The sequence below is a fragment of the Comamonas koreensis genome, assembly GCF_021026195.1.
Classification (GTDB): Bacteria; Pseudomonadota; Gammaproteobacteria; order Burkholderiales; family Burkholderiaceae_C; genus Comamonas; species Comamonas koreensis.
Window position 1 is genome coordinate 280,890 of record NZ_JAJNCT010000009.1, and the last position, 115,343, is coordinate 396,232.

Here is a 115,343-nt window from a genome sequence, read left to right on the forward strand (position 1 = left end):
GTGGCCGCCATCATCTTCACCTCCGGCACCACCGGCACCCCCAAGGGCGTGCTGATGAGCCAGCGCGGTGTGGCGCACTTTGCCCGCGTCTCGGCCCAGTCGCGCCGGCTGGGGCCGGATGACAAGGTCTACGCCTTTGTGCCGATGACCCATATCTTTGGCCTGGGCACCGTGCTGCTGGCCTCGCTGTCGGCCGGTGCTGCGCTGGAGATGCGCAGCCAGTTCGAACCCGCCGATCTGCTGGACGCGCTGGCCCAGCATGGCATCACCCAGCTGCAAGGCCCACCCACCCTGTTTGCGCGGCTGCTGCAGTACTGCGAGCAGCATGGCATCCGCCAACCGGCGGCACCGCATCTGCGCTACCTCTACACCGGCGCCGGCCCGCTGGATCTGGCGCTGAAAACCAAGGTCGAGGCGCTGTTGGGCCAGACCCTGCACCACGGCTATGCGATGAGCGAATACGCCGGCTCGCTGCACCTGACGCGCATCGACGAAGCCCGCAGCGACACCAGCGCTGGCTACTGCATCGATGGCGCGGAATTGCAGATCGTCGATCCGCACAGCGGCCGGCCGCTGCCGACCGTCGAGCGGGGCGAGATCTGGGTGCGCGGCACGGGTCTGATGCCCGGCTACTTCCGTGACCCCGAGGCCACGGCCGCCGCCTTGCGCGACGGCGGCTGGTATGCCACTGGCGACCTGGGCGAGCTGCATGCCGATGGTGCGCTCTTCGTCGTGGGCCGCCTCAAGGAGATGATCATCCGCTCGGGCTTCAACGTCTACCCCAGCGAGGTGGAGCATGCGCTGGGCAGCTTCCCCGGCATCCAGCGCGCCGCCGTCGTGGGCCAGAAGGAGGCCGATGGCAACGAAGCCGTGATCGCCTTTGTGGTGCAGGATGCCCGCCATCCACCCGACCTGGATGCCTTGCAGGCCCATTTGCGCGAGCACCTGGCGCCCTACAAGCGGCCGGCACGCATCATCGCCATCGATGAGCTGCCGGTGAACGCCAATGGCAAGGTGATGAAGCGCGAGCTGCAGGCCCGGCTGGAGGCGGAGCAGGCTCAGGCCTGAGGGGCAACCACGACGCCGTCGGGGTCCATCACCAGGTAGTCCCCCGGCTGCAGTTGGGCACCGCCCAGCTGTAGCGCCAGCCCCAGCGCGCCGCCGCCGTTGCCAGTCCCCCGCAGCGGCGTGCGACCCAGTGCAAACACCGCCAGCTCCATGCTGGCCAACGCCTCCGTATCGCGCACCGCGCCATAGACCAGCAGGCCCGCCCAGCCGTTGTCCAGCGCGATGCGCGCCATGCGGTCGCCCAGCACGGCGACCCGCAGCGAGGCCCCCGCATCGACCACCAGCAAGCGCCCGCCGCCGGCAGTTTCCAAGGTCTGGCGCAGCAAGCCGGCATCTTCGTGGCAGCGCAAGGTTTGTATACAGCCGCTGGCGGATGCGCGCCCGCCATAGGACTGCCAAGCCACCTCGCAGACCTGGGCGGCGCTGCCCAGTTGGTCGCAAAGGTCGGAGCTGCGGGTGGGCAGCGACGGTGGCGCGTCGGCTGCTGGGGCCGTTGCCATCGCCATCAGTCGATCCTCGCGCCCGAGAGCTTGACCAGCTTCTGGTGCTTGGCCAGCTCCTCCTGGAAAAATGCAGGCGCTTGCGCCGGTCCCTTGTCCAGCACCATCAGGCCCTGGCCGGCGATGGCGGTCTGCGCCTCGGTCGAGGCCAGTGCGGTCTTCATCGCGGCAGCGTACTGGTCGACGATGGGCTTGGGCAGGCCGGCCGGGCCCACCAGCGCGATCCAGGCATCAAAGCTGTAGCCGGGCACGCCCGCTTCGGCCACGGTGGGCACATCGGGCAGCGCGGCCGAGCGCTGCGTGGTGGACAGCCCAAGGGCACGCAGGGTGCCGGCCTTGATCTGCGGCAGCGCCTGCGACACCGACACAAAGGCCAGCTGCACCTGCCCGCCCATCAGGTCGGTGATCAGCGGCCCGGTGCCCCGGTAGGGCACATGCTTGATGTCGATACCCGTCTCGGCAATCAACAGCTCGCTGGCCAAATGCAAGGTACTGCCATTGCCGGCCGAGCCGTAGTTGAGCGTGCCGGGGTGCGCCTTGGCATAGGCACGCAGCTGGGCCAGGTCCGTCACCGGCAGCTTGGCATTCGCCACCAGCACCAACGGCACGGTGGCCAGCACTGCAATCGGCGTGATGTCGCGCAGGCTGTCGTAGGGAATGGTCGGGTAGATGCCGGGGTTGATCACATGGTTGGACGAGATCATGCCCAGGGTCAGCCCATCCTTGTGCGCCCGCACCACCTGGGCGGTGCCGGGGATGCCGCCGGCCCCTGCAATGTTTTCGACCACCACGGGGTGCCCGGTACTGCGGCCAAAACCGGGCGCCAGCGCACGGGCTACGGCATCGACCGTCGATCCTGCGGCTAGGGGCACGACCATGCGAATGGGCTTGTCTGTACTGGCCAGCTGCGCATGGGCCTGCCAGGGCGCTAGCCACAGGGTGGCCGCCAGCACAGGCAGCATCGTCAACAAGCGGCGCTTGCTGGCTTGGTTTGCTTTTTTCATCATTGTCTCCTGGTCTCTTTTTTTTCAGTGGGAAAAGCGGCGTCTCAACTCCTCAAACGACATGAGCTCACCGGCGATGGCGCTGGCCGCCACGGTGGCGGGGCTGGCCAGCCAGACGCTGCCCGGCCCACCACGGCCGGGGAAATTGCGGTTGATGGCGCTGACCGTCACCTGGTCGGCACGCTCCGAGCCGCCTGGGCCGCAGTTGCCGCAGGCCCCACACGAGGGCTGCAGCAGGCGTGCGCCCACGCGCTCAAAGGCATCGAGGTAGCCGGCAGCAGCGCAGTGGTCGCGCACGGCGGTGGTGCCAAACTGCAGGAAGAGCTGCACGCCGGGTGCCACCTTCAGGCCGCGCTCGGCAGCCCAGTGCAGCACCTGGTGGTAGTGCACAAAATCCTCGCGCTTGCCGGCGGTGCAGGAGCCGCCGTAGGCAATGTCGATGCGCAGCGGCGCAGTGATCGATGCCAGCGGCCGGCCATTGCCCGGATCGCCCGGGCTGGCCACCATGGCCGGTACGGCCGCGCAGTCGATGTGGATGGTCTGCGCATAGTCGGCGCCCGGGTCGCTGTGCATCCAGTCCTCCAGCACCAGCTCGATGCCGCGCCGCTCGCGCAGGAAACGGACGGTTTCGGCATCGGGCGCGACGATGCCGGTAAAGCCACCCAGCTCGGCCGTCATATTGGTCAAGGTGGCGCGCTCGTCGGTGCCCATCTGGGCAACGGCCGTGCCGCAGAACTCAAACACCTTGCCGACGCCACCACCGGCGCGGATCAAGGGCTGTGCCAGCAGGTGCAGCACCACATCCTTGGCAGCCACACCAGGCGCCAGCGCACCATCGAGCACGATGCGCAGGCTTTGCGGCAGGGTCAGGCGCACGGCACCGGTGACAAAGGCATTGGCCATATCGGTGGTGCCCACGCCAAAGGCCACGCAGCCCAGCGCGCCGCTGTGGGTGGTGTGCGAATCGGTGCCCACCACCAGCTGGCCGGGCAGCGCATGGCGCTCGGTCATCATCGCGTGCGAGATGCCCGCCACATTGCTGCCGTCATCGCGCAAGGCCTCGTCTTCCGTCAGGGTGCGGTAGCTGTGCAGGCCATAGTCGGCGGCAAAGCTGCGCTGGGCCTGCACCATGCGCTGCACATTGGGCACCAGGCCGCCGCGCACATGGGCGGGGCTCTCCTGCACATAGGAGGTGTGGTCCTCGAACACCAGGATCGATGCCGGGTCGTTGAGCGCCAGCGGGCGGCCCAGGCTGGCATGCAGCATGTGCGCGGCCATGCCCGTGTAGTACTCGTGGATAAAACGCCAGTCGGCCCGCACAAAGGCGCCATCGCCGGCGACCGGCTGGGCCGGGGTAACGGCCGTGGCCAGTGCATGCCGAGCGACGATTTTCTCGAACAGGGTGCGCGGCTGGGTGGTCGGTGCGGGCTGCGCTGCGCTGGCTACATCGGCCACATCCGCCAGATGCGCGCGGCCAAAGGCCAGCAGGCCACCTTGCACCAGGATCGCTGCGGCCAGCGCATCGCGCCCGGCCAGCAGCTCCTGCCAGGCAATCGCCTCACCCGCAGCAATGCGCGGGATCAGGCTCATATCGGTCGAGGTGATCAGGCCGATGTTGTCGGCGTTCTGCCGGTAGATGCGCTCAAAGCTCTCGGCAATCACCAGCCGCACGCCGGCCAGCTTTTCAGCCATGGGGCTATGCTCGCGCGAGGAGCCCTTGCCGTAGCGCTTGCCAGCGACCACAACCTCGATGCCGCTGCCCCGCATCGCACCGGCTGCAATCGGGAACACACCGCCGGCCTGGAAGCCGCTGTAGGGGTAGTGGCCCAGCGCATCGTCAAAATGCGTCAGGATCGCGATCGGCGTGATCTCGTCGGTGGAGACATCGTCGCGCAGCGGCTGCGCCGCCGCCAGGGTTAGCTGTTCGCCCGCCAGCACCTGCTGCACGCAGGCGGGGTTCTGGCTCAGGTACAGAATGCGCTGAGAAAAATGGAGTGCCGTGGGGCGGTTGCTTTGCATGCCCCATCATCGCGATGGCGCCGCGCAGCCAGAAGCGCTAAGACAGCAAAGGGGATAGCGCAAAAATCGATAACCGGGATTACCCGGGGAGCTGCTCCGCGCCGCCTTGCAGCACCTGCAGCAGGGCCTGGGTGGTGCGCAGCTGCGGCTGGCGCCGCAAGGCATACAGGTGCAGCTCGCGCTGCGCCCAGGGCTCGGCCAGCGGCCGCAGCACAAAGCCGGCCGAGCCGCCATAGCCCGCGACTGCGCTTTGCGGCACAACGGCAATACCCAGGCCGGCTTCGACCATGCGGCAGACCGCATCAAAGCTGCTGAGCGAGACCTCGGGGTTGAAGCGCTGCTGCAGCGCCTCGGCACGCTCGTGCAGCATGCGGTCCAGCGCGCCACCCTGGTGCACACCGATCAAGGGATGGGCCAGCACCTGCGCAAAATCAACGGCGCCGTGCGCAGCCAGCGCATGGCCCGGTGGAATCACCACCTGCAGCGGATCGCTGGCAAAGTACCAGGCATCCAGCCCCGAGGCCGGTGGCACGGCCACACCAACACCGACATCGGCGCGGTCATCCAGGCAGGCGCGCAGCACCTCGCGGGTATCGGCCTCGTGCAAGGAGATGCGCACATGCGGATAGCGCGCGCGGAACTGCGACAGCTTCTCGGGCAGAAAGCCCACCACCGCCGACATATTGGCGTAGAGCCGCACGGTGCCGCGCACCTCGTCGCCCTGCTCCTGCACCTCGCGCACCAGGCCTTGCAGTTCCTCATCAATCTGCATGCCCCGCTCGAACACCCGGCGACCGGCTTCGGTCAGCACCACGCCGCGCGGCGAGCGCACCAGCAAGGCCGTGCCAAAGGCATGCTCCAGGTCCGACAGGCGCCGGCTGAGCGCCGATGACGCAATGTGCTCGGTCTCCGCAGCCCGTGCAATCGAGCCCGAGCGCGCCACGGCGATGAACAGCCGCAGGCTATAGGTGTCCAGGCGTCTGACGGGCGGGCGGTTGGCGGTCATGGTGGGGGATGGGGGTGGGCAGCCGCCAAGGATAGCGCGCCAGCACGATTTAGGCGGCGATACCCGAGCGCGCAGCCGCCGTGCGCGCCCGCGCTGTCATCGCAATGCGCTAGCGCTGGCCGGCACGATCTGCTGCATGAAGTCGTTCAGGCTGGCGTGGGACAGCTCGCCCACGCGCTGGCCCTGCAGTTGGCCGTTCGCGTCATAGAACAAGGTGGTGGGCAGCGCACGGCTGCCAGCGACCTCACCCATGCTGTTGCGCGGGTCGAGCAGCACCTGCCCATCGGGCAGGCCAAAGCCGCGTGCGGCCTTGAGCACCACCTCGGGTGCTTCCTGCTGGTTCACCCACAGAAACTGCGCCTGCGGGTAGCGCTTTTGCGCCTCCAGCAGCGCGGGCATCTCGCGCACGCAAGGGGTGCACCAGCTAGCCCAGAGGTTGATCACCACAGGCTTGCCCTTGAACTGGTCGAGCACATGGGTTTTGGCATCCAACGCCACCAGCGACAGCTGCGGCAAGGCCTTGGCGCTGGAGGAGAACTGATAGACCAGGGCATTGCCACCCAGCCACAGCACCGCAAACAGCGCCGCCGCACCTGCCAGCGGCTGAACCACCGCCTTTTTGCGCAGCCACAGCCACCAAACGTAAACAACCGTCACCGCCAGCGCCGCCCAGGGCTCCCAGCCCCCATCGCGCACATTGAACAGCGACAGCGGCTGCGCCAGGTACTCATCGGCATAACGCGCCACAAAGCCCAGGCGCGCCGCGACCAGCGCCAGCAGCGGCAGCAGCCAGGCATGCGGCGTGGTAGACAGTCCCCGCTGCCGCGCCCAGCGCGCCAACAGCACATCGGCCAGCAGCCATGCCAGCATCAAAATGACCAAACCCCAGGGCAGTGAAAACGGCCCGATCTGCAAACTTGCGCTCATCGTTGTATTTTTTAAGGACAGAAGGCGCTGGTGTGGAGGCACACCAGCGGCGAATCTGCTGTCTGAATACCTGGCGCGGCGTTTGGTTCCATGGCTGGCCCCCGCAGCAGGGGCCAGCCATGGGCCGGTGGGTCTTACTGGTCCTCACTCACCAGCTTGATATTGCAGTAAGCCTGCAGCCCTTCAATACCGCATTCCGAGCCCCAGCCGCTTTCCTTGACGCCGCCAAAGGGTGCCTCGGCCATGGAGATGTTCAAGGTGTTGATGCCCAGCATGCCGGTTTGTACGCCGTTGGAGAGCTGCTGGCGCACGGCGCTGTCCTGCGTGAAGGCATAGGCGGCCAGGCCGTATTGCAGGCGGTTGGCGCGCTTCAAGGCTTCGTCCATGTCGGCGATGGGATTGATCAGCGCGACGGGGCCAAAGGGCTCCTCGTTCATCAGGCCGGCGTCTTCAGGCAGGTTGCTGATGACGGTGGGCTCCCAGAAGAAGCCCTTGCCGGGCATGCGCTTGCCGCCGGTGTGCAGGGTGGCGCCCTTCTCTTGCGCATCGGCGATCAGGCGGGTCAGCGCCTCGATGCGGCGCGGATTGGCCAGCGGGCCCATCTGGCTGCTTTCGTCCAGGCCATTGCCGACCTTGAGCTTCTTGGTGCGCTCGACAAAGGCGCTCACAAAGCTGTCGAACACATCGCGGTGTACATAGAAGCGCGTGGGCGAGATGCAGACCTGGCCGGCGTTGCGGAACTTGCCGGCGACCAGGGCGTCAGCGGCCTTGTTGATATCGGCATCCTTCCAGACGATGACCGGCGCATGGCCGCCCAGCTCCAGGGTGGCGCGCTTCATGCTCTTGGCGGCATGCGAGGCCAGCATCTTGCCCACGGCGGTGGAGCCGGTGAACGAGAACTTGGCTACTTCGGGCTGGTCGAGCAGGTAGCCCGATACCTCGGCGGGCACGCCAAACACCATGTTCAGCACACCGGCGGGCAGGCCGGCATCGTGCAGCACACGCACCAGCTCCTGGGCGGTGGCGGGGGTTTCCTCGGCGGGCTTGAGCACCAGGGTGCAACCCGCAGCCAGGGCGCCGGCGATCTTGCGCGCGGGCGTGATGGCGGGGAAGTTCCAGGGCGCAAAGGCGGCGCAGACGCCGACGGGCTCATGGTGCACGGCAATGCGCTGGGTCGGGGTCTTGCCCGGCACCAGGCGGCCATAGTTGCGGCGGCCTTCTTCGGCGTACCAGTCGTAGGTGTCGGCGGCGGCCAGCACTTCCAGCTTGGCTTCGCGCACGGGCTTGCCCTGCTCCAGGGTCATGCAGCGGGCGATGTGGTCGGCACGCTCACGGATCAGGCTGGCGGCCTTGCGCAAGATGTCCGAGCGGGCCAGCGGCGAGGTGCGCTTCCAGCCTTCAAACGCGGCGTTGGCGGCCTGCAGGGCAGCCTGCAGATCGGCCGGGCTGGCATGGGGCAGCTGGCCCAGCGTGGACTCGTCCAGCGGGTTGATGACGGGCTCGCTCTTGCGGCCGTCGGCGGACAGCCATTGGCCGTTGATAAACAGTTGCAACTGTGGATAAGCTTGGGACATGCTGGGCTCCTGCAAGGGGGTTTGGAATGCACAACGCGGTCTTTCAGCGCTGAAGACCGCGTTGCCTGTGGATAAGTCTGTGGTTACTTCTTCACGAAACCACACTTGCCATCGGCCATGGGCCGGAACGCCTGGTCACCCGGAATGGTGGCCAGCACCTTGTAATAGTCCCAAGGGCCTTTGGATTCCTCGGGCGACTTGACCTGCACCAGGTAGAGGTCGTGCACCATGCGGCCGTCCTCACGCACATGGCCGTTCTGGCTGAAGAAATCCTCGATCTTGTTGGACTTGAGGTACTTGGTGACGGCGGGGCCGTCGTCGGTCTTGATCGCGGCCACGGCCTTCAGGTACTGGGTGACGGCCGAGTAGGTGCCGGCATGCACCATCGAGGGCATGGTCTTCTTGCCCATGCGCTCAAAAAAGCGCTGCGAGAAGGCGCGCGTCTCGGGGGTGCGGTCCCAGTAGAAGGCGGTCGCAAAGGTCAGGCCCTGCGCGGTCTTGAGGCCCAGCGAATGCACGTCCTGGATGAACATGAACTGCGGCGCCACGGTCTGCTTTTGCATCAGGCCAAACTGCTTGGCCGACTTGATCGCATTGATGGTGTCATTGCCCGCGCTCACCAGGGTGACCACCGAGGCCTTGGACTCCTGCGCCTGCAGCACGAAGGACGAGAAATCGCTGGCATTGAGCGGGAAGTTGGTGCGGCCCACGATCTTGCCGCCGCCCTTGCTGACGATATTGGTGACCGTCTCGGCGCCAGCCTTGCCGAAGGCATAGTCCACCGCCATGATGTACCAGTCCTTCTTGCCTTTTTCCAGCATCGCATGGGCCACGCCGCTGGCCATCGCATAGGTGTCGTAGGTGTAGTGGATGCCGGTGGGGATGCAGGCCTCACTGGTCAGTGCGTCCGATGCGCCGCCCGAGGTCAGCACCAGCTTGTTGCGCTCCTTGGCCAGGTTGTAAACGGCCATCGCGACGGCCGAGTTGTTCAGGTCAACCACCACGTCCACGCCATCGGTATCGAACCAGGTGCGTGCGCGGCTGGCGCCGACATCGGCCTTGCCCTGGTGGTCGGCAAACACCACCTCGATCTTCTTGCCCCCGACCGTGCCGCCAAAGTCCTCCACCGCCATGCGCGCGGCCTCCAGCGAGCCGCGCCCTGCGGTGTCAGCATAGGGGCCGGACATGTCGCTGAGCACGGCAATCTTGACGACGTCGTCAGAGATGCCCTGCGCTTGCGCGCCCGTCGTGCAGCATGCGGCCATGGCCAAAGCCAGCGCGGTCATTTTCATGGTCTTGTCTCCGGTTTTATAGAAAGCGTTTGACAGACGATGCTAGAGATTTCTGGCCCCCTGGTTTCTGCATTTGCGAAGCAGCACCTTAGCCTGCGCCAAAGCCTAGAAAACCCTGATGGTTTTCTATATCAAACTGCTGTCACCCAGGTTCGTCAAGCGCGGCCAAACCCCCTCTTCGGCAACCAATAATTGCGTGCAGCAGGCAATAGGGCCATGCTTGACCATCCGCTATCTCCTCAGAAAGATTCCGCAATGACACCCTCGATGTCAAGCCAGTACCAGGCTGCATTGGATACGGGCAGCTTCCAGATTCAGCGCTGCAAGGCCTGCGCCCAGGCCATCTTCTATCCCCGTGAGCTGTGCCCGCATTGCGGCAGCGATGCGCTGGCCTGGGAGCAACCCAGTGGCAAAGGCACGGTTTACTCAACCACGGTGATCCGCCGCAAGGCCGAGGCCGGTGGCGACTACAACGTCGCGCTGGTGGACCTGGCAGAAGGCCCGCGCATGATGAGCCGCGTCGAAGGCATGGCGCCCGCCGATGTGAAGATCGGCATGGCCGTGCAGGCCGAGGTGATCGAGCACAACGGCAAGGGCCTGGTGGTGTTCAAAGCCGCATAACAAGAGGGATAAGACATGGCACAAGTACATACCAGCAGCGGCCTGCGCGCGCTGCGCGGCAAGGCCGCCATCACCGGCGTGTCCACCTATGGCTGCGGCGAAGCCCCAGGCTCGGACGACATGCTGCTGCTCGCACGCGCGGCCCACGCCGCCGTGGCCGATGCCGGCCTGACGATGCAGGACATCGATGGCTTGGCCACCTGCAGCGTCAATGCCACGATGTGGCCCATGCCGGTGATCGAGCACCTGGGCATCAACCCGAACTACATCAACGGCACCATGGTGGGCGGCTCCAGCTTTATCGCCCACCTGCTGCCCTCGATCATGGCTTTGGAGGCCGGCCAGTGCAAGCATGTGCTGGTCTGCTACGGCAGCGCCCAGCGCTCGGCCGCCTTTGGCCGCAAAGAATCGACCGCTGCGCGCAAGTTCATGGACCCGCAGCCCTTTGAGCACCCCTTCGAGCCCACGATGCCGGTCGCGGCCTATGCGATGGCAGCGGCGCGCCACATGCACCAGTACGGCACCACGCGCGAGCAGCTCGCAGCCGTGGCCGTCTCGGCCCGCCAATGGGCGCAGAAGAACCCCGAGGCCTTCATGCGCGATCCGCTGACCATCGAGCAGGTGCTGGGCGCCCGCATGGTGGCCGACCCATTCACCGTGCGCGACTGCTGCCTGGTGACCGATGGCGGCGGTGCCTTTGTGCTCAGCCGCGCAGAAGACGCGCAGCGCGGCCCGAACGCGCCCATCTATGTGCTGGGCAATGCCACGGCCTGCTGGAACCGCCAGATCTCGTCGATGCCCGACCTCACCGTCACCGCTGCCAGCCAGTCGGGTGCGCAGGCCTTTGCGATGGCGGGCCTGACGGCACAAGACATGGATGTGGTCGAGCTCTACGACGCCTTCACCATCAACACCCTGCTCTTCCTGGAAGACCTGGGCTTTGTCAAAAAGGGCGAGGCCGGTGCCTTTGTCGCCAGCGGCGCGATTGCACCGGGCGGCAGCCTGCCGGTCAACACCAATGGCGGCGGCCTGTCCTGCGTACACCCGGGCATGTACGGCATCTTTGCGCTGATCGAGGCGGTGCGTCAGCTGCGCGGCAACTGCGGCGAGCGCCAGGTGGCCGGCGCCCAGCTGGCACTGGCCCATGGCAATGGCGGCACCCTGTCCAGCCAGGCCACGGCGATTTTGGGCACGGCGGCAACGCTCTAAAGCCCTGCAACAGAGAACATTCCATGATCCGAGACCAAGAAACCCTGGACGCGCTGCTCGACAGCGTGCGCCGCTTTGTGCGCGAGCGCCTGGTGCCCGCCGAGAACGAAGTCGCCGAAACCGACGAGATCCCCGAAGCCATCGTGCAGGAGATGCGCGATCTGGGCCTGTTCGGCCTGACCATCCCTGAAGCATTTGGCGGCCTGGAGCTGACGATGGAGGAGGAAGTGCATGTGCTGCTGGAGCTGTGCCAGACCTCGCCCGCCTTCCGATCGGTGATCGGCACCACGGTGGGCATCGGCTCGCAAGGCATCCTGATGGATGGCACCGATGCCCAGAAGGCCGAATGGCTGCCGCGCCTGGCCACCGGCGAGGTGATCGCCTCGTTCGCGCTGACCGAGCCCGAAGCCGGCTCGGACGCGGCCTCCTTGCGCACCACTGCCGTCAGGCAGGGCGACCACTACATCGTCAACGGCACCAAGCGCTTCATCACCAATGCGCCCCATGCCGGCATGTTCACCCTGATGGCGCGCACCAATCCGGCTGACAAGGGCGCCGGCGGCGTGTCCTCCTTCATCGTCGATGCCAAGAGCCCGGGCATCAGCTTTGGCAAGTACGACAAGAAGATGGGCCAGCGCGGCGCCCACACCTGCGATGTGATCTTTGACAACGTCAAGGTGCCCGCTGCCAACCTGATCGGCCTGCAGGAGGGGCGGGGCTTCAAGACCGCGATGAAGGTGCTGGAAAAAGGCCGTATCCACATCGCCGCCGTAGCCGTGGGCTGCGCCAAGCGCATCCTGCGCGACGCGCTGCAGTACGCGCTGGAGCGCAAGCAGTTTGGCCAGGCGATCTGCGACTTCCAGCTGGTGCAGGCCATGCTGGCCGACAGCCAGGCCGAGCTCTATGCCGCCGAGTGCATGACCATCGACGCGGCACGCCGCCGCGACGCGGGCCAGAACGTTTCGACCGAGGCATCAAGCGCCAAGATGTTTGCCACCGAGATGTGCGGCCGCGTGGCCGACCGTGCGGTGCAGATCCTCGGCGGCTCGGGCTATATGGCCGAGTACGGCATCGAGCGCTTCTACCGCGATGTGCGGCTGTTCCGCCTGTATGAGGGCACGACGCAGATCCAGCAGATCATCATTGCGCGCAACATGGTGCGCGAAGCCAAGGCCGCCGCATGAGCACCACCCCGCCCCGCCAGCAGCTGAGCATCGAGGACCTCAACACCCGCGTGCCGTTTCTGCGCCTCATCGGCGCCCGCCAGGATCCGAACTTTGAAGACGGCATCGTGCGCGTGCACCTGCCCGACCTGCGCGAGGAGCTGTGCAACCAGCTGCCCGCCGCGCATGGCGGCATTCTGATGACCCTGCTCGACGTGGCGATGTCGCGCGCCGCCGTGCTCGCCCCCGGCGCACCGTCGAGCACCGCCGTCACGGTAGAGATGTCCTCGCGCTTCATCTACCCTGGCCGTGGCCCGCTGGTTGCTGAAGGCTGGGTCATCAACCAGGGCCGCTCGCTCTGCACCTGCCAGGCCAACATCTACGACGCCAACCGCCGCATCCTGGCCACCGCCCAAGGTACCTTCAAATACTGGAAAGCCCACGCCTACGACAACACGGCCGAACCCAGTGCATAACTGAGGGGAAAAGCACAGGACTGTGCATAGTTTTGTGGATAAACCAGCCACTTATCCACGAACCGCCAGAAATCCACCGACTTACCCCCAACGAAAACGCGACCCGAAGGCCGCGTTTGTTTTTGGAGGAAGCAATGACAAGAACGCTGCAGTAAAACTGCACCCAAAACCAGAATGGTAATTCCGGTATTCAACAACGAAGCCCAGCAGCGCACACAGCGCCCGAGCCACCCACCACAATGGCGAGATGGGCCCGCAGGCTAGGCGTGGCGGCGCAGACAATACTTCGGTATGGCAAGGCGCCACAACAACGCATGCGGGCCCATATCGCCACCCCAAAACGAAAACTGCCAAAGCCCCAAAAATCACCAGCATTCACCGCAGCACACATGCACCACGGACAAACACCTCAGACCTAAATTACTTGTCTGGCAGCTCGATCTTGACTTCTAGAACTTCAAGATTGTCTTGTCGTTCCAGGTTTACTCGGACGTCATCCGGATTGATGGAGACGTACTTGGCAATGACAGCCATCAGCTCCTTTTGCAGAGCAGGGAGGTAGTCCGGCTGGTTGTTGCTACGCCCAGTGCGCTCCCGCGCCAAAATAATCTGCAGCCGCTCCTTGGCGACCGACGCGGTCTTCTTCTTTTCACCCAAGAACAGGGACAGCAAGGACATTGAACTTACCTCCCAAAAATGCGTTTGAAGAAACCAGGCTTCTGCGCATCGGTAAAGCGCATCGGCTTGTCTTCACCCAAAAAGCGTGCCACCACATCCTTGTAGGCTTCGGACACATCGGTCTGGCTCAGGTTGATCGCAGGGGTGCCCTGGTTGGAGGCCTGCAGCACCGATTCCGACTCGGGAATCACACCGATCAGCGGAATGCGCAGAATGTCCTGGATGTCTTCCAGCGACAGCATCTGGCCGTCCTGCACCCGGTTGGGGTTGTAGCGCGTGATCAGCAGGTGTTCCTTGATAGGATCGCCGCCATCGACGGCACGCTTGGTCTTGGAGCTGAGCATGCCCAGGATGCGGTCCGAGTCACGCACGGACGACACCTCGGGGTTGGTGACCACCAGTGCCTCGTCGGCAAAGTGCATCGCCATCAGCGCGCCGCTCTCGATACCGGCGGGCGAGTCGCAGACGATGTAGTCAAAGTCCATCGCCGCCAGGTCCTTGAGGATCTTCTCGACCCCGTCCTGCGTCAGCGCATCCTTGTCGCGCGTTTGCGAGGCGGCCAGGATGTAGAGATTTTCCAGTTGCTTGTCCTTGATCAGCGCCTGGTTGAGGTTGGCCTCACCCTGGATCACATTGATCAGGTCATAGACCACACGGCGCTCGCAGCCCATGATCAGGTCCAGATTGCGCAGGCCGACGTCAAAGTCGATCACCGCAGTTTTGTGGCCGCTCAGTGCCAGTCCGGCCGCAAAGCTTGCACTGGTGGTAGTTTTTCCAACTCCGCCCTTGCCGGAAGTTACAACGACGATTTTTGCCATCTTTCGATCCGATCCCTTTACGTCCTCAAATGTCCAAAGCCCTGTTCGGGCTGTCCCTTGGTGCCTGTCACAGCGGTTCTATCAGCAGTTTCTCACCTTCAAGCCGCACTACGGCAGCCTTGCCCGACAGCTCGGCGGGCCAATCCGACTCGACCGTACGGTAGATGCCCGCGATGGACACCAGCTGCGGCTCGAAACAGGTGCAATAAATACGTGCGCTCTTGTCCCCACGGGCACCGGCAACGGCCCTGCCACGCAGGGGGCCGTAGACATGGACGTTGCCATCGGCAATCACCTCGGCGCCAAAGCTGACGACGGCATTGACGATCACATCGCTGCCCGAGGCATAGACCTGCTGGCCCGAGCGCATGGGTTTGTCGACCCGCAAGGTGGTCTTGGACGGCAACTGCACTTCCTTGATGACCTCGACTTCGACCTCGCGCACCTCGGGCTCGGCCGCCTTGCGCGCGGGCGGTGCCTCGGGCGCAGCGATCAGGCCCGCCGCGTAGGCGCTGGCCATTTGTGCCTCACTGCCGCCGCGCACCGCCACCGGCGTGGTGCGGTATTGGCGCAGCAAGGCCACCAGGGCGACAAAGTCGATGTCCTCACCAGCCTCGCGCAGCTGCGCCAGATCGACCAGCACCGGGTCATGGTCGAAGAAGGCCGAATCGCTGCCAAAACGCTCGGCAAACTCTTGCGCCAACTGCTCCAGGTCAGCTGAACGCAGAGCAAACGCAACCACCGGCAACTGGGCGCTTTTCATATCGAAACCGCTGCGCTGGGTCGTTTCACCTGACATGGTTATAAGCCGATCTACTTATTGGACATGAATCGGCAAAGTGTAACCTGCTTGACGTGAACCGCCGCAGCCGTATGCCGTTTTGCCCGGATTGACAACACTCTTTTACCAATCAGCCGGCGCTGACTGGCGGATACAGAGTGCCATGAAAAAGGGCGCTTGCGCGCCCTGGAAGAATGCCACAACCCGTCAGGGCTTGAGCTGGAAACCGCAGTGTCCGCAGAAGACATCGTCGGCCGCCACCACTTCAAAGCAGCTGCGGCAGCGCAGCAGGGGCTCGGAGGCCGTGGGTGCCGCTGGCGCAGCCGTGGGTGGCAAGGCCGATGCGGCCGCTCCACCGACTGCTGCTGCACCCAGGCCGGTGGCTGGCGTTGTCGCCACCGGAGGCTGTGCGGGCGCAGGTGGCACCACGGGTGCTGGAGCCACAGAGATTGGCGGCACCGAAGCAGGCGGTACTGGCGCAACCACCGGCGCCGTTGCAGGGGCAGAACCCACGGGAGCAACGGGAGCAACGGGAGCAACGGGAGCCACGGGCGCAGGCGCCGGGGCAAAGATATCGTTCAGCGGTGCTACCGGTGCTACAGGCGCTGCCGGAGGACGTGCAGCAGTACCCTGGTGGCCATGGCCGTCCATATGGGTGGCGTGGCGCACCTTGTCAGCTGCTTCGCGGGCCATGCCCTGGGCCTGACGGGCCTTTTCGCGGGCCAGGTCAATGCCGGCCTGCAGGCTCTCTTCGGTGCCTTGCTCATCGAGGCCATCGGTGACCATCAGGTAAATGATGTTCACGCCCATGATCATCACCTGCATGGTCAGCGCCATCAGCACGGCAAACAGGATCACGGTCGACAGGGTGCCGGCCAGCATATGGCCACTGCCAGCCATCGCGCCAAAGGCGGCAGAGTTGCCCATGCCACCCATCGAGGCCATCATGCTCGGGCCAATCACGCCGCTGGCAATGGCCGTCATGTAGGCAAAACCGGGGATGAAGCCGGTGAACACCACCAAGGTGATGACGGTGATGACGATGTAGAGCGCCAGCAGCATCAGCACCAGCGGTACCAGGCGCGTGCGCACCACCGCCAGCACCAGCGATACCGCGCGGCGCAGCGAGCGGCCGTCCCAGATGGCGGGCGCCAGCAGCGGCGCAGCCACCCAGTACAGCGCGATGAAGAACACCGAGGCGGCGATCACCATCACCGGGTGGGCAAAGAACAGCAGGATCGGCCCGATGAAGGGAATCTTGCAGACGAAGTAGACAATGGCCGCCACCAGGCACAGGCCCAGCACCACGGCCAGCACCAGCAGCCCAAACATGATGAAGCGTGGCACACACAGCAGGCCGGCCCGGATGGCGGCCGACATGCTGCGCTGCTCCACATCCTTGGCCTTGTCCTGCAGCAGGATGCCCACGGCCGACATGCCAGCCGAGAACACCACCGAGGCAATGATCAGGAACAGCAGCGCCAGCAGCATGCTGCCCGCGCGGGTGGCCAGCATCTGGCCGCCCACCATCACCAGGCCGCCGGCCAGCCAGGTCAGAAACGACAGGCCGAGCACGCGCCATTGGGTCAGCCCCTCGGCCGCACGCATCAGTTGGCCAAAGTCAATGGACTTCAGCATCGATTTGGGAGAAGACATCTGCGATTCCTTCGTCGTGGTTACCGTGTAGATGTGCCACCGCCCCCGCAGGGGCGCGCATGGCAGCTAAGGGGTGCGAGCCGCGTGCTCAGTCGATGCGGCCGGGCCAGGGTTTGGCCTGGATCACAAAGTGCTCGATACCGGGCGGCACATTCTTGTCGGCCGATTTCTTGACCTCGACCGGGTTGCCAGCCTCGGTGGGCGCGGTGCCGGAATTGGTGTTCACCTTTTTGGCACGCAGATCACGCGGCGAGACGGTGACAAAGATCGTGGCGCCGCCGCGGTTGTCGGCCATCATCGTGGCGATGTCCTTGATGGCGACCATCGCATCCTTGTGCTCCTGGCGCGACTTGGCGGCCCAGGGCAGATCCAGCGACACCGAATCGAGCACCGGCATGCCACGTGTGGCAGGCGACTGGCTGGAGCTAAAGACCTGCTCGGTAGTGGTGGTCTTGCTGCCGGTAATGCGCTGCTTGACCGGCAGCGCCGACATGGCCTCGACCGCGCGAACGCGCAGCGCCTCGGCCTGGTCGACCTCGCCCTTCATCTTCTGCTCCCAGGTCACCAGCGCTGGGGGCACAGCCGGCTCACGGCAGCCGGGGGGCGATGCGATACCGCATTCGACCTGCACCGGTACAGCCGGCGCGGGAGCGGGTGCGGGTTCGGGTGGTGGGGCAGCACAGCCCGCCAGCGCGAGCACCGACACCAGGGCGGACATTTTCATCAACAGCTTCACAATGCTCTCCTTCAATTCAGCAAATCATCCAAGGTCTGTTTACGCACCGGCTTGCGCACCGCCGCCGGGCGGGCTGGTGCGGCTGCTGGGGCGGGCGCTTCTTCCACGGCCACGGCCGCAGCGACTGCATCTTCAGCGGCGGCCGGGGCGACCAGCGTTTCATTCGGGGCCAGGGCGGCATCGGTCGCGACCATCGCAGGTGCGGCAGCTTCCACCGGCACGGCTGCGGCATCTGCCTCTACCGGTGCGGCAATGTCTGCGGGGGCGGAGACACTGGGCGCAGCTACCGTGCCCGGTGCCGCGCGGCCTTGCTGGCTCGTCCACCACCAGGCACCAGCACCGGCCAGCACTGCCAGGCCCAGCAGCGCCAGCACGATGCGCAGCCCCTGGCCGCTTTGGGGCACAGGGGCTTCGGGCATGGGGTTGCGCGCTTGGGCGCTGGCACGTGGGCGCAGGCTGGGGTCGGGGGTGGCTGGCGGGGCACGCTTGGCAGCGGCATCGCTCTCCCACAGCGGGGACTCGGGCTCGCGCAATGCGGGGGCGGGCACGGCTGCAGCCGAGCTGCCCGCCGCGCCGCCAATCACCATCGCGGCGCTGGTCTGGATGCGCTCACCGGGCAAGCTGGATGGGGGTCCGGAGCTGTCCTGCACATTGCCAAAGACCAGAATGGCCTTTTCCTCGGCCACGTTCAGCGGGGCATCCCATTCCGGGGCCGTGTCCTGAAAGCCGGGCGTCTCTTCGAAACGGCACCCACATTGTTTGCAAAACAGCGCCTGGCCCTTGCACAGCGCGCCGCAATCGGGGCAGGTGGCATAGGCCGCCACCGGCGCGGCTGGCACCGCCCGGGCGCTGGCCAGGCCATCGGAGGTCGGCACGGTCTGAACCTTGGAGCCGCATTTTCGACAGAATTTGGCGCCGGCGGCCAATGCCTCGCCACATTGCACACAGTTCATAGAATCCCTCTCCCTAGACAACAAGTTGTTGCAGGCAACTTGTTGTATTTGTTCTCAATATGATTGCGATTATCTATTGGAATGGCCCGTCAGGCCAGTGCCGCAGCGCCACACCTGGTGTGCCAGCCTCTGCACCGGGGGTTCTGTGGTTCTGCATCCTTCCAGGTTAGAGAGTTTCCCTCTCTCTACAAGGATTGCCAAATTCACTATGATGCAGCACCTTTTCTCTTGCGCGCCTGCAACTGCCCCTCCCGGTGCAGCCCTGCCTGCGGCCTGCCCAAACCATGTCTGATTCCTTCCTTCCCCGCTGGCGTGAAGTGCGCCCGGGCGCTGACGATGTCGTCGCGCCCGATGAGCGCCTGCCCTGGCCACAAACCTCGATCATGGGGGTGCAGCATGTCATCGCCATGTTTGGCTCGACCATTCTGGCGCCCATTCTGATGGGTTTTGATCCAAATGTCGCCATTTTGATGAGTGGTGTCGGCACATTGATCTTCTTTCTGATCACTGGCGGCCGCGTGCCCAGCTACCTGGGATCGAGCTTTGCCTTCATCGGCGTGGTGATTGCCGCCACCGGCTATACCGGCTCCGGGCCCAATGCCAACATTGGCATGGCGCTGGGCGGCATCATTGCCTGCGGCCTGCTCTACACCTTGATCGGCTTTATCGTGCAAGCGGTGGGCACGGGCTGGATCGAGCGCTTCATGCCCCCGGTGGTGACCGGCGCCATCGTGGCCGTGATCGGCCTGAACCTGGCCAGCGTTCCGGTCAAAAACATGGCCAGCAACAACTTCGAGAGCTGGATGCAGGCGATGACCTTTGTCTGTGTCGGCATGGTGGCCGTGCTCACCCGGGGCATGGTGCAGCGTCTGCTGATCCTGGTGGGCCTGATTGCAGCGGCCATCATCTACGCCATCCTGACCAATGGCATGGGCCTGGGCAAGCCGGTGGATCTGTCGGGCCTGGCCTCGGCCGCCTGGATCGGCATGCCCAATTTCTCGGCACCGCAGTTCAGCCCCCAAGCCATGGTGCTGATCGCCCCGATCGTGATCATCCTGGTGGCCGAGAACCTCGGTCACATCAAGGCCGTGACGGCCATGACCGGCCGCAACCTGGACCAGTACATGGGCCGGGCCTTCATCGGCGACGGCGTGGCGACCATGGTCAGCGGCGGCGTGGGCGGCACGGGTGTGACCACCTATGCCGAAAACATCGGCGTAATGGCCGCAACGCGCATCTACTCGACCGCTGTCTTCATGGTGGCCGGCCTGATTGCGCTGCTGCTGGGCTTTTCGCCCAAGTTCGGCGCACTGATCCAGGCGATCCCGCTGCCCGTCATGGGCGGTGTGTCCATCGTGGTGTTCGGCCTGATTGCCGTGGCCGGCGCCAAGATCTGGGTGGAAAACAAGGTGGATTTCTCGCAGAACAAGAACCTGATCGTGGCCGCCATCACCCTGATCATCGGTACCGGGGACTTCACCCTGAAGTTCGGCAGCTTTGCGCTGGGCGGCATCGGGACCGCAACCTTCGGCGCCATCATCCTCTACCAACTGCTCAACCGCAGCGACAAGCGCTGAGCAGCTCGCCAGCCCTTCCCCCCAGCCCGGTTGTCCCGGGCTTTTTTATGCGCTAAATTGTTGCAGTGCAACAATAAATTGCCAGTGCAGTAGCACTTATCCACAATCGGGTATTCCCGGATTCTCAATGGTTTCGGATGCAACGACTGCTAAGATTTGCCCGCCTCGCCGCCCGGCCTATGCCGCTGGGCTGCATCTGTAGACAATAACGAAAACATCTCCCTGGAGTCTCCCCCATGTCGTTGAATGACCGTGTGCGCTGCAGCGCGCTGCACTCCCGCATCATGTCCGCAGCCGACGCGGCTGCCCTGATCCCCGCCGGCGCCAATGTGGGCATGAGCGGTTTCACCGGCGCAGGCTACCCCAAGGCCCTGCCCCAGGCCATTGCCAGCCATGCCAAGGCCGAGCATGCCGCAGGCCGGCCCTACAAGATCAATGTGTGGACGGGCGCCTCCACCGCTGCGGAATGCGATGGCGTGCTGGCCGAGGCCGGTGCCATCGACCAGCGCCTGCCCTTCAACACCGACCCTATCGCGCGCAAGTCCATCAATGCCGGAGACATCAACTTCATCGACATGCACCTGTCCCACGTCGCCCAGCATGCCTGGTTCGGCTTTCTGGGCCCCATGCATGTGGCCGTGGTCGAAGTGCTGGGCATCACCGCCGATGGCCTGCTGATCCCGTCGACCGCCGTGGGCAACAACAAGACCTGGCTGGAGATTGCGGACAAGGTGATCCTCGAGGTGAACACCAAGCCGCCCGCCAGAATGGAAGGCATGCACGACATCTACTACGGCACGGCGATCCCGCCGCGCCGCGTGCCCATCCGCATGACGCATGCCGACGACCGCATCGGCGAGGGCTACCTGAAGGTGGACCTGGACAAGGTGGTCGCCGTGGTCGAGACCCACAAGGGCGACCGCGACAATGTGTTTGCCGCGCCGGATGCCAACTCCAACACCATTGCCGCCTCGATCATCGACTTTCTCTCGCACGAGATGAAGATGGGCCGCCTGCCCCAGCAGATGCTGCCGATCCAGTCGGGCGTGGGCAATGTCGCCAATGCGGTGCTGGCCGGCCTGCTCACCGGCCCCTTCGACAACCTGCTGGGCTTCACCGAAGTGCTGCAGGACGGCATGCTTGACCTGCTGCGCAGCGGCAAGATGGCGCGCGCCTCGGCCACCTCCATCTCGCTGTCGTCTGCCGCCTACCGCGATTTCGAGGAGAACATCGACTTCTACCGCGACCGCATCATCCTGCGCCCGCAGGAGATCTCCAACCACCCCGAGCTGGTACGCCGCCTGGGCGTAATCGCGATGAACTCGATGATCGAGGCCGACATCTACGGCAACATCAACTCCACCCATGTGATGGGATCGAGCATGATGAACGGTATTGGCGGCAGTGGCGACTTTGCCCGCAACGGCTTTCTGTCCTTCTTCGTCACGCCCTCGGTGGCCAAGAACGGCCATATCTCCTGCATCGTGCCCATGTGCTCGCATGTGGACCACACCGAGCACGACACACAGATCATCGTCACCGAACAAGGCCTGGCCGATCTGCGCGGCCTCTCGCCCAAGCAGCGCGCCAAGGTCATCATCGAGCGCTGCGCGCACCCGGACTTCCGCCCCATGCTGCAGGACTATGTGGACCGTGCGATGCAGCAGTCGGCCGGCCTGCATACGCCGCACATCCTGACCGAGGCGCTGTCCTGGCACCAGCGCTACCTGGATACCGGCTCGATGAAGACCGCCTGATCCACCCACCCGATCACCCGGACGCCCCGCCAGCCTGCGCTGTGCGGGGCGTTTTGCATCTGTCTCCGACGCAATTGCGGCGGCGGACGCTGCAGCGCACAATAGCGGCGAGCCATGGCAGCCGCCATCGAAAAAGTCGCGCCAGCTTTTGATATGACTGAACATACAGCTATCAAAAGCGAAGCATCCCAACCGCACATCCTACCCATAACAGCATCGGAGACCAACATGGACACCCTGGAACAGCGCACCATCTCCAAGATCAGCTGGCGGCTCTTGCCGCTGCTCATGGTCTGCTACTTCATCGCCTACCTCGACCGCGTCAATATCGGCTTTGCCGGGGCCAGCATGTCCAAGGACCTGGGCTTCTCGGCAGCCGTGTTCGGCAGCGCGGCCGGTATCTTCTTCCTCTCCTACTTTCTCTGTGAAGTGCCCAGCAACCTGGCGCTGGAGAAGTTTGGCGCCCGCAAGTGGATCGCCCGCATCATGTTCAGCTGGGGCGTGCTGTCAGCTGGCCAAGCCTGGGTGGACAGTGCCACCAGCTTCAACATCGTGCGCTTTCTGCTGGGCATTGCCGAGGCGGGCTTTTTCCCCGGCGTGATCTTCTACATCACCTTGTGGTTCCCGGCCGCCTACCGGGCGCGCATCGTCGGCTGGTTCATGTTTGCCATCCCCATCTCCACGGTGATCGGCGCGCCCATCTCCGGCTTCATCCTCGACATGGACGGCATGGGCGGCATGCATGGCTGGCAATGGCTGTTCATCCTGGAGGCGCTGCCGGCGATCTTCCTGACCTTCGTCGTGCTGTTCTACCTGCCCGATGGCCCGCAGGACGCCAAGTGGCTGACCGACGAAGAGCGCGCCTGGCTGGCCAAGACCCTGACGGCCGAGCGCCAGAACCGCGAATCCATCCACAAGATCTCCTGGAAACAGACCCTGCTCAACCCCAAGGTGATCGCGCTGGGCTTTGTCTACATGGGCATCACCGTGCCGCTCTACGGCCTGGGCTTCTTCCTGCCGCAGATCATCAAGGGCTTTGGTGGCCTGTCCAATGTGCAGGTCGGCTTCATCAACGCCTTCCCCTATCTGGTCGGCGCCATCGCAATGATCTTCTGGACGCGCGGCTCCGACCGCATGAAGGAGCGCAAGTGGTTTGTGCTGATTCCGCTGGCCTGCATCGTCGCCGGCCTGCTGATCGCTGCCAACACCGCCGCACCGGTGCCCAAGATGGCGGCGGTGACCCTGGCTGCGTTTGGCATCTTCAGCGCGCTGCCCACGTTCTGGACCTTGCCCACCGCCTTCCTGAGCGGCACCGCTGCCGCAGCGGGCATCGCCTGGATCAACTCCATCGGCAACCTGGGTGGCTACATCGGCCCGACGATTTTTGGCACGCTCAAGGACAGGATGGGCAACGATGTCTACGCCGTCATGTTCCTGGCATCGTTGGCCGTCGTCGCGTTTGCGCTGGTGTTCTTCATGCGCCATGACACCCGCGCCGAAGGCTTTGATGTGAAGGCTCCGGCCCACTGAAGAGCGGGCCCGCCTTCCCCCAAAAAACAATGCGCCCTCGGGCGCATTGTTGTTGGTGCGATGGTCTTCTAGATCTGAAAATCCACCGTCGCCGCCTCGCCCGCCGCAGGCCGCAGGCGTGCGCTGTCCGCCTCCGCTGCGCCGCCTCCCTTGCCATGCAGCGCAATATCGGCACCGTTGAGCGAGCGTGCACAGCTCGCTGCAAACAGCAGGATGGCAGACGAGAAGTAGATCCACATCAGCAGCACCACCAGCGAGCCGGCAGCGCCATAGGCCGAGACCACGGCAGCGGTGGACAGATACCACGCCAGCACCTGCTTGCCGATGGTGAAGAGGAAGGCGCCAATCGCAGCACCGGCAATCAGAAAGCGCAGCCGGGGCTTGGTGCCCGTGCCGATACGCATCATGCCGACGAACAAGGTGACAGTGATCAGGAAGGACACGGTCTCGTTGATGACGCCCAGCAGCATGCCGGGGGCCTCGATATGCAACACGGCGCCGGCCCAGCGCGTGGTCATGCTCAGCATCGTGGTGAGGACCAGCGATATCAGCATCAAAAAGCCCAGCACCAGGATGTAGCCCAGGCCCCGCACCCGCTGCACCAGCGAATACCACCAGGGCGTGCCGCTCTTGTCAACCTTCTCGCCATGGTTCCACAGCCGCTCCAGCGAAGTCTGCAGCTCCACAAACACCCCGGTAGCACCCGACAGCAGCATCACAAAACCAATCGCCGAGGCAATCAGGCCCTGCGACTTGGTCTGCGCACTCGACAGCGCGCCGCGCACCACATCGGCCACCTGTGAGCCCATGATGTCTTCGACCTGGTGGATCAGGTTGCTCTCGATGTAGGAGCGATCGAGCCACCAGCCCAGCACCCCCACCAGGAGCAGCAGCAGCGGCGCCAGGCTCAGCATGCCGTAGAACGACATGGCCGCGCTCATGCGCAGGCCATCGGCTGCCAGCCATTGGTCGGCCGCATGGTAGAAGGGGCGGAAAGGATTGAGCTTGCGCTGCACCCGTTGGGCGAGCGTGGAGTCTTGTGTCACCATCGCCCAATTCTGGCATTGAAGGGCGGCCAGCCGGTGTCAGCCATCGGCCATAGCTGGCGCCAGGTCCCAATTTCTGACAATCTGCGGCGCCCCGCCCACGCCGGCCCATCCTTTGCCCCAAGCCGCATCAGCGCAAATGGTGCACCTGCTGCAGGCCATAGACCGGTGTCGCCAGCCCCTCCTGCCGCGCCTTGAGCTGCAGCGCCAGGTACAGCGAATAGTGGCGCGACTGGTGCAGGTTGCCGCCATGGAACCACAGCTGCGGCTGCTGGGTGGGCTTCCACATATTGCGCTGCTCGCCCTCCCAGGGCCCGGGGTCCTTGGTGGTGTCCGATCCCAGGCCCCAGACCTTGCCCACCCTGTCGGCCACCTCCTGGCTGATGAGGTCGGCCACCCAGCCATTCATCGAGCCATAGCCGGTGGCATAGACCACCAGGTCGGCAGGTAGCTCGGTGCCATCGCTCAGCACCACGGCGTTTTCAGTGAGATGGCTGATGCCCTTGTTCTTGCCCGCCTGCAGTTGGATGCTGCCGTCGATCACCAGGTCGCAGGCACCCACATCGATGTAGTAGCCCGAGGCGCGGCGCAGGTACTTCATGAACAGGCCCGATTCGTCATCGCCAAAGTCCAGCATGAAACCCGCCTCTTCGAGCTGGCGGTAGAACTCGGCATCGCGCTCGCGGATGCGGTCGTACAGCGGCACCTGGAAGTCGGCCATGATGCGGTAGGGCAGCGAGGCAAAGATCAGGTCTGCCTTCTTGGTGGTGACACCGCTGGCCACGGCGCGCTCCGAGTACAGATCGCCCAGGCCAATGTCCATCAGCGAATCAGAGCGCACGATGTGCGTGGACGAGCGCTGCACCATGGTTACATCGGCACCATGCTCCCAGAGCGCGGCGCAGATGTCATGGGCTGAGTTGTTGGCCCCGATCACCACCACCTTCTTGCCGGCATAGGCCTCGGGCCCCGAATGCTGCGACGAGTGCTGCTGCTCGCCCCGGAAGCGCTCCTGGCCTTCGATGCGGGGGATGTTGGCCTTGCCCGACATGCCGGTGGCAAACACCAGCTGCTTGGGGCGCAGCACCATCGTGCGGCCCTCGCGCTCCACCGTCACCTCCCACTCCTGGGCGGCCTCGTCGTAGCGGGCGCCCAGGCATTGGGTGGACGACCAGTAGTTCACCTCCATCACCCGGGTGTACATCTCCAGCCAATCGCCAATCTTGTCCTTGGGTGCGAACACCGGCCAGTGCTCGGGGAAGGGAATGTAGGGCAGGTGGTCGTACCAAACCGGGTCGTGCAGGCACAGCGATTTGTAGCGGTTGCGCCATTGGTCGCCGGGGCGCGGCTGCCGGTCGATGACGATGTGCGACACGCCCAGCTGGCGCAGCCGCGCGCCCAGCGCAATACCGCCCTGGCCACCGCCAATCACCAGCACATAGGGCTGGCGGCTCTCGCCCAGGGTCCCGGCCTCTTCCTGCTGGCGGTCCAGCCAGGTCTTGCGGCCCCGGCGTATGCCGTGCTCGGCGCCCATCGGGCGGCGCACCCCTTGCGCCTCTTCAAAGCCCTTGAGCTCCTGGATGGTGGTCAGCAAGGTCCAGATGCGGCCATCGCGGATGCGCAGATGGCCCAGGCCCCGCGCATGGCGCGCATCCACCACCAGCCAGGCGCTCAGCACACCATCGGCCTCTGTCACCTCTTCCTTCGGGTCCAGCTGCAGCAGCAAGGGTGCGGCGGCATCCAGCTGCGCGGCCAGCATGTCGGCCACCTGCGCCGGGCCTTCGCAGGTCTTGAGGTTCCAGGTCAGCAGTACCAAGTCGCGCCAGAAGCAGTCTTGGGCAAACAGCTGGCTGGCCGCCGCAAAATCGCGGGTGGCCAGCGCCTGGTTGAGCTGGTCCAGCAGGGCCTGGGCACGGGCGGCGGGTGTGCCCGCAGCCGTGGGTGTGGCCATCGGGGTGGCAGTAGCGGTGGTCATGGCTTGTCTCCTTTTTTGGGCGGTATCGCAGCGGCTCTGCGGCCGCAGCGTCAGCGTTTTTGCAAGCCCCATGCCAAGCGGCCATGCTGCACTGCAACCTCCTTAGAGCAGCGCCGCGCGCTGCGGGTTTGCCAGCAGCGGGCTGGCGCGCGCACTGCCGCAGCCGATGCAACACCTGTTGCATGCGCCCTTTTGCACTGCAGCATCTGTTGCGGGTAAGCCTGATTGGCAGCACCAGGGTGCGGGCACAGAATCAGCCCGGTGATTGCAGGAGACCCGCCATGCCCATCCACAGCTATACCGCCCATGTCCAGGAGCTCGAAGCCTTTGGCATGGGCTACCCGCTGCAAGGGGAGGCGCGCGACCGGGCTGTGCTGGGCAGCTGGCGCCGCTGCATCGACCAGCACCGGCTCGACCCGAGCCGCACCAGCGAAGCCCATATCGTGCCCGCCGGCCAGCTGCGCGCCCACCGCGAAGAGTCCGAATCGCTGATCCGCATTGCCCGCAGCGGGCTGGAGCGCCTCTACCAACAGCTCAAGGGGCTGGACTATGTATTGCTGCTGGCCGACCGCCATGGCGTGGCGGTGGATTTTCTGGGCCATGACAGCGATGCCAGCGACCTGCGCAGCGCGGGCCTCTACCTGGGCGCGCAGTGGCGCGAGGATGTTGCCGGCACCTCGGCCGTCGGCACGTGCCTGGCCACCGGCGAGGCGCTGACGGTGCACCAGAGCGACCATTTCGACTTCACCCATACGCGCCTGTCCTGCACCGCCGCGCCCATCTACGATCTGCAAGGCCAACTCGCTGCGGTGCTGGATCTGTCCCTGCTGCGCTCGCCCGCCGCCCGCGCCAGCCAGCAGATGGCGCTGCACCTGGTCACCGCCGCCGTGCGCCGGGTAGAGCTGGCCAATTTGATGGCCCAATCGGGCAGCGACTGGGTGCTGCGCCTGGCGCAGTCGCCGGATTTTCTCGATGTCGATGCCGATGCGGCTCTCAGCATCGATGCGCGCGGCCGCATCCGCGCAATGACCCACGCCGCCAGCCGCATGCTGGCCTCCATCGCCGGGCTGAACTGGCGCCAGCAACCGCTGCTGACCGGCCAGCCGCTGGGCCGTTTTTTTGACACCGACCTGCAGGCCCTGCCGCAGCTGATGCGCAACCGCCCCGCGCAAGAGCGCATCTTGCGCGCCCGCGATGGCAGCATCTGGTTTGCCCATGCGCTGCCACCCCAGCCGCGCAGCAGCGCACAGGCCAGCCCACGCCCCAGCCTGCCCGCGCCGCTGCAGGCGCTGAACACCGGCGATGCCGCCATGGGCCAGGTGCTGCACAAGGCGGCCCGGCTGGCGCCGCAAGATCTGCCCGTGCTGCTGCAGGGCGAGACCGGCAGCGGCAAGGAGTTTCTGGCCCGCGCGCTGCATGCCGCCAGCGGCCGCAGCGGTGCCTTTGTCGCCATCAACTGCGCCGCCATCCCCGAGGCGCTGCTGGAGAGCGAGCTGTTTGGCTACCTGCCCGGCACCTGGACGGGCGGCGCGCACAAAGGCCGCGCCGGCCTGGTCGAGGCCGCACACCAGGGCAGCCTCTTCCTCGATGAAATCGGCGACATGCCGCTGGCCCTGCAGGCCAAGCTGCTGCGCGTGCTGTCCGAGTCGGAGATCACGCCCTTGGGCGCGCGTGCGCCACAGAAGGTCGATATCCGGGTCATCTCCGCATCGCACCGCCCGCTGGCCGAGCTGGTGCACAGTGGCCAGTTCCGCGCCGACCTGCTCTACCGCCTGAACGCCGCCGAGCTGCAGCTGCCCGCCTTGCGCGAGCGCAGCGACCTGCTGGCCCTGGCCGAGCACATGCTCGCCGCCATGGGCTGCAGCCTGCGCCTGAGCGGGCCGGCACAGGCCGCCCTGCGCGCCCACCGCTGGCCCGGCAATCTGCGCGAGCTGCACAATGCGCTGCGCTATGCCGCCGCGCTGGCCGAGCAACAGATCGACCTGGAGCACCTGCCCGATGCGCTGCAGCGCAGCCCTGCTGTGGCGCAGGGGCAGGACGCGGTTGGCGATACAGCCTTGGCAGGCGCCGCATGCGACGGCAATGCCATGCCTTCCGCCACGCTGGAACAGGTACTCGCCCAATGCCAGGGCAATGTCTCCGAAGCCGCCCGCCTGCTGGGCGTGAACCGTTCGACCATCCACCGCCGTATCCAGCGACAACAGCTCAGCCGGGTGTTTGCCAGGCAGGAAGGCGAGCAGCGCTAGGCCCTTGCACCACGCCATGCGGCACCCGGGCGCAGGCTGCAAGTACCCCGTAGTGACCAGCGCCTGCGCGACCTCGGTTAGGCTGGTGCCACCACCACCCTATCGCGTTGCTTGCCCATGCCCCGACACCGCTTTAACGTCTTTGGCCGCATCCTCGATCTGGAGCCCTGCCCTAGCGGCTGGCGCTGCTATGCCGTCGGGCAGGACGGCAAACGCGCTCCGGTTCAACTGGCGGTACCCGCTGATCTGCCCGCGAGCGATCTGGGTCAGTACCTCTACGACATCTACCATGAGCTGGCGACGGGCAGCCGGGGGGATGTGGTGGAGATTTCCGCTCCAGGGATCCGTGATGCGGACAGCCCATCCCGGATCCCCTAGCCCAACAAAAAAGCCGCGCAACCCAAAGGCTGCGCGGCTCTTGGCTACCGTCAAAAAGACGGCTTAGTCGATACGCGCAATCACTGCGCCAGCGGCCTGGTAGCTGCCCGCTTCCACCTTCAGGCTGATGCGGCCGGCGCGCGGGGCGTTGATCTGCATTTCCATCTTCATGGCTTCCATCACGGCGATCAGCTCGCCCTCTTGCACGGTGGCGCCGTCAGCGACCTTCCAGGTCGTGAGGGTGCCGGCAGAGGCGGCGGTCACGGCCTTCTCGTCCACAGCTGCTTCCACAGGCGCTGGGGCAGCGCCGGGGGCCGACAGGCCGGACAGCAGGGAGGCGGGCAGGCCCAGCATCACACGGCGGCCGTCGAGCTCGATGGCGACGCGTTGCAGGCCAGCGGTGGCGGCAGGCTGGGGACGGGTTTCGGGCTGGGCATCCCATTGGGGCATCAGCTCGGTTTCGATCCAGCGGGTGTGCACACCAAAGTGCTGGCCGTTGATGAAGTCGGCATGCGCCATCACCGCTTCGTGGAACGGCAGCACGGTCGGCACGCCTTCGATCTTGAACTCCTTGAGCGCGCGGCGTGCGCGTTGCACGGCCACTTCGCGGGTGGGGCCCCAGACGATCAGCTTGGCCAGCATGGAATCGAACTGGCCCGCCACTTGCGAGCCCGATTCCACACCGCTGTCGACGCGCACGCCGGGGCCCGATGGAGCCTCGAAGCGGGTCACCAGACCGGGGGCGGGCAGGAAGCCACGGCCCACGTCTTCGGCGTTGATGCGGAACTCAAAGGCATGGCCATGGGGTGCGGGCACCGTGGTGCCGGCCAGCACTTCGCCTTCGGCCACGCGGAACTGCAGGCGCACCAGGTCGGTACCGGTGGTCTCTTCGGTCACGGGATGCTCCACCTGCAAGCGGGTGTTGACCTCCAGGAACGAAATCGCGCCGCCTTGGCTCAGCAGGTATTCCACCGTGCCGGCGCCCACATAGCCAGCGGCCTGGCAGATCTCGCGGGCAGATTGGTGGATGCGCTCGCGCTGCGCATCGGTCAGGAAAGGCGCTGGTGCTTCTTCGACCAGCTTCTGGTTGCGGCGCTGCAAGGAGCAGTCACGCGTGCCGAGCACCCGCACATTGCCGTGCTGGTCGGCCATCACCTGGGCTTCGATGTGGCGGGGCTTGTCCAGGAACTGCTCGACAAAGCACTCGCCACGGCCAAAGGCGGTCACCGCCTCGCGCACCGCTGCGCCATACAGCTCGTCGATGTCCTCGGCCTTCCAGATCACCTTGATGCCACGGCCACCACCGCCGAACGCGGCCTTGACCGCAATCGGCAGACCATGGTCGCGTGCAAAGGCATGCACTTCGGAGACGTCTTTGACCGGCTCAGGCGTGCCTGCCACCAGCGGGGCACCCACGCTCAGCGCCAGCTTGCGTGCCTGCACCTTGTCGCCCAGCTGCTCGATGGCCGAAGGCGGTGGGCCGACCCAGGTCAGGCCGGCACCGATCACGGCGCGCGCGAAGGCGGCGTTTTCGGACAGGAAACCATAGCCCGGGTGCACCGCATCTGCGCCGCTCTTTTGCGCCACTGCAATCAGCTTGGCGATGTCCAGATAGGTCTCTGCCGGGCGCTGGCCTTCGAGCGCATAGGCCTCATCGGCCATGCGCACATGCAGGGCGTCGATATCGGAATCGGCATACACCGCCACGCTCTTCAGACCGTGGTCCGTGCAGGCACGGATGATTCGGACGGCGATCTCGCCACGGTTTGCAATCAATACTTTTTTCATGGCTGAGACTCCGAGCAACCAAACAACGACAGAGAAGCGAGATCGCCGAAGCCTGCTGCGCAGGCACTGCAATGTAGAGAAACCGCCGCTTCGCGTCGGTTTTCACCACGGTTTGCAATCAATACTTTTTTCATGGCTGAGACTCCGAGCAACCAAACAACGACAGGGAAGCGAGATCGCCGCAGCCTGCTGCGCAGGCACTGCAATGTAGAGAAACCGCCGCTGCGCGTCGGTTTTCGCCACGGTTTGCAATCAACACTTGATTCATAGCTATATCCATTCAAGAACGGGGCGCGCACGCCCTGTTCAACACTCAGCCCACCAGGTCCGCAAAGGGCGCCAGGGGGCGGAATTGCAGCCAGCCACCGACGGGCACTTGCGCGGCCAAGTCCAGGTGGTAGGAGGCAATGCAGGCGATGACCGGGTAACCGCCGGTCAAAGGGTGGTCGGCCAGGAACAGCACGGGCTGGCCACTGGCGGGCACCTGGATGGCGCCCAGGGCCGTGCCCTCGCTGGGCAGCTCCTGGGTTTGGCTGCGCACCAGTGCCTCTTCACCGGCCAGGCGCAAGCCCACGCGGTTGGACTGGGGGGTGACCTGCCAGCGCTGCGCGGCAAACAGGGCCACCGCCTCTGGGGTGAACCAGTCGGTACGCGGGCCCATGACGACATCGAGCACCACCGTCTCACCGGCCTTGGGCAGTGCAGGCGGGTTCAGATCAGGGGCTTGCACTGCAGCAGCATCGCGTGCATCGCCCACGGCCAGGGTCTGGCCGGTGGTCAAGGCGGCAGGGCCGATGCGGGCCAGGGTGTCGGTGCTGGTGCTGCCCAGCACGGGCTCCACCAGCCAGCCGCCGCGCACTGCCACATAGCTGCGCACGCCGCTGTCGGGCTCACCCAGCTGGATCACATCGCCATCGTTCAAGGCAATGGCCGCATTGCGTTCGGCCTGCCAGGCAGCGCCGCTGGCGCTGCGCACGGTCAGGGGGCCGGTGGCGCCAGTAACGGCTACCACGGTGGCGCCCAGGCTTTGCAGCTGCAGGCCTGCGGCAACGGATTCCAGCACCGATTGGCGCGCATCGTTGCCCACCAAGCGGTTGGCACGGCGCATCGCGCCCTGGTCCAGCGCACCGGCGGCCGATACGCCCTGGCCCGCCTGGCCGGCACGGCCAGCGTCCTGCACCAGGGTCTGCAAGCCGGTGGCACGCACACGCATGCCTGCGCCGGTGTGCTCGGCTGCTGCGGGGGCCTGGGCCTGCGCCGCAGATTGCTGCTGGAGCAAGGCCTGGCCAGCCGCGGTGCTGGCATCGACAAAACGCACCAGCATGCCCGGCTGCAGCAAGGCAGGCGGGTTGCGCAGCAGGTCCCACATGGGCACCTCGGTGCGGCCCAGCAGCTGCCAGCCGCCGGGGGTGTCATTGGGGTAGACGGCACTGAAGGTGCCGGCAATCGCCACCGAGCCCGCAGGCACCTTGGTGCGCGGCGTGCTGCGGCGCGGCACGTTCAGGCTCGGGTCGCCACCGGTCAGGTAGGCAAAGCCGGGCGCAAAGCCGCAAAAGGCCACGCTGTAATCGCTACCGCTGTGGCGGCGAATCAACTCGGGCACATCAATGCCCAGGATCTGCGCCACATCGGCCAGGTCCTCGCCGTCGTAGTGCACGGCAATCTCGACACGCTGGCCGGCGCTGCGGGCCTGGCGGCCCAGGCGCAGTGCGGCCATATGGCGCTGCAGATCGGCAGCGCTGGTCTGCCAGCGGTCGAACGAGATAAGGATGGTGCGCGCAGCGGGCACCAGCTCCTGCACGCCAGCGGGCAGCTCGGCCTGCAGTGCGGCCAACAGGTCCAAGGTGTGCTCCAGGTCCTGCAGCTCCACCAGCATGCTCTGGTCGCTCACGGGCAGAAAGCGCATCGTGCGTTCGTCGCTCATGCGCCCGCCTTGTCCATGAAGGAGCGGATCTGCACGCCGGCCGCCTGCAGGTGCTCGCGCACCGCCTTGGCCATGGCCACCGCGCCGGGGCTGTCGCCGTGCACGCAGATGGAATCGGCCTGCACCTCAACCACGGAGCCATCATTGGCCTGCACCGTGCCTTGCTGCACCAGCTGCAGCATGCGCTGGGCAACCATCTCCGGGTCGTGCAGCACAGCGCCTGGCTCGCGGCGCGATACCAAGGTGCCTTGCGGGGTGTAGCCACGGTCGGCAAAGGCCTCGGCGATCACCGTCAGGCCCGCTTCACGCGCCCATTGCATCAGTGGCGAGCCGGCCAGCACCACCAGCGCCAGCTGGCCGCCCACGGCCTGCATGGCCTCGATCACGGCAGCGGCCTGGCGGCGGTCCTGCGCAATGGTGTTGTACAGCGCGCCATGGGGTTTGACATAGCGCACCGTGGTGCCTGCCGCAGCGGCCAGGCCTTGCAGCGCGCCAATCTGGTAGATCACATCGCTCACCAGGTCGGCATGGGCCACGTCCATGTTGCGGCGGCCAAAACCGACCAGGTCGCGGTAGGCCACATGGGCACCGACCACGACGTTGTTGGCCTTGGCTTTTTTCAAGGTATCGAGAATGCCAGCCGGATCGCCTGCATGAAAACCGCAGGCCACGTTGGCGCTGCTGACGATGGACAGCATGGACGCATCGTCGCCCATGGTCCATGCACCCAGGCTCTCGCCCAGATCGCTGTTCAAATCCATGGTGAGGGACATGGTGCTACCTTTCTTATGAATTTCAGTGGAGTTGGCCTGCGCTCAGCTGCAGATCCTGCTGTTCTGGATCATGCCGCAGCACGGCCGCAATCAGCGCTTCAATACCCTTGCACTGCGTCTCCACCGCCATGCTCGGGGCGCCTGGCAGTGCCGCTGCCATCTCGGGCAGGTAGGGCACATGCACAAAGCCGCCGCGCGTCTGTGCCCAGGCGGGCACCGTGTTCAGGCGGTGCATCAGACCGTAGAAGACATGGTTGCAGACAAAGGTGCCGGCGGTGTTGCTCACCTCGGCAGGCACCCCGGCTGCGCGCATCGCAGCCACGGCCTGCTTGATGGGCAGGCGCGCAAAATAGGCCGCTGGGCCATCGGTGGCCACTGCCACATCGACGGGTTGCTGGCCGGCGTTGTCGGCGATGCGGGCATCATCGACATTGATGGCCACGCGCTCGATCGACATCGCCGTGCGGCCGCCGGCCAGGCCCAGCGCAATCACCAGGCTGGGCTGGTGCTGCTGCAGGGCTGCATCCAGCGCCTCCAGCGCTTTGCCAAACACACAGGGCAGCTGCACGCCAACAATGCGCGCAGCGTCGATGGTTTTGCCATCGAGCCTGCGGGCCACTTCCCACGCGGGGTTGAGGGGGGCTTTGTCAAAGGGCTCAAAGCCCAGCACCAGTACGGTTGTGTCAGTCATGCAGAAGTCCTGTTATTGCGGCGATCAGTGGTTCATCAAGAAGTACAGCAAGAACACGTTACAGACCAGGATGCCCAGCGCGGTCGGAATCTGCGCCTTGATCACCGCATTGCGGTCCGGTAGCTCAAGAAGCGCCGCCGGCACGATGTTGAAGTTGGCCGCCATCGGGGTCAGCAAGGTGCCGCAGTAGCCCGAGAGCATGCCGATCGCTGCCATGATGGCTGGATCACCGTGGTACACATTGATCAGCACGGGCACGCCCACACCGCCGGTCATCACTGGGAAGGCCGCAAAGCCATTGCCCATGATGACGGTGAACAGCGCCATACCGACCACGTAAACCACCACCGCCACAAAGCGCAGGTCCATGTTGATGTAGGTGGTGGTCACATGGGCCACGGCCTTGCCAACGCCCGCATCGGAGAACACCAGACCCAGCATGCCCAGCATCTGCGGCAGCACCATGGCCCAGCCCATCGCATCGACCAGGCGGCGCGATTCGCGCAGCGATTGCACCGGCGATTCGCGGGTCATCTTGCAGGCCATGGCCGCACCGATGATGCAGCCCAGTGCCAGGCTTACCAGGGTGGCGTTCTTGGGGTCGATCAGGAAGTTGCCGCCGATCTTGAAGTCCTTGAGCAGCACACTGCCGATCACGGTGACCACCGGGATCGCCAGCGCCGGCACAAACAGCTTGTTCTTCAGGCGCAGTGCGCTTTCCTTGTTCTCGGCATCGCTGCGCACTTGCGGCTTGCCGCCGCCTACGCCCTTGACCAGCACGATCAGGGCCAGCACGATCACGCCGGCACCCACCACTTCAGGCGGCATCTTGTCGCCCAGCAGAAACATGACCGCATACAGGCCCCAGAACAGGCCGGTGGTCCAGCGCTTGGGGTTGCTCGCATCGAGCAGGTTGAAGACGGCCACGGCCGCCATGACCAGACCAGCCAGCCAATAGACTTGGGTGATGCTGAAAATCATGCTGCACCTCCTTCGCGGGTGGTCGATGCTGGGGCAGGCGCGTTGGCCATTTCCTTGGCGATGTACTGGTCCAGACGGCGCAGGCGGTAGGCATGGATCAGGAATGCGCAGATGGCGGTCGGGATGCCCCACACGGCCACATGGATCGGCTCGACGTCGATACCGGCTTCATGCAGGAAGGTGGTCATCAGCACAATCGCGCCGAAGGCCACAAAAATATCTTCACCAAAGAAGAGGCCGACGTTGTCCGTCGCAGCGCTGAAAGCGCGCAGGCGGTAGCGCAGCGCTTCGGGCAGCTTGCCGTAGCGGGTCTCGGTTGCGCCTTCAGCCATAGGGGCCAGCAGCGGACGCACCATCTGGGGGTGGCCACCCAGGCTGGTCAGGCCGATGGCGGCGGTCAACTGGCGTGCGCCCAGGTAGACGATCAGCAGGCGGCCGGTGGTGGCCGACTTGATGTGGCCAATCCAGTTTTGCGCATGCTGGCGCAGGCCATGGCGCTCCAGCAGGCCAATCACCGCCAGCGGCAGCACCAGGATGAGCGGCAGATTGCGGGTTTTGACAAAGCCCGTGCCCAGCTCAGCCAGTACCTTTTGGAACGGAAAGCCCGCCAGCGCAGCAGTGACGAGCGCCGTCACGACCACCACCACAAAGGGATTGAAGCGCAGGACGAATCCCACGATGATGACGGCCACCCCGAGAAGCGGCCAGAGGTTGATGAGAGTGCTGTCCATGACAATACAAGGTTTGTTATAGGCACGGCCCCCAAAGTACGGGGCACCGCATAGTTTTTGTTCAACAACCTATCTGTTTCACCAATGGCAAATGACAAGTTGTTGAACAATACAAAAGTTTAGCCAAACAAAATCAGCTTTCTCACCGGGAAAACCCGTACACATCTGCTTTCAAATAGCGATGTAGGCGAAATTCTCGTCTTTGTGGCGAAGAAAATCGCCAGACTGACAGATTCAGGGGCTGGGGGCAATGCGCTGGGCCGGGCTACAGGCCACGGCTATCATGTGTATCAATCTCTGACTACCTGCGATCGCCATGAATGTTGCACTGCCTACCCTCTCGCTCAATGACCGTGTGGCCGAGCAGATCCGCGAGCGCATCGTGCGTGGCGAATTCCAGCCCGGATCGCGCCTGTCCGAGGTAGCGCTGAGCGAGAGCCTGGAGATCTCGCGCAACACCTTGCGCGAGGTGTTCCGGCTGCTGACCAAGGAAGGGCTGCTGCGCCATCTGCCCAACCGGGGCGTGTTTGTCGCGATCCCGTCGATGGCCTCCATCATGGATATCTACCGCGTGCGCCGCATGATCGAGTGCCAGGCGCTGCAGCAGGCCATTCCGCAGCACCCGGCGCGCAAAGAGATGCGCGAAGCCGTCGCCGCGCAAAAGCAGCTGCGCGAGGCCGGCCGCTGGGTGGAGGTGGGCACCGGCAATATGCGCTTTCACAAGGGCGTTGTGGCGCTGGCCGACAGCGAGCGGCTCAACACCCTGTTCTCGCACCTGCTGGTGGAGCTGCGCCTGGCGTTTGGCATGCTGGGCGATGCCGAGTTCATGCATGCGCCCTACATCGACCTGAATGCCAACATCCTGGAGCGCTTCGAGGCCGGGGACATGGAGCAGGCCGCCAAGCTGATGCATGACTACCTGACCCATTCCGAGCGCGTCCTGCTCAGCGTCTATGCCCGCCGCATGAGCGATGCGGGCATGGTGCTGTGATAGCTGCCTTGTGCAGCCAGGCTCTTGGGCATCTGCTGACGGCCGTTGGCGTCCTGACGGTCATCCTGCCAGATGGCCGCATTGCAGCGCAATCTGCCTGAGGTATGCGCAGCTCAGCGCGAGATATCAGTACCTTTGCGCTGTGCAAACAACTCCTGCACCAGAGCCCGTAACCACTGGTTGGCGGGCTCCTGGCTGAAGCGCCAGCTCCAGTGCAAACAGATGTCGAAATCCTTGTCGGGTAGATCTGCTTCCACTGCCACATAGCCGCCCTGGCGGACAAAGGTTGCAGCGATCTCTGCAGGCATGATGACAGCCAAATCCGTCTGGGCGACAACGGAGGGCACGGCCATGAAGTGTGCAGCGGTCAGGCGTATCTGCGATTGCAAATCCATCACCTGCAAGATGCGCAGGGTCTCGGAATGCGAACGCACGGCCACAAACTCCAGTTTGCGCAACTGCGCCAGCTCCCATGTCGGGGCCGAGGCAACTTTGAGCATGGGGTGCCCCTGCCGCAGCAATACCTGGTAATGGTCAGAGCGCAACACCAGCTGCTGGGTGCGCGTCACACCTGCCAGAAAGCCGATGGCCAGATCCAGCAATCCCCGGTCCAGCGCGTCAGCGATATCGTGCATGGGCATAGGCAGGGTCTCCAGCTGCAAGCGCGGCGCGCGCTCTCGCAGCGCTTGTATCAAAAGAGGCAACAAGCGCGCCTCGCCAATATCGCTGAGGTGGATGCGAAAACGCCTATCACCAGTCTGTGGGTCGAAATCCTGGGCCTCTGCCAGCGCCACTTCCAGGGTGGCCAGCGCGGCCTGCACCGACTGCGCCAGCCGCTCGGCGCACGGGGTTGGCCTGACGCCGCCATGCATGCGCTCAAACAGCGGGTTGTGCAATAGCACGCGCAGCCGTGTCAGGGCCTGGCTGGCGGCGGGCTGGGACAGGCCCAGCTCGTCAGCGGCACGGCTGACGCTGCGGTGGCGAAAGACCGCATCAAACACCTTGAGCAAGTTGAGATCCAGGTCCGATATATCCATGAGGCGAATATCTCTTAGATGTTTTATTCAATGGTAGAAGACTGCGGCAGGACGCAATATGAAAACTATCAACCAACCGCAGACATTCTTCAAATGCTATCAAAAGCCATCCCCATCCCACGGGTCTATACCGTCCGCCACGCCGTCATAGACATGCTGCGCCAGCTGGGCATGACGCGCATCTTCGGCAACCCAGGCTCCACCGAGCTTCCCCTGTTCCGCAACTACCCCCAGGACTTTTCCTATGTACTGGGCCTGCAGGAGGCGGTGGTCGTCGGTATGGCGGACGGCTATGCACAGGCTTCACGCAGCGCCAGCTTTGTGAATCTCCATTCCGCCGCCGGTGTCGGCCATGCCATGGCCAATATCTTCACGGCCTACAAAAACCGCACCCCCATGGTGATCACCGCCGGGCAGCAGGCGCGCTCACTGCTTCAGCTCGATCCATTCCTGCACGCCAACCAGGCCACTGAATTACCCAAGCCCTACGTCAAATGGAGCTGCGAGCCAGCCCGCGCCGCAGACGTACCCCAAGCACTGGCGCGTGCCTACTACATCGCCATGCAGGAGCCGCGCGGCCCCGTGTTTGTCTCGATTCCGGCCGATGACTGGGACCAGCCCTCTCAGCGGGTGGCGATACGCCATATCGGCTTTGAGACCCGGCCGGATGCACGCACGCTGGCGATGATCGGAGACGCACTGGACGACGCACAGCGGCCTGTGTTGGTGGTCGGCCCCGCCATCGACAGGGGGGGCGCGTGGGATGCCGTTGTCGCGCTGGCCGAGCGTCACCAGGCACGGGTGTTCGCCGCGCCCATGAGCGGCAGATGCAGCTTTCCAGAAGACCATCCGCTGTTTGCCGGCTTCCTGCCTGCCATGCGTGAACGCATTGTGGAGATGCTCGGCAACCACGACATGATTTTTACGGTAGGCGCTCCTGCCTTTGTCTACCATGTTGAAGGCCAGGGGCCCTTCATTCCACCGGGCGCCAAGCTGTACCAGCTGATCGAAGACCCGGCCATTGCGGCATGGACACCCGTGGGAATGGCAGCGGTCGGCAATATCCGCCAGGGGATCGAAGAGCTGCTGACGCGCCCGCAGAAGGTCTCGCGGCCAGCCCCTCCATGCAGGCCGGCGCCTCCAGTACCTGCGGCCTCCGCCGACGGGGAGCGCATGTCAGTCGCCTACGCCATGCACACCTTGGCCAGGCTGCGCGATCCGCACAGCATCATCGTGGAGGAGGCGCCCAGCTCGCGCCCCGTCATCCAAAGCTACCTGCCCATCTTCCACAGTGCAGGCTTCTTCACCATGTGCAGTGGTGGCCTGGGCCACAGCCTGCCCGCAGCGGTGGGCATTGCGTTGGCCAACCCGCAAAGCAAGGTGATCGCCGTCATCGGCGATGGCTCAGCCATGTACGCCATACAGGCACTCTGGAGCGCCGCCAATCTGCGCCTGCCCATCACCTTCGTGATTCTGAAGAACCGCCGCTATGCCGCTTTGCAGGATTTCGCCAAGGTATTCGGCTACCGAGATGGCGACAAGGTCGAAGGCACCGACCTGCCCGATATCAACTTTGTGCACCTGGCAATGGGCCATGGTTGCGAAGGCGTGCATGTTACCGATGCCACACAGCTGCCTGAGGTGCTGCAGGCGGCACTGCAACATCCGCGCCCTATCCTCGTCGAGGTTGAAGTGGCCTAGCGGTGCCAGCCCCGTCAAAACAGCCGGGCGGGGCCATGGTGCCCAGGCTGCTGACAAGCCTCCTGACCGTAGCCAGCACATGTCCCGTTTCCCCAAGGCAGATCCCTTACCCCTCAAGGAGTGAACCGTGATGCACAAACCACCCCATCCCATTCGCAGCAAGCGCTACCTTCTGGGCTTGCTGTCGGCCCTCATGATGTACCCGTTGCATCAGGCACATGCGCAGAACACCTGGCCCGAACGCCCCATCCGCCTGATCGTCAGCTTTCCAGTCGGGGGCATAGCCGATTCCATTGCACGCGTCATCACGCCCCACTTGTCTCAGACGCTGGGCCAACCGGTCACGGTGGACAACCGCCCCGGGGCCAATGGCAACATCGGGATTGCCGAGGCGGTACGCGCCCCGCAGGATGGGCACACGCTGCTGCTGACCTCAGGCGCATCGATCAGCATCAACCCGCTGATCTACCGCTCGCAGCCCTTCAACCCACAAACAGATCTGGCGCCTATCGCCGCCCTCGCGCGCGTGCATCTGTTCTTGACCGTCAGCCCCAGCGTGCCGGCTACCAACGTCGCTGAATTCATCGCCTACCTGCAGGCGCGACCGGGTGCGCTATCCTACGGCTCACCAGGCCCGGGCAGCTCCCCACATCTGGCCGGAGAGATGTTCAAGCGCGCAGCCAAAGTGGACGCTCTTCATGTGCCCTACCGAGGGGCAGCCCCCGCTTTGCAAGATCTTCTGGGTGGTCACCTGCAGTTCTGGTTCGACCCAGGCATCGGCCTCAAGCAAGTGGAAGCGGAAAATCTCAGAATGCTGGCCATCGGTAGTCTGCAGCGCTCATCGCTCTATCCCGATATTCCCACCCTGGCCGAAAGCGGACTACCCGGCTTTGACGCAGACTCGCTTTTCGGCCTCTATGCGCCAGCGGGCACGCCCGCGCCCGTCATTGAAGCCATCAGCACCAGCATTGCCAGCGCGTTGGAGCAACAGAGTGTGACCAATAGCATCCGCAATCTTGGCGTCACCCCCACCCGCATGGATCGGCAGGCATTCATCAGCCACCATGCGCGTGAGCAGGCAAGGTTTGCCAGCCTGATTGAGGATGTTGGCCTGAAAGTAGATTAATCGTACCGAGAAGGAGACACTGCAATGATTGAACAAAAAATGCTGATTGGCGGCCAGGCCTGCGACGCGGGCAATGCAGCGATGGTGGAGCGCAAGAATCCGCTCGATGGCACGGTCGCCTCCCGCGCCCCCGCTGCTACCGTGGCCGATGCCATAAGAGCCTGCGAGGCCGCAGCAGCGGCTTTCCCGGCCTGGTCACAGTTGGGCCCCGGCGCGCGGCGCGCGCTGTTGATGAAAGCCGCTGAAACCCTACACGCCAAGGGCGAGGCCATTGCTGCAGCCATGGCATCCGAGACCGGGGCTTCCGGCCACTGGGCTGGCTTCAACGTCCATCTGGCCAGCAACATGCTGCTGGAGGCCGCATCCCTGACCACGCAGATCAACGGCGAAGTCATCCCCTCCGATGTGCCCGGCAGCCTGGCCATGGCGGTGCGCCAACCCGCTGGGGTGGTGCTCGGTATCGCGCCCTGGAATGCGCCGGTGATCCTGGCCGTGCGCGCCATCTCCACGGCACTGGCCTGCGGCAACACCGTCATCCTCAAAGGCTCGGAGTGGTGTCCGGCCACGCACGGTCTGGTTATTGAGGCGCTGCAGGATGCCGGCTTGCCGCCCGGTGTGGTGAACTTTGTGACCAATGCGCCAGAGGATGCCGCCGCCCTCGTCGAAGCCATCGTTGCCCATCCGGCGGTGCGCCGCGTCAGCTTCACCGGCTCAACGCGCGTGGGCCGCATCATCGCGCAGACCTGCGCCCGCCACCTCAAGCCCGCGCTGCTGGAGCTGGGTGGCAAGGCGCCCTTCATCGTGCTGGACGATGCCGACCTGGAAGCAGCGGCACGCGCCGCCAGCTTCAGCGCCTTTGCCAACTCGGGGCAAATCTGCATGTCGACAGAGCGTTTGGTCGTCGACCAGCGCGTGGCCGACGCCTTCATCGGCAAGCTGGCGGCCAGGGCTGCGGCGCTGCCTTTGGGTGATCCCCGCCAGGGGCCGGTGGTGCTCGGTTCGGTGGTGGGCATGGCTACTGTGGAGCACTGCAACGCCCTGATCGACGATGCCGTGGCACAAGGCGCCACCATCGTCTGCGGCGGCAAGGCGGATAGCACGCTGATGCCTGCCACCTTGCTGGACGGCGTGACGCCAGCCATGCGCATCTACCACGAAGAGAGCTTTGGTCCCGTCAAGGGCATCGTGCGCGTGAACGGCGAAGACGAGGCCATTGCCTGCGCCAACGACAACGCGTTCGGCCTGTCATCGGCTGTGTTCACCCGCGACACCGCACGCGGCTGGCGCGTGGCGGCCCGCATTGAAGCCGGCATCTGCCACATCAACGGCCCCACCGTGCACGACGAGGCACAGATGCCGTTTGGCGGCGTCAAGGATTCAGGCTATGGCCATTTTGGCGGACGCCAGGGTATCGATGCCTTCACCGACACCCGCTGGATCACCATGCAAACCACCGAGCGCCAGTACCCGTTCTAAAGAGGCCAGAACGGGCCGAGAACAGCAAGCTGCCTTAAGCCGCTGCGGGGTAGAACAGCTTGCGCGCCGTCGCGCCCTGCACTGCCTGGGCAATCGCGCCAATGTGGTCGGGCGTGGTGCCGCAGCAGCCGCCCACGATGTTGACCAGGCCTTCGTCGGCAAACTCATGCACCAGGCGGCTGGTGATGTCGGGCGTCTCGTCAAAGCCGGTATCGCTCATCGGGTTGGGCAGGCCGGCATTGGGGTAGCAGCTGATGAAGGTATCCGGCGCGGCCTTGGCCAGCTCCTGCACATAGGGGCGCATCAGGGTCGCACCCAGCGCGCAGTTCAGCCCGATCGACAGCGGGTTGGCATGGCGCACGCTGTGCCAGAAGGCCGTCACCGTCTGGCCCGACAGAATGCGGCCCGAGGCATCGGTGACGGTGCCGCTGATCATGATCGGCAGCACTTCGCCGGTCTGCTCAAAGGCCTCATCCACCGCAAACAGCGCCGCCTTGGCGTTCAGCGTGTCAAAAATCGTCTCGACCAGGATCACATCGGCGCCGCCTTCGATCAAGGCCAAGGTCTGCTCCAGGTAGGCCTGGCGCAGCGCCTCAAAAGTCACATTGCGCGCGCCCGGGTCGTTCACATCGGGGCTGATGGAGGCGGTCTTGGGCGTGGGACCCAATGCGCCGGCCACATAGCGCTTGTGCTCGGGCGTGCTGTACTTGTCGCAGGCCGCACGCGCCAGCTGGGCGCTCTTGAGGTTCATCTCATAGGCCAGATCGGCCATGTGGTAGTCCTCCTGGGCAATCGTGGTCGCACCAAAGGTATTGGTCTCGATCAGATCGGCGCCAGCGGCCAGGTATTTCTCGTGGATGTCGCGGATCACATCCGGGCGGGTGAGCGACAGCAGCTCGTTGTTGCCCTTGACGTCGTAGGCAAAGTCCTTGAAGCGCTCACCCACGCTGCCCGGGCCGCTATAACCTTCACCCCGGTACTGGGCCTCGCCCAGCTTGAAGCGTTGGATCATGGTGCCCATCGCGCCGTCGAGGATGACGAGGCGCTTGGCCAGGGTAGCGGGCAGTTCTTGGGCTCGGGTGTAGCGGGGCAGTGACATGGCGGCCATTGTAGGGCGGCGCCCACCGGCGCGTGGCGGCCAGGCGTTATTTGCCATACCGGCGCAGGTTGTATCGCGCCGGGGCAGCCAGCGTGCATCCGCACCACAAAACAGCCCGTTACCGCCGCACAAACCCCGCCCAGCCGTTGCAGCGCCCCAAAACGCGCACAATAGCGCTTTGCGCCTGCCCCGGCCACCATCTGGGCGGCGCCACCCAGGCGGCCCCTCCGGCCTGTTGACGATACCCCGCTTGCGCGGCCCTTTCAGGGGGCTGGCACAGCTGCCTTCTCTAGCAATTTGTGACTTCCCTCGCCCACACCGTTTTGCAGGATGCCTTTGGCTATGCGCATTTTCGCGGCTCGCAGCAGGCCATTGTTGACCATGTGATCGGCGGCGACGATGCGCTGGTGCTGATGCCCACCGGCGGCGGCAAAAGCCTGTGCTACCAGATCCCGGCCATCGTGCGCCAGCAGCAGGGCCACGGCACCACCATCGTCATCTCGCCCCTCATCGCGCTGATGCACGACCAGGTCAGCGCCATGCACGAGATCGGTGTGGATGCCGCCTTCCTCAACTCCACCCTCGACTACGACCAGACCCGCGATGTGGAGCTGCAGCTGCTGTCGGGCGGCATCACCTTGCTGTATGTGGCGCCCGAGCGGCTCAACACGCCGCGTTTCCTGGGCCTGCTCGATGAGTTGCATGCGATGGGCAAGCTGGCCTTGTTCGCCATCGACGAGGCCCATTGCGTCAGCCAGTGGGGGCACGACTTTCGGCCCGAGTACCGCGAGCTGACCGTGCTGCACCAGCGCTATGCCGGCGTGCCGCGCATCGCGCTTACCGCCACGGCCGATGCGCTGACCCGCGCCGACATCGTTGAGCGCATGCAGCTCGAATCGGCGCGCGTCTTCATCAGCAGCTTTGACCGCGCCAACATCCGCTACACCATCGTCGAGAAAAAAGACGCCACCGCGCAGCTGCTGCGCTTTATCGAGCGCGAGCACGATGGCGACGCCGGGGTCGTCTATTGCCTCTCGCGCAAGAAGGTGGAAGAGGTCGCGCAATCGTTGTGCGATGCCGGCATCAACGCCCTGCCCTACCATGCCGGCCTGGGCGCCGAGCTGCGCCAGCAAAACCAAAGCCGCTTTCTGCGCGAAGAAGGCATTGTGATGGTCGCCACCATCGCGTTCGGCATGGGCATCAACAAGCCCGATGTGCGCTTTGTCGCCCATGTGGACATGCCCAAGAACATCGAGAGCTACTACCAGGAAACCGGCCGGGGCGGGCGCGACGGCCTGCCTGCCGATGCCTGGATGGCCTATGGCTACCGCGACGTGGTCAGCCAGCGCAGCATGATCGACGAGAGCCCGGCGGGCGACGCTTTCAAACAGGTGATGCGCGGCAAGCTCGATGCGCTGCTGGGCCTGGCCGAGGCCACCGACTGCCGGCGCGTGCGCCTGCTGGCCTATTTTGACGAGGTCTACGGCCAGGGCGGCGACTACGACTCGGCCCACCCCGAGGCCTCCGCCGCATCTGCCGAGAAGGCGCCGCGCTACCGCTGCGGCAACTGCGACAACTGCCTGAGCCCGCCCAAGACCTGGGACGGCACCGATGCCGCGCGCAAGCTGCTGTCCACCATCTACCGTGCCCATTCGGCCAGCCAGATCACCTTTGGCGCCAGCCATATCCTCGACATCGTGCGCGGCAAGGAAACCGACAAGGTGCGCCAGTTTGGCCACCAGCAGCTGAGCACCTTTGGCCTGTGCCAGGACTACACCGAGCCCCAGCTGCGCGGCGTGCTGCGCCAGCTGCTGGCCATTGGCGCACTGGCCACCCACAAGGTGCAGACCGAGGCCGGCTACAGCTTCGAGACCCTTACCCTGTGCGACGGCTCACGCGCCGTGCTGCGCGGCGAACAAACCGTGGAGCTGCGCGAAAGCACCGCCGAGCGCAGCCCCAGCAAACGCCAGCGCAGCACCAAGCCCGCCGTCGCCGCCCAAAACCTGGGCCCCGACGAGCAGGTCCGCTTCATCAACCTCAAGGCCTGGCGCACCGAAGTGGCCAAGGAACACAACGTGCCCGCCTACGTGGTCTTCGCCGACGCGACCTTGGCCGCCATCGCCCAGCGCAACCCGCAGAGCCTGGACGAGCTGCAGGGCGTGAGCGGGATTGGGGTGAAGAAGCTGGAGGCTTATGGGGAGGCGGTGTTGCGGGTGTGTAGGGATTGAAGCGAGGTGGAGGCTTATTGGACTTAACGTCCCAATGCTGGGACCTCCGCCGCCCCGCATGATTAGCCACCTCCCGACATGGCTTCCCGGGCGCTTCATGGCCTAAAAGCAATGCTGAATTAGATCTGAATGCTCCACCAGGACAAGTGCAGCGTTGGCTCTACGGTCAGCTCCGCTTCTGACTTGCAGCCCTGTAAGTCAAATAGAACGTGTATTCCCTGACCTCGTTGGGTCCGCCCGATTTCTATCTGGCTGACATTCTCTGAAGAGACGCAGGCAACTTCTAGGCCGGCTGACTTCAGGCGCACGTGAAATGAATGGGAAATAGCGCTAAAGGAAAAGTCCATTTCGACGCATCCATCGGGCGAAGCCTTTACGAAACGGCAGAAGCCCATAGAGCCATCCAACTCAACGGGTTCAGCGCAAAAGCACTCCATAAATTCCAGCTCACTAGGAAATTTCATTGCCAGTTCCCTTTTGAATTCTTCACCTGAATCTTTCAGGAATGCCCATCCGTTGGATGTCGAAGCTCCAGCTAACGGGCATCAAGCGCGGTTCAAACCATTTGGCACCACCAGAGATCCAATGGATCCGCCTGCGTTTAACGCCGGCAGGGGTAGCATCTTCGTAGCCAAACTCAGTTCCACAACATGGGCATAGGCTCCAGCTCGGGCTGCAGCCATCCTCACCCCATGGGGGATCATTGAGCAAGTAACCACATACCCTGCGGTGCAGATCACTCGTATCGGCATCTCCTTTGCTTTTCATGGCAGCTTGAGCTGGTGTGTGTCCAACTCGTTCAACTGAGCGTTGCCTTGGCGTCTTCTTTCCTCTGCACGCTCCTGCAAAGTCGACAAGGATGAATCGGGTCTTTGGCAGGGAATAAGGGACGAATCATGGGCGCACTCCAAAGCATCTGCACCCGACTCAGGCGGCAGCCGCCAGTCGTAATCCGGAAGCTTGGCTTCGTTCACTAATTGCTGCAATGACAACAAAGGCTTCTTTGCATCCGGCCAGGCATCTACATGGCTCAGCAGGTTCCAGAAGACGGTCGAGTAATCACGCTCAAGGTCATTGATAGCCAATTTATCCTTCGCCATCAGACCTTGTGTGGCATCTCTATCGCGTGGAGATTTCTGAGTCGTGCACCAAGCCAGTTCTTGCACAAATGCCTTCGCCGATGGCACATCACCAACCTGCAGCCACTGGTTACGCAGTGCAAAACTGCGCAGCTCGGCGCAGTAGCGCACGGGCGACTCTGGGCGCACAAAGCCAAAGGCACGTCCATCGGGCATATTCAAATACAGATGGGACAGCCTTGAGCTGAATGATCCGCCGCCCAACTGATGACCAACTCCGGTCAGCACACGCGCAATGCGCTTGGCCTGCTCCAAGCCTCGTTTATCTACCTTGGTGGCAACGCGAGGGTTCGTGATACAGGAAGAGTATTTCCAGAGATCATTTGCTGGCACTGCTTGCCAAGAGTTTGCGCGGCCACCTGCCAAGGTTTGTGCACACTCCATGTCAGATTTTGCTTGTTGTGATCCGTGGGTGCGACCCGCAAACCAATTGAAGAAGAGAAGCGCTGCCACCAAGATCACTGCGATCAAGCCGAAGTGCGTCAAATATGCCTTCGCTCTGGGCTTCCACTGCTTCGCTAACTGGTGGATGCCATCAGCAGCGCGTGTGTGCATTGGCAATTGCGCCCATTGCGACATCCAGTTCTGCAGCTGACCTTCAGGCAGCCACCAGTTCAACAAATGGCGCCACTGCTCCTCAAATAGTTCAAGGTTCTCAGGCGTCAGCCGAAGAGCTTGCGCCACCTTGGGGTCAGGCTCACCCAACAAGGCAATCGCAACCTGGCGCTGCTTCGTCTTAAGGGTTTGGAATGCATCCAAGATGTATTCCAGCACTTCGTTATTGATGCCGTTTCGCTGCCAGGCAAAGAGGCTATCTGCAGCTACCAATAGGGCACTGCGACGCACGCCAAGCGTCTTACCCGCAATGCGCTGCGCCAGCGTCATCACAAACGCTTCCCGGTTTTCAATGCTTTCCAGCTCCGGGCTTGCCAGCAAACGTTGCAGCTCTTCCTTTGCCGCCTCCATGTCCGCTGCTGCAAACTGCCAATTCCAAGCATCCAGCAGCTGCTCAGCAACGGCCATGGGATTCGTGACCAGCCGCTCAGCCTTAGCCTCCGGTTCCGGTTCCGGTTCCGGTTCCGGTTCCGGTTCCGGTTTCGGCTCGTATTCTGCATGTGGGGAGGGGTCAGTGTCAGCACTGAAGTCCGGTCTGGCTTCTGGCTCTTCGTCGGATTGCGCGATTTCCGGCTGATCCATCATCTGCAATGGCTCTGGTGGCGACGGCTGAGCCTCAATGTGCTTAAAGCACACATCAAACTGAGGCTCGCCACGCGCATATGCCATGGCCTGCTCGTAAGCACTGCGCAATGCGATAAATTCTTGCGGCTGCGCGAGTTGGTCAATATCCTTGAGCAAACGCGCATAAGCGCGGCGCACCGCCCGCTCATCGGCATCTACCGGCAACCCCAGTTGCGCAAATACTTCCTGCAGATTCATTGTCAGTCCGTATCAGGCAAGTACTGTTCTGATTCAATGCGCGCCAGCATCGCTTGCAGCTGCTGCCGCGGCTGGGCAAACTGGCGATCGTCCTGCGTCTCCAGCGCTACCTCAAACTCCATGATTGCGTCTGCCAGCGCTGTACGCCAGTGTCCCAACAGCTGCGCGTGGTGGCGCTCGGCCCTCGCTATCAATGCGCGCACCTCCAGCCGATCACGGGGATGGAGCTTGAGCGCCTTCATACGCTCCAGGCTCTTTGCCAGCTCTTTGGGCGACAGGCGCTCTGCCGAAGCCTCAATCACCAACTGCCTGGCCACCCCTTGGGGTTGGCCATGTCGCAACAACACGGCCTCCACCTCCAGCAAGCCATTGGCATCTAGCGTAAAGCGCACATCGGTCGACAAGCCGTCACCATCGCTGCGGGCTGGCAAGGGCAATATCAAGGAGCCCAAGCCGATGTTGTCTTGCACGCGGCGTGCCTCGCCCTGGAAGATGTCAATATTCAATTGCCGCTGCTCTGCGGAGTTAGGAAAAAACCGCTCGACCCGGCTCGCGGGGATGATGGTGTTTCGCTCCAGCACAGGTGCCATAAAACCGTCCTGGGTTCTTCCATCGGCTAGGTATTTAGTAACCTTCACACCCAGCGTATAAGGGCACACATCGGTCATCACCCGCTCGGCCAATGCTGCATCCCGCCCCCGCAGTGCTGCTTGCACCGCTGCGCCCAGCGCCACGGCCTGGTCCGGGTCCAGAGCGGTTTGCGGAAAGCGCCCAAACAGACGGGTCACCAATTGCCGCACGGCTACCAGGCGCGTGCTGCCACCAGCCATCACCACGGCATCCAGCTCCTGCGGGCGGATTCTTGAATCGCGCAGTGCGCGCTCTACCGGCTGGCGCATGCGCTCCATCAGGGGCTCCAGCACGGCCTCCAGATCCTGCGCTGTCCAGGTCATTGCCAGCGGCTTGCCGTCCAGCTCGATGCGCATCAGGGCCTCTTCCTGCACGGCCAGGCTGCGCTTGGTCGCCTCGGCCGCGCGCTGCAGCCGCGCAGCGGTCATCGGCTGCTGCGCCTGCTCTTCCGTCAGGCCCAGGTGCTGCACAAAGCGCCGCACCATCAGCACATCCACATCCTCACCCCCCAGGCGGTTGTCGCCTGCGGTGGCGCGCACTTCCATCACGCCGTCAAACAGCTCCAGCACCGATACATCAAAGGTGCCGCCGCCCAGGTCAAACACCAAAAACCGCCCTTCGCTCTGGTGCAAGCCATAGGCCAGAGCAGCCGCTGTCGGCTCGTTCAGCAAGGTGATATCGGTAAAGCCCGCCAACAACCCCGCCGACCGGGTGGCATGGCGCTGCACATCCGAGAAATAGGCCGGCACCGTGATCACCACATCGGTAATGACCGCTCCCAGCTCCGCCTCTGCATCGGCCTTGAGCGAGCGCAGCACCAAGGCCGACAGCTCTTCAGCGCGCATCGCATGCGCCCCCAGGCGAAACACCCGTGCCGTTCCCATGTCGCGCTTGAACACCGCAGCGCTTTGCTGCGGATGGCTTTGCAAGCGCTCGCGTGCGGGTTCCCCCACCAGCAGGCTGCCGTCCTTGTCCACACTCACCACCGAAGGCGTCAACACCTGCCCCAGGGCATTGGGCACCAGCCTGGCTTTGCCGTCTTGCCACACCGCCACCAGGCTATGGGTGGTGCCTAAATCAATACCTACGAACATATTTCCTCAGCAGTCGATAAGTCGCCCAGCGTGATAAGCAGGCGCGCTTTGGTGGTTGGCTGGTGCGAGATTTCGCATAGCGATCATTGAACGTATCGACATCCGCTGCGCCCCCTTTACTGCCGGTTGGCAGCAGGCGACGCGGCGAATGCCGTTGGCAGGTGCCCGTTTTAAAGCACCCCGCCAACCTCCTCACCATCACAGCCCCAGCACATTGCCCTTGCTGTCCTTGATCTTCATCACGCTGCCCGTGGCAGGCGAGTGGCCGTTGTAGAAGAAGGTGGTGCTGGCCATCTCTTGCGGTGCTGCACCGACGGTGTAGAAGCCGCAGGTGGCGCGCCGCTCAGCAACTGATACGAACTGGCAACGTACGCTGCCCGTGCTGTTGGTGGCGACGCCATCGGTGATGCGGTCCAGGGTGGCGCGGGTGTTGACGCGCAGGTTGCCCTTGCTCATCGACAACTGCCAGTAGCCCAGCAGCGATTCCGCAGGACTGCCGTGGCCGGTCAGGTCCATGCGGATGATCTTCTTGGGTGCTTCGTGGGGGAACTGGATGGTGCCTTCGACCAGCGAATCGGCCTGCTGCAGATCGATGTAGGCCGCGCCGGCATCTTGCACTTCGTGGCCGGTGCGGGCGGGGCCGCCAAAGTAACGGCCGCCTGCGTACTGGAACAGGCCGATATCCATCGCAGATTGGCCATAGGCGCCCGAGCCCATGTGGAAGGTGGATGCACCGGTGCTCAGGTAGTCAAAAATCTGCAGCACGGCCACGCCGTTTTGCACATCCATGCTGATGCCCCGGCCTGGCTTGCCATTGAGCTCATCGGCCACCACCCAGGTGCCGTTCACGGGAATGCGCGAGGCATTGCAGCTGTTGCCCGGCACAAAGGTTTGCAGCGCAGGCTGGCATTCGGCCACATTGGCGCTGGGCACCGTGCCATTGGCCAGCAGGTGGCCCACCAGCTTCAGCTCCTTGCCCGATGCCTCGCTGGCCACAGCTGTGCCCGTCACATCGGCGGCGGCATAGCGAAAGCTGAGCTTGGGCAGGTAGTCCAAATCTGCTTGCGAAGCGTCTTGCGTGCAGTCAAAACCAACGGCGCCCTGGCTGGCACGCTGGCAGTCGTAGTTGAGTTCGCGGATAACGGTAAACGGTGGCGCGATGACCTGGCTGAACGGGCGCAAGGTCAGCCGGTAGCCGGCACCCGCCTGCACCAGATTGCTTTGCCACACCTCATGCAGGTTCGTGCCATCGATGGTGGCCCACACCGCGTTTTGCCCGCCCTGCATCAAGGCAGCGTTCTGGGGTTTGAAGGCGTCGGCAGAGTCGCCCGCCACAAAGCGCTCAATGACCACCGGCGCCTCGCCGGGGAACTGCACCGTGCCCTTCAGGCCATTCTCAAAAGTGATCGTCACATTGCCGGCCTGGCCAGCTTCATCGGCCGTGCGCGCCTCGCTGCCAAAGTAGCGGCCGCCTGCGTAGTAGGTCAGCGGCGCCGTCACTATATTGCCCTGCATCACGCCCAGCGCCGTGTGGAAGGTTGCCTCGCCATTGGCCTGGTAGTTGTAGACCTGCATGAAGAACGTGTCCTCCTGCACATCAATGGCCAGGCCACGGCCCGGCTTGCCATTGACTTCGCTGGTCACCACCCAGGTGCCTGCCTGCGGCGTAAAACTGCGCTCAGCCGCTTGCGCGCCGCTCGCCATCAACAGGGACACCGCCACCGGTACAGGGGCCAACCAGGCCAAGGAATGCTTCTTCATCCAACTATCCTTTTCAACACTAACGCACTAAAAAACCCAGCCAGCACGCTGGCGGGGCAAGGGATCCTCTTCAGGGTTCTCAGGGGTTTACTGCTCTAACAGGTTGGGCAGATCCGCCAGCACCTTGGCTTGGCAGTCGGCCAACATGCGGTTCAGCTCTTGCTGCACGTTGCGGTAAGAGTCTTCTGCCCAATAGGCCAAAGGTTGCGCGGGCTCGGAGCGGCCGCTGCACCGGACAACGGGGGGGGGTTTTGCGCTTGCCGGCTTCACGCTTCTTGGACACATCCAGATCCAGCACCAGCTGGTAGTTCGCGTCATCTGTACCCATCAAGTTGTCATAGATCAGCTGCGCGGACCCGCCTCCCACCACCAGTGGATAGCTAAAGCTTTTCTGCTGCGCCCATGGGTTATCGGCAATAGACGCATCAACCGCTTCTTGCAGCGACTGAACAAAGCTCGTCGGCACCGGGTTGTTCAAATATTGGCGGTCAACCACATCCTCAATGGGGACGCCCTTGAGGTCTTCCTTGTTGAAGGTATTGATTGCCGCGCCACCACCCAACGCAGCCATCAGCAGATGCACCCCTACCTGCGCCGCAACGGCAGCGCTTGTTTCCTCTCGCCGCACGATCCGCACTTCCGTCGGCGTTTCTTTGAGCCTGGGTGCTGCATACGGCGCTTTGGAGTAGGCGACCTTCAGGGGACCCGGGGGTGCCTTGGGGGTGGTTTTGCAGCCCGCTAACAGGGCGGCACTGGCGATGGCGCCAATAAAAATCTTGTTTACTTTGATCATTTTCTAAACTTGGTTGATTTACCAATACTCACGGATTTTAATTTTCAATTAAAAATATCTATCGATTGGGCGCAATAAGCTGCTATTAAAAATAATTGTCTACAGAGAGACCATAAGCAGTTTCAAAGAAGTGATGCTTAGCCCAAAGATGCTCAAGCGTTAGCTACTAAGAATTAGGCGTAACTAGCTGAAAACAGATCTATTCGAATAAATCTTGATTTATTGCAATTATTTGTTGTCGGCAGTGACCTGAACGATACATCCAAAGTCATCTTGGAAATCATAAAACCCATCAAATATATCTTCTGGCCACTTGTCATCCGTTAATGAAACAGCTTCCAGTCTGTCAATCACCCCATCTTGTCCGACCCAGACTAGAAAGCTAACCAACCCGTCAACGGGATGTCGGCGCCTTGCATTTATTGCAGGTGGATAGCCGCTCACTGGCAGCCCAGTCTCATCACGGGGGATAACAACAGATTCAGCCTTGGAAGAATGGTTGAAGGATGTGACAAATCCGCAATTGAAGTGTTCTCTTTTTAAGAATTTCAGATGCGAAATTTGACTTCGCATTTTTACAACCCAATCATCACTCCCTCTCAAGGCAAGAAGCATGACATTAATTTCAAAATCATCTATATCCATAATAGCTATGCGTATCTTAAGCTCTGCACCTGGGTCTTTTAAAAATATGCTTGTCCTCAGCAGTTTTCCAAATTGAATTGGCTAACGATCTCTCTAGTAGTCTTGAACTTCATCATTAAGCCCAATTCCAAGAGCTTTACAGCTCCCAATCCAGAAATAGTAAATTCATAAGTTTCAAGTAGAATTACCATTAGCTCATACGCTAAAGCATACTCTCCCGCTTCTTCTATATATTCATGAATCCTTGCGATAGTTTCATCAAATCCCAGCATATGCTCAGGAAATGATTTAGAAATTTCGCGTTGGCTTTCTACCTCATTCAAAATAAAAACCAAGTTTTCTTCTGTATTTTTAAAAGTCATGTGCTTAAAACTCAGCAATTCACTATGCACACAGGAGTGATTTCCCAGGAAATAAATATTAGTATCCATTGTATTTATTTTCATCTATAGGAACGAAATCACAATTCTCGATCAGGCTAATCCAACCGGATAGGCCATGAAAAAACTTTAAGTTTATAACCTTATATTTAATATCATCGGCTGGCCCGAAGGTGATCATTGCATTGCAGTGTTGTGCGAACGGCCCTCCTGCACACACTGGAAATCTCAAATCGATCTCTTTTTTATTAAAATCACTCATAAAACCCGATGCTTCAAACAACAGCTCACTAAATACAACATAAAAATCTCCACTGAACATCACTTTGCATACGCACGGAATATCATTCAATTGAATAGTTTCCATGGCAAACAAATCCCTCGGTAATTTGATGTTTAGATCCATTATCTATATTTACACTGTTTTTGTAGCGAAAGAAAATTCATTTATTCAACAAAACCGTTGGGCAGGTAAAGATAAATTTTCATATCATCAGGAATTTGTTCATTTCTTATTTGAAACAAAATATCAATGAATTCAATCATTGAGCTGGTCGATTGACACCTATTGTTCGTATCGTATTTCATCACCACCACTACTCCATTGGCGCGAAATTTTTCAAGCCCTCCGCCAATAGAATCTGCAAGTGCATCCCAACTTTTTCCACCTTTGATTAAAGGGTCTAATGGAAACTCTGCTTTTACAAATTCAAATATCTCATTTTTACTACTAAATTGCATAGGAAATTCAATTACGAAAAGCCCATCAGACTTTAATCTTGAAATCTCTGCACAAAAAACATCAATTTCGTTAATTATTTTGTCGTAATTAAAAGAATTCATGATTCACCGTATCCTTGCGAAAGCAGGCTTGCCAGCATCACCGTAGTGGGTCCAAGTCAGATATGTGGCACCAGTTCGAGAATCCACAACAATTCGATTTGTGCCGGCACCACTTTGACCTGGCGATGGTGGCAATCTATACTCAGTTTATTGTCTGGCTGGTAATTCTCCCTCCCCGTTCTGAAACGGGACTCGCCACCGCATCCACATTATTAAATCTCAGGAACGAAAGAACTAAAAATCCCTGCGCATCCTTCAATATGGACCCGCTCGCATAAAGGACAACGATAAACTTAATTTTCACTTCATCAATTATTTCGAAAAATCTTTTAGAGTTAAGATTATTATCTACATCTAATTTTTCGCCTATTTCATCAATCCGACATTCTGAAACTAGAGCCAGCTCGAAATCAGGAGAACCAATAGATAGATTCATTACATAACCACAACGACATGCAAATTTTGGTATTATCCTTATCGCTAATTAATAAGCGTACAACATATTCATGTTTGGAATTTAAAAATTTCCAATGAGTAATTGTAAATCTACCATCGAATTTTAGATCCTGCTTGAATTCGACAAACTTAGAAATTCGGCGACATAAATTTTAAGATTGCCTTGCTGGCTCGTCTTTCCCCAAGATCTGTAATGCAAACCGCTGAGCCTCAATTTTTATTGAAACCGAAGAACCGAACCCGTGAAGACTTCCTTCAAATTCGTACTTCGTAGTCCCTGTTTGTGCTTCGCCTGCGTAGTGAAATTCAACGGGTTTCTTCCAAACGGTTTCTCCATCTTGCACAAACCACTCTCTTACGACCAAGTCAAAAACCTTTACTCCATAAAAGACAAGAATGCAATGACCTACAAATCCCTCATCGTTTTTTCGATAAAACAGCTTATCTAATTCACGATTAGTAGCCAGCCAGTGATTTACATAAATCTTTGCTGTTGAATCAACAAACACATGCGCACCATACTGGCAATTGTATGTATCAATCTGATCCCAACAATCCTCAACCACCTTCATATTAATCCTTTACTTTTTCACGAAAACGATAGTAAACATTGGATCAGTCAGCTTTGACCCATCCGTCCGCAAAAAAGGTACCCCTTGATATTCAGGCAACAGAGGACCTTTATACTTAATGGTTAGGCCCAGCGCATCAAGTTCACCTGCGGTCGGTATATTGGTCAAGTATTTGTTTGCCTGTGTTCCATTAATAACAATCTCACCCCCTGATTGAGTAATACGAGTTGCTTCCGGCAAATAGTCCATCATCATGAAGGTACCACCTGCCTTTGGAGGAATGTATGGGTTGTTCGCAACCACTCGCGCCTGGCTACCACTTGGAATAGTCGGCATATTTGTTGCATCCAAAGCTACCGCTCCCGGCGTAGTAGGTCCAACCCCTACAGCACCAGGTACTTGCGGCCCTCGAGAATCAGTAAACAATTCAACGGTTCCTCCTTGCACTGCAGCCGGCGGTTTAGGAGAAGCTCCGCCAGAACCAGTTTTTCCGCCACCGCTGTCAGCGTCGCCGCCGAACTTGACTCCTCCGCGCTGCGCAGCGCGAGATCCCGCAGATGGCCCCGTGCCAGCATTCTCCAGAATCTTCACACCAATTTTCGGACCAACGGTCGTAGCAACGCCCGTAATTAGCAACGCATTAACCAGTGTTTCGCCCCGGACTTTGGGGTCAGTGCTATTAAGCCCTTCAACGATATTTTCTGGCAACCCTTGAATGCCCTTGACGATGGCAATTGTGGTTTCAGTCAGCCCTCTATTGGCAATGGAGTTAATGAGCTGGTAGGCAGCATCAACGGTCCCCACCGCAACACCTGCGGGAGTGATATTGCTCAGCCCGGTTCCAATCCCCACCAAATACTGCGCGGTAGTGACGCATTCTGCGGTGACGCATTGCTTTTTATACGCACCAGTGCCGATCATCCTAGAGGCGCTATCTTCCATGTTGAAGATATGCCCAAGGGTATTGTCGTCAACGCCTGCGTCCACCAAGTTTTGGATCGCTGCATAGCCTTTTCTGTATTCCGCAATCAATTCATCGCAGTTGGCGGTGGCATTGCAGTTCAGCAGTTCAACGTCATTTTTTGCGCTAGCGGTATACGCCTCCAGCATGGCCGTGTCACGGCAGGCTTGGTCCTCGCACTTTCTCAAGGCCTTAGAGAGCTTGTCTACATCGGTGTGCTTGAGATAGTTGTTCTCCGTTGCACCCTTCGCCAACTGGCCTGACACAGCTACATCCGTGGCGTTGCCACCAGCCGCCTTACCAACCAGAGTGCCCAGGGCCGCCGAACCGACCTTCATCAGTTCATTGAACTCAGGCGTTCCTTTGACGTATCCAAGGCCTACCAAGTAATCGGCCATTACGCCAACCGCCAGCTCGTTTGCGGCACCAGTCAACAAACCAATGCCAGCATTGCCGCCACCCATAGCAGCAACGGCAGCGCCCACCATGCCGTGCAATGCCACCTTCTCAGGCGAGCCATCCTTCCATTCCTTTGCTTCTGCTATATCCCCCACCACACCAGCAGCCACACCACCAAAGATGCCGGCCGCCTGCAGGTTCTCCTGCGCCTCCCTCTGGTTCGCCTCAATCTGCTGGGCTTGCACCAAGGTCAGGCGGTTGCTCAGGCCCTGGTCTGCCGTCTCCGGGTCGCGCTGCGTCAACGTGGCCACTGCCTGGGCACTGCTGCCATCGGCGTCTTGGCCGGTGATGGTGACCTTGCCGGGGCTGATGACGCTTTGGGTTTGGCTGCGGTCGCTGCCCGCTTCAGGCAGGCCCGCTTGCGCAGCGGTGCCGGCCAGCAGGTTGCTGGTGGCGTTGGCTGCAATGGTCGACAGAGCACTGCCGCTGCCATAGGCCAGGCCAATGCTGCTGGTGCTGACATGGGTGTCCTGCGTATTGGTCAGGTCGCTAAAGGTCAGGCTTTGTGTTTGCAGCTGGTTTTTGTCGGCCTCTGCAGTGCTGGTGATGGCGCCACCTATCAGGTGGGTGTTGCCGCCCACCTTGATGTCGTAGCCGCCCTCGCCGGCAGAGATGCCGCTTTGCCCAACTGCGCTTTGGTAGTTGTGGTTCAGCTCGGTGCGGCTGACGTTGACGCTGCCAGTCACCGGGTTGCCATAGCAGATGGGCGGTATGCACAGGCTGACGTTAAAGCCTGAGCTGCTTTGCTGCATCTCGTAGGTGGTCTTGTCTTGCAAGGTTTCGATGGTGAGGTTGCCCCCCACATCGACCGACACTTGCTTGCCCGCCACTTGCGCGCCGCGCAGTTCCGTATCGCCACCCGATTTGATGCTCAGGCGGTTGCCGGCAATGATTTGCGTGTTGTCGTTTACGGTCTCCGTGCCATTGCCACGGTTGCGCGATTGGCCGTAGTTGGCCTGGAAGCTAATGCCGCTTTGCTCGCCCAGCGCCACCGTTACACCCAGGCCGCCGCCCGAGCTGCTGCTGCTGCTTTGCACCGCTTGGGTGTTTTGAACGGCCAGCAGGTGGATGTTCTTGGCGGCATCGAGCGCAATGTTCTCTGCCTGCAGCTTGGCACCATGGGTGGTGATGTCGCCTTCGTTGGCAGTGATGTCGATGTTGGACGCCTGGACATTGGTGCCGCGCTGCGTAGTGCTGTTTTGGCTGCTGTCCTGGCGGCTTTCGCTCGCGCTGATGGAGACGCTCACGCCATAGCTGGCGGCATTGGGATCGATCGCTTTGCCGTTGCCTCCGCTGCCAGTGACTTGGCGCACCGCAGCAGCCTCGTTGGCAGCACCGTTCTGCGCGTACTTGTAAGCGTCATAACCAGCCTTAAGGGCGTTGGCCCCTGCCAGGCGCTCGGAGCCGCTGCGGGCGCTTTGCAGCGCTGCATCGGCCGTGTTGATGACCGCGCCCAGCATGCCCGCAGGGCGTGCGCCTACCACCAGGCTCTTGCTGCGCAGATGGTCTTCGCTCTCGTGCGTGGTCTCTACGGCCTGCAGGTCTACCGCATTGCCGCTGATGCTGACGCGCTCCTTGGCCAGCAGGTCGGCGCCTTGTGCGGTCACATTGCCTTGGCCGGTGCCCTTGTACTGCTCGTCGGTGCCGGCGCGCAGGGTCAGGCTGCCTTCGTTGGCGCTCAGCACGCTGGTGGTGCCTACGCCCAGGCGGTCCTTGCCGTTTTGGTCGGTGCGGTTCTGCCCAAACGCGGTGTAGTTGGCCGACAGACCTGGCAACAGGCCCACGCCCGTGCTACGGCTGCTCGATGTGTACTCACTGTTCTGGGTATCGCGCGCAGCGGTGATGTTGATGTTGCGCCCGGCCTTGACATCGATGTCCCGGTCGGCAATCACCTGGCTGGCCTGGATGGTGGCATCGCGCCCGGCTTGCATCTGGATGTCGCCACCCTGGATGCGCGAGCCCACGTTGATGGTCTGGCTGGAGCTCCCCGTGCCCTTGGCGCTGCTGGAGCCGACAGAGACGCCGTCCATCAAGCTGGCTGACAGACCCGAGCGCTTGTGCGTCTCTTCATGCGACTCTTGCAGGGTGCCCTGGCCGGGGACGATGAGGATGTCGCGGCCAGCGTTCAAGGTGACCTTGTCGCTGGCACTGATGTCGGAGCCTTGGATCCTGATATCGCCGGAGCCCGCGACCAGCTTGCCGTCTTCGCCCACCTGGCCGGCTTGCAGCAGCACGTTCTTGCCACTGACTTGCGAGCCGACCGTGGCGACGGTGTCGGTGACCGATTGCGAGGTACTGGTCTTCTTGCTCAAGAAGCCGCTGGTCTTTTTGTACTCGGCCTCAAACTCGTGGCTCTCGGTGTGCTGGTCCAGCACATTGATGTTGTTGCCCGCAACCAGCGATACATCGCCCAGGGCAACCACGGTGGCACCCTTGAGGTTGGCGTTGCTGGCACCTGCCTCAGCACCGCTGGTGTCCGTGCCTTCGCCACCGTCGTACTTGATGGCCTGGGCGTTCTCAACCGCCAGGGGTTTGATGACGCCCGTGGTCGTGACCGAGCCCGCGACCCCATATCCCGCTTGCACCAGCACGAATATCAGGGCTTGCAGGATAAAAAGGGCGATGGATCGAAAGGTGAGTGGTCTCACGGATTGTTTGAGTGCAGGAAGAACGCAAGACCTGTCAAAAGTCTCTGTGCAAAGCGTGCACAAATTGCTTCCGTTCGGGTAAAAGTCAACAGTCGCTCGCTTGGATCATGACCATCGCGCAAACAGCTTTAACGCAGCCTTGGTGAGAACTTTGTCCAAGGCTCTGAAAACGGCTGCCAAATATCAAATTCCTTCATAAACTCCCAAACATCGTCGTATTGATCATTGGGTTTTATCGGCAGCCAATCTTTGGGAATCCAAGGATTTTCGACATCCACTTCATAGCCGTTATACCAAGCCAGCTTTGAAAAAAACGTTGCATAGGAATCAATGAAATCTCGAGTTATTGCTGATTCCTGCTCATATCTAATTCTTCTATTTTTGGGAAGGCTTTTTTCTTCCAACACTTTTTCCATCCCTGCTTTATCGCCTTTGGCCAATGCCAGATAAAAGTAATGATCAATGAGATACGATCGATCTTTTTTTATTTCATCTTTTATTGCCAGTACTCTTTCGCATCGTTCACCCAGTTCATCCCAACGGGCATTCAAGGCCAACCATGATTGATACCGATAAAACATCCAATTCTTAGGATTATCCTTATCTCCATCGGAGTTAGCCTTATCTGGATGAAACATAGAATTGCATTGCCGATACCACTCGATCAGCTCCGCACTGTCAGAAACTAGCACGGTGAAAAGATCGGTTATCAAATACCCTTTCCCTGGGTCGATGTGCTGTCGCATAACTCGAAGTTTCGCAGACAAATATAAAAATTGCTTGAATGTTAAAATGTCATTATTTTTAAAGAAATAATTGAAAGCTACCGCCTCCAAATTATCTGACAAGAGCAATAAGCAGGCCGATCTAGAACCTTCGCTTGCATTTAAAAGATCGATAGGTCTTTGGTCTACATTGGCCATATTTTCCAAGAGAGATAGACCATTGCTTCTACTGTCTTTGACGTTTGAAGTGCATGTATTCATTCAATCTTACCCACCGGTTTCTTGGTCCAAATGTTGAACCATATGATCCAGACCGTTGTTACCACAATATCCCCCTCCCAGAACCTTCATACAAGTATCAGCGCTCAACGCGTCGTCTATCAACGCTTTAATTTTGACTCTATATTTATCGCCACTGGAAACCACATCGCTGATCATCAATCACTAATTCATCGTGTTGTTGGGAACAACAGTTGAGTCTGCCAGCTTTCTCTTGCAAAAAAAGCCGCTGCAATTTGGGAAGGTGCCAACAGCCCTAAACGCCTGCCCCAATTTAGCTGCAGCACCTTCAACATCGTCGGTCTTCTGAAGGGCTTTGCCCTCTCTCAGGAATTTACCAAATCAGCTACTCAAATCCTTATGACAACCAGCACTAACGCAGCCTTGGTGAGAACTTTGTCCAAGGCTCTGCAAACGGCTGCCAAATATCAAATTCCTTCATAAACTCCCAAACATCGTCGTATTGATCATTGGGTTTTATAGGCAGCCAATCTTTGGGAATCCAAGGATTTTCAACTTCCACTTCATAGCCGTTATACCAAGCCAGTTTTGCAAAAAACGTTGCATAGGAATCAATGAAATCTCTTGTTATTCCCGATTCCTGCTCATATCTAATTCTTCTATTTTTGGGAAGGCTTTTTTCTTCCAACACATTTTCCATTCCGGCTTTATCGCCTTTGGCCAACGCCAAATAAAAACGATGATCAATAAGATACGATCGATCTTTTTTTATTTCATCTTTTATTGCTAATACTCTTTCGCAGCGTTCACCCAGCTCATCCCAACGGGAATTTAAGGCCAACCATGATTGATATCGATAAAACATCCAATTCTTAGGATTATCCTTATCTCCATCAGAAGTAGCCTTATCTGGATAATACATAGAATTACATTGTCGATACCATTCGATCAACTCAGAATTATCAGAAACTAAAACCGTGAATAAATCAGAAACCAAATAACTTTCTCCAGGAAAAATATGTAGACGCATTATCCTTTGTTTTGCAGATAAATATAAATATTGCTTAAAGTTGGCAATTTCTTGTTTACCAAAATAACAACTAAAGGCGTTAGCTTCAATTTCACGCGGCAGAACCAATAAGCATCCGGCACGTGAACCCTCTCCTGTATTCAGCAACTCAATAGCTCTTTCCTTTAGAGCGACTGCGTTCTTAAGGTGAGATAATCCGTTTCTCACACTATCCATAAATATCGGCGTATATTTATTCATTTAATCTTTTACCTTGATGATTTTTAATTCACCCGTTTTTTTATCAACGAAAGCCACGCCCTTAACTAGGGTTCCATCAAGCAGCGCTTTTGAAAGCGCAATACCAGCAGGCGTACCCTCTATTTTACCGGCGATGTTATCCAACGAGTTATTGGACAACTGCATAAATCCGCCGGAAGCCTTAGGGTCAAGGGTAACCGTTCCTCTTTTCGCCAACTGTTTGCTATCAATAACCATTGTCATGGTTTTACCGGTTTCTTGGTCGACATATTGAACCACGTGATCCAGCCCATTGTTGCCACGATATTTTGCCCCGTCCAGAATTTTCATACTAGGATCGGCGCTCAAAATATCATTTACCAGCGCTTCAGTTTTGACGCCATATTTATCGCCATTGGCAACCACATCACTGATCATCAATCGCTGATTCATGGTGTCGGTGGGCACGACGGTTGAGTCTGCCAGCTTTCCCTTGCTAAGAACCCCTCTGCTATTTGGGAACGTGCCATCAGCCCTAAACGCCTGCTCCAATTTAGAAGCAGCACCTTCGATATCACCGGCCTTCTGGAGCGCTTTGCCCTCTCTCAGCAACTTACCGACCAAATCGCCTGCAGGACCTCCGATCGTGCCAGCGACGGCCAGCAAATAGTCAAATGGTGTTTCCGCTTCAACAAAAGCCTTGGCATCGCCAATACCGGGCGTGAAATCCAACACCACGCCTGCCAGCGTGAGCATGGCTTTTTCACTTTTATCCGAGCATGCGGTCGATGCCGAACATGCTTGACGGAAATTGTTACTAAGGATGTTGTACGCGGTCTGTTTTGCGTTTGCGTTGTAGTCGCGGCCACCCAGATACTCTGGTGGAATTTTTCCATCCATCGCAAGCTGCTCTTGCTCCTTGCGTCCTTCTAGCGCGGCATTGACATGCTGTAAGCAAGCTGCACTGCCCAGGTCTTGGCAAGCAGCACGCATCTGGCCTTCTTGGGTATCACTCAGGGTTTGGTATCGGTCTGATACTGCATTAGTGCATTCAGGATTGCCTTCACATTTTTCGAGATCCTTAGCGAGGCCTTTCCACTGTTGGTGGGTCAGATAGTTGTTGACAGTGGCGTTGGTTGCAGCCCCTGCCCCTGCAACACCCCCTGTGGCAACACCGATAGCACCGCCAACCAGCACCAATGCGGCATCCCTGCCCGGCCCCGTCACTCCCATTTCAGTCAACAGTTCATCCGCATGGCCGACTGCTGCTTGGCTTGCAGCTGCACCGGCTGCACCTCCAGCACCGCCGGTGAGGCCGCCCACCACCGTATGCGCGATCACCCGGTAGATGCCGCCTTCACCATACCTTTCGGCTTCCTCTTTAAGTTCTTGTTTGCGCGCGGGATCAGTTTCCTTATCGGCCAGTTCCTTCAGCTCTCTCTCTTTTTTGCCAAACTCATCTCCGATCAGCTTGCTGGCGCGCGCGCCAAACTCTGCCGTGATCAGCACCTGCGCATTGACATCAGCCGTTACCCGCTCTTTGTCAAATATCGGCTTGATGCCGGTTTCCTTGTCGCCAGTTCTGGCTCCGCTGTTACCTGCTACGCCAGAGATACCCGCATAGGTCGTGCTGCTGGCACTGCCGCTAGCGCTGCCAACGCCAGCGCTACCGCTGGGCCTGCCGGTGTCGTTCTGCGCTGAGTTGATTTGCTCAGGCGTTTTTGCAGTGGCTTGATTGCCCAACTGACCGGCCACAGTCGCAGATATATTCCAACTGTTCGCGTCGTACTGGGCACTGTTCTCGATATCGCTCATCGCCAGCGTGCCGCCGGTGGCAAAGCTGTTTTTGCCGCCATCGATTGCTGCTTGTGTGCTGGTGATGGCACCACCCTTGAGGTTGGTGTCTCCAGCCACGTTCACCTGGAAACCGCCATCACCTGCGCGTATGCCGCTTTGTTCACCCACGCTTGCGTAGTCGCTGTGGATATTGGTGCGGCCCGCACTGACACTGGCGCTGGACGAACCAAAGCAAAGCGGTGGCACGCACACAGACACACCAAAGCCACTGCTGCTGCCAGTTTCCTTGTAGGTGTTGATGTCTTGCAGGCTCTCAATGAGCAGGTTTCCACCCACGTCGACCTTTACCGTCTCGCCCGCTACGGTGGCGCCACGCAAGGTAGTGTCTTGTGCGCTGCTCAAGGTGGTGGTGCCACCGGCTTTGATATTGCTGTTGGTGTAGCTCAGGCTTTCACCGTTGCCATTGCCCTTGCTTTGGCTGGCAGAGGCATTGAAGGAGATGCCGGTCTGCGCACCCACACTGATACCAATACCGATGCTGGCAGAGCTGCTCGAATGACTGCTTTGCTCGGCGTAGCGGTTTTCTGCCGCCTCTAGTACGAGGTTGCCCTTTTTCGCAATCAACGACAGGTCTTCGCCCGCTTCGATGCGGCTACCCCGGACGTTGAGGTCGCCCTCTGTCGCCGTGATTCTGACGTTGCCATCGGCAACGACGGCTGAGCCCGATGCACTGTCAACTTGGTAGCCGCTCTCGCTTTTGCTGGAGCTGCTGCCCACGCTGATGTTGATACCAACACTAGCAGCTGCACTGGGGTTTTGCGCCAATGCAGCGGCTTGGTTTGCGGTGTCATAGGCGGCCAAGCCGGTTGCGACAGCGCCAATGGCCTGCATGCGCGCATCGCTGACTTGCCCCGTTGCAGCGCCCAGATTTGCAGTGGTTTGGGCGCTTTGGACCAGGCTCACTACCGGGTTGCTAAAGCTCACCGACAAGCCACTTTGCTTGGCCCGCATCTCAAACTTGTCGAGCTCGATCTCTCGGGCTTCTTCGATCTTGACGGTCTTTCCAACGATATCGACGTCGCCTGCAGCCAGCACGGTCGATCCGGTCTGCTGGTAGTGGTTGCCCGCCACGATGGTGACGTCGCCCTTCTTGTCCTCGCCCGCTTTGCCACCTTGTGCCTGCACGCTAGAGCCTGCAGCGCGCACGCTCTCGTTGGTGTGCTCGGTACTGGTCGTGCTGCTGCCAATGGTGAAACCGAAGCCGCCGCCGCTAAAGAGGCCGGTTCTTTTGGTTTCCTTAAAGCTCTCGGCACTGGCCGTGTCTTGCCCGGCCAAGATGTTGACGTCGCGCTTGGCGGTGATGGTCGCGGAGTCTTGCGCAATGACATGCGAGCCGCGCAGGTTGACGTCCTGGCCCGCTTGTACATAAACCTTGTCGCCGCTAACGATGCTCGCCTCACTGAGGCTGGAATGGCCTACATCCGAGGTGGTGGTGCGCTTGCTGCCCAGCAGGCCGCTCTCTTTGCGGTAGCTGGACTCATAACGTCCGTGCTCGGTTTGCATATCGAGCACATTCACGTCGCCGCTGGCAATCAGAGAGGTGTCACCCTTGGCAGTGACCGTTGCACCTTGCAGCGTGATATTGCCGGGGCCTGCACCAGGCTGGACAACGCTGGGCTTGTGGGCAATCGGGTTGTCGGCTGTGCCTGTGCCTTGGCTCGCATTGCTGGCACTGGGCACCGGTGTTCCATTGGCAATCAGCGCGATGCCACCGCCCGCAGAGATCTCACCGCCACTGAGCACTTCATCGGTTTGCGCAACACGGCGCTCCTTGCCACCGCGCTTTTCGTAATCGTTGGTGGATGTGCTGTCCTTCGCAGCCTGTACGTTGACACTCGCGCCTTGAATGACGATGTCTTTGCCCGCGCTGACATTGGAGCCAAGCACGTCCACAGTGCCCTTGGCACCGATCTGCACATCGCCTTCGCTGCTGGATACGGCCGCACCGTAGTTCTTTACCGAAGCACTTTGTCCTTCGCTACGGGTGCTGGTGTACGTGGTTTGCTGGCCATTGCTGGTGGTGGTGCTCTCCGCTAGCAGGGCTTGCAATGCCACGTTGCCCGTGGCCGAGATGCCAACACCTTGCTTGCCTTCAATCTGGCTACCCGCCAGCAACACATTGCCACTGCCTTGGCTCGCATCACCATTGGCAATCACCGCCACCTTGCCGCCCGCCGTCACCGTGCCCCCACTGTAGCTTTCGCTGTTGGTGGTGCTGGTCTGGCTGTCGGTTACGCGGCCGTCTACCGTGCGGCTTTGCGCCTGCTCGGTCACGGTGGTGTCGCGCGCGGCGCGCACCGTCACCTCGGCGCCTCGCAGCAGCACATCCTGGCCGGCATTGATGCTGCCGCCGGTGATGGCGAGCTTGCCGCCTGCGGCAATGGCAACGCTGCCGTCCGCACTGTCAATGGTGGTGCCCACGCTGGTGGTGGCGGTGCTGGTGCTGGTCTGGCGGCTGTCGATAACGGCGATGCCTTCTACAAAGGTATCGCTGCCAGTGGCGCTGTTGTTCCAGGCCTGGTATTCACGGCTGTTTTTATCGGCATGGGTGGTCTGGGTCGTCTGCTTGACGCCCAGGTTGACGTTGCCGCCAGCATTGATGCCCACGCCCTGCTTACCCACCACCTTGCTGGCGATCAGGTCCACATCGCCACCGGCGTCCAGCACAAACTTGCCGGCCTCGCTGATGAACTGGCCTTCGGTCGCCGAGATGTTGCCATCCGCCTTCAAGAAGCCGCCGTTGCTCGCAACGATGCGGCCCCGGTTGTTGCTGATGTCGCCCTGGATGTCGGTGACCAGGGTGCCGGCCTGGATCAGGCCGTTGTCGTTGTTCAGGTACTTGCCGTTGAGGCTGGCTGCACCGCCTGCGCTGATGCTGGCACCAAAGTTGTCGATGCCCTGTGCGGCATTGATGATCAGCTGGTTGGTGACATCGAGCCGGCCGTGGTTGATGAACTGGCCGCTCAGGTTGAGCTGCAGGTCATTGGCGCTGAGGCCGCCGGGCACTACGCGCAGCTGGCTCCAGTCGCTCCATTGGGGGCTAAAGCCCGCGCCCATCAGCACGGCCACCGCGCCTTCCGGGGTTTGGAAGATGGGGTCCTTGAGGTTCAGGCCGCGCTCTGGCGTGGTGGGCGCTGGGCCATCTCCATTGCCTGCCACCGGTGTGCCGGCAGAGCCGGTATCGCCTGCGCCCGCGTTGTTGCCGGCGCCTGCACCTGCACCGCTGGTGTCGGTGCCTTCGCCATCGCTGTACTTGATGGCCTGGGCGTTCTCTACCGCCAGGGGCTTGATGACGCCGGTGGTCGTGCCTGAGTCCTCACCCGCCTGGGCATTGCCCGCATCCACCTGCGTGTTTTGCGCATCGGTGATCAGCGGCAAACCGGTCGACGGGTCAATCGGTGGCTTGATGGTGATGTCACCGCCATTGATGATGAGGCTGTCGCCCACGATGGTGCCGATGTCCGGACCGGTCAAGGTCAGCTCGGTGGCGCCACCGCTGGTATCTACGCGCGGCTTGGAGATAGAGGTGCCCGTCATCTGCACGGTATCGCCGTTGGCGTCCTTGCCCTCCCACACCACGGTCTGGTCGATGCCCTGCTGGTTGGCGGAGAAGGTACCGCTCACCTGCGCATCGGAGGCGATATTGTCCAGATGGCCCGTGAACGCGCCGCCAATGTAGAGCTGCGCGCGGTTGGCCACATCGGTGTAGCTGATCACCTGCGCATCCGTCAGGCCCGCTGGTGGTGCATCCACCGCATAGGCGCCCTGGCTGATGTCTGGCGCACCATCGCGGTCGCGCGTGCCCGTGGCTTCGTTGCGGATGGTTCCATCGGCATTGCCGGCAATGGCGACCGTGCCTTGGTTGTGCAAGGTGCCGGTCCAGCGCACATCCTGGCTGGCGACGTTCCAGCTTTCGCCAGCGCCCACGGAGATGCCGCCCACGTTCAGTTCCAAGCTACCCAGGGCCACCAGCGCATTGCCGGCGGGGGCATAGGTGCCGGCCATCGTGAGGCTGGCATCTTGCAAGCTGCCCACGGTGCCGCCGGCGTTGCTGTAGCCGCCGGCCTTGATGTCGAGGTTTTCTCCGGCAATTACCACGCCGGTGGCGGCATTGCTGAAGCCTCCGGTGGTCTCGATATTGATGGTGCTGGGAGGGCCGTTTTGGCCGTAGACAATGCCCGCGTTGCTGAACGACTCGCCCTTGATGGCGATGTTCTCGGCCAGCAGCTTGCCGTCCTTGCCGTTGGATACCGCTCCCGTGGCAGTCAAGCCCAGATCGCCGCTGGCGACGATGCTGCCCTGGTTGGCAATGGCGCCGCTCGTGGTGGTGATCTGTACATCGCCGGCCTGGGCCAGCACCATGCCGTCGTTGCTGACCGAGCCTGCGGTGATCTGCACGCTTTGGCCCAGCACCTTGCCTGCCACATCGGCGCTGGGCGCGGTGTTGGCAAAGGCGCCGGTGGTGGTGATCTGCACCGCATCGGCCGCTTGCAGCTGGCCGCTGTTTTGCAGCGATGCGCCGGTCACTGTCAGGTTACCGCCCGCAGAGATGATGCCCGAGACGGCTGCGCCGTCTGCACCGCCCGAGGTGTAGGGGTCGTTGGTGCTGCGCTCGTTGTTCAGCGCGCTGTTGATGGTGATGTCAGTGCCCGCATGGATGACACCTTGGTTGTGGGTAGTGCCCGTATTGATGCTGAGCGTGGTGCCGGCAGACACCGTGCCAGGCGTCTGGCTGTACTCATAGCTATCGGGGGTGCTGCAGCCACCGGGCAGCGCGCAGCTCTTGCTCTCTTGCAGGCGGTTCTCGAACGAGCCACCGCTGATCTGCATGGCACCCGATGACTGGATCTGGCCGCCATTGCTGATGCTGCCGCCCGAGATGGACACCGTGCCACCCGTGATGCTGCCGTCATTGCTGGTATTGCCGCCGCCCACCGTGAGGCTGCTGCCGGCGCTGACAGCGCCGCTATTGCTCAGCCCACCGCTGATGTCGATGCTGTTGGCAGTGATTTCGCCAGCATTGCTGGTGCTGCCCAGCGACGCGCTTTGCGCGCCGACTTTGCCACTGTTGTCCAACGCGGCCATGGTCAGCGTGTTGGCGGCAATCTCGCCGCTGTTGCTGCTGCTGCCGGTCACGCCCAGCTGGTTTTGGATGTAGACATTGCCCTGGTTGGCCAGGCCTGCATCGATGCTGGCGTTCTGCGCCACCACGGTGCCGCTGTTGGACAGGGTGCCGCCTGCATAGTGCAGGTCTTGCCCGGCCTGGATGGTGCCCGCCGATTGCGTGCCCGATGCCGATTGCAGGCGGATGTCCTGCGCGGCGCTCAAGGTGCCGCTCTGGCCCAGGCGCGTGCCGCCCGATGCCTGCAGATCCAAGGTGCCAGCGGTGGCAATGCCGCCCTGGCTGGCCAGGTTGCTGTCGATATGGCGGGCGCGGATGCTGATGTCGCCTTGCGATTGCAGCGAGCCTTCGTTGACCAGATCGCCCGTGGTGTCGATGTTCACCGCCTGGCCAAAGGTCATGTTGCCCTGGTTCAGGATGCGGCCGGTATCGGCCTTCAGATCGGCCTGGCCGAGCAGCAGGCTGTCGCCCAGAAAGTTCAGATCTTTGTGCGCATGGCCGCTGAAATCGCCAGCCACCTGCAGCTGGTTCTCAAAGCTGATGCTGCCTGCCGTGCTGGTGGCTTGCAGGTTGCCCATGATGGCCGCAGGCCCGGCAATGGCGATGTCTTGCTGCGCCTGCAGGGTTGCATCGCCTTGGGTGGCGAGCTGGCCGCCCAGCGCCATGGCGCCGGCGCTGCTGCGCAAATCTACCGACTGGGCCAGCACATTGCCGCCCACCTGAATGCCTTGCTGCGCATCGACCAGGGCATGGCCCTGGGTGCCCAGCATGCCACCCACTTGCAGCGCGCCTGCCGTGCTGCTGATCTGCATGCCGTTGTTGGCCACCAGATCGCCGCCTACTTGCAGGCCGCCTTGTGCATTGGCCACGAGCTGGTCGGTGACCTGCAGGTTGCCCGCCACGCGCTGCGCACCTGCGCTTTGCAGTTGGGCGTTGCCGATGACCAGTGCATCGCCATCCACCACGATATCGCCCCCGGCTTGCGCCTGCAGGCCCGCGCCTGCTGCCAGCGACCCGGCCTGGATATTGCCACCCGCCAGCACATCGGCATGGCCTTGCACGGCCATCTCGCCGCTGACCGCATGGTCCTGGCCCGCACGGCCTACGTAGTCGCCACCGGTTTGCAGGCTGGCCAGTTGCACGGTGCCATCCGCCTGGATGGATGTGGCTGCGCCGCCCGCCACGCCTGCCACCACTTGGCCGGCCGCAATATCGCCGCCTGCGCGCATATCCAATGCGCCAGCCGTGCCCACCTGGCCGCCCACGGTCGTGTTGCCCGCCACCGATTCGGTGGTGATGGCGCTGGCCATCAGGTTCTGGCCAATGCGAATGTCTTGCTGAGCCTGCAGTTGGGCTGCGCCAGTGACCTGCACATCTTGCACAGCAATGCTGCCGGCAGCCAAGCTGGCGTTGCCACCCGATGCCACAGTGTTGGCCACCAAGTTGCCACCCACTTGGGCGTGCAGGCCTTGCTCGGCAATCAGGTCACCGTTGATGCGGGTGTCGCCACCGCTTTGCAAGGCCAGCTGGCCGGCAGATTGCACGGAGCCTGCCACCTGGGTGGCGCCCGCCGACTGCAGGGTGAGATCACCCACGGATGCGATGCCCGCGCCGCTGCTGATGTCGCCCGTGCTGGCCGTGATGGTGGCCGCTCCGCCCGATTGCAGACCCTGGTCCAAGGTGACGCTGCTGCCTTGCACGGTAGCGCCTTGCGCGCCATACACCGCACCGCCTACATCGACCTTGCCGCCGCTGCTGGCCAAGCGGGCATTGCCGCCCGATGCCACTTCACCGGCTATGGCGATGTCGCCTGCGGCCTGGGTGTTGATATCGCCATTGGCGAGCAGCGATTGGGCGCTGACACCGGCGTTTTGCGATGTCAGCGTGGCGTTGCCGCCGGCACTGGCGCCACCGGCCACTTGCAGCGACTGCGCTGCGTTGAGGTTGAGGTTGCCGCCTGCCGAGGCATTGGCCAGTTGCACATCCGCCTGGCTGGATGCAACGGCCACGTTGCGGCCCGCGCCCAGGTCGCCCGCGACATGGATGCGGTCTTGGGCGTTGACCGACAAATCGCGCCCTGCCAACAAGGACTGCGCCGTGACGGGGCCAGCCGTGGCGGTGATGGAAACATCGCCACCGGCCTGCACGTTCTGCACCTCGGTATGGGTCTGGCTTTGCAGGCTGACCGAGCCGTTGGAGAACACGTCTTGCGCGCTGATGCTGCCTTGGCTGCTGGAGAGCGCCACATTGCCGTTGGCACGCACCTCGCTGCCCAGCTGCAGCTGGTCAGTAGCAGCAATGGTGACGGCGCCTTGGCCCAGCACCGGGCCCGCCACGTTGACGTTGTGGCCCTGGATACTGACGTTGTTGCCTTGCAGGCCTTGCGTGGCGCTGAAGTCGCCCTGCGCACGCCAGTTTTGTGAGCCAGCCGAGTGGGCCTGGCCGTTCAGCGCAATATTGCCGCCCGCCGTGCCGTTGATGCCGCCACCTGCCGTCAAGGTATTGCCCACCTGCAGGTTGTTGCCTGCATTCAGGTTGATGCTGCCGCCGCTATTGACAGTGTTGTTGATGGCGATGTCGCCACCCGCGTTGACGCCAAAGCCCGCGCCGGTGGTCACCGCGCCATCAAAGCGCGCATCGCCCCCGGTGTTGAGCCCAAAGCTGCCCGAGACATTGACCTGGCCGGTGTTGTGGAAGGACTGGGCAACGCTGAGATTCAAGTCACCACGTGCGTTGAGGTTGCCGTCCGCGCCGCCCAGGTTCAGTTGCTGGGCGGTCACATCTGTTTGGCCGGCATCGATATCACCGCCCAGGGTGACCTCGCCGCCATCGACTTGCAGGCGCTGGCCCACGGTGGTGTTGCCTTGCAGGTCGACGCTTTGCGCGCCGGACAGCTGCAGGTTCTGGCCCACGGTGAGCTCGCCGGAGCTACGCACATTGGAGGCCGTGACCTGTGCATCGCGGTTGACCTGAACACGGCCGAACAGCGCAGCATCGCCCCCCGTCTGCATCTGCAGGTTGCCGCCTATGGTGGCGTCGCCCGCAATGGACGCGCCATCGCGCGCCTGGATGCTGACATCACCACCGCCCTGGAAGACGCCGGCCACGCTGACCGTGCCGCCACGCAGCTGGGTGTTGCCCGCAATCTGGCTGGCCTCGGTGCGAGACTCGAGGCGCACCGCCTGGGCAGCCTGCACGTTCAGATCGCCTGCGGTGACCAGCGGGCCTTGGGCGCTGACGCTGCCCTGGCTGCTGCTCAGCGCAATCTGCTGGTTGCCCCGTGCTGGCCCGGCAAGCAAGACGCCTTCGTTACCGCTGACTTGCAGCTGCTCATTGGCCGCAACGTTGCCGCCTGCCACCACAAAGCCATCGGCATTGATGCGGATGTTGCGCGAGGCTGCGACATCGCCGGTGTTGACCCGGCCAGCGCTGCGGATGTCGACATCCTCTTGGTAGGCCAGCAGGGGGCCGCGCAGGTTCACACCCATGCCGGCATCGGTGGAGACCACGGTGATGCGGCCAGCCGTCATCGCGCCCAGCGCGCTGGCATCAATGGCCACAGTGGTGCCGGGTACGGCAGCGGTGCCAGCGATCAATGCATTGGCATCGGCCGTCTGCGTGGCGGCGTTGGGCGATTTGCCGGCCGTCAGGTTGATGCTGGAGAGTCCCGGGTTGAGGTAGTGCGCGCGCAAAGGCCCGTTGATGCGCAGCAGCTCGCCCACCAGATCGATCTGGCCGACGGTGCCTTCCACCCCCCGGCCATCGATGCTGACCTGGCCGCCTTGCACGTTGTAGCCAATGCCCGAGGCCAGATCGAAGTTGCTGGAGGCGCCGTTGACATCCTGCAAGGTGATGCTGCCGGTGCTGAACGACAGGCGCGGTGTATTGACGACACCGCAGCCATTGCAGCTGATGCCGCTGGGGTTGGCGATGATGACCGCAGCGGGGTTGCCGAACACTTCGACAGTGCCGTTGATCTGGCTGGGGCTGCCTTGGACGGTGACCTCGTTGACGATGGTGTTGGCCGTGCCGTTGCTCAAATTTGGGTTGGCGCCCGCCCTGCCACCCAGCAGCGGCGTGCCGCCAATCTGGCTGTTGTTGAGCACCACACCGGCTTCCGGTACATCAAAGCGCTGGTACTGGTTGAGTGACAGGCCCGCCGCATTGGGCGTGGTGATGTTGATGAGAGACGCACCACTGGACAGCGACTCGATACCGGGCTGAAAGGCCATCGGCGCGCGCGGATCGGCAATCGGCGCCATTGCAGGAAGGGCAGGCGCAGGGGGCTGCGGTGGTGTTTGCGCATACGCGGGCGAGAGCACGCCCAGGCTGGCTTGCGTCAGCACATGGGCCCACATCACCGCCCCAGCGATACGCTTCTTGCCCCGGTCGCTGAAGACCCGGGTCGCCTGGGGCTTTTGCTGCTCGCTCTTGTTTCTCTCACTCATCACCACACTCCTGTCGCCAAAGGCGCTGCGGCACAGCCACTGCGCCTTGGTTCAAATCTGTCGTTGTGTGCCCGCAGGGCAGCCACGTTAAAACTGGTAGGTCAGGCTGGCGTTCACGCGCCAGCCTTGTTTTTCATAGCCGTCGGGGGAGCGCAAGGCCCGGCCCAACTGCAGGTCGGCAAAGGCGCCCTGGTAGGCAATGCGTGCCCCCGCGCCCAGGCCTGCGATGCTTCTGGATCGCTTGTCAGAGACGGTGCGCAGGATGGCCGCATCGGCAAACACATAGGGCTCATAGCGGGCGCTGCCCCACAGCGGCTGGGTCTTGGCCAAGGCCAGCTCATTGCGCCAGACCAGGCCCTGGTCACCGCCCAGGAATGACTCGGGATAGGCACGCACGCTGGAGACGCCACCGGCAAACAATTGCTCGGACGAGTACAGCGGCTGGTGGCTCCACAGCGCGCTGATGCGGCTGCGGTAGACCAGGCGCTCTGCTACGGGCCGGTCAAGCGACACGGCGGCATCGAGCTTGCTGAACTGGTAGCGTGCCGCCTCTTTGGGCAGGTCGTCGGCGTCCTTGTCCGCGCCCAGGATGGGCAGGCCGCGCGAGAAGCCAACATCGACCGTCCATTGCCCGGCGCCCAGCGCAGTATCGAAACGGGTCAGGCGGTTGACGCCGACCCGCAGGCTGGTCTGCGCTTGCGGAGTCAGCGCAAAGTTGTTCACCTCGCGTGTCGATTCGCGTTTGGACAGCGAGATATCGAGCGCGGTTTTGCTGTTCTGGTCGCGCGCCAGCAGGCGGTTGAGCGACAGCGAGAAGTTCTTGGAGCGGCCATACACCAGCGCGGTATCGCCAATGAGGTTCTGGTACTCCGAGATCGAGGCCACGGCCGAGACGGTGTTGTAGCCCCAGGGCACCGATACCAAGCCATAGATCGCATTGGTCTCTTTGCTGGACGTGAGGCCCAAGGTGATGGACTCCATCAGACCCAGCACATTGCCCAGGTCCACACCGGCCTGGATACGCGCCCGGCCCGTGTTGCTGGAGCCCTGGTTGTCGATGCCCAGGTTGTAGCGTGCCGCCGGCCCCTCCTTGTTGACGAACTCCACGATGGAGCCGCCATTGGTTTGGCCCGGCTTGATGAGCACTTGGACGTTGTTGCGGCGCAGGCGGTTGAACTGGTCGACGGCCTGTTCGATATCGCGCAGGCGCAGCACATCACCTTCTTGCATGGGCATGGCCAGCCAGGCACCGACACTGGTGGCTGGCGCGCCGTTGAAGACGATGGCCTCGATGCGCCCGGCGACGATGGTGATGGACAGCACACCTTCCTTGAGGTTCTGCCCGCCCACGTAGGCACGCGAGGTGGTGTAGCCCGCCTGTATCAGCGCCTTGTTGATGCGGTCCAGCAGCACATTGATGTGCTCGACGGCCAGCGCATGGTTCAAGAAGGGCTGGGTGATGCGGTCAAAGGCGCGCGCGCTCAGCAAGCTGCTGTCGCCCGTTGCCTGGATGTGCCGGATGTCGAAGCTCGGCCCGGTGGTGGGGATACCGGCCGGAAAGGCGCTGTCATCTGCGGCGGGTGCTGTGGGCTGGCTGTCCTGCTGGATCTTGCCAGCAGCGTTTTGCTCCAGCAGCTCTTGGCGCAGCCGCTCTTGCTGCTCGCGCAGCAGCTGGTCATTGGGGTCGCGCACGGGGTTGTTGTTTTGCGCCGCTGCCGACAGGCAGACCAGGCCGAGCACGGTGCCCAGCAGCGCGTGCTTGCCCAGCGCAGGCAGGGGAAGGTTGTTGCGCATCATCACCACCAGAAAATGCCGAGGTGGTCTTCAATGCGGACCGGGTCGCGGTGCGGTGTGCGCAGCACTTCGATGTCGCCGTCAATGCCTTCCTGGGCCACAAAGCTGCCGCCATCCTGGCGGGCTGCGCCTTGCAGCAGCAGCCGCCCTTGCTGGGCGGTAAAGCTGCCGCCTTGGTCAGTGGCATAGATCTGCGCCCAGGTATCGCCAAACAGGGCCTTGAGGCCCCGGTCACGCAGGATGACGGTATGCACCGGCTTGGCGCGCGCGATGATGTTGGGCGCCACCACCTGCATGCCCTGCCCGGCATAGACCAGGCCGCCATGGTTGAGCACGGTGCCAGCCGCTTCCATGTTCAGGCCCGTGGCCGCCATGATCTGACCGCCCACCAGGCGCTCGGTGCTGTTGGCGCGGGTTTTGCAGATGAACAGGAAGCATCGCCGGCTGTAGTCATAGCCGCCTACGCTCAGTGCCTCGTTATGGATGTCGGTCTCGGACTTGATCTTGACGCTGCCGGCGTTGGAAAACACAAAGCCACCCGTGTTGCTGAACGACTGGGCCTGCACGCTGAGATCGCCCTGCGCCACCCAGTAGCCCTGGTGGTTCTCATCGGCCAGACGGCCTTGGTCAGCGCTGTAGCTGGTGCGGCGGTTCAGCCCACCGGAGGATTCCCATTGCGATGCCTCGCCGGCGATATGGGCGCTTTGGTTGGTAATCGCGCCGGTGCTGACCAGATCCAGATTCAGGTTGCTGATGATGCGGGCGTTGGTGGAAGCAATACCGCCGGCACCGGCTTCGAGCTTGACCGAATCGCCCTTGCCAAAAATAACCGTGGTTTTGTCTGCACCGACGGGGCTGCGGTTCTCAATGGCGTCGCCCGCCTTCAGGTAAACCGCATAGGGGGTTTCATCCGAGATACGCTGGGTGCCGACAATCTCGCCATCGATATTGCGGATGGATTGCTCCGCCTCCAGGCGGGTTTGCAAACCGGCCGACACCAGGCTTTGGCGCTCGGCAGAGCCTTGCAGATGGATATTGGCGGCGTTGATCTGGACGGAGCCCTGCGCACTGATCTGCCCCCCCATTTGCACGACATCGCCGGTCGAGGACAGAGTGAAGCCGCCTGCGGAGGCCACCATTTCGCCCTCGTTGCGCACGCCGGCGCCTTTGTCGGTCACGAGGATGTGAATCTGGCCGGCGGTGACTTTGGAGCCTGCACCGACGGTAATGGCGACCTCGTTGCTTAGGGCCTGGCCGGGCTTGTAGTAGACCCAGGGCGTCAGGTTATCGACGGGCGACGCGGCGGTATCAAAACTGGCGCTGGAGTCGCCCGCCACCATGCGGATGTGGGCGCTCGACGACGTAAATTCATTCGTCAACGGGCCATCGATCTGGATGCTTTTGGCGATCAGCTCCAGCCGGATCAGGTTGCCGGCCATGCCTTCGTCACCAATGTGGATGCGGCCTTGGTTAGTACTCACATCCACATAACGCTGCACCTGGCCTTCGCTTTGCTGCTGGTCACGCAGGCTCAAAGCACCGGTGGTGAGCGCTACGCTGCCGAAGTTGGAGAAGTTGGCCCCGTTGACCGAGATACCGTTCTGGTTGGCCAGAATCAGGTTGGCGCGGGGCCCCACCACATCCATATCGCCCTGAATGCGCGATGGCGCGGCCGAGAACACCTCGGCCACGATCGTGCGCGCATTGGCTTGCTCGTTCTGAAACGACAGCCCAGGCCTGCCCACGTCGAACTGCTGAAAGCCGTTGTAGGACACGCCGTTTTCCGACGCATTGGGCGTGACATGGGCGCGCCCTGCCGCGTCGATATGGACCTGGGGCCCACTGGTGGCATGGGGCACCACGGACGTGGCAACCCCTTGGGCGTAGCAAGACTGAATGGCTGCCAACAGCAAGCCGAGCTGCAGGCAATAACGCGAACGCATGGAATATCCTGTATTGAAAGTTTTAACCTATGCACAAATTCGCGCTAATCTTAACCACTCACACCCATTTAAATGTCAACAATTCGGGATTATGGGGTTGACAGTTCAAATTAATCATTATTTGTTGTCTGGCTACATCAGATAAGATTATTTGAATAAACAAATTACTAATGGTGTGGTTTGAAATTATTGAATATTCAATAGGTTAATTGAACCAAAGAATATTCAAGAGAATCGATTTACATAATCGGGGTCCGCCATAACGCCGGAGACCTGGACACACGATGCGCGTGGCATTACCCGGCGCTCAGAACAGCGCTTCATCCCAGCGCCCTGGTAAGGCAGCCCCCAGCGCTACACTCAGCCACCATGCCCGCCACCACCCCTCCCCGCCTGTCCATCCGCGCCCTGCAAAGCCCCATCAGCGGGCCCTGCTCGCTGGAGCTGGGCGCAGGCGAGTGCGTCGCGGTGATGGGCGCCTCGGGGGCGGGCAAATCGGTGCTGCTGCGGCTGATTGCCGACCTGGACCCGGGCAGTGGCGAGGTGCTGCTCAACGGCCAGCCGCGCAGTGCCTTCAGCGGCCCGGCCTGGCGCCAGCAGGTGATGTACCTGGCAGCTGAGCCGGCCTGGTGGGGGACGACGGTGATGGAGCATTTCCCGCCAGGCTCGCAATCGGCGCTGCTGGAGATGGCCAGCGAACTGGGGCTGCGCCAGGGCTTCATCGATATTCCGCTGACCCAGCTGTCGACCGGAGAGCGCCAGCGCCTGGCCTTGCTGCGCGGGCTGCTGCGCAAACCCCAGGTGCTGCTGCTTGATGAGCCCACGGCGGCGCTTGATGAAACATCGGTGGCTGCGGTGGAGCAGTTGCTGCAGCGCTGCCAGCAGCAGGGCTTGGGTCTGCTGTGGGTGACCCATTCGCATGCGCAGGCGGCCCGCGTGGGCCAGCGCTGCATGCAACTGGTAGACCACCAGCTGCTGCCGATGGAGGCCGCGCAATGAACCCGGCCATCCATCTGCAGCCCAGCGATTTGCTGGTGGGCGCGGCGCTGGTGCTGGCCGCCGCTGCTGCATCCTGGGCCATGCGCCTGCAGCTGCAGCGCCAGGTGCTGTGGGCATCGCTGCGCATGGTGGTGCAGCTGCTGCTGGTGGGCTATGTGCTGCGGCTGGTGTTCCAGCAGGCGCACCCGGGCACCACCTTGGTGGTGGTACTGGTGATGATTGCCGCTGCCGCGCGCGAGGTCGCGGTGCGGCCGCACCAGCGGCTGGCGGGCGGGGGCAACTACCGCATTGCGGGGCTGGTGGTGGCGCTGGCCAGCCTGTCGACCGTGGTGCTGGCACTGATGACCGCCGTGCGGCCCGACCCCTGGTTTGATGCGCGCTATGCGATTCCGCTGATGGGCATTGTGCTGGGCAGCGTGCTCAATGCCGCCAGCCTGGGGCTGGACAGTTTTTTTGACGGTGTGCGCACGGGTCGGGCTGCCATCGAGGCCCAGCTGGCGCTGGGGGTTAGCTTTCGCCGCGCGATGGCGCCGCACACCCGTGCCGCCATCCGCCGGGGGCTGATCCCCATCATCAACCAGATGTCGGCGGCCGGGCTGATCACCCTGCCGGGCATCATGACCGGCCAGATCCTGGGCGGTATGGACCCGCTGGAAGCCGCCAAGTACCAGATCCTGCTATTGCTGCTGCTGACCTTTGCCGGCGCGCTGGCCGCAGGCGGCAGCGTGCTGCTGGCCGCCCGTGCGCTGGGCGACGAACGCCAGCGCCTGCGGCTGGACCGGCTGAACGCCACGCGCTGATCGGCTTTGCCATGGGTTGGCTCCATTCATAGAATGGGCAAGCACATCTGGGAGAGCAGCCATGGCAGAGCGCAACAAGGACAACCTGGTGGATGAGCTGGTCGGCTACGACCCGCTGGGCAGCGATCCGGCCTTGCAGGCTGCCCTGGCACGCGCGCAGGCCCACCCCTGGCTACCAGGCCTTCAGCAGCATGCACGCACCGTGGGCAGCGCGGCCTTTGCGCAGTTAGCCGACCAGGCCAACCGCCACCCGCCGCAGTTGCAGCCCTGGGATGCACGGGGCCGGCGCATCGACCAGGTGGAGTTTCACCCCGCATGGCACCAGGTGCTGGCGCATTACCGCGCGCAGCAACTGATCGACATGCCGTTTGCCGATGCACCGGAAGATGCAGCAAGCGGCCGCTGGACGGCCTGGGCCGCCGGCTTTTACCTGCATGGCCAGGCAGAGGCGGGCAGCCTCTGCCCCGCAACAATGACGACGGCGGCCATCCCGGTGCTGCGCAAGGAGCCCGCGCTGTGGGCACAGATCGCGCGCGGCATCAGCAGCGCCCAGCATGACGCGCGTGATGCACCGGTGGCAGACAAGACGGCCTTGTGGGTGGGCATGGGCATGACCGAAAAGCAAGGCGGATCGGATGTGCGCAGCAACACCACGGTCGCCTACCCGCTGGATGCCGCAGGCGGCGGGCGCGGCGCCGCCTACCGGCTGCAAGGCCATAAATGGTTTTACTCGGTGCCGACGGCCGATGCGCACCTGGTGGTGGCGCGCATGGCCAGCAGCGCACACGACGCCCATGCGCTGCAGGCACCGCTGGCTTGCTTTTGGGTGCCGCGCTGGCGGCCCGATGGCAAGCGCAACAGCGTGCTGGTGCAGCGCCTCAAGGACAAGGTGGGCAACCGCAGCAATGCCAGCAGCGAGGTGCTGTTTGACGACGCTTATGGCGTACTCGTGGGTGAGGAAGGCCGGGGCATTGCCACCATCATGGAGATGGCCACCATCACGCGGCTGTGCTGCGTGCTGGGCAGCAGCGCGCTGCTGCGCCAGGCCACCGTGCAGGCGCTGTGGTCTGCCCGGCACCGCCAGGCCTTTGGTGCGGCCTTGGCGGCGCAGCCGCTGATGCAATCGGTGCTGGCCGATCTGGCGCTGGAGAGCGAAGCGGCGCTGCTGCTGGCCATGCGACTGGCACAAGCCTTTGAAGACAGCAGCACCCCGGGCGAGACCACGGCGCTGGCCTGGCAGCGCATCATGACACCGGCGGCCAAGTTCTGGGTCTGCAAACGTGCCATTGCCTGCAGCGCCGAGGCCATGGAAGTGCTGGGCGGCAACGGCTATACCGAGAGCTCGGCGCTCGCCCGTATTTACCGCGAAGCACCGGTCAATTCGATCTGGGAGGGCTCGGGCAATGTGATGTGCCTGGATGTGCTCAAGGCGCTGCAGCGCGAGCCCGCGTTGCATGATGCACTGTGGCAGGACTTGCAGCGCATGGCGGCGGATGACCTGGCAATGGCGCAAGCGCTGCAGCGCCTGCACAGCCAGTGGCAGGCAATGGCGCAGGATACCTGGGCGCAGCAGGCGCAGGCGCGCCAATGGGTGCAGCAGCTGGTGCTGTTGGCGCAGGCGAGCCTGATGCGGCAGCATGCGGCGCCTGCGCATGCCGATGCCTTTGTGGCCAGCCGCCTGGGGCCGCATGCCTGTTTGGGCGTGCTCGGTGCTTCTCCGCTTGCCAAGGCGCAAATCAGCGCTATCCTCGGCGCCAGTCTGCAGTTGCAAAAATGATCGGAAGCTAGCCATGGCAGTCAGCGTGTTTGATTTGTTCAAGATCGGGATCGGGCCCAGCAGCTCGCACACCGTGGGCCCGATGCGCGCCGCGCATGCCTTTGTGCAGCGCTTGCAGCGCCAGGGGGCGCTGGCACAGGTGGCCCGCCTGCGCTGCCAGCTGTTTGGCTCGCTGGGCGCTACCGGTATCGGCCACGCCAGCGACCGCGCGGTGATCCTCGGCCTGGCCGGCCATGCGCCCGATACGGTGGATGTGAATGCCGTCGATGCCATCATTGCCGAGGTCAACGATAGCCAGCAACTGCTGCTCAATGGTGAGCAGCGCATCGTGTTCGACCCCGCCACCGATCTGCTCCTGATTGGCGCGGTGAGCCTGCCCTTCCACCCCAACGGCATGCGCTTTGAGGCCTGGGATGCCCAGCATGAACTGGTCGACGCGCAGGCCTACTACTCGGTGGGCGGCGGCTTTATCGTCAGCGAAGAAGCGGCCCACGATGCCGAGCGCCAGCAAGCGATTGCACCCGATACCGATGTGCTGCCCCTGCCCTTTCACAGCGCCGCGCAGCTGCTGCAACTGGCGCAAGACCACCAGCAACCCATTGCGCAGATCATGCGCACCAATGAACGCCACTGGCGCAGCGATGCCGACATCGACAGCGGCCTGCGCAAGATCTGGCAGGCGATGCAGGACTGCGTGCAACGCGGCTGCAGCACCCAAGGCCGCCTGCCCGGTGGGCTGAATGTAAAACGCCGCGCTGCGGGCTTTTACGAAGGCCTGACCCAGCATGCGAACACCGATCCGCTGGAGGTGATTGACTGGGTGAACCTGTTTGCGCTGGCGGTGAATGAGGAAAACGCCGCTGGCGGCCGCGTGGTGACTGCGCCCACCAATGGCGCCGCCGGCATTGTGCCGGCCGTGCTGCACTACTACTGGCGCTTTGTGCCCGGCGCCACCGAGGCCGGCGTGGTGGACTTTTTGCTGACCGCCGGTGCCATCGGCATTCTGTACAAAGAGAACGCCTCGATCTCCGGCGCCGAAGTGGGTTGCCAGGGCGAGGTGGGCGTGGCCTGCTCGATGGCGGCCGCCGGCCTCTGCGCCGTGCTGGGCGGCACACCGGCGCAGGTGGAGAACGCTGCCGAAATCGGCATGGAGCACCACCTAGGCCTCACCTGCGACCCGGTCGCCGGCCTGGTGCAGGTGCCCTGCATTGAGCGCAATGCGCTGGCCGCCGTCAAGGCCATCAATGCAGCCCGCATGGCCCTGCGCGGCGATGGCTCGCACATCGTCAGCCTGGACAAGGTGATTGCCACGATGCGCGCCACCGGTGCCGACATGATGAGCAAGTACAAGGAAACCTCGCTGGGCGGTCTGGCGGTGCACATCGTTGAATGCTGAGGGCCGGTGATGGCACCCAACCTGGGTGACAGGCGGGGTCGCCCGCCCCGGGTGTGGTTGCTATCAGCGCCTACAATCGCGCCATGGCTATGCATTTTGACTTGGTGGATCTGCGCCTGATGGTGCATGTGGCAGACGCGAACAGCATGACGCGGGGGGCCGAGCTGTCGTTCATCTCGCTGCCAGCGGCCAGCACCCGCATCAAGAATCTCGAAGAGAGCATGGGCGTCAAGCTGCTCTACCGCACCAGCCAGGGCGTCACCTTGACCTTGCCGGGCCAGGCCTTTGTACAGCATGCCCGCACGGTTCTGGGCCAGATCGAGCACCTGCGCGGCGACATGCAGGAGTACGCACGCGGCATCAAGGGCCATGTGCGCGTGTTTGCCAACACCACGGCGCTGGGCGAGTTTCTGCCCCCTGTTCTGCGCGCCTATCTGCGCAAGCACCCGGATGTGGACATCGACCTGCGCGAGCGCCTGTCCAATGACATCATCCGCGCCGTTGGCGAGGGCCAGACCGACATCGGCATCGTCGCCGGCCAGGTGCGCACCGAAAGCCTGGTGGCGATGCCCTACCGCAGCGACCGCCTGGTGCTCGTCGTCTATGCCGACCATGCCCTCGCCCGCCGCAAGTCCGTGGCCTTTGGCGATACCCTGGAATACGACTACATCGGCCTGCACGAATCCAGCGCCATCCATGCGTTCCTGCGCCAGCACAGTGACCTGCTGCACCGCCCGATCAAGCAGCGCATCCAGGTGGGCAATTTTGAAGCGGCCTGCCGCATGATCGAAGCCGGCGTAGGCATCGGCATCCTGCCCGAATCCGCCGCCCGCCGCCACGCGCGCAGCATGGACATCCGCATCATCAGCATCTCGGACGAATGGTCCAACCGCGAGATGCAGATCGTCGTGCGCAACCTCGAATCCCTACCCTCCTTCGCCCGCGAGCTGGTGGAGCTGCTGGTGGAAGACGGTGCCGCACCCGATGACGCCCACAGCAGCGCGGACTGCGATGGCGAACAGGTGCCCACCAGCAACTAAAAGGGCACAAGGGCCCGCCACTGCATCAAAAGCTGCCACAAAGCTCACCCCAGCGCCCAGCTTCAACCGAGGCGTCATGCAGGCGGTAGGCAGCCGGCTTGCACAGCGCTATGCTGTGGCATCCCTGTTGTTGAGCCTGAACACCCATGACTGCTATCTGGAAAAAGCCCATCTCGCTGGACGCGCTGCGTGACAAAGCGCGCCATACGGCGATTGAACACCTGGGCATCGAATACCTGGAAATTGGCGATGACTACCTGGTAGGCCGTGTGCCGGTCGACCACCGCACGCACCAGCCCTTTGGCCTGCTGCATGGCGGGATCAGCGTGGTGCTGGCAGAGACACTGGGCTCCGTCGGTGCGCTGTTCTCATCGCCGGAAGGCTGGCGCTGCGTCGGCCTCGATATCAATGCCAACCATATCCGGGGCGTGAAGAGTGGCTGGGTCACCGGCACTGCCAAACCGGTGCATATCGGCCGCATGACCCAGGTCTGGCAGATCGACATGGTCAACGACGAGGGCAAGCTGACCTGTGTTTCTCGCATCACGATGGCGATGCTCGAAAACGCGGACTGATTCAGTCGCCGTAGGCCACGCGCGCCAATGCGCGTGCCAGCTCCCAGGCTGGGTCGATCAGCGGCAGGCCTTGCACGCTGTCGGCGCCGGGCAAGGCCAGCGGTATTTCGGTGCAGCCCATGATCAGGGGCACATCGCCATGGCGGGCGCGCATGACCTGGGCCACGGCGGCAAAATCGGCGCGTGCCTGGTCCATGCGGTCGGCCTTCACACCCTGGTAGATGCCGCGCATCAGCAGCTCCCGCTCCGCCTCTTGCGGCAGGTGCACGGTGATGCCGCAGGCGGCCAGCGCCTGGTCATACAGGCCAATGCGGTAGGTGCCTTGCGTAGCCAGCAGCATGCAGGCCTGCTGGCCTTGCTGCTGCAGCCCTTCGGCCACCACACGCGCGATGTGCAGCAGCTGCAGCTGCGGGTAGGCCTGCTGCAGGCGGCCATGCCAGGCATGGGCGGTATTGCAGGCCACGGCCACCGCCCGGGCACCGACGGCCTGGAGCTTGTCCAGGCCCTGGCACATCATCGCGAAGGGGTCTTCTGCAGTCTCGGGTGCCAGCAGCGCGGCGCTGCGGTCCGGTATCGGCAACTGGGCCAGCCAGTGCTCGGGGTAGCCCTGGTCGGTCACGGGCGCGCCGCTGGCCCGCAAATGGTCTGCGCAAGCCTGTACAAACAGGCGCACAAAATCAGCACCAGCAGCGGGGCCCATGCCGCCCAGAATGCCTACGGTGTGAAGCTTCATACCCAACTCCAGAGAAAATGAAAAATGGCCCGTTGCCGGGCCATTGCAGTGCGTGCCGTGCACGACACGGGATTGTCCATCAGATCGCAGGCTTGTCGCTTTGCGCGGTCAGATTGTCCTGCAGTTCCTTGTTCATCGGCAGGCCCAGTGCCTGGTTCTTCGGTGGGATGGGCTGCATGAACCACTTGTCGTACAGCTTGGTGAACTCACCCGACTTCATCATGCCGCCGATGACGCCATCGACGATCTTCTTGAACGCAGGGTCGTCCTTGGGCAGCATGCAGGCATAGGGCTCGACTTGCAGTGCATCGGCCACCACCTCGTAGGCTGCTGGGTCCTTGGAGTTGGCTTTCAGGCCGTAGAGCAGGATGTCGTCCATCGCAAAGCCGGCTGCGCGGTCGTTTTCCATCAGCAGGAAGCCGTCGGAATGGTCCTTGGCCAGGGTGATGTTGATGTCCAGCTTCTGGTCGGCGCTGTACTTGCGCACCACAGGCAGGTTGGTGGTGCCGGTGGTGATGGCCAGGGTCTTGCCCTTCAGATCGGCCCAGTTCTTGATGCCGGCGCTCTTCTTCACTGCCACGCGGGTGCCGGTGTAGAAGTAGTTGATCGCGAAATCCACGTCCTTGTTGCGGGCGCTGTTGTTGGTGGTGGAGCCGCATTCGAGCACGATGGTGCCGTTCTGGATCAGCGGAATGCGGTTGGCCGAAGTGACCGATTGCCATTTCACCTTCAGGTCGGGCTTGCCGATTTCCTTGCGCACGGCGTCTGCCACGGCGTTGGAGATGTCCACCGAGAAGCCGATGGCGTTCTGGCCACCGGAGAGGTAGCTGAACGGCACCGAAGATTCGCGGTAGGCGAACGTGATTTCGCCCGAATCCTTGGCCTTGGCCAGCACATCGGCAAAGGCCGAGGGCAGGCAGGCAACAGCAGCGGCAGCACAGACCAGCGACTTAACAAACTTCATGGTGAACCTCCTTGAATCGAACAATACGAACAGTGTAGAAACCAGCACTTTGTTTCAACAATGCCTTTTTGGGACAGCCCTATAACGCTTGGTTATGGTGCATGGCATACCGCACAGAGGCGGAAGCGCTGTACCTATAAGCAAATGGCATGCCTGTTGCCCATTTTGCTATGCGACAGGCGGTTTTCAAGCGCCTATATTTAAGGGTTTTCAGGGGGTGTTCCATGCAGGTTTGCATTCTGGGTGCGGGGATTGTGGGTTTGGCTGCCGCCTATGAGCTGACCCTGGCGGGGCACCAGGTGACCGTGGTTGACAAGGCCTCACAGGCTGGCAGTGGCACCAGCATGGGCAATGGTGCGCAGCTGAGCTACAGCTATGTGCAACCGCTGGCCGACCCTGGCATCTGGAAGCAGCTGCCCAAGCTGCTGTTCAGCAGCGATTCGCCGCTCAAGTTCCGCCTGCAGGCCGATCCCCAACAGTGGAAATGGGGCCTGGCCTTTTTGGGTGCCTGCAATGCGGACCGGTCTGCTGCCAGCACCCGCACGTTGCTGCAGCTGGCCGCCGTCAGCCGCCAGCGTTTTGAGGCCATGCAGACCCAGGTGGGTGGCGACTGGGACTACAGCAGCACCGGCAAGCTGGTGCTCTACCCCAGCGATGCCGCCGTGCAGTCGGCGCGCCAGCAGCTTGATGTGCAAAGCCAGCTGGGCAGCGCACCGCAGCGCATCGTCAGCCCCGATGAAGCCGTCGCGCTGGAGCCCGCGCTGGCCGCCTACCGCAGCCAGTTTGCCGGCGCCGTGCACACGCCCAGCGAATGCGCCGCCGATTGCTACCAGGTCTGCCGCCAGCTCGAAGACTGGCTGCGCCAAAAGGGGGTGAAGTTCATCATGGACACGCCCATCCAGCGCCTGCGCCGCGAAGGCGGCAAGATCGTCGCACTGGAGACGGCGCAGGGCGATATCGAGGCCGAGCACTTCATTGTTGCGCTGGGCGTGGACAGCGTGGCGCTGTGCAAGCCGCTGGGGGTGGATCTGCCGGTCTACCCGCTCAAGGGCTACAGCATCACCCTGGACGTGGCGGCCGCAGGCCACAAGGCGCCGACGGTGAGCATCACCGACAGCGCGCGCAAGGTGGTGTTTGCGCGCATTGGCCAGCGCCTGCGCGTGGCCGGCATGGTGGAGCTGGTGGGTCATGACCTGCGCATTCCGCAGGACAAGATTCGCAGCCTCTGCGCCTCTACGGAAGCGGTGTTTCCCGGTTGCAGCGATTACGTCAACGTCCAGCCCTGGGCCGGCCTGCGCCCGGCCACACCGACTGCCGTGCCGATTGCCATGTCGGCAGGCGCCAGCAATCTCTGGATCAACACTGGGCATGGTGCGCTGGGCTTTACCTTGGCCTTTGGCACCGCTGCACAGCTGGCCTACGACATCGGCCAGACCGCCTAAGCCGCAAATCCGCCTACAGCTGCGCCGCCAGCACCTTCTGCATCTCGCGCGTGATGGCCTTGACCAGCAAGGACTGCGGCTGCGAGACCGCGCGGATCGCATTGACCGGCACCTGCAGTCCCGGGGCCAAGGGCAGCACATCGACTTTGCTGTGGTCTGCCGACAAGGCGGTGCAGCCATCGACCATCGCGACGCCCAAACCGTGGTGGGCCATCGCCAAGGCCGTGTGGTAGGTCTGCACGGTGACAAAGTGGTCCAGCCCGGCGTTGGATTCGCGGGTCAGCTGGCTCAGCAGCATGCCGACCGGGTCCTGCGCATCCAGGCTGATGGTGGGCACACCGGTCAGGTCATCGAGCGAGAGGCTGCCCGCGCGCAGCTTGAAGGGCGGCAGCATGCCCTTGGGCACCACGCAGACCATGGGCACGCGCGCCAGGCTCTCCTGCTGCAGGCTGGCTTGCTGCACATTGCTGAGCACAAAGCCGACATCGGCCTCCTGCATCATCAGCGCCGAGACGATCTGCGGCGAATGCAGCGACTGCAGGCTGACGCTGACATGCGGGTGCTTCTGCTTGAACTGCGCCAGCGCCCGGGGCAGTACCTCATGGCTCAGCGCCAGCACGCTGGCAATGCGCAGCTCATCGCCGTCGCGGCCCTTGCGCAGGCTGTCGGCCAGGCGCTGCACCTCTTCGAGCTGGGCAAACAGCTTTTCCATATGCGGCAGCAAGGCCAGCGCCTCGCTGGTCGGCGCCAAGCGGCCCTTGCTGCGCTGGAACAGCGCAAAGCCCAGCTGCAGCTCGGCATGCTGCAAGGTGCGGCTGACGGCCGGCTGCGAGATGTTAATGAGCCGCGCCGCAGCGCTGACGCTGCCGGTGTGCATCACGGCGTTGAAGACTTCGATATGGCGCAGGCGCATGGGTGGAGCCTCGCGGGTCAGCGGCCAGCGCCGATGTTGCTGCCGCCAGGGCCATCTTCTGCCTGCATGCGCGCCAGCCGCGCGCTCTTCCAGTACACATCGTCACCGCCATCGACGCGGTTGAGCACACGGGCCAGCACAAACAGCAGGTCGGACAGGCGGTTGAGGTACTGGCGCGGCGCGGGGCGCATGGCCTCGCCCTGCTCCAGCGCCACCACCATGCGCTCGGCGCGGCGCGCCACGGTGCGGCAGACATGGGATTGCGCAGCAGCGCGCGTGCCTGCGGGCAGGATGAATTCGGCCAGGCGCGGCAGCTGCGCGTTGTAGTGCGCCAGCGCGGTATCGAGCTGCAGCAGTGCATCGTCCTTGAGCAGTTCGTAGCCGGGCATGGACAGCTCACCACCCAGGTTGAACAGCTGGTGCTGGATGTCGATCAGCAGCTCGCGCACATCGGCGGGCAGGGGCTCGCACAGCAGCAGGCCGATGTGGGAGTTGAGCTCGTCGACATCGCCCATCGCCTGCGGGCGGCCGCTGGCCTTGGAGACGCGGCTGTTGTCGCCCAGGCCGGTGCTGCCATCGTCACCGGTTCTGGTCGCAATTTGGGAGAGACGGTTGCCCATGGGTAATCCTTGTAAAGCGGCTGTGAATCTCCGCCTATTTTCTGTTACCGGCGCGGTAAATATGTAGCCGAGGCAACACTAAGCAAAAATGATAGCAAACAGCGCCGATTCCGGGTTCAATAGAGCCATGTCTGAATGACGAAAGGATCTACAGATGTCTGGCAAGTTTTTCGCCCATTCCTTTGACGCCCGCAGCGTGATGCTGTTTGCATCGATTGCGGTCACATCGGCAATGGCCAGTGCCCAGCCGTTGAGCAGCAGCCAGCAGCGCATCGGACAGGCCGCCAGCGGCAGCCGCATTATCCAGGTCGACCGCCAACTGGGCACCCATGACCCGCGCCGCCACCAAGCGCGCCAGCCGGTCAAAAAGTCTCTCTGACCGGCGCCCCCCGCCGGTTCTCCCGAACTCTCCCTCTCCCCGCTACGGCGGGGTTTTTTCATGCCCGGCTGCAGCGCAGCGGACAGCGCTGAAAAGCGGGCGGTGCTATTCTTGGCTCCCGCTCTGGAGAACCCGATGAACGCGCCCACCTCCCCCCACGTCCTGGCTGCTGAACAGCGCCCTATTCCCGATGCCTTCATGGCAGCGCTGAGTGCCCGTTTTGGCAGCCAGTGCGTGACCTCGCAGGCCGTGCGCGAGCAGCATGGCCGCGACGAAGGATCCATCACCGCGCCGCCACCGGCCGCCGTGGTCTATGCCGAATCCAGCCAGGATGTGCAGGATGCCGTGGCCCTGTGCCACCAGTACGAAGTGCCTGTCATCGCCTACGGCGCCGGCTCGTCGCTGGAAGGCCATCTGCTGGCCGTGCAAGGCGGCATCAGCATCGATGTGAACCGCATGAATAAAGTGCTGTCCATCGACACCGAGGACCTGACCATCACCGTGCAACCGGGTATCACCCGCAAGCAGCTCAACGAGGCGATCAAGGACACGGGCTTTTTCTTCCCGATCGACCCGGGTGCGGACGCCTCCATTGGCGGCATGGCATCGACCCGCGCCAGCGGCACCAATGCCGTGCGCTACGGCACCATGCGCGAGAACGTGCTGGCACTGGAGGTGGTGACCGCCATCGGCCAGCTGATCCGCACCGGCAACCGCGCCAAGAAAAGCGCGGCCGGCTACGACCTGACGCGGCTGATGGTGGGCAGCGAAGGCACCCTGGGCATCTTTACCGAGATCAGCCTGCGCATCTACCCGCTGCCCGAGGCGGTGAGCGCCGCCATCTGCTCGTTCCCGACCATTGAAGCGGCCGTGCGCACTGTCATCGAGACCATCCAGATGGGTATTCCGATTGCGCGCGTGGAGCTGATCGATGTGAATGCGGTGCGCATGGTCAATGCCTACAGCAAGCTCGATCTGCGCGAGGAACCGATGCTGCTGATGGAGTTCCATGGCTCGCCCACCGGCGTCAAGGAACAGGCCGAGATGGTGCAGGACCTGGCCAGCGAGCATGGCGGCAATGCCTTTGAATGGGCCGAACGCCCGGAAGACCGCACGCGCCTCTTCACCGCCCGCCACAACGCCTATTTTGCGGCCGTCTCCAGCGTGCCGGGCTGCCGCTGCATCACCACCGATACCTGTGTGCCCATCAGCCGCCTGGCCGATGCACTGCTGCAGTGCGTGACCGAGGCCGATGCCAGCGGCATCCCCTACTTCCTCGTGGGCCACGTGGGCGACGGCAACTTCCACTTCGGCTACCTGATCGACCCGGACAACGACAGCCAGCGCGCGCAGGCCGAGCAGCTCAACCACCAGCTGGTGCAGCGCGCCATTGCGCTGGGCGGCACCTGCACCGGCGAGCACGGCATTGGCGTGCACAAGCAGGGCTTTTTGCTGGAAGAGGCCGGCGAAGGCGCCGTGGCGATGATGCGCGCCATCAAGCAGGCGCTGGACCCGAAGAACATCCTGAACCCGGGCAAGATCTTCCAGCTGGGCTGATCGACAGGACCCCCTTAGAACCTGTTCAAAGTCTCCTCGCGCCGCGACAGTGTCTTTGCGAGATGGGATGCGAGGCGCAACACCGCAGCAATAGCCGCGCTATTGCGAGGATTTGCAACGACGCAGACCGCTCGCAAAGCCACTGTCCCTACGGGTTGGAGTGAAATCGGGCGATTTCTGCGCGCTGGCCCTTGCTTGCACCCCGGTGCAAGCTGCGGACCATCGCTTCGAACTCATCCCGATTGCACTCCAACGCGGCTGCGTAGAGACTTTGAACAGGTTCTTAGCCAAAGGCCCGCGCCACCAAGCGGTTGCGCGGGCCTTTTAACGCCTTCTGGCGGGTTTTCTGCTGCTACCTAGAGGGTAGACGCTTAGTCCTTATGCAGGCACCACAGCCGCCTTCTGCTTGCGTGCGGCAACCCCGGCACCGACAAACCCGGCGGAGACCACGCTCAGCACCATGCCCACGGCTGCGCCAAAGAACACGCCGGCGTTCATGTGGTGGTCCAGCATGTAGCCAAACACCGGGGCGGCCAGACAAAAGCCCAGGTCCAGGCCCGAGTACACGGTGCCATAGACCCGGCCGGTGGCGCCCGGCGGCGCAGCGCGCTTGACCAGCATGTCCCGCGAAGGGCCGGCCAGGCCGGTGCCGATACCGGCCAGTGCCGCCACGCCCAGGGCCACATAGCCGGGCAGCCAGCCGGTGCCCACCAGCGCCAGCAAGATGCCGGAGAACAGCAGGCAGGCAGAGATGACTTTCTCCAGCCGCTCCACCCGGCCCACCAGAAAACCGCCCAGCACCATGCCGGCGGCGCCAAACAGCATGTAGCCGGTGACCACATAGGCGGTGATGCTGGCAGGCAGCCCATAGAGCTGCTGCAACGCGGGGCTGGAGAAGGACTGGATGGCGCTCATCGCGCAGGTGGTCCAGAAAAAGAAGGAGAAGCACAGCCAGACCGATGGCAGCTTCAGGAAGGCCATCGGGTGCTCTTGCGGGCCAGCAGCAGTACCGGCGGCCTTGGGTGCGGCGCCAGCCAGGCTGACGCGGTCATCGAGCGCATCGCGGTTGATGACCATGATGGCCAGGATGATGGCCGCCAGCGCGGCACCGCAGAGGCAGGCGACGCGCCAGGAGCCGGTGGCCGAGGTGATGCCGGCCATGAACACCGGCGCTGCCGCCCAGCCCAGGTTGCCCGAGAGCCCATGCACCGAGAAGCCATGGCCCAGGCGCTGCGGCGAGAGGCGCTTGTTGAGGATGGTGAAATCCACTGGGTGGAAGGGCGCATTGCCCAGGCCAGCAAAGATGGCGGCCAGCATCAGCTGCGCATAGCTGTTGGCAGTGCCGGCAATGACACCGGCCACCGCAAAGCTGCTGAGCGCGGCAAACATGATGGGGCGGGCGCCAAAGCGGTCGACCACAAAGCCGGCCAGCGCCTGGCCCACGCCCGAGACGATGAAAAAGGCCGACACCAGCACGCTGAGCTCGGAATAGCTGAAGCCGAAGTCCGCAATCAACCAGGGAAACAGCGGCGGCAGCAGCAGGTGGAAGAAGTGCGAGGAGCCATGGGCCAGGCCCACCAGGCCGATGGTGCGCGAATCCTGCCGCAGGCTGCCCAAGGCTTTCGGGTCGGATGCGCCGGGGTCCGGTGCGGCGTTCGATGTTGTTGTGCTGGTTGTCATGGCAGCGATGTTAGCCAAAGCCCTGTCGGCATGTATGCGACAGAAGGACGATTACTATCGCCAATGTGCCAAGCTGATGCGCCTGGCACGTTTGCCCTTGCCCACCGCGAACCGCCTTGCGACCTGCCGCCATGACTTCTGCCGTGACTGCCACCCCGCCCCCACCGGCACGCGCTGCCGCCGGTGGCGACGCTGCCAGTGCCCGCCGTGCCTGGCTGTATGTGGATTCGCTCACCCCGCATCTGTTTGTGCCCACCGCCGATCGCCCCGTGCGCGCCAAGCTGCGCGAGCTCAGCGGGGACACCCAGGTGCTGCCCCACCAGCATGCCTGGGCGCAGTTGGCCATCTCGGTCACCGGCACCGTGCACCTGCGCGTGCCGTCGGCCACCTTTGTGGTGCCACCCCGGCGCGCGCTGTGGATTCCGCCTGGCGTCGAGCATGCGGTGACCCTGGTGGAGACGGCCGAGCTGCGCACCCTCTACATCTACCAGGCCGAGGGCCAGTGCGGCCCCGGCCCGGGCGACAGCGCCTCCAATCTGTGGCGCCGCTGCCGTGTGCTGGAGGTCTCCGAGCTGATGCGCGCCCTGGTCTGCGACCTGCCCACCGAACCGGATGGCGGACCCGCGCCCAGCGCCGGGCAACTGGCGCGCGAACGCCATGTCAGCGCGCTGCTGCTCGATGAACTGCGCCAGGCCACCCAGCTCGATCTGCGGGTGGACATGCCGCGCGACAAGCGCCTGCACAGCCTGTGCCAGGCCGTTCTGGACGACCCGCTGGCGCATGACAGCCTGCAGGCCTTTGCGCACAACAGCGGCGCCAGCCCCCGCACCATTGCGCGCCTGTTCCGCCAGGAGCTGGGCTGCACCTACCTGCAGTGGCGCCAGCAGGTCATTCTGGCCAAGGCGGTGGAGCTGGGTGCCAGCGGCCTGGCCATTGGCCAGATTGCCGCCGAGCTGGGCTATACGCCCAGCGCCTTCAGTGCGATGGTGCAGCGCGCCTGCGGTCTGTCGCCGGTACGTTTTCTGGGTATGCAAACCCGCTAGGAATCTGTTCTCCCCCGTCTCGTCTCCAACCTCTGTCATTGCCCCACCATGCCCCTGCACAGCTACGAACCCCGCCAAGGCCACCGCCTGCCCCATGATCCCTTCAACGCCATCGTCGGCCCGCGCCCGATTGGCTGGATCTCCAGCATCAGCAGCAGCGGTGTGCTGAACCTGGCGCCCTACAGCTTCTTCAATGCCTTCAACTATGTGCCGCCCATCGTCGGCTTTGCCAGCGTGGGGCGCAAGGACAGCCTGAACAACATCGAGGCCACGGGCGAGTTTGTGTGGAACCTGGCGAGCGAACCGCTGGCCGAGGCGATGAACCAGAGCTGCGCAGCCGTCGGCCCCGAGGTCAATGAGTTCGAACTGGCGGGCCTGGCCACCGAACCCTCGCACCTGGTGCGCCCACCGCGCGTGCAAGCCAGCCTGGTGACGATGGAATGCCGCTGTACCCAGATCGTGCAGCTGCAGACCGCGCAAGGCACGCAGGTGCCTACCTGGCTGGTGCTGGGCGAGGTGGTCAAGGTGCACATCGACGAGCAGCTGTTGCAGGACGGCATCTACCAGACGGCAGCGGGCCAACCGCTGCTGCGCGGCGGTGGGCCGGGCGACTATTTCACGATCAGCGAGGCTGGCAAGTTTGTGATGCGCCGGCCCAAGTGATGCGGCAGGCCGGCCTCAGTCGCAGCGCATGCCGGTAGCCGCCGCAAAGCTGCCCAGCGACCAGCCCTGGCCCAGCAGAAACATGCGGGTGCTGAGCGGATCGAGCCGCTCGGGCGCCAAGCGGTCGCCGAGGTAGTGCATTTTCTTGTTGTTGATATCGACATAGCCCAGCCGGTGGCTGGCAGCGAGCTTGTGCCAGAGCGCATGCGCGCCGGGTGACTGGCGCGCGCCAGTGACCAGGCACAGGCCTGCATCGAGCGCCCAGCGGTAGATGCAGGAGGCCAGGCCCTTGCGCTGGTAGGCGGGGTCAAAGCGGCTGTGCGGGCCGCGTATGTAGCGGTCGGCGCGCTTGTCCAGCTCGATCAGGCGGTTGAAGACGGTAAAGCCCGCAATGCGGTGCTCCAGCTGGTCTTCGACATAGACATAGAACTCGCCATCGGCACTGCGGTAGCGGATCGCGAAACGGGGGTCGGACAAAGGGATCTCGGGCAGGCCATGGAGCCTGTCGCCGGGGGTGTGGATGCGATCGTGGATGGAGGCGCATTCGCCTTCGAGTTGATGGGGTGGAATCGGGCTCACATCGATGCGCAACTCCACCGGCCGGTACAGCCAGGATGCCCAGAAGGGCGGTATCGCGAGGTTCATCAAAAACTCCTGCAGTGGAAAACCCGGCAGGTTAGCGCCGGCGCCATTTCGCACGCAAAGGGTGCGATATGTACTGCTTCTCGAAGACCTAAAAAAGCCCGCCTGGTTGCCCAGGCGGGCTGTCAAAGTGCAAGGCCTTGCGGCTTATTGCACACCCAATGTCATCGACGAGGTGGCACGGTTGCCAATCGCCACCGCAGACGAGCGGTTGCCCGATACATTGATGCCGTTGGTAGCGGGCACACCGGAGGCGCTGTAGCTGCCATTGACGACGGCCGACACGTTGCCACTGTTGATCTGGTTGGAAACGAGTGCCGCACTGGCCATTTGCTGACCGGGCAAGGCCGACACATTCACCACGTTTTCAGCGTTGTTGCCTACGGCCGTGGCGCTGGCGGTGTTGCCGCTCAGATTGAGGGAGCTGCCACGGGTGAAGGCATCGGCGTTCAGGCTTGCGGTGGCGACCACATTGCCGCTGTTGGTCTGCGCATTGAGCAGGCCCACGGCCGATCCGCTGTTGAGCGCCGTGCCTGCACCTACTTGCACGCTGTTGAGCGAGGTGTTGCCTGCAGCCACTGCCAGCGCCTGGTTGCCGGTGGTAGTGATGTTGCCATCGAGGCGGTTGGCCGCAGTGCCTTGCATCTGCAGGTTGGCGGTAGAAGCCACGGCACCGGAATTACCCTGCACATTGCCCAGCAAGACGGCCTGGTCGCTCGCAAGCGTGCCGGCTGTCACGGTCAGCTGGTTGTTGGCCACGTTGGCACGGGCCAGGCTGCTGGCCTGGTTGCCAGTGATGGTGGTGTTGCCGCTGGGATCGGTGACCACACTGCGGCCACTGAGGATCTGCATCTCGGTGGTGGCCGTGGTGTCACCTGCCGACAACTGCAGGTTGCCCAACAGGTTGGGCTGGGTGCCGGCCGCACTCAAGGTGCTGGTGGCCTGGATGTCCAGCGCATTGGTTGCCTGGTTCTGGCTGGCATTGGCGCTGAACTGGTTGCCGCTCACCACCAGTTCGTGGCCGCCTGCGCGCGTGGTGACAGGTGTCAGGTTGCTCGTACCCTCAACGCCCAGGTTGACCTTGGTCAGTGCGCTTGCATTGCCCGATTGCACGGCCTGCACATTGAACAGGTAGGCTGCCGAGTTGCCATCGATGCGGCTGCCAGAGAGCGCGACCTGGTTGTCCGCCTGGTTGATGATCGCGTCCGAGCCGCCCACATTACCGCTGACCGTGAGGCTGGAACCCGAGGCCGTATTGGCACGCAGACCGATCAGCATGGGGACCGGATCGGGAGAAGGGCTCAGGCTGGTGAGCCCGGCGACCGTGGCGCTGACATCGCCTGAGCCATGGCCCTGCTGGTTGATGACCGCAGCGGCAGAGTCTGTCACGCCGTTGGTGGCATTGACACGGGCCAGGTTACTGGCCTTCTGGCTGGCAGCGTTGGCGTTGAACTGGTTGCCGCTGACCACCAAGGTGGCATTGCTGGCGCTGGTGGTAGTTGCGCCCACCAGGTTGGATCCGGTGCTAGCCTGGACCTCGCCCGTCGCATGGCCCTGCGTGTTGGTCACCAGCGCGGACGATTGCGTCACCGCATTATCGGCACCAAGCTGGGCGTCGTTGGTGGCGGAGGCTGCCGTCGCTTCGGAACTGAGCTGGTTGCCGCTCACCGTCAGGCTGGTGCCAGACAGACTGGTGGAGCTGCTGCCGATGCGCGCAACGCTGGCACTGGCCGAAACGGCACCCCCCATGTTCAGCTGGGTGTTGGACGTGGTGGCCTGGCTGTCAGCGATGTTGCTGGCGCCGGCACGGGTCTGGTTGCTGGCGCTGGAGCCCTGGGCCTGGGCCTGTACCAGGTTGCCGCTGACGCTCAGGGTGTCATTGGTGCTGTCCAGGGTCTGCACGCCCAGCGATCCCACATTGGCACCAGCTGTGACAACGGGCGAGCTCAGGGTTTGGGAATTCGAAGTCTCCAACACCGCACCGCTGATGGAGCCTGCAGCCGCCACGGCCGTGCGGTTGCTGCCGCTATTGCCATCGGCTTGGGCGCTGACGCTGTTGCCGGCGACGCTGTAGCTGTTGTTGGCCGAGCTAGGCTTCTGGTTGTCGATGCCCAGCGTGGTTGCCGAGCCTGAGGCGATGACAACACCGCTATTGGCCTGGGTCGCCGTGGTGCCCAAAACCGTATTGGGCGCCTGCACCACGTCACCGGATGACGTGATCTGCAGGGTACTGGTCTGCTGGTTGCCGCCAGCGGAGGCTTGCACCTGGTTGCCGCTCACGCTCAGCGTGCTGTCCGTCATGGGCTGGTTGGGGGTGCCCTGAACCCGGATACCCAGCAAACTACCGACCGAGCTGATGCCGAAAACGTTGCCCTCGGCCACTTGGTCAACGCTGCTGCTGGCATCGGCCCCCACATTGACGCTGCTGCCCTGCACCTGGATACCTGCCTGGGTGGTATTGGCCTGCGCGCTGGCATCGATCTTGTTGCCCGAGACGCTCAGCCTCAGGTTGTCCATGGCATTGGCGGGGTTGGCACCACCGGTCTGGTTCAGGCGGATACCCACCTGGTTCAGCGTAGTGAAGGCTGTCACCGCGCCGGTTGCCGCCTGGCCCTGGGTGACGGTAGCCGTCGCCGGGGTGTTCATGTCAACCGCCGTGCCGGTGATCTGCATGGTGCCCACTGCCGTGCTGCCGATCGCCGCTGCGCTGGCTTCGTTGTTACTCACGCTGGCGGTATCACCATCGTGGTTGCCGACCACATTGGCGGCATTGACGCCGACCGTGCCCGAGGTGATGCTGCTGACGGTGCTATTGACCTGCTGGGCAATGTCCACCGTTGGCTGCGCTGGTAGCTGGTTGTTGATGGTCAGGGCAGCAGCGGCACCGGTATCGAGCCGGTGCTGGTTGCCAATAGCCAGCGCATCCACGCCATTGCCATTCACCACACCGTTGCCGGGAAAGGTGGTGTACTGCGCATTGCTGTTGTTTTGTGCGTTAACGACCCCATCGCTGGTCTGGTTGGTTGTGGGCCCGGTCACCGGAAGGGTTCCGTTGCTCTGCGCCAGCGCCACGCCCGAGGTGGCAGCGATCAATGCGGCCGCAGCGGCCAGTGGAGCCAGGCGTGCCCGGCGAAGAGAGGTTGGGTGCTTGTGGGACATGACTGTCTCCTAGTGGTACAGGGAGGAAAACTAGACGTGATTTGGGTGTTTTATGCTCTAAGTGCCCGTCTATAAAGCGCTAGAAGCTATTAAATTGATAGCGAAAAAACGATGCCGCTCAGGGTTTGATCTGCAGGCGGGCCAGCAGGCGGTAGCCCGCGCCGTAGCGGTGTACGGTGGTGTCGCCGGGCGTAGGCCGCCACTGCACCTGCACCTGGCTGGGTGGAATACCGTGCTGCGCCAGCTCGGCGCGCAGCACTTGCAGGCGCTCCTCGGTCAGCGCATCGCGCCGGGCGGGGTTCTGGTCGTTTTCGTTCTCACGCGCCAGCAGTGCCATGCGCACGCCCTGGCCGGCGCGCAGTCGGGTGGCCACCGTGTCTGCGGCGGTGGCCGATTGCTGGGCGATACGGGTGTTGTTTTCTTCAAATACGACGTCCAGCGAGGTCATCGCAGCGGCGGTTTTCTCGGGCATCGGCTGGGTCGCTGCCGCAGCCGGTGCAGCTGCTGGCACAGGTGCCGGAGCAGGTGCAACGGCCGGTGCGACTGGCGCCTCACCCACTGGCGCAGCCGCCTCGCCGGCCACCGTCCTGGAAGCGTCCATGCAAGGGGCTGATGGGGTTTGCGTCACGGTGCTGATCAGCTCCAGCACGCCCTGTTCCAAGGTGGTGCGCACGCCCAGTTGCACAGGCTCCAGGTCCTTGCTGCCGGCATTGATGTCGAACAGGTTGCTGCCGAAGAAGCGGAAGATGCCCGCACCAATCTCGCGCCCCACAATCTGCTTTTGCAGGCTGACGGCACGCACCACGCGCAAGGTCTTGGTCTCGACGATGCGCAGATCGGCACCCACATTCATCGTGAAGACGCGGTAGCGCGGGCCGATCTGGTTGACCTGGGCTTCGATGCCGCCGGACTGGATGTTGTAGTTCACCTCGGTGAGGCCGCCGATGATGTAGTAATCGGAGCGCAGGATGGAGCCGCCGTAGTACGGCAGCCAGGGCACCGCACGCTGGCCCTTCTCATCGGCCAGCGCGTGCTGGTTGCCATCGCCCAGCTGGCGCCGGTCGGTGTAGGCCAGCTCCAGCTCGGCCACGCGGGTGTCAAAGCGCTCGCGCACATCGATGGCGCCGCCGAGCTTGCCCAGCGCCGAATAGACCATCAAGGAGCCGCCCTGGGTGACGACATTGCCGTCGCCTTGCGAGTACTTGCCGGTGTAGTCCTTGATGTCGCCCACGGCAATCGACAGCGGTGGGCGGCCCTTGCCTTGCTCAACGATGCGGTGTGACAGGCAGGCAAAGCTGTTGTCCAGCGGTGTGCCGTTGTGGCGCGGGCCGGGGCCCTGCATCACCGGCGCTTCGTCATCGGCCATGCGCACCTGCTGGTAGGTGGGCAGGGCGCAGCCGCTCAGCAGCAAGGTGGCGGCCAGCGCCGACAGGGTCATCGTGCGGCGGGGCAGCGGGCCGCGCGGGGAAAGGTTCAAAGCGTGCATGGTGTCCTCCGTCCGCGCTTTAGTTGATGGCACCGCTGGCACCAAACTGGCAGGCTGAACTGCCGCTCACGTTGGTGCTTTGGTTGCCGCTGTTGTTTTGCGCGACCTGCATGTCCTGCTGGCCATGGGCGTTTTCGCTGTTGATGGGCGCCATCGTGGTGCTCGATGGGCTGCCCTGCACGCCGCTGCTGATGGCGCCTGTGTTGCTCTGGTTGTTGTTGGCCACGCCACCACGGCCCAGGTTGTCGCTGCTTTCGCTGGCGCTGCCGGTGCTCGATGCGCTGTTGCCGGCCGATGCATTGGTCTGCGGCGATGCGACCTGGTTGGCCTGGTCGGCCGAGCTGCTGTTACCGGCGGCGGTGGGCTGGAAATTGCAGTTCACCTGGCGCTCGATGTTGGTGATGTAAGTGCTTTTGAAGGCGTCGTAGTAGCCGCCTTTTTTCTTCTCGATCAGGTCGTTGGTGAGGGCCCGGTTGGCCCGGTCGGCGCTGGTCTGGAACTGCCAGGGCACCGATTCGCCGAGCCAGCCTTGTGCGTGGCTGGAAGCGGCCGCCGTCAGCAGGGCAGCGGCGAGGTAGAGGGAGCTGTGTTTCATGTCGTCCTCACAGTTGGGTGTTGTGCTGTTCATGGGCAAAACAGATGGAGCGACGACAGGCATCCCATGGCGGCCAGCCATCGCATGGGATACATGGTCGGCTGGTAGTAAGCAATTGTAAATAGACCAGATGTACTAGCCTAGAGGCAGTTTTGCGGTGTGAAACCTTGTTAAATGGGTGGCATAAATTCTCAATAAATCCATAAAAATCATTGGACTTTTAAAATTTTTTGCGGATACTAACAATCTATCGATGTCACCGAGATGCACACTAGTTCATATGGACTATTGGTTGCTTTGGTAAATAGATGTAAGGTACAGGCCATGAAGACATGCGCCCACCATGCCGCAAGAAGGAGCCTGCGGATATGACATTGCCACTGCCATCGGTCATGCTGGTGGATGACCATCCCCTCTTCCGCCAGGGCCTGCGCATGATGCTGCTGAGCAGCAACATGCTGCAGGCCGATATCCACGAAGCCGGCTCGGTCACCGATGCGGTGGCGCAGGAGCACTGGGTCAACCTGGTGATGCTGGACATCAGCATGCCCGGCTGCGATGGGCTCGAAGGCATTGGCCAGATCCGCAAGCGCTGGCCCGGCGCCTATGTGGTGATGCTCTCCGGCCATGACCACCCCGAGCTGATGCGCGATGCCGTGCGCCAGGGCGCCTCCGGCTTCATCTCCAAGGCGCTGGAGCCCGAGGCCATCTGCGCCCAGGTGCAGCACTGGCTGCTGCGCAGCCTGGGCATGGAGCAAAACATCCACAAGGCCAGCGGCCGCAGCCTGACGCCAGACGCCAAGCCCCATGCCGAGGTGCTGCCGCTGCGCCAGTACGAGGTGCTCAAGATGCTGGCCAAGGGCTTCAGCAACAAGGCCATTGCCAAGCATTTCGGGCTGAGCGAACATACGATCCGCAATCAGGTGGCGTCCATCCTCAAGCACCTGGGCGCCGATACCCGAACCCAGGCGGTGCTGGTGGCACAGCGCAACGGAATACTGCCCGCCACGGCCATCAAATAAAGCGGCTGCTGTCGCCGCCCAAGCGCCAGCGCCATGCCACTTGCCGGCCCCATGCCAGGCAGGTGCACAACCAGGAAGCCATGATGGACACAGGCCCCCAAGACAAGCCCCAGTGGATGCGCTGGGCGCTGGCCGTTTTGCTGCTCTGCTGCCTGGTGGGCCTAGCGCCCGCCAAGGCTGCTTCCGACCGCCTGCGCATCGGCATACCGCTGGAGCCCTCCTCGTTCGACATCACCAGCACCGCAGCCTCCACGGCCAGCGAGATCACCTATGCCAATGTGTTCGAGGGCCTGACCATCATCGATGGGCAGGGCCAGATCAAGCCGCGCCTGGCGCAGAGCTGGACCGTGAGCCCGGACGGCAAGCAGGTCGATATGGTGCTGCGCCGCAATGTGCGCTACCACGATGGCAAGCCCTTCAATGCCGCGACCGCCGTCTTCAGCCTGCAGCGCCTGCTGCAGATGAAGAACACCAATGCCTACCTGGAATGGTTCGACAAGCTCGAATCCGTCGAGGCCAAGGACGAGTACCTTTTGCGCATACGCCTGAGCGAGCCTGACGCCCTGATCAGCTATGCGCTGGCCATGCCCGGCGCGGTGATGGTGCACCCCGACAGCGCGGCCAACAATGCCAGCACACCCGTGGGCACCGGTCCCTACCAGGTCGAGAAATGGACCAAGGGCAAGTCCATCACCCTGGTGCGCAATGAGCAGTGGTGGGACAGCCGCAAGCCCGCCATCCGCATGGCGGAATTTCTCTTCATGTCCAGCGCGGCCGAGACCGAGAACATGCTGGCCGAAGGCCGCATCGATGCACTCAGCTCGGTGACGCGGCTGACGGCCTCGTTCATGGCGCGTACCGACTATGTGATGGGCCAGCGCGGTGTGCAAGGCAAGCTGCTGATCGCGATGAACAATGCCCGCGCGCCGTTGAACGATATCCGGGTGCGGCGCGCCATCAACCATGCGCTGGACCGCAGCCGCTACCAGGATATCTATGGGGGCTCCATCCAGGTGCTGCCCATTGGCAGCCACTTCTCGCCCCACCACCCGGCCTATGTGGACTTGGTGCAGCGCTACCCCTACGACCTGGCACAGGCCAAGGCCTTGCTGGCCCAGGCCCAGGTGGCCCCGGGCACCAGCCTGCGCCTGGCCGTGCCGCCCACCGATTACGGACGCTATGGCAGCCTGATCGTGGCCGCGCAGTTGGAGGCCATTGGCCTGCAGGTCGAGATCATCCGCATGGACTGGCCCACCTGGCTGGACCAGGTGATGAAGCGCAAGGACTATGACCTGAGCCTGATCATGCATGTGGAGCCGATGGACATCGGCATCTATGCGCGCGATGACTACTACTTCAACTACAACAACCGGGTGTTCAAAAAGATCTGGGAAAAGCTGCGCGCCTCGGCATCGCCCCAGGAACTAGACGAGTGGCTGGGCCAGGCGCAAAGGCAGCTGGCCGAGGATGCAGTCAACGCCTTTATCGTCGTGCGGCCGGAGCGCAACTTCATGCGCAAGGGCCTGGTGGGCATGTGGTCCAAGTGCCCGATCCCGACCTTTGCGCTGGAAGACCTGCGCTGGCAGAACTGAGCCCATGCCAGATCGCCTCCATCCCGCCACGCCCGGCCCGCAGGCTGTACCGGAGCATCGCAGTTTTCCAATGTCGGTGACCTCCCGCATTTTGCTGATGCTGGTGATTCTGGCCGTGGGCATTGCCGTGGTGTTTGCCTTGACCTTGCAGGGCCTGCGGCGCACCAACCAGGCCTTGCAGCAACTGTCGAGCGTGGAGATGGAGCAGCTGATCGCCAGCACCCGCGTGATGCAGCAAAGCGAGATGATCGGCAGCTATGCACGCCTGGTGGCCATCACCAATGACATGGGCGAGAGGCGCCTGAACATGGTGGAGCTGACCGACCGCATGGGCTGGCTTGACAAGCTGCTCGGCGAGATGACGCAGACGCAGCTCGATGGCAGCATCGACCCGCTGATGCAGTCCAAGCGCAACGCGCTCAACGCCAATGTGCAGAAGCTGAGCCAGGCGATTTTTCAGCCGGCGCAGCATGGCCTTGATGACCGCGCCGTCTTCCATCTGGTGGCCGAGAACCAGATGCTGGCGACCGACATGTCACTGCTGGCCAGCCGCGCCGCAGCCGACCTGCGGCGCCAGCTCAATGAGCGCAGCATGCAGCTGTCGCGCGATGTGGCCGCGCAGCAGAGCAACCTGAACTGGCTGGTGGCCGTGCTGATCCTCTGCGTGGTGATGGCGGGCATCTACATGCATGCCTCCGTGTCGCGCCGCCTGGTGGCGCTGCGCCGCGAGGTCAGCAATGACGAGTTTGGTGGCATCTATGCCGTGCCCCAGCAATGGGGCGACGAGATCGACCAGCTGGGCCGGGCCATTGCCTCCTACAAAAAGCACCTCAACGACCACACCCGCTCGGCACAGAACGCGGTGCGCGCCAAGAACCGCTTTCTGGCAGGCGCCAGCCATGACCTGCGCCAGCCGGTGCAGGCACTCAACCTGTTTCTGGAAACCTTGCGCGGCTCGGGCCTCAACAGCCAGCAGGCGGTGGTGCTGGAACATGCGCGCGCGGCGCTGTCGGCCAGCCGCGAGATGCTTGACACCCTGATGGACTACTCGCGCATCGAGGCCGGGGTGCTGGACCCCAAGTTCCAGCCGGTGGCCATCGCCGGCTTTCTGCGCCGGCTGGAGAAGGAGTTCGGCCCGCAGGCCGATGCCAAGAACCTGGTCTTCCGCGTGCGCGACAGCGAGGACTGGATCTACACCGACCAGTCGCTGCTGTTCATGCTGCTGCGCAATCTGGTGTCCAACGCGCTGCGCTACACCGACCAGGGCGGTGTCCTGCTGGGGGTGCGCAAACGCGGCCTGCAGCGCGTGATCGAGGTCTGGGATACCGGTGTGGGCATCGATGACGAACACCACGACCTGATCTTCCAGAAGTTCCGCCAGGTGGGCGAGGACCACCACATGGGCAGCAAGGGCCTGGGGCTGGGCCTGGCCATCGTGCGCGAGCTGGCCGATATCCTGAACGTGCAGGTCGCGCTATCGTCCATCCCCGGGCGCGGCAGCGTGTTCCGCGTCAGCCTGATGGCCGAGGCCGTGCCCGCCGGCGGCTATGGCCTGGTCGCCGGGTTGTGGGAGCAGCCGGACGACGGCGACTACTCGTCCCTGCATGGCCTCAAGGTGCTGGTAGTAGATGATGAGCCGCTGGTGCGCGTGGGCCTGGCCAGCATGCTGGAGCAATGGCATTGCCAGGTGATGAGCGCCGCCACGGTGGACCAGGTGCGCCGCCTCATCGGCCATATGCAGGAGAGCAACAGCAAGCCCTTTGACGTGGTGCTGACCGACCTGCGCCTGTCGCCCACCGAAGACGGCAGCATGGTGGTGCGGGCCGTGCGCGATGCCACAGCCGAGCACCTGCCCTGGCAGCAGATGCTGCCCCACTATGTGATCCTGACCGGCGACACGGCCCCCAAACGGCTGCAGATGGCCAACAGCCTGGGGGCGACCTTGATGCACAAGCCCATCGACCCGCGCCAGCTGCACAAGCTGCTGGCCCGGGAGCTGCAGCTGCGCTGCGATATCGAGGAGTTCATGGAAACCCAGCCGCCCGCCGACATCGACGAGGCCATCGACAAGGCATGAAAAAACCCGCCGGGGTGAGCGGCGGGTTGCGAGGCTGAGCGCTGCGCGGAAAGCTTATTCCGACAGCTGGCGCATCGTGGCCTGGTCCAGACGACCGGTGACCGACAGGCCCTGGTCTTGCTGGAAGGAGCGCAGTGCGTTCTGGGTGCGGGGGCCGGAGGCGCCATCGGGCGTGCCCACATCGTAGCCCAGCTCATTGAGGCGCTGCTGCGCTTGCTTCATGGTCAGGCGCACATTGGTCTTGGCGCCAGGTGCCGAGGTCTGGCTGGGCGCTGCGGCGCCATCCACACCCAGGCGGCCACCACCGCCCAGGCCCTGGCCCTTGACGGATTGCGCGCTGTAATTGCGCAGCGCCTGCACCATCTGGTTGTAGGCATCGACGAAAGCGGCCGACACGACCTTGCCCTGCGAGGTGTTGGAATACCCCCCGATACCAGCGCCTGCAGCGCCGCCGAACAAGGTGCCAAAGCCACCCCAGTCGGTGTTGCTGGCGTTGCCGGTCGACGAGGACACCTGCACGCCCGAGCGGTTGTCCACCAGGGTCAGCATGGCCGAGGCCTCGCGGGTCTTGCTGCTGGCCGCCACACCTGCCAGCGCGCCGCCGCCACGGCCGCCCAGGATGCCGCCCAGCGCTGCACCAAAGCCGCCGGCATTGTCTTCGCTGAAGGTCACTTCAGGCGTCAGGCCGTAATCCGATGCGACCACCTGGCCCTTGCCGAAATTGCTGCCCTTGCGCATTTCACCGTTGTCCATCATCGCGCGCTCGCGGTTCATCGCATTCATGCCGGCAGCGCTGCGCTCCACCACCACAAAGCAGTTCGATTGCTGGATCAGCACACGAAGCAGATTGGCGGTCGGTGGCAGGCGGTACTCGTTGCGCAGAATGGTGTACCAGCCTGCCTGCTGGTTCTCGACCAGGGACACGGTACCCACGGGCGAATCGCACTTCTCGAGTTGGCTGTTCTCACCCTGGCTGCTGCCGCCTGCTGCACCGCCGGTCACCATGTTGTTGGTGCCGCCGCCCAGCTTCATACCCGTGCTTTCGCAGCCTGCCAATGCCAAAACGGCCAGTGCCGCCAATGCTGCCTTTTTCATGTCGCTCTCCCGCAAGTTAATCAGTTGTGCATTCAAAGCGAGCCCGGAATTCCTTCCAGGCTCGGTGACTTCGGTTTCGTATTTTTGCTTTGCGCTGCGGACACGGATTATCTGAATCCAGAAACCACTTCGGAGCGTTGTCCACTCTTAAGCGAAGTTGTTAGAGAATGTGACCAAAATCACGGCATGCAGCACATGGCCGGTGCATTATCCACGTAATTTATCAATCAATCCATTCAGAGCATCCAGAGAACCAAACTGGATTACCAGCTCACCCATTTCTTCGAGTTTGCCGGCGCGCTTGACGCGCTTTTTCACACGCACTTCGACCTCGGCCATCAACAGGTCCGAGAGCTCTTCTTCCACCCGCTTCAGATCGCGTGATTTCGCTGCCTTGGCCTTGACCGGGGTTTCGCCGGAGAACTCGGCGCTGACCTTTTTGACCAGGCTCTCGGCCTCGCGCACGCTCAGTTTGCGCGCATTGATCTGGTTGGCAGCGGTGATCTGTGCAGCGCGGTCCAGCGCCAGCAAGGCACGGGCATGGCCCATGTCCAGATCCCCTGCCATCAGCATGGTCTGCACCGGCTCGGCCAGGTTCAGCAGACGCAACAGGTTGGACGCCGCCGAGCGCGAACGGCCCACGGCCTGCGCAGCCTGCTCGTGCGTCATCTGGAACTCGCCCACCAGGCGCGACAGGCCTTGGGCTTCTTCCAGCGGGTTGAGGTCTTCACGCTGGATGTTCTCGATCAATGCCATCGCGGCAGCGGACTCGTCGGGCACCTCACGCACCAGCACGGGCACCTCGGCCAGGCCGGCGATGCGCGCGGCGCGGAAGCGCCGCTCACCGGCGATGATTTCGTACTTGCCGGCGTTGTCGCCCGCAGCGAGCTTGCGCACCAGGATGGGCTGCATGATGCCCTGCGCCTTGATGCTTTCGGCCAGCTCATACAGCGCGCCCTCATCCATGCGCGTGCGCGGCTGGTAGACGCCAGGCACCATGTCATCGAGTAGCAACTGGTGCGGCAGCTGGCCCTTGTCGTCGCTGGCAGGCGCCGCGTCTTCGACCTTGGGGCCCAGCAGTGCTTCGAGGCCGCGTCCCAGGCCCTTGGGTTTTTTGGTTGCCATGGTTTTCAGTTCACCTTTGTTGGTTCGGCCATCAGCTCGGCCAGCAGCGCCTGGCCCAGCGGCCAGTCGCCCAGGCCGGACTCGGCATTGATATGGCCGCAGGCACCCTGGTCCACCCAGCGGGCACCCCAGTTGCTGGCCAGCCACTGCGCGCGCTCTGCGCTGCAATAGGGGTCGTTTTGGCTGCCCACCAGAATGGCGGGAAAGGGCAGTTTCTGCAGCGCAATCGGTGACCAGCCGGGGATGTGTTCGGCCAGGTCGGGGCGCTCCACATCGCCCGGTGCCACCAGCAGCGCGCCACGCACCTTGCTGGCCGCCTGGGGCGAATGGGCGGCCCACCAAGCCGTCAGGATGCAGCCCAGGCTGTGGGCGACCAGCACCACGGGCTGCGGCGCATCCAGCACCACATCCTGCAGGCGTGCCGTCCAGTCACCGCGCTTGGGGTGCATCCAGTCGTGCTGCTGCACGCGCTCATAGCCCCATTGCTGCTCCCACACCGTTTGCCAATGGCCTGGCCCGCTGTTTTGCCATCCCGGCAGCAGCTTGATGGACGAGGATTCAATGCTCATTTTTTAATAGCAAAAAAGCGCCACCGTACTGCGCTGTTTCAAAGAAATGCAAACCCTTATTGTGCCCGAATGTCCCTCGCACGCAATGCGGGCGCCAGCGGCATCGCTGCGGCCATGAAAAAGACCTCCGCATGCCGGGCACCGGAGGTCTGTCGGGCAGCGGCCAAGGCCAGCTGTCACTTCATGCGTTTGATGCGCTTGACCATCTCTTTGGCGAACTCGACAAAGGCCTTGCTGCCCTTGGCGGCCGGGTCAAACACCACGCCCGGCAGGCCATAGCTGGGCGCTTCGGCCAAGCGCACATTGCGGGGGATCACCGTGTCGAAGACCTTGTCGCCAAAATGCTCGCGCAGCTGGTCGCTCACCTGCTGCTGCAAGGTGATGCGCGGGTCGAACATCACGCGCAGCAGGCCAATGATCTCCAGGTCGCGGTTCAGGTTGGCATGCACCTGCTTGATGGTGTTGACCAGGTCGGTCAGGCCTTCGAGTGCAAAGTACTCGCACTGCATCGGCACGATCACGCCATGGGCCGAGCACAGGCCGTTCAGGGTGAGCATGGAGAGGCTGGGCGGGCAGTCGATGAGCACGAAGTCAAAGTCCGCGTCGCTCGCCTCCAGAGCGGCCTTGAGGCGCTTTTCACGGCGCTCCAGCTCGACCAGCTCGACCTCGGCGCCGGACAGCTCACGGTTGGCGCCCAGCACCCAGTAGCCGCAGCGCTCGGAATGGACGGCCGCCTCCTTGATGGTGCTCGATTCGAGCAGCACATCGTAGACCGAGGTCTCCAGCGCGCGCTTGTCGATGCCCGAGCCCATGGTGGCATTGCCCTGCGGGTCCAAATCGACCAGCAGCACACGCTGCTTGATCCGGGCCAGACCCGCCGCCAGATTGACTGCCGTGGTGGTCTTGCCGACGCCGCCTTTTTGGTTGGCGATACAGAAGATTTTTGCCATGAGAACTCGCTTCGTCCACTAACTTATTTGGTCAGGGCCAGCTTGAGGCCAAAACCAATCAAAAACACACCCGCTGTCTTTTCCATCCACTTGACCAGGGCCGGGTTGGCGCGCAGGCGCTCGGCCAGGGTCTTGGTGATCAGCACCACCACCGTGCAATAGGCCAGACTGATCACCGCTACCGTAGCCGCCATCACGGCGAAGGTGGGGATGCCACGGTGGGTAGCAGGATCGACAAACAGCGGGAAGAATGCCATGTAGAAAACGATGGCCTTGGGGTTCATCAAGGTGATGAGAAAGCCCTGCTTGAAATAATGCCGAGGTGCAATCTGGATGACCGGCTGGTCGCCGGGTTTGGCGGTGATCAGCTTGTAGCCGATCCAGCCCAGGTAAATTGCGCCGATCCATTGCACCGCATGGAAAGCCGCAGGGTAGGCCGTCAGGACCGCCGCCACACCGGCCACCGCCAGCCACATCAACACCTGGTCAGCCGCCATGCAGCCGGCGCAGACAGCCAGACCGGCCTTGATGCCGCCCTTGCCGGTAGAGGTGATCAGCGCCAGATTGCCAGGCCCCGGGATCATCAAGAACAGCAGCACGGCGAAGACAAATGCACCATAGTCAGAAATGCCAAACATGTGCCGCCCCCGCAATGGAAACTTTGAGTGTAAACGACGCCCCCGCTTGCTAGCCAGCAAAATGCGCGTTGTTACCGGCCCAAGCGTCAACAAAAAGCCCCGAAAAATCGGGGCTGTGCATGGATTCGATTCAGCGCCGCAGCTGAGCCGCAGCACGCCTGCATCAGGACGCCTGGTGGCGCATCCAGACAATGCAGCGCTCGGCGTCGAGACCGGGCACTTGCAGCGGCTCAATATTCAGCACCTGCACCGTAGCGGGCAACAAGGCCAGCTCATCGTCGGGGCGCTTGGCCTTCATCGCCAGCCAGATGCCATCGGCCTTCAGGGTCTGGGCCGACCAGGCGGTGAAGTCCTGCAAGGCGGCAAAGGCACGGCAGCTGACCACGTCGTACTGCTGGCTCAGTTGCTCCACCCGCGACTGGATGCCATGCAGGTTGCGCAGGCGCAGCGCGGCAGCGGCTTGCTGGATAAAGGCGACCTTCTTGCCCACGGTGTCCACGCAACTCACATCCAGCTGGGGCAGGCAGATGGCAAACACCACGGCGGGCAGACCACCACCCGATCCGACATCGAGCAGCTTGGGGGCTGGCAGGCCCGTGCCCTCCAGATGGCGCACCAGCGGCGTCACCGCCGCCAGGCTGTCGAGCAGATGGTGGGTCAGCATCTCTTGCGGGTCGCGCACCGAGGTCAGGTTATAGACCTTGTTCCACTTCTGCAGCAGATCCAGAAAAGCCATCAACTGCGCAATTTGCTCATCGCTCAGTGACAGGCCCAGTTGTTGTACGCCGTCACGCAGTGGGACTTCCAAAAGTGCGCTCATGCAGTCGTTACCTCTTGTGCAGTGCTGAAGCCTTTGAAGCCACCTTTTTTCAGGTGCACCATCAGCAGGGAAATGGCAGCGGGCGTGACACCGGAAATACGCGATGCCTGGCCCAGGGTTTCGGGGCGGTGGGTTTGAAGCTTCTGGCGCACTTCAAACGACAGCGCCGTCACCTGCATATAGTCCAGCTCGGCGGGCAGGCGCAGCTTCTCGTAATGGGCAGCGCGCTCCACCTCGTCCTTTTGGCGATCGATATAACCCGAGTATTTGGCACCGATCTCGACTTGCTCGACCACGGACTCGCTCAAACCGCCCAGTGTTTCACGTGAAACATCGCTGGTCTGGTAAGCGCCTTCGTTCATGCTCATCAAGGTGGCGTAGTCCACACCAGGGCGGCGCAGCAGATCGAACAGGTTGTACTCCCGCTCCATCGCCTTGCCCAACACACGTTCGGCTTCTTGCGCAGCGATGATGCGTGGGTTCACCCAGGTGGCCTTGAGGCGTTCTGTTTCACGTGAAACAGCATCGCGCTTGCGGCTGAAGGCATCCCAGCGCGCATCGTCGACCAGGCCCATCTTGCGGCCCTCTTCCGTCAGGCGCATGTCGGCATTGTCTTCACGCAGCTGCAGGCGGAACTCTGCCCGGCTGGTAAACATGCGGTAGGGCTCGGTCACCCCCTTGGTGATCAGGTCATCGACCAGCACACCCAGGTAGGCTTCATCGCGGCGCGGCGTCCAGGGGCCTTCGCCCCGGCACTGCAGTGCGGCGTTCAGGCCGGCAAACAGGCCTTGGGCTGCCGCCTCTTCATAACCGGTCGTGCCATTGATCTGGCCGGCAAAGAACAGGCCCTGGATCTGCTTGGTCTCAAAGCTGTTCTTCAGAGAGCGCGGGTCAAAGTAGTCGTACTCGATCGCATAGCCCGGGCGCAGGATGTGGGCGTTCTCCAGGCCCTTCATGCTGCGCACCAGTTCGTACTGCACATCGAACGGCAGGCTGGTCGAGATGCCGTTGGGATAGTACTCGTGGGTGGTCAGGCCTTCGGGCTCCAGAAAGATCTGGTGGCTTTCCTTGTCGGCAAAGCGGTTGATCTTGTCTTCCACGCTGGGGCAGTAGCGCGGCCCTACCCCTTCGATCTTGCCGGTGAACATCGGGCTGCGGTCAAAGCCGCTGCGGATGATCTCGTGCGTGCGCGCATTGGTGTGGGTGATGTAGCAAGGCATCTGCGCCGGGTGCATCTCCGCATTGCCCATGAAGCTGAACACCGGCAGCTGGCCCTCGTTCACGCCCCCGGGCATGCCGTCGCCAGGCTGGGTTTCACACTGGCTGAAGTCGATCGAACGGCCATCGATGCGCGGCGGGGTGCCGGTCTTGAGGCGCCCCTGGGGCAGCTTCAATTCCTTCAGGCGTGCGGACAGGCTGACCGCTGGCGGATCGCCGGCACGGCCAGCGGCATAGTGGTTCAGGCCCACATGGATCTTGCCATCCAGGAAGGTGCCAGCTGTCAGCACCACGGTGCGGCTGCGAAAACGGATGCCCACCTGGGTCACGGCGCCCACCACGCGGTCGCCCTCCACCATCAGGTCGTCCACCGCTTGCTGGAACAGCCAGAGGTTGGGCTGGTTCTCCAGCATCTCGCGGATCGCTGCCTTGTACAGGATGCGGTCGGCCTGGGCGCGGGTGGCACGCACGGCCGGGCCTTTGGAGCTGTTGAGGATGCGGAACTGGATGCCGCCCTTGTCGGTGGCCAGCGCCATCGCGCCGCCAAGCGCGTCCACTTCCTTGACGAGATGGCCTTTGCCGATGCCGCCAATGCTGGGGTTGCAGCTCATCTGGCCCAGGGTTTCAATATTGTGGGTCAGCAGCAGCGTCTTGCTGCCCATGCGTGCAGCGGCCAGCGCTGCCTCGGTGCCGGCATGGCCGCCACCGACAACGATGACATCGAATTCTTGCGGGTAGGTATAGGGGGTTTGGCTCATGGGGCCTCGTTCCAGGGCTCGCAAGGCATGCGCCTCGCAGTCAGTCAGCCCTTCTGCCGAAATGGCAAATAGTCGGTTTTGCCCGCTATTTTAATGACTGAGGTGTTTACACGCCGGCAGCCGTGTTATTGCGCCGCATCCTCCGCTGCTGCAGAACCTTGTCAAAAGCGATAGCATGGTTCGGCTTTAACCTTTACTGGAGATTTGTCGATGAAGCTGTATTTCTCTCCTGGCGCCTGTTCGCTGTCGCCCCACATCGCCCTGCTGGAAGCCGGCCTGCCCTTCACCCTGGAGATGGCCAGCACCAAGACCCACCAGCTCAAGGACGGCACCGACTTCTACACCATCAACCCGCTGGGCTATGTGCCCGTGCTGGAGCTGGACAATGGCCAGCGCCTGCGTGAAGGCCCGGCCATCGTGCAGTACATCGCCGACCAGGCACCAGCCTCCAAGCTGGCACCCGCCAACGGCACCTTCGAGCGCTACCAGCTGCAAGAGTGGCTGGGCTTTATCGGCACCGAGATCCACAAGGGCTTCTCGCCGCTGTTCAACCCCAACCTGCCCGACACCGTCAAGGACATGGCCCGCGTGCAAGTGCTCAAGCGCCTGACCTGGGTGGATTCGCAGCTGGCCGGCAAGGAATTTCTGATGGGCACGGATTTCACCGTGGCCGATGCCTACTTGTTCACCGTCAGCGGCTGGAGCAAGTTTGTCGGTGTCGATATCAGCGGCCTGCAAAACCTGGCTGGTTTCCTGCAACGCGTGGGCGCCCGTCCATCGGTGCAAAAGGCCATCGCGGACGAAAAGCAGTAAGCATACCGTCGGCCCAGGGCTGCTGTTTCACGTGAAACACATCCTGGTCGATGCAGCTGTGATGGCTTGTTCCTGGCAAAAGACCCTGCTCTTGACCTTCACACCGTGTCAGCTTTCAAGATCAGGCCATCAACCACAGGAAAAGGAAACTCTGATGCAAAACACCTTCCAAGTCCAAGGCATGACCTGCGGCCATTGCGAGCGTGCCGTCACCCAGGCTGTGCAGCAGCTCGACGCCCAGGCCAAGGTAACGATTGATCGCGCCCAAGGCAAGGTCGTGGTCGAGTCCAGCCAGCCGGCAGACAAGATCGCAGCGGCCATCGCGGCCGAAGGCTACCAGGTCCAGTAAGCATGGCCCGCCCGTCACGCAAGCCTGCGGCTGAGCGGTCCATCGCCTGGCCGGTGTCCATCAGCAAAGCGGCCCAGCTGGCGGGTATTTCTGCGCGCATGGCGCGCCACTACGAGTCGCTGAACCTGCTGCCGCATGTGAACCGCACCGACAGCGGCTACCGCCTGTATACCGAGTCGGATGTGCACACCCTCTCCTTCATCCGCCGCAGCCGCGATCTGGGCTTCTCGATGGAGGAGATCGAGAACCTGCTCAACCTGTGGCACGACAAGCAGCGCGCCAGCAGCTCGGTCAAGGAGATTGCGCAAAAGCATATCGAGACCTTGCGCGAGCGCATCGCCGCGATGAAAGCGATGGAGCGCTCGCTGCAGGCGCTGGTCCACAGCTGCCATGGCGACCAGCGCCCGGACTGCCCTATTCTCGACAGCCTGTCCGACCCCAAGGCCGACCCCTACGCCGATCCCGATACAGCCAGCTGCTGCAAGCATTGAAGGCCTCGACAGACCACCCCGCCGCCACCATAAAAAACGCGCTCCAGGGAGCGCGTTGCTGTTTCTGAGCGGGTAGCCATCAGAAGGGGCTGGAATCCGGATCCTCGTCCACCGGCGCCGACTTGGGGCCGGTCTGCATGCCTCCAGGCTTGCCAGACGCATCGAAGGGCTTGCCCACGCCTGTCCCCAGGCTGATCGGCTTGACGGGCGCTGCAGCCCCTTCCTGGGCCGCTGCAGCGGGTTTATTGCCCCGGTCAGGCAACTGGCCCAGCTCGGTGCGGCCTTCGCCGCCCAGCGCCTGTATCAGGTCCGGAATCAGCTGGCTGAACTCACCGGTGGCAATGGCCACATCGGCGTCAAAACCGCCATCTTCACTGGCGCCTTCCATCACCACATCGAGCAAGGCCACCTTCTTGAGCTGCAGGCCCTCGGTCAGCACAAAGCTGACGCGGTCGTCCCAGGTCAGCGCCAGCTTGGTGGGCAGCTTGCCCTGGTCGATATGCTCGCGGATCTCATCAATGCCCAGCGGGTGGCGGGCATAGCGCACCACAGCCTTGGATTCATCGGCGCTCTTGAGCTCGCATTCCTGGTCAATGCTGAAGCCGGCCGGCGCATCGTAGCTGTGCAGCCAGGCGGACATCGCGCCCTGGGGGCTGTTCTGGGTATCGATCAGCGCCACGGCAAAACCGGGCGAGGCCTCCACCAGCATCGTGATCACCTCATCGGCCCGGCCCTGGCTGCTGGTGTCCAGCACCAAGAGCCGCGCCTGCGGATCAATCCAGATCCAGAGACCGCCCTGCTTGGTGAAGGCCATCGGCAGCAGATCCAGCTTGCACTCGTCCTTGAGCTCCTGCTTTTCCTTCTTGCCGGGCTTGCGGCCTTCCTGGGCTTCGATATGGGCGAGCTTCTCATCGAGCTTGCGGTTGAGCACGCTCGCGGGCAGCATCTTGCTCTCGCTCATCAGCCGCAAGATCCATTGGCCGCCCACCGATTCAACCATGGCGCCATGCTCTTCGCCGCGCGGGGGCACCCAACCGGTGGATTTTTCCTGGGTGGCACCGCACTGCTCAAACTGCTGCTTGGCCAGGGCTGCGTCCAACGCAACCAAATCCGGCTGCCAGGTTTCGGAGATGCGGTAAAAAATCATGTTCTTGAACATGCCATTCCTTTGTTCTGGGAGGCTGCCGGCTTGCTGCGCCAGCCCTTTAAAAAAACACAAGCGGCCCTGGTGTGCCGCACTGATCTGCTGTCCATTGTGCCGCGAATCCGCCCCGCCCCAGAGCGATGCGCCAGTCAAAAAAACCGGGGTTTGGACTTGTTGACCGGCAGCCAGCAGCGCATTCCGCACGACAGCTGAACAACCAAAATTGGTAATTCTTTACACAGCCATACCTGCCAGTGACGGGGCTCTTACATGGCCGGCGGACACTGCATCCATCGCATAAGACATCACAACCCGGAAAGGAAACACCATGTCTCTCTTGCAACGCAGCGCCATCGTGACCGCCATGCTGGCCAGCCTGTCGATTTCCAGCTTCGCCCAAACCCCCGGCACGCCTGCGGTGGCGCCAAGCGCTCAAAGCGCCCCAGCCCCCGCTAAAAAGGGCCATGGTCCTGAGGCGCGTGAGGCACGCATGGCCCAACGCATGCAGGCCCTCAAGGCTTCGCTCAAGCTCAATGCCAGCCAGGAAGCAGCCTGGACCAGCTATGTTGCGGCGATCCAGCCCCAGCGCCCTGCCCCAGGTGAGCGCCCTGAGCGTCCTGATTTGGCCAAGCTGACCACCCCAGAGCGCATTGACGCGATGCAGGCCATGCATGCCAAACACCAGGCCGCGATGGACCAGCGCAACCAGGCAACGAAGGCCTTTTACGCTACCCTGACACCTGAACAGCAAAAGACCTTTGATGCAGAAACCCTGAAGATGCACGAACGCCGTGGTCACGGCCCTGACGGCAAGGGCCCACATGGCCAGCGCCATCAAGGCCCAAATCCGAAACAGTCTGTTCCACCAATGGACAGCAAATAAGTCAGGCGCACGCCTCCGCCTCGTCTCTCTCTCTTCATCCCCTCCTGCGCAGCCTCTCCAGCTGCGCTTTTTTTTGCATCACATTCGTCAGCGGTTGCATACAGACAACATCCAGCTTTTGCTGACAGAAGTCGGTGGAGTCCAGGTGTAACATTATTTAATGCAATACCGTCCCCTCCTCTCCGCTGTCGGCTTGTGCGCGCTGACTGTCTGGAGCGCTTCCGCCCACGCGCAGTTTGCTGACAAGCGCAACACCGCCACCTTGTACCTGCAAGCCGGAGTTGCCGAGCGTGATGCGCGATCACTCACCATTGGCTCGACCATCCCGATGGACTGGAAGACTTTCTGGTGGGGCCATCCTGTCACCGCCCATTGGGACTTGAGCCTGTCGGCCTGGAACTCGGACCGCATGGAACGCGAAGGCAGCCGCACCATTGCCGTTGTCGGTCTGGTGCCTACGATGCGCTTTCACAGCAAGAGCCAGTACCCCTGGTTCGTCGAAGCCGGATTGGGCGGCTACGTGTCCAGCAAGCTGTACGAAAGCCGTGAAAAACGCTTTTCGACCGCGTTCAATTTCGGCACCCACATCGGCGTGGGCTACTTC

Annotated in this window: 92 protein-coding genes (2 of these 92 cut by a window edge); 34 read left to right on the forward strand and 58 right to left on the reverse strand. The window is 62.7% G+C overall.

The window, feature by feature from the left end; all coding sequences use genetic code 11:
- Positions 1-1,068, forward strand: the 3' portion of a protein-coding gene (locus LPW39_RS09215; RefSeq protein ID WP_230773851.1) for a class I adenylate-forming enzyme family protein. The gene continues 450 nt to the left of window position 1, outside the view; 1,068 of the gene's 1,518 nt are visible here — the last part of the coding sequence; the start codon falls outside the window, past its left edge; it ends in the stop codon at positions 1,066-1,068.
- Here the strand turns inward: LPW39_RS09215 and rraA are convergent.
- From rraA to LPW39_RS09250, 7 genes are all read right to left on the reverse strand, one after another.
- The gene (rraA, locus tag LPW39_RS09220) at positions 1,059-1,574 is read right to left on the reverse strand and encodes a ribonuclease E activity regulator RraA (RefSeq protein WP_230773856.1); all 516 of its coding nucleotides are present in this window, start codon (positions 1,572-1,574) and stop codon (positions 1,059-1,061) included. The two genes, LPW39_RS09215 and rraA, sit on opposite strands and share 10 nt — an antisense overlap.
- Positions 1,574-2,530: a Bug family tripartite tricarboxylate transporter substrate binding protein gene (locus LPW39_RS09225; RefSeq protein ID WP_230774313.1), complete on the reverse strand. Its 957-nt coding sequence runs from the start codon at positions 2,528-2,530 to the stop codon at positions 1,574-1,576. The genes rraA and LPW39_RS09225 overlap by 1 nt, the downstream gene beginning before the upstream one ends.
- A 66-nt stretch (positions 2,531-2,596) precedes the next feature.
- Positions 2,597-4,591: an aconitase family protein gene (locus LPW39_RS09230; RefSeq protein WP_230773857.1), complete on the reverse strand. Its 1,995-nt coding sequence runs from the start codon at positions 4,589-4,591 to the stop codon at positions 2,597-2,599.
- 79 nt (positions 4,592-4,670) lie between these two features.
- On the reverse strand, positions 4,671-5,597 hold the full coding sequence (locus LPW39_RS09235; RefSeq protein WP_230773860.1) for a LysR substrate-binding domain-containing protein: 927 nt from the start codon (positions 5,595-5,597) through the stop codon (positions 4,671-4,673).
- A gap of 96 nt (positions 5,598-5,693) precedes the next feature.
- The gene (locus LPW39_RS09240; protein WP_230773861.1) at positions 5,694-6,524 is read right to left on the reverse strand and encodes a TlpA disulfide reductase family protein; all 831 of its coding nucleotides are present in this window, start codon (positions 6,522-6,524) and stop codon (positions 5,694-5,696) included.
- Positions 6,525-6,658: 134 nt separating this feature from the next.
- A complete protein-coding gene (locus LPW39_RS09245; RefSeq protein ID WP_230773863.1) occupies positions 6,659-8,098 on the reverse strand; it encodes an NAD-dependent succinate-semialdehyde dehydrogenase in 1,440 nt (479 codons plus the stop codon).
- An 83-nt stretch (positions 8,099-8,181) separates the two neighbouring features.
- A complete protein-coding gene (locus tag LPW39_RS09250; protein WP_230773865.1) occupies positions 8,182-9,390 on the reverse strand; it encodes an ABC transporter substrate-binding protein in 1,209 nt (402 codons plus the stop codon).
- Positions 9,391-9,645: 255 nt separating this feature from the next.
- On the opposite strand from LPW39_RS09250, the gene LPW39_RS09255 reads away from it, so the two are divergent.
- From LPW39_RS09255 to LPW39_RS09270, 4 genes are read left to right on the forward strand one after another with little or no spacing between them, the layout of a single operon-like run.
- On the forward strand, positions 9,646-10,011 hold the full coding sequence (locus LPW39_RS09255; protein WP_133856704.1) for a Zn-ribbon domain-containing OB-fold protein: 366 nt from the start codon (positions 9,646-9,648) through the stop codon (positions 10,009-10,011).
- 15 nt (positions 10,012-10,026) lie between these two features.
- On the forward strand, positions 10,027-11,220 hold the full coding sequence (locus tag LPW39_RS09260; RefSeq protein ID WP_230773867.1) for a thiolase: 1,194 nt from the start codon (positions 10,027-10,029) through the stop codon (positions 11,218-11,220).
- Positions 11,221-11,243: 23 nt separating this feature from the next.
- The gene (locus LPW39_RS09265) at positions 11,244-12,404 is read left to right on the forward strand and encodes an acyl-CoA dehydrogenase family protein (RefSeq protein WP_230773871.1); all 1,161 of its coding nucleotides are present in this window, start codon (positions 11,244-11,246) and stop codon (positions 12,402-12,404) included.
- Entirely contained in the window at positions 12,401-12,859 is a 459-nt protein-coding gene (locus LPW39_RS09270; protein ID WP_021027471.1) for a PaaI family thioesterase, read from the forward strand. The genes LPW39_RS09265 and LPW39_RS09270 overlap by 4 nt, the downstream gene beginning before the upstream one ends.
- 420 nt (positions 12,860-13,279) lie before the next feature.
- Here LPW39_RS09270 and minE read toward each other — a convergent pair whose 3' ends face one another.
- The 6 genes from minE to LPW39_RS09300 form a co-directional block, all read right to left on the reverse strand.
- Positions 13,280-13,537, reverse strand: a complete 258-nt coding sequence (gene minE, locus LPW39_RS09275) for a cell division topological specificity factor MinE (protein ID WP_021027472.1) — start codon at positions 13,535-13,537, stop codon at positions 13,280-13,282.
- 5 nt (positions 13,538-13,542) lie between these two features.
- Entirely contained in the window at positions 13,543-14,355 is an 813-nt protein-coding gene (gene minD / locus LPW39_RS09280; protein ID WP_133856701.1) for a septum site-determining protein MinD, read from the reverse strand.
- Positions 14,356-14,422: 67 nt separating this feature from the next.
- Positions 14,423-15,154: a septum site-determining protein MinC gene (minC, locus tag LPW39_RS09285; RefSeq protein ID WP_230773875.1), complete on the reverse strand. Its 732-nt coding sequence runs from the start codon at positions 15,152-15,154 to the stop codon at positions 14,423-14,425.
- A 189-nt stretch (positions 15,155-15,343) separates the two neighbouring features.
- Complete coding sequence (locus LPW39_RS23440) at positions 15,344-16,792, reverse strand: hypothetical protein (RefSeq protein WP_269075793.1); 1,449 nt, start codon at positions 16,790-16,792, stop codon at positions 15,344-15,346.
- An 88-nt stretch (positions 16,793-16,880) separates the two neighbouring features.
- The gene (locus LPW39_RS09295) at positions 16,881-17,516 is read right to left on the reverse strand and encodes a hypothetical protein (protein WP_230773877.1); all 636 of its coding nucleotides are present in this window, start codon (positions 17,514-17,516) and stop codon (positions 16,881-16,883) included.
- A gap of 23 nt (positions 17,517-17,539) precedes the next feature.
- Entirely contained in the window at positions 17,540-18,481 is a 942-nt protein-coding gene (locus tag LPW39_RS09300; RefSeq protein ID WP_230773879.1) for a zinc ribbon domain-containing protein, read from the reverse strand.
- A gap of 284 nt (positions 18,482-18,765) precedes the next feature.
- Here LPW39_RS09300 and LPW39_RS09305 point away from each other — a divergent pair, with 284 nt between their 5' ends.
- The 3 genes from LPW39_RS09305 to LPW39_RS09315 all read left to right on the forward strand — a co-directional run bounded on the left by LPW39_RS09305 (position 18,766) and on the right by LPW39_RS09315 (position 23,345).
- Complete coding sequence (locus LPW39_RS09305) at positions 18,766-20,058, forward strand: solute carrier family 23 protein (protein WP_230773880.1); 1,293 nt, start codon at positions 18,766-18,768, stop codon at positions 20,056-20,058.
- A 236-nt stretch (positions 20,059-20,294) separates the two neighbouring features.
- Positions 20,295-21,815 carry an acetyl-CoA hydrolase/transferase family protein gene (locus LPW39_RS09310; RefSeq protein ID WP_230773882.1) on the forward strand — a complete coding sequence of 507 codons (1,521 nt, stop codon included), beginning with the start codon at positions 20,295-20,297 and terminating at the stop codon, positions 21,813-21,815.
- A 228-nt stretch (positions 21,816-22,043) separates the two neighbouring features.
- Positions 22,044-23,345, forward strand: coding sequence for an MFS transporter (locus tag LPW39_RS09315; RefSeq protein WP_230773883.1), 1,302 nt, complete (start codon positions 22,044-22,046; stop codon positions 23,343-23,345).
- A 68-nt stretch (positions 23,346-23,413) separates the two neighbouring features.
- Here the strand turns inward: LPW39_RS09315 and LPW39_RS09320 are convergent, their stop codons facing one another.
- Positions 23,414-24,394 carry a YihY/virulence factor BrkB family protein gene (locus LPW39_RS09320; protein ID WP_230773885.1) on the reverse strand — a complete coding sequence of 327 codons (981 nt, stop codon included), beginning with the start codon at positions 24,392-24,394 and terminating at the stop codon, positions 23,414-23,416.
- A gap of 127 nt (positions 24,395-24,521) precedes the next feature.
- Entirely contained in the window at positions 24,522-26,342 is a 1,821-nt protein-coding gene (locus LPW39_RS09325; RefSeq protein WP_230774314.1) for an NAD(P)/FAD-dependent oxidoreductase, read from the reverse strand.
- Between the two features lie 305 nt (positions 26,343-26,647).
- Here LPW39_RS09325 and LPW39_RS09330 point away from each other — a divergent pair, with 305 nt between their 5' ends.
- Both LPW39_RS09330 and LPW39_RS09335 read left to right on the forward strand, forming a co-directional pair.
- Positions 26,648-28,612, forward strand: a complete 1,965-nt coding sequence (locus LPW39_RS09330; RefSeq protein WP_230773886.1) for a sigma-54-dependent Fis family transcriptional regulator — start codon at positions 26,648-26,650, stop codon at positions 28,610-28,612.
- A 117-nt stretch (positions 28,613-28,729) separates the two neighbouring features.
- A complete protein-coding gene (locus LPW39_RS09335; protein WP_230773888.1) occupies positions 28,730-28,990 on the forward strand; it encodes a DUF7661 family protein in 261 nt (86 codons plus the stop codon).
- Positions 28,991-29,053: 63 nt separating this feature from the next.
- Here the strand turns inward: LPW39_RS09335 and LPW39_RS09340 are convergent, their stop codons facing one another.
- The 7 genes from LPW39_RS09340 to LPW39_RS09370 form a co-directional block, all read right to left on the reverse strand.
- Positions 29,054-30,778, reverse strand: coding sequence for an acetyl/propionyl/methylcrotonyl-CoA carboxylase subunit alpha (locus LPW39_RS09340; RefSeq protein WP_230773894.1), 1,725 nt, complete (start codon positions 30,776-30,778; stop codon positions 29,054-29,056).
- The gene (locus LPW39_RS09345) at positions 30,775-30,912 is read right to left on the reverse strand and encodes a hypothetical protein (RefSeq protein WP_230773896.1); all 138 of its coding nucleotides are present in this window, start codon (positions 30,910-30,912) and stop codon (positions 30,775-30,777) included. The genes LPW39_RS09340 and LPW39_RS09345 overlap by 4 nt, the downstream gene beginning before the upstream one ends.
- Before the next feature lie 179 nt (positions 30,913-31,091).
- A complete protein-coding gene (locus LPW39_RS09350) occupies positions 31,092-32,684 on the reverse strand; it encodes a 5-oxoprolinase subunit B/C family protein (protein WP_230774320.1) in 1,593 nt (530 codons plus the stop codon).
- Positions 32,685-32,698: 14 nt separating this feature from the next.
- A complete protein-coding gene (locus LPW39_RS09355; RefSeq protein WP_230773897.1) occupies positions 32,699-33,475 on the reverse strand; it encodes a LamB/YcsF family protein in 777 nt (258 codons plus the stop codon).
- A 22-nt stretch (positions 33,476-33,497) separates the two neighbouring features.
- On the reverse strand, positions 33,498-34,166 hold the full coding sequence (gene pcp, locus LPW39_RS09360; RefSeq protein ID WP_230773899.1) for a pyroglutamyl-peptidase I: 669 nt from the start codon (positions 34,164-34,166) through the stop codon (positions 33,498-33,500).
- Positions 34,167-34,190: 24 nt separating this feature from the next.
- On the reverse strand, positions 34,191-35,147 hold the full coding sequence (locus tag LPW39_RS09365; protein ID WP_230773901.1) for a DUF979 domain-containing protein: 957 nt from the start codon (positions 35,145-35,147) through the stop codon (positions 34,191-34,193).
- Positions 35,144-35,878, reverse strand: a complete 735-nt coding sequence (locus tag LPW39_RS09370; RefSeq protein ID WP_230773902.1) for a DUF969 domain-containing protein — start codon at positions 35,876-35,878, stop codon at positions 35,144-35,146. Before LPW39_RS09370 ends, LPW39_RS09365 begins: the two co-directional genes overlap by 4 nt.
- Before the next feature lie 316 nt (positions 35,879-36,194).
- Between LPW39_RS09370 and LPW39_RS09375 the strand changes: the two genes are divergently transcribed.
- On the forward strand, positions 36,195-36,869 hold the full coding sequence (locus tag LPW39_RS09375; protein WP_230773904.1) for a GntR family transcriptional regulator: 675 nt from the start codon (positions 36,195-36,197) through the stop codon (positions 36,867-36,869).
- Positions 36,870-36,982: 113 nt separating this feature from the next.
- On the opposite strand, the gene LPW39_RS09380 is transcribed toward LPW39_RS09375, so the two are convergent.
- Positions 36,983-37,906 (reverse strand): LysR family transcriptional regulator, encoded by a 924-nt coding sequence (locus tag LPW39_RS09380; RefSeq protein WP_230773906.1) that lies wholly within the window; start codon positions 37,904-37,906, stop codon positions 36,983-36,985.
- A gap of 93 nt (positions 37,907-37,999) precedes the next feature.
- On the opposite strand from LPW39_RS09380, the gene mdlC reads away from it, so the two are divergent.
- From mdlC to LPW39_RS09395, 3 genes are all read left to right on the forward strand, one after another.
- Positions 38,000-39,607, forward strand: coding sequence for a benzoylformate decarboxylase (mdlC, locus tag LPW39_RS09385; protein ID WP_230773912.1), 1,608 nt, complete (start codon positions 38,000-38,002; stop codon positions 39,605-39,607).
- A 130-nt stretch (positions 39,608-39,737) separates the two neighbouring features.
- Entirely contained in the window at positions 39,738-40,733 is a 996-nt protein-coding gene (locus LPW39_RS09390) for a Bug family tripartite tricarboxylate transporter substrate binding protein (protein WP_230773913.1), read from the forward strand.
- Between the two features lie 24 nt (positions 40,734-40,757).
- Complete coding sequence (locus LPW39_RS09395; RefSeq protein WP_230773915.1) at positions 40,758-42,209, forward strand: aldehyde dehydrogenase; 1,452 nt, start codon at positions 40,758-40,760, stop codon at positions 42,207-42,209.
- Between the two features lie 34 nt (positions 42,210-42,243).
- Here LPW39_RS09395 and LPW39_RS09400 read toward each other — a convergent pair whose 3' ends face one another.
- A complete protein-coding gene (locus tag LPW39_RS09400; protein WP_230773923.1) occupies positions 42,244-43,308 on the reverse strand; it encodes a homocysteine S-methyltransferase family protein in 1,065 nt (354 codons plus the stop codon).
- 299 nt (positions 43,309-43,607) lie between these two features.
- Between LPW39_RS09400 and recQ the strand changes: the two genes are divergently transcribed.
- Complete coding sequence (gene recQ, locus LPW39_RS09405) at positions 43,608-45,536, forward strand: DNA helicase RecQ (RefSeq protein WP_230773925.1); 1,929 nt, start codon at positions 43,608-43,610, stop codon at positions 45,534-45,536.
- Between the two features lie 119 nt (positions 45,537-45,655).
- Here the strand turns inward: recQ and LPW39_RS09410 are convergent, their stop codons facing one another.
- The 17 genes from LPW39_RS09410 to LPW39_RS09490 form a co-directional block, all read right to left on the reverse strand.
- Positions 45,656-46,000 carry a hypothetical protein gene (locus tag LPW39_RS09410; protein WP_230773927.1) on the reverse strand — a complete coding sequence of 115 codons (345 nt, stop codon included), beginning with the start codon at positions 45,998-46,000 and terminating at the stop codon, positions 45,656-45,658.
- Positions 46,001-46,300: 300 nt separating this feature from the next.
- On the reverse strand, positions 46,301-48,112 hold the full coding sequence (locus tag LPW39_RS09415) for a molecular chaperone DnaJ (protein WP_230773928.1): 1,812 nt from the start codon (positions 48,110-48,112) through the stop codon (positions 46,301-46,303).
- 2 nt (positions 48,113-48,114) lie between these two features.
- Positions 48,115-49,836, reverse strand: coding sequence for a molecular chaperone HscC (locus tag LPW39_RS09420; protein WP_230773930.1), 1,722 nt, complete (start codon positions 49,834-49,836; stop codon positions 48,115-48,117).
- A gap of 198 nt (positions 49,837-50,034) precedes the next feature.
- A complete protein-coding gene (locus LPW39_RS09425; RefSeq protein WP_230773931.1) occupies positions 50,035-51,597 on the reverse strand; it encodes a hypothetical protein in 1,563 nt (520 codons plus the stop codon).
- Positions 51,598-51,676: 79 nt separating this feature from the next.
- Entirely contained in the window at positions 51,677-52,390 is a 714-nt protein-coding gene (locus LPW39_RS09430; RefSeq protein ID WP_230773932.1) for a hypothetical protein, read from the reverse strand.
- A gap of 228 nt (positions 52,391-52,618) precedes the next feature.
- Positions 52,619-53,035, reverse strand: a complete 417-nt coding sequence (locus LPW39_RS09435) for a hypothetical protein (RefSeq protein WP_230773933.1) — start codon at positions 53,033-53,035, stop codon at positions 52,619-52,621.
- Positions 53,036-53,091: 56 nt separating this feature from the next.
- Positions 53,092-53,466: a hypothetical protein gene (locus tag LPW39_RS09440; RefSeq protein ID WP_230773934.1), complete on the reverse strand. Its 375-nt coding sequence runs from the start codon at positions 53,464-53,466 to the stop codon at positions 53,092-53,094.
- Positions 53,456-53,782: a hypothetical protein gene (locus LPW39_RS09445; protein ID WP_230773935.1), complete on the reverse strand. Its 327-nt coding sequence runs from the start codon at positions 53,780-53,782 to the stop codon at positions 53,456-53,458. The genes LPW39_RS09440 and LPW39_RS09445 overlap by 11 nt, the downstream gene beginning before the upstream one ends.
- Before the next feature lie 80 nt (positions 53,783-53,862).
- A complete protein-coding gene (locus tag LPW39_RS09450) occupies positions 53,863-54,258 on the reverse strand; it encodes a hypothetical protein (RefSeq protein WP_230773936.1) in 396 nt (131 codons plus the stop codon).
- A gap of 142 nt (positions 54,259-54,400) precedes the next feature.
- Positions 54,401-54,694 (reverse strand): hypothetical protein, encoded by a 294-nt coding sequence (locus LPW39_RS09455; protein ID WP_230773937.1) that lies wholly within the window; start codon positions 54,692-54,694, stop codon positions 54,401-54,403.
- Between the two features lie 172 nt (positions 54,695-54,866).
- Positions 54,867-55,286 carry a hypothetical protein gene (locus LPW39_RS09460; RefSeq protein ID WP_230773938.1) on the reverse strand — a complete coding sequence of 140 codons (420 nt, stop codon included), beginning with the start codon at positions 55,284-55,286 and terminating at the stop codon, positions 54,867-54,869.
- Between the two features lie 9 nt (positions 55,287-55,295).
- A complete protein-coding gene (locus LPW39_RS09465; protein WP_330166600.1) occupies positions 55,296-59,354 on the reverse strand; it encodes a hemagglutinin repeat-containing protein in 4,059 nt (1,352 codons plus the stop codon).
- A gap of 128 nt (positions 59,355-59,482) precedes the next feature.
- On the reverse strand, positions 59,483-60,277 hold the full coding sequence (locus tag LPW39_RS09470) for an Imm49 family immunity protein (protein WP_230773939.1): 795 nt from the start codon (positions 60,275-60,277) through the stop codon (positions 59,483-59,485).
- Between the two features lie 454 nt (positions 60,278-60,731).
- On the reverse strand, positions 60,732-61,589 hold the full coding sequence (locus LPW39_RS09475) for an Imm49 family immunity protein (RefSeq protein WP_230773940.1): 858 nt from the start codon (positions 61,587-61,589) through the stop codon (positions 60,732-60,734).
- Positions 61,590-72,995, reverse strand: coding sequence for a hemagglutinin repeat-containing protein (locus tag LPW39_RS09480; protein ID WP_230773942.1), 11,406 nt, complete (start codon positions 72,993-72,995; stop codon positions 61,590-61,592).
- Between the two features lie 87 nt (positions 72,996-73,082).
- Positions 73,083-74,789 carry a ShlB/FhaC/HecB family hemolysin secretion/activation protein gene (locus tag LPW39_RS09485; protein ID WP_230773944.1) on the reverse strand — a complete coding sequence of 569 codons (1,707 nt, stop codon included), beginning with the start codon at positions 74,787-74,789 and terminating at the stop codon, positions 73,083-73,085.
- 2 nt (positions 74,790-74,791) lie between these two features.
- A complete protein-coding gene (locus LPW39_RS09490; RefSeq protein WP_230773946.1) occupies positions 74,792-76,732 on the reverse strand; it encodes a filamentous hemagglutinin N-terminal domain-containing protein in 1,941 nt (646 codons plus the stop codon).
- 369 nt (positions 76,733-77,101) lie between these two features.
- Between LPW39_RS09490 and LPW39_RS09495 the strand changes: the two genes are divergently transcribed.
- The 6 genes from LPW39_RS09495 (at position 77,102) to LPW39_RS09520 (ending at position 83,319) form a co-directional block, all read left to right on the forward strand.
- Positions 77,102-77,731 carry an ABC transporter ATP-binding protein gene (locus tag LPW39_RS09495; RefSeq protein ID WP_230773952.1) on the forward strand — a complete coding sequence of 210 codons (630 nt, stop codon included), beginning with the start codon at positions 77,102-77,104 and terminating at the stop codon, positions 77,729-77,731.
- The gene (locus LPW39_RS09500; RefSeq protein ID WP_230773958.1) at positions 77,728-78,531 is read left to right on the forward strand and encodes an ABC transporter permease; all 804 of its coding nucleotides are present in this window, start codon (positions 77,728-77,730) and stop codon (positions 78,529-78,531) included. Before LPW39_RS09495 ends, LPW39_RS09500 begins: the two co-directional genes overlap by 4 nt.
- Before the next feature lie 61 nt (positions 78,532-78,592).
- Positions 78,593-80,308, forward strand: a complete 1,716-nt coding sequence (locus tag LPW39_RS09505; RefSeq protein WP_230773964.1) for an acyl-CoA dehydrogenase family protein — start codon at positions 78,593-78,595, stop codon at positions 80,306-80,308.
- Between the two features lie 13 nt (positions 80,309-80,321).
- Entirely contained in the window at positions 80,322-81,704 is a 1,383-nt protein-coding gene (locus LPW39_RS09510; protein ID WP_230773970.1) for an L-serine ammonia-lyase, read from the forward strand.
- An 83-nt stretch (positions 81,705-81,787) separates the two neighbouring features.
- Entirely contained in the window at positions 81,788-82,744 is a 957-nt protein-coding gene (locus LPW39_RS09515; RefSeq protein ID WP_230773972.1) for a LysR family transcriptional regulator, read from the forward strand.
- 146 nt (positions 82,745-82,890) lie between these two features.
- Positions 82,891-83,319, forward strand: coding sequence for a hotdog fold thioesterase (locus LPW39_RS09520; RefSeq protein ID WP_230773982.1), 429 nt, complete (start codon positions 82,891-82,893; stop codon positions 83,317-83,319).
- 1 nt (position 83,320) lies between these two features.
- Here LPW39_RS09520 and LPW39_RS09525 read toward each other — a convergent pair whose 3' ends face one another.
- Together LPW39_RS09525 and LPW39_RS09530 are read right to left on the reverse strand one after the other, a co-directional pair.
- Positions 83,321-84,052 carry an aspartate/glutamate racemase family protein gene (locus LPW39_RS09525; RefSeq protein WP_230773989.1) on the reverse strand — a complete coding sequence of 244 codons (732 nt, stop codon included), beginning with the start codon at positions 84,050-84,052 and terminating at the stop codon, positions 83,321-83,323.
- Between the two features lie 79 nt (positions 84,053-84,131).
- The gene (locus LPW39_RS09530; protein WP_133856673.1) at positions 84,132-85,016 is read right to left on the reverse strand and encodes an amino acid ABC transporter substrate-binding protein; all 885 of its coding nucleotides are present in this window, start codon (positions 85,014-85,016) and stop codon (positions 84,132-84,134) included.
- A 224-nt stretch (positions 85,017-85,240) separates the two neighbouring features.
- Between LPW39_RS09530 and LPW39_RS09535 the strand changes: the two genes are divergently transcribed.
- Entirely contained in the window at positions 85,241-86,458 is a 1,218-nt protein-coding gene (locus tag LPW39_RS09535) for a D-amino acid dehydrogenase (RefSeq protein WP_230773991.1), read from the forward strand.
- Positions 86,459-86,471: 13 nt separating this feature from the next.
- On the opposite strand, the gene LPW39_RS09540 is transcribed toward LPW39_RS09535, so the two are convergent.
- Complete coding sequence (locus LPW39_RS09540) at positions 86,472-87,371, reverse strand: LysR substrate-binding domain-containing protein (RefSeq protein ID WP_230773996.1); 900 nt, start codon at positions 87,369-87,371, stop codon at positions 86,472-86,474.
- Positions 87,372-87,388: 17 nt separating this feature from the next.
- Complete coding sequence (locus tag LPW39_RS09545) at positions 87,389-87,991, reverse strand: cob(I)yrinic acid a,c-diamide adenosyltransferase (protein WP_230774000.1); 603 nt, start codon at positions 87,989-87,991, stop codon at positions 87,389-87,391.
- Positions 87,992-88,145: 154 nt separating this feature from the next.
- On the opposite strand from LPW39_RS09545, the gene LPW39_RS09550 reads away from it, so the two are divergent.
- Complete coding sequence (locus tag LPW39_RS09550; RefSeq protein ID WP_230774002.1) at positions 88,146-88,370, forward strand: hypothetical protein; 225 nt, start codon at positions 88,146-88,148, stop codon at positions 88,368-88,370.
- A gap of 135 nt (positions 88,371-88,505) precedes the next feature.
- Positions 88,506-89,927 carry an FAD-binding oxidoreductase gene (locus LPW39_RS09555; RefSeq protein WP_230774006.1) on the forward strand — a complete coding sequence of 474 codons (1,422 nt, stop codon included), beginning with the start codon at positions 88,506-88,508 and terminating at the stop codon, positions 89,925-89,927.
- A gap of 378 nt (positions 89,928-90,305) precedes the next feature.
- Here the strand turns inward: LPW39_RS09555 and LPW39_RS09560 are convergent, their stop codons facing one another.
- Positions 90,306-91,607, reverse strand: a complete 1,302-nt coding sequence (locus LPW39_RS09560) for an MFS transporter (protein WP_230774007.1) — start codon at positions 91,605-91,607, stop codon at positions 90,306-90,308.
- 131 nt (positions 91,608-91,738) lie between these two features.
- Here LPW39_RS09560 and LPW39_RS09565 point away from each other — a divergent pair, with 131 nt between their 5' ends.
- Entirely contained in the window at positions 91,739-92,650 is a 912-nt protein-coding gene (locus LPW39_RS09565; protein WP_230774008.1) for an AraC family transcriptional regulator, read from the forward strand.
- 48 nt (positions 92,651-92,698) lie between these two features.
- Positions 92,699-93,313, forward strand: coding sequence for a flavin reductase family protein (locus LPW39_RS09570; RefSeq protein WP_230774009.1), 615 nt, complete (start codon positions 92,699-92,701; stop codon positions 93,311-93,313).
- Between the two features lie 15 nt (positions 93,314-93,328).
- On the opposite strand, the gene LPW39_RS09575 is transcribed toward LPW39_RS09570, so the two are convergent.
- From LPW39_RS09575 to LPW39_RS09590, 4 genes are all read right to left on the reverse strand, one after another.
- Positions 93,329-93,958 (reverse strand): N-acetyltransferase, encoded by a 630-nt coding sequence (locus tag LPW39_RS09575; protein WP_230774010.1) that lies wholly within the window; start codon positions 93,956-93,958, stop codon positions 93,329-93,331.
- A gap of 144 nt (positions 93,959-94,102) precedes the next feature.
- Positions 94,103-97,114 carry a beta strand repeat-containing protein gene (locus LPW39_RS09580; RefSeq protein WP_230774011.1) on the reverse strand — a complete coding sequence of 1,004 codons (3,012 nt, stop codon included), beginning with the start codon at positions 97,112-97,114 and terminating at the stop codon, positions 94,103-94,105.
- A 118-nt stretch (positions 97,115-97,232) separates the two neighbouring features.
- Positions 97,233-98,600: a CsgG/HfaB family protein gene (locus LPW39_RS09585; RefSeq protein ID WP_230774012.1), complete on the reverse strand. Its 1,368-nt coding sequence runs from the start codon at positions 98,598-98,600 to the stop codon at positions 97,233-97,235.
- A 19-nt stretch (positions 98,601-98,619) separates the two neighbouring features.
- Positions 98,620-99,195 carry a hypothetical protein gene (locus LPW39_RS09590; RefSeq protein ID WP_230774013.1) on the reverse strand — a complete coding sequence of 192 codons (576 nt, stop codon included), beginning with the start codon at positions 99,193-99,195 and terminating at the stop codon, positions 98,620-98,622.
- 368 nt (positions 99,196-99,563) lie between these two features.
- Here LPW39_RS09590 and LPW39_RS09595 point away from each other — a divergent pair, with 368 nt between their 5' ends.
- The 3 genes from LPW39_RS09595 (at position 99,564) to LPW39_RS09605 (ending at position 103,886) form a co-directional block, all read left to right on the forward strand.
- Positions 99,564-100,217 (forward strand): response regulator, encoded by a 654-nt coding sequence (locus LPW39_RS09595; RefSeq protein WP_230774014.1) that lies wholly within the window; start codon positions 99,564-99,566, stop codon positions 100,215-100,217.
- An 83-nt stretch (positions 100,218-100,300) separates the two neighbouring features.
- Positions 100,301-101,809 carry an ABC transporter substrate-binding protein gene (locus LPW39_RS09600; RefSeq protein WP_230774015.1) on the forward strand — a complete coding sequence of 503 codons (1,509 nt, stop codon included), beginning with the start codon at positions 100,301-100,303 and terminating at the stop codon, positions 101,807-101,809.
- A 70-nt stretch (positions 101,810-101,879) separates the two neighbouring features.
- Complete coding sequence (locus tag LPW39_RS09605; RefSeq protein ID WP_230774023.1) at positions 101,880-103,886, forward strand: ATP-binding response regulator; 2,007 nt, start codon at positions 101,880-101,882, stop codon at positions 103,884-103,886.
- A gap of 54 nt (positions 103,887-103,940) precedes the next feature.
- On the opposite strand, the gene LPW39_RS09610 is transcribed toward LPW39_RS09605, so the two are convergent.
- From LPW39_RS09610 to mnmG, 7 genes are all read right to left on the reverse strand, one after another.
- Entirely contained in the window at positions 103,941-104,981 is a 1,041-nt protein-coding gene (locus LPW39_RS09610) for a peptidoglycan-binding protein (protein ID WP_230774031.1), read from the reverse strand.
- 207 nt (positions 104,982-105,188) lie between these two features.
- Positions 105,189-106,106, reverse strand: a complete 918-nt coding sequence (locus LPW39_RS09615) for a ParB/RepB/Spo0J family partition protein (protein ID WP_230774033.1) — start codon at positions 106,104-106,106, stop codon at positions 105,189-105,191.
- Positions 106,107-106,111: 5 nt separating this feature from the next.
- Entirely contained in the window at positions 106,112-106,675 is a 564-nt protein-coding gene (locus LPW39_RS09620) for an RBBP9/YdeN family alpha/beta hydrolase (RefSeq protein WP_269075794.1), read from the reverse strand.
- A 176-nt stretch (positions 106,676-106,851) separates the two neighbouring features.
- Positions 106,852-107,625, reverse strand: coding sequence for a ParA family protein (locus LPW39_RS09625; protein ID WP_230774034.1), 774 nt, complete (start codon positions 107,623-107,625; stop codon positions 106,852-106,854).
- Positions 107,626-107,648: 23 nt separating this feature from the next.
- Positions 107,649-108,263: a LysE family translocator gene (locus tag LPW39_RS09630; RefSeq protein ID WP_230774035.1), complete on the reverse strand. Its 615-nt coding sequence runs from the start codon at positions 108,261-108,263 to the stop codon at positions 107,649-107,651.
- Positions 108,264-108,426: 163 nt separating this feature from the next.
- A complete protein-coding gene (gene rsmG, locus LPW39_RS09635; RefSeq protein WP_230774037.1) occupies positions 108,427-109,083 on the reverse strand; it encodes a 16S rRNA (guanine(527)-N(7))-methyltransferase RsmG in 657 nt (218 codons plus the stop codon).
- Entirely contained in the window at positions 109,080-111,059 is a 1,980-nt protein-coding gene (mnmG, locus tag LPW39_RS09640; RefSeq protein ID WP_230774039.1) for a tRNA uridine-5-carboxymethylaminomethyl(34) synthesis enzyme MnmG, read from the reverse strand. The genes rsmG and mnmG overlap by 4 nt, the downstream gene beginning before the upstream one ends.
- 210 nt (positions 111,060-111,269) lie before the next feature.
- Here mnmG and gstA point away from each other — a divergent pair, with 210 nt between their 5' ends.
- From gstA to cueR, 3 genes are all read left to right on the forward strand, one after another.
- On the forward strand, positions 111,270-111,872 hold the full coding sequence (gene gstA / locus LPW39_RS09645) for a glutathione transferase GstA (protein ID WP_230774041.1): 603 nt from the start codon (positions 111,270-111,272) through the stop codon (positions 111,870-111,872).
- Between the two features lie 154 nt (positions 111,873-112,026).
- Complete coding sequence (locus LPW39_RS09650; RefSeq protein WP_230774043.1) at positions 112,027-112,221, forward strand: heavy-metal-associated domain-containing protein; 195 nt, start codon at positions 112,027-112,029, stop codon at positions 112,219-112,221.
- Between the two features lie 2 nt (positions 112,222-112,223).
- Positions 112,224-112,712 (forward strand): Cu(I)-responsive transcriptional regulator, encoded by a 489-nt coding sequence (cueR, locus tag LPW39_RS09655; RefSeq protein WP_230774045.1) that lies wholly within the window; start codon positions 112,224-112,226, stop codon positions 112,710-112,712.
- A gap of 79 nt (positions 112,713-112,791) precedes the next feature.
- Here the strand turns inward: cueR and LPW39_RS09660 are convergent, their stop codons facing one another.
- Positions 112,792-113,871, reverse strand: a complete 1,080-nt coding sequence (locus LPW39_RS09660) for a recombination-associated protein RdgC (protein ID WP_230774047.1) — start codon at positions 113,869-113,871, stop codon at positions 112,792-112,794.
- Between the two features lie 313 nt (positions 113,872-114,184).
- On the opposite strand from LPW39_RS09660, the gene LPW39_RS09665 reads away from it, so the two are divergent.
- Together LPW39_RS09665 and LPW39_RS09670 are read left to right on the forward strand one after the other, a co-directional pair.
- Positions 114,185-114,739, forward strand: a complete 555-nt coding sequence (locus LPW39_RS09665) for a Spy/CpxP family protein refolding chaperone (protein ID WP_230774049.1) — start codon at positions 114,185-114,187, stop codon at positions 114,737-114,739.
- A 160-nt stretch (positions 114,740-114,899) separates the two neighbouring features.
- On the forward strand, positions 114,900-115,343 hold the 5' portion of the coding sequence (locus LPW39_RS09670; protein WP_230774051.1) for an acyloxyacyl hydrolase. It continues 120 nt past the right edge of the window; only the first 444 of its 564 coding nucleotides appear in the window; it begins with the start codon at positions 114,900-114,902; its stop codon lies off the right edge, out of view.

Bases quoted from the DNA above. Each gene is read 5' to 3' on its own strand.
- LPW39_RS09545 (WP_230774000.1), bottom strand. From the start codon at position 87,991: ATGGGCAACCGTCTCTCCCAAATTGCGACCAGAACCGGTGACGATGGC.
- LPW39_RS09585 (WP_230774012.1), bottom strand. From the start codon at position 98,600: ATGCACGCTTTGAACCTTTCCCCGCGCGGCCCGCTGCCCCGCCGCACG.
- LPW39_RS09395 (WP_230773915.1), top strand. From the start codon at position 40,758: ATGATTGAACAAAAAATGCTGATTGGCGGCCAGGCCTGCGACGCGGGC.
- LPW39_RS09550 (WP_230774002.1), top strand. From the start codon at position 88,146: ATGTCTGGCAAGTTTTTCGCCCATTCCTTTGACGCCCGCAGCGTGATG.
- LPW39_RS09555 (WP_230774006.1), top strand. From the start codon at position 88,506: ATGAACGCGCCCACCTCCCCCCACGTCCTGGCTGCTGAACAGCGCCCT.
- LPW39_RS09605 (WP_230774023.1), top strand. From the start codon at position 101,880: ATGTCGGTGACCTCCCGCATTTTGCTGATGCTGGTGATTCTGGCCGTG.
- LPW39_RS09370 (WP_230773902.1), bottom strand. From the start codon at position 35,878: ATGGACAGCACTCTCATCAACCTCTGGCCGCTTCTCGGGGTGGCCGTC.
- LPW39_RS09620 (WP_269075794.1), bottom strand. From the start codon at position 106,675: ATGAGCATTGAATCCTCGTCCATCAAGCTGCTGCCGGGATGGCAAAAC.
- LPW39_RS09325 (WP_230774314.1), bottom strand. From the start codon at position 26,342: ATGGCCACACCCACGGCTGCGGGCACACCCGCCGCCCGTGCCCAGGCC.
- LPW39_RS23440 (WP_269075793.1), bottom strand. From the start codon at position 16,792: ATGTCTTCTCCCAAATCGATGCTGAAGTCCATTGACTTTGGCCAACTG.
- LPW39_RS09575 (WP_230774010.1), bottom strand. From the start codon at position 93,958: ATGAACCTCGCGATACCGCCCTTCTGGGCATCCTGGCTGTACCGGCCG.
- LPW39_RS09315 (WP_230773883.1), top strand. From the start codon at position 22,044: ATGGACACCCTGGAACAGCGCACCATCTCCAAGATCAGCTGGCGGCTC.
- rraA (WP_230773856.1), bottom strand. From the start codon at position 1,574: ATGGCGATGGCAACGGCCCCAGCAGCCGACGCGCCACCGTCGCTGCCC.
- LPW39_RS09300 (WP_230773879.1), bottom strand. From the start codon at position 18,481: ATGAACTGTGTGCAATGTGGCGAGGCATTGGCCGCCGGCGCCAAATTC.
- LPW39_RS09415 (WP_230773928.1), bottom strand. From the start codon at position 48,112: ATGAATCTGCAGGAAGTATTTGCGCAACTGGGGTTGCCGGTAGATGCC.
- LPW39_RS09520 (WP_230773982.1), top strand. From the start codon at position 82,891: ATGACTGCTATCTGGAAAAAGCCCATCTCGCTGGACGCGCTGCGTGAC.
- LPW39_RS09365 (WP_230773901.1), bottom strand. From the start codon at position 35,147: ATGATTTTCAGCATCACCCAAGTCTATTGGCTGGCTGGTCTGGTCATG.
- LPW39_RS09260 (WP_230773867.1), top strand. From the start codon at position 10,027: ATGGCACAAGTACATACCAGCAGCGGCCTGCGCGCGCTGCGCGGCAAG.
- LPW39_RS09535 (WP_230773991.1), top strand. From the start codon at position 85,241: ATGCAGGTTTGCATTCTGGGTGCGGGGATTGTGGGTTTGGCTGCCGCC.
- LPW39_RS09475 (WP_230773940.1), bottom strand. From the start codon at position 61,589: ATGAATAAATATACGCCGATATTTATGGATAGTGTGAGAAACGGATTA.
- LPW39_RS09665 (WP_230774049.1), top strand. From the start codon at position 114,185: ATGTCTCTCTTGCAACGCAGCGCCATCGTGACCGCCATGCTGGCCAGC.
- cueR (WP_230774045.1), top strand. From the start codon at position 112,224: ATGGCCCGCCCGTCACGCAAGCCTGCGGCTGAGCGGTCCATCGCCTGG.
- LPW39_RS09480 (WP_230773942.1), bottom strand. From the start codon at position 72,995: ATGAGTGAGAGAAACAAGAGCGAGCAGCAAAAGCCCCAGGCGACCCGG.
- LPW39_RS09245 (WP_230773863.1), bottom strand. From the start codon at position 8,098: ATGTCCCAAGCTTATCCACAGTTGCAACTGTTTATCAACGGCCAATGG.
- LPW39_RS09225 (WP_230774313.1), bottom strand. From the start codon at position 2,530: ATGCTGCCTGTGCTGGCGGCCACCCTGTGGCTAGCGCCCTGGCAGGCC.
- LPW39_RS09295 (WP_230773877.1), bottom strand. From the start codon at position 17,516: ATGAAAATGTCCGCCCTGGTGTCGGTGCTCGCGCTGGCGGGCTGTGCT.
- minD (WP_133856701.1), bottom strand. From the start codon at position 14,355: ATGGCAAAAATCGTCGTTGTAACTTCCGGCAAGGGCGGAGTTGGAAAA.
- LPW39_RS09380 (WP_230773906.1), bottom strand. From the start codon at position 37,906: ATGGATATATCGGACCTGGATCTCAACTTGCTCAAGGTGTTTGATGCG.
- LPW39_RS09600 (WP_230774015.1), top strand. From the start codon at position 100,301: ATGGACACAGGCCCCCAAGACAAGCCCCAGTGGATGCGCTGGGCGCTG.
- LPW39_RS09525 (WP_230773989.1), bottom strand. From the start codon at position 84,052: ATGAAGCTTCACACCGTAGGCATTCTGGGCGGCATGGGCCCCGCTGCT.
- LPW39_RS09265 (WP_230773871.1), top strand. From the start codon at position 11,244: ATGATCCGAGACCAAGAAACCCTGGACGCGCTGCTCGACAGCGTGCGC.
- LPW39_RS09455 (WP_230773937.1), bottom strand. From the start codon at position 54,694: ATGAATCTATCTATTGGTTCTCCTGATTTCGAGCTGGCTCTAGTTTCA.
- LPW39_RS09625 (WP_230774034.1), bottom strand. From the start codon at position 107,625: ATGGCAAAAATCTTCTGTATCGCCAACCAAAAAGGCGGCGTCGGCAAG.
- LPW39_RS09595 (WP_230774014.1), top strand. From the start codon at position 99,564: ATGACATTGCCACTGCCATCGGTCATGCTGGTGGATGACCATCCCCTC.
- LPW39_RS09590 (WP_230774013.1), bottom strand. From the start codon at position 99,195: ATGAAACACAGCTCCCTCTACCTCGCCGCTGCCCTGCTGACGGCGGCC.
- LPW39_RS09425 (WP_230773931.1), bottom strand. From the start codon at position 51,597: ATGAAGAAGCATTCCTTGGCCTGGTTGGCCCCTGTACCGGTGGCGGTG.
- LPW39_RS09240 (WP_230773861.1), bottom strand. From the start codon at position 6,524: ATGAGCGCAAGTTTGCAGATCGGGCCGTTTTCACTGCCCTGGGGTTTG.
- LPW39_RS09235 (WP_230773860.1), bottom strand. From the start codon at position 5,597: ATGACCGCCAACCGCCCGCCCGTCAGACGCCTGGACACCTATAGCCTG.
- LPW39_RS09335 (WP_230773888.1), top strand. From the start codon at position 28,730: ATGCCCCGACACCGCTTTAACGTCTTTGGCCGCATCCTCGATCTGGAG.
- LPW39_RS09580 (WP_230774011.1), bottom strand. From the start codon at position 97,114: ATGTCCCACAAGCACCCAACCTCTCTTCGCCGGGCACGCCTGGCTCCA.
- LPW39_RS09560 (WP_230774007.1), bottom strand. From the start codon at position 91,607: ATGACAACCAGCACAACAACATCGAACGCCGCACCGGACCCCGGCGCA.
- gstA (WP_230774041.1), top strand. From the start codon at position 111,270: ATGAAGCTGTATTTCTCTCCTGGCGCCTGTTCGCTGTCGCCCCACATC.
- LPW39_RS09310 (WP_230773882.1), top strand. From the start codon at position 20,295: ATGTCGTTGAATGACCGTGTGCGCTGCAGCGCGCTGCACTCCCGCATC.
- LPW39_RS09410 (WP_230773927.1), bottom strand. From the start codon at position 46,000: ATGAAATTTCCTAGTGAGCTGGAATTTATGGAGTGCTTTTGCGCTGAA.
- LPW39_RS09430 (WP_230773932.1), bottom strand. From the start codon at position 52,390: ATGATCAAAGTAAACAAGATTTTTATTGGCGCCATCGCCAGTGCCGCC.
- mnmG (WP_230774039.1), bottom strand. From the start codon at position 111,059: ATGAGCCAAACCCCCTATACCTACCCGCAAGAATTCGATGTCATCGTT.
- LPW39_RS09490 (WP_230773946.1), bottom strand. From the start codon at position 76,732: ATGCGTTCGCGTTATTGCCTGCAGCTCGGCTTGCTGTTGGCAGCCATT.
- LPW39_RS09355 (WP_230773897.1), bottom strand. From the start codon at position 33,475: ATGTCCCTCACCATGGATTTGAACAGCGATCTGGGCGAGAGCCTGGGT.
- LPW39_RS09495 (WP_230773952.1), top strand. From the start codon at position 77,102: ATGCCCGCCACCACCCCTCCCCGCCTGTCCATCCGCGCCCTGCAAAGC.
- LPW39_RS09375 (WP_230773904.1), top strand. From the start codon at position 36,195: ATGAATGTTGCACTGCCTACCCTCTCGCTCAATGACCGTGTGGCCGAG.
- LPW39_RS09255 (WP_133856704.1), top strand. From the start codon at position 9,646: ATGACACCCTCGATGTCAAGCCAGTACCAGGCTGCATTGGATACGGGC.
- LPW39_RS09630 (WP_230774035.1), bottom strand. From the start codon at position 108,263: ATGTTTGGCATTTCTGACTATGGTGCATTTGTCTTCGCCGTGCTGCTG.
- LPW39_RS09615 (WP_230774033.1), bottom strand. From the start codon at position 106,106: ATGGCAACCAAAAAACCCAAGGGCCTGGGACGCGGCCTCGAAGCACTG.
- LPW39_RS09460 (WP_230773938.1), bottom strand. From the start codon at position 55,286: ATGAAGGTGGTTGAGGATTGTTGGGATCAGATTGATACATACAATTGC.
- LPW39_RS09510 (WP_230773970.1), top strand. From the start codon at position 80,322: ATGGCAGTCAGCGTGTTTGATTTGTTCAAGATCGGGATCGGGCCCAGC.
- LPW39_RS09305 (WP_230773880.1), top strand. From the start codon at position 18,766: ATGTCTGATTCCTTCCTTCCCCGCTGGCGTGAAGTGCGCCCGGGCGCT.
- LPW39_RS09515 (WP_230773972.1), top strand. From the start codon at position 81,788: ATGGCTATGCATTTTGACTTGGTGGATCTGCGCCTGATGGTGCATGTG.
- LPW39_RS09345 (WP_230773896.1), bottom strand. From the start codon at position 30,912: ATGAAAAAAGTATTGATTGCAAACCGTGGTGAAAACCGACGCGAAGCG.
- LPW39_RS09570 (WP_230774009.1), top strand. From the start codon at position 92,699: ATGCCCCTGCACAGCTACGAACCCCGCCAAGGCCACCGCCTGCCCCAT.
- LPW39_RS09540 (WP_230773996.1), bottom strand. From the start codon at position 87,371: ATGCGCCTGCGCCATATCGAAGTCTTCAACGCCGTGATGCACACCGGC.
- LPW39_RS09230 (WP_230773857.1), bottom strand. From the start codon at position 4,591: ATGCAAAGCAACCGCCCCACGGCACTCCATTTTTCTCAGCGCATTCTG.
- LPW39_RS09330 (WP_230773886.1), top strand. From the start codon at position 26,648: ATGCCCATCCACAGCTATACCGCCCATGTCCAGGAGCTCGAAGCCTTT.
- LPW39_RS09500 (WP_230773958.1), top strand. From the start codon at position 77,728: ATGAACCCGGCCATCCATCTGCAGCCCAGCGATTTGCTGGTGGGCGCG.
- LPW39_RS09270 (WP_021027471.1), top strand. From the start codon at position 12,401: ATGAGCACCACCCCGCCCCGCCAGCAGCTGAGCATCGAGGACCTCAAC.
- LPW39_RS09565 (WP_230774008.1), top strand. From the start codon at position 91,739: ATGACTTCTGCCGTGACTGCCACCCCGCCCCCACCGGCACGCGCTGCC.
- LPW39_RS09505 (WP_230773964.1), top strand. From the start codon at position 78,593: ATGGCAGAGCGCAACAAGGACAACCTGGTGGATGAGCTGGTCGGCTAC.
- LPW39_RS09440 (WP_230773934.1), bottom strand. From the start codon at position 53,466: ATGGATACTAATATTTATTTCCTGGGAAATCACTCCTGTGTGCATAGT.
- LPW39_RS09450 (WP_230773936.1), bottom strand. From the start codon at position 54,258: ATGAATTCTTTTAATTACGACAAAATAATTAACGAAATTGATGTTTTT.
- minC (WP_230773875.1), bottom strand. From the start codon at position 15,154: ATGTCAGGTGAAACGACCCAGCGCAGCGGTTTCGATATGAAAAGCGCC.
- LPW39_RS09610 (WP_230774031.1), bottom strand. From the start codon at position 104,981: ATGAAAAAGGCAGCATTGGCGGCACTGGCCGTTTTGGCATTGGCAGGC.
- LPW39_RS09530 (WP_133856673.1), bottom strand. From the start codon at position 85,016: ATGAAGTTTGTTAAGTCGCTGGTCTGTGCTGCCGCTGCTGTTGCCTGC.
- rsmG (WP_230774037.1), bottom strand. From the start codon at position 109,083: ATGAGCGCACTTTTGGAAGTCCCACTGCGTGACGGCGTACAACAACTG.
- LPW39_RS09445 (WP_230773935.1), bottom strand. From the start codon at position 53,782: ATGGAAACTATTCAATTGAATGATATTCCGTGCGTATGCAAAGTGATG.
- LPW39_RS09660 (WP_230774047.1), bottom strand. From the start codon at position 113,871: ATGTTCAAGAACATGATTTTTTACCGCATCTCCGAAACCTGGCAGCCG.
- LPW39_RS09470 (WP_230773939.1), bottom strand. From the start codon at position 60,277: ATGGCCAATGTAGACCAAAGACCTATCGATCTTTTAAATGCAAGCGAA.
- LPW39_RS09320 (WP_230773885.1), bottom strand. From the start codon at position 24,394: ATGGTGACACAAGACTCCACGCTCGCCCAACGGGTGCAGCGCAAGCTC.
- LPW39_RS09485 (WP_230773944.1), bottom strand. From the start codon at position 74,789: ATGCGCAACAACCTTCCCCTGCCTGCGCTGGGCAAGCACGCGCTGCTG.
- LPW39_RS09435 (WP_230773933.1), bottom strand. From the start codon at position 53,035: ATGGATATAGATGATTTTGAAATTAATGTCATGCTTCTTGCCTTGAGA.
- LPW39_RS09350 (WP_230774320.1), bottom strand. From the start codon at position 32,684: ATGCGCTTTCTGCCCGTGAGCGACCAGAGCATGCTGGTGGAGCTGCAG.
- mdlC (WP_230773912.1), top strand. From the start codon at position 38,000: ATGCTATCAAAAGCCATCCCCATCCCACGGGTCTATACCGTCCGCCAC.
- LPW39_RS09420 (WP_230773930.1), bottom strand. From the start codon at position 49,836: ATGTTCGTAGGTATTGATTTAGGCACCACCCATAGCCTGGTGGCGGTG.
- LPW39_RS09390 (WP_230773913.1), top strand. From the start codon at position 39,738: ATGCACAAACCACCCCATCCCATTCGCAGCAAGCGCTACCTTCTGGGC.
- LPW39_RS09400 (WP_230773923.1), bottom strand. From the start codon at position 43,308: ATGTCACTGCCCCGCTACACCCGAGCCCAAGAACTGCCCGCTACCCTG.
- LPW39_RS09340 (WP_230773894.1), bottom strand. From the start codon at position 30,778: ATGAAAAAAGTATTGATTGCAAACCGTGGCGAGATCGCCGTCCGAATC.
- pcp (WP_230773899.1), bottom strand. From the start codon at position 34,166: ATGACTGACACAACCGTACTGGTGCTGGGCTTTGAGCCCTTTGACAAA.
- minE (WP_021027472.1), bottom strand. From the start codon at position 13,537: ATGTCCTTGCTGTCCCTGTTCTTGGGTGAAAAGAAGAAGACCGCGTCG.
- LPW39_RS09650 (WP_230774043.1), top strand. From the start codon at position 112,027: ATGCAAAACACCTTCCAAGTCCAAGGCATGACCTGCGGCCATTGCGAG.
- LPW39_RS09250 (WP_230773865.1), bottom strand. From the start codon at position 9,390: ATGAAAATGACCGCGCTGGCTTTGGCCATGGCCGCATGCTGCACGACG.